General features: G+C 67.3%; 100 protein-coding genes, 2 tRNA genes, 3 rRNA genes and 1 pseudogene (1 of these 106 only partly in view). 69 read left to right on the forward strand and 37 right to left on the reverse strand.

From position 1 onward, the window contains the following. Window positions 1–744: 744 nt before the first annotated feature. Entirely contained in the window at window positions 745–1968 is a 1224-nt protein-coding gene (locus ACXYX3_RS12005) for an ISL3 family transposase (protein ID WP_458609431.1), read from the forward strand. Between the two features lie 70 nt (window positions 1969–2038). Here ACXYX3_RS12005 and ACXYX3_RS12010 read toward each other — a convergent pair whose 3' ends face one another. Further along, complete coding sequence (locus tag ACXYX3_RS12010) at window positions 2039–3322, reverse strand: IS256 family transposase (RefSeq protein ID WP_434085903.1); 1284 nt, start codon at window positions 3320–3322, stop codon at window positions 2039–2041. Between the two features lie 89 nt (window positions 3323–3411). Here ACXYX3_RS12010 and ACXYX3_RS12015 point away from each other — a divergent pair, with 89 nt between their 5' ends. From ACXYX3_RS12015 to ACXYX3_RS12045, 7 genes are all read left to right on the forward strand, one after another. Beyond that, on the forward strand, window positions 3412–4800 hold the full coding sequence (locus ACXYX3_RS12015) for an HNH endonuclease signature motif containing protein (protein ID WP_458612060.1): 1389 nt from the start codon (window positions 3412–3414) through the stop codon (window positions 4798–4800). A gap of 25 nt (window positions 4801–4825) precedes the next feature. Continuing rightward, window positions 4826–5317 carry an NINE protein gene (locus ACXYX3_RS12020; protein WP_241203640.1) on the forward strand — a complete coding sequence of 164 codons (492 nt, stop codon included), beginning with the start codon at window positions 4826–4828 and terminating at the stop codon, window positions 5315–5317. Continuing rightward, a complete protein-coding gene (locus ACXYX3_RS12025) occupies window positions 5307–5720 on the forward strand; it encodes a DUF2752 domain-containing protein (protein ID WP_458611825.1) in 414 nt (137 codons plus the stop codon). The genes ACXYX3_RS12020 and ACXYX3_RS12025 overlap by 11 nt, the downstream gene beginning before the upstream one ends. Before the next feature lie 84 nt (window positions 5721–5804). Then, a complete protein-coding gene (gene gltB / locus ACXYX3_RS12030; RefSeq protein ID WP_458611826.1) occupies window positions 5805–10346 on the forward strand; it encodes a glutamate synthase large subunit in 4542 nt (1513 codons plus the stop codon). Then, window positions 10339–11847, forward strand: a complete 1509-nt coding sequence (locus ACXYX3_RS12035) for a glutamate synthase subunit beta (RefSeq protein ID WP_241203637.1) — start codon at window positions 10339–10341, stop codon at window positions 11845–11847. Before gltB ends, ACXYX3_RS12035 begins: the two co-directional genes overlap by 8 nt. 27 nt (window positions 11848–11874) lie before the next feature. Further along, window positions 11875–13293, forward strand: coding sequence for a pyruvate kinase (gene pyk, locus ACXYX3_RS12040; protein ID WP_458611827.1), 1419 nt, complete (start codon window positions 11875–11877; stop codon window positions 13291–13293). A gap of 14 nt (window positions 13294–13307) precedes the next feature. Next, window positions 13308–14189 carry an acyl-CoA thioesterase II gene (locus ACXYX3_RS12045; RefSeq protein ID WP_458611828.1) on the forward strand — a complete coding sequence of 294 codons (882 nt, stop codon included), beginning with the start codon at window positions 13308–13310 and terminating at the stop codon, window positions 14187–14189. Here ACXYX3_RS12045 and ACXYX3_RS12050 read toward each other — a convergent pair. The 7 genes from ACXYX3_RS12050 to ACXYX3_RS12080 all read right to left on the reverse strand — a co-directional run bounded on the left by ACXYX3_RS12050 (window position 14167) and on the right by ACXYX3_RS12080 (window position 23032). After that, a complete protein-coding gene (locus ACXYX3_RS12050; RefSeq protein WP_458611829.1) occupies window positions 14167–14670 on the reverse strand; it encodes a DUF4190 domain-containing protein in 504 nt (167 codons plus the stop codon). The two genes, ACXYX3_RS12045 and ACXYX3_RS12050, sit on opposite strands and share 23 nt — an antisense overlap. Then, window positions 14667–16124: an ATP-binding cassette domain-containing protein gene (locus ACXYX3_RS12055; RefSeq protein WP_458611830.1), complete on the reverse strand. Its 1458-nt coding sequence runs from the start codon at window positions 16122–16124 to the stop codon at window positions 14667–14669. The genes ACXYX3_RS12050 and ACXYX3_RS12055 overlap by 4 nt, the downstream gene beginning before the upstream one ends. Next, window positions 16111–17676, reverse strand: a complete 1566-nt coding sequence (gene cydD / locus ACXYX3_RS12060) for a thiol reductant ABC exporter subunit CydD (RefSeq protein ID WP_458612061.1) — start codon at window positions 17674–17676, stop codon at window positions 16111–16113. Before cydD ends, ACXYX3_RS12055 begins: the two co-directional genes overlap by 14 nt. Before the next feature lie 53 nt (window positions 17677–17729). Further along, window positions 17730–18779: a cytochrome d ubiquinol oxidase subunit II gene (gene cydB / locus ACXYX3_RS12065; protein WP_458611831.1), complete on the reverse strand. Its 1050-nt coding sequence runs from the start codon at window positions 18777–18779 to the stop codon at window positions 17730–17732. 15 nt (window positions 18780–18794) lie between these two features. Continuing rightward, window positions 18795–20252 carry a cytochrome ubiquinol oxidase subunit I gene (locus ACXYX3_RS12070; RefSeq protein WP_241203631.1) on the reverse strand — a complete coding sequence of 486 codons (1458 nt, stop codon included), beginning with the start codon at window positions 20250–20252 and terminating at the stop codon, window positions 18795–18797. Between the two features lie 63 nt (window positions 20253–20315). Next, window positions 20316–20894: an HdeD family acid-resistance protein gene (locus ACXYX3_RS12075; protein ID WP_241203630.1), complete on the reverse strand. Its 579-nt coding sequence runs from the start codon at window positions 20892–20894 to the stop codon at window positions 20316–20318. A 233-nt stretch (window positions 20895–21127) separates the two neighbouring features. Continuing rightward, window positions 21128–23032 (reverse strand): bifunctional serine/threonine-protein kinase/transporter substrate-binding domain-containing protein, encoded by a 1905-nt coding sequence (locus ACXYX3_RS12080; protein WP_458611832.1) that lies wholly within the window; start codon window positions 23030–23032, stop codon window positions 21128–21130. A gap of 191 nt (window positions 23033–23223) precedes the next feature. Here ACXYX3_RS12080 and ACXYX3_RS12085 point away from each other — a divergent pair, with 191 nt between their 5' ends. The 7 genes from ACXYX3_RS12085 to ACXYX3_RS12115 are packed head-to-tail and all read left to right on the forward strand — an operon-like array spanning window position 23224 to window position 29931. Beyond that, window positions 23224–24150 (forward strand): ABC transporter substrate-binding protein, encoded by a 927-nt coding sequence (locus tag ACXYX3_RS12085; RefSeq protein WP_458611833.1) that lies wholly within the window; start codon window positions 23224–23226, stop codon window positions 24148–24150. A 15-nt stretch (window positions 24151–24165) separates the two neighbouring features. Next, entirely contained in the window at window positions 24166–25083 is a 918-nt protein-coding gene (locus tag ACXYX3_RS12090; RefSeq protein WP_458611834.1) for an amino acid ABC transporter permease, read from the forward strand. A 17-nt stretch (window positions 25084–25100) separates the two neighbouring features. After that, window positions 25101–25853, forward strand: a complete 753-nt coding sequence (locus ACXYX3_RS12095) for an amino acid ABC transporter ATP-binding protein (protein ID WP_241203859.1) — start codon at window positions 25101–25103, stop codon at window positions 25851–25853. A 38-nt stretch (window positions 25854–25891) separates the two neighbouring features. Continuing rightward, window positions 25892–26968 (forward strand): MacS family sensor histidine kinase, encoded by a 1077-nt coding sequence (gene macS / locus ACXYX3_RS12100; RefSeq protein ID WP_458611835.1) that lies wholly within the window; start codon window positions 25892–25894, stop codon window positions 26966–26968. Continuing rightward, window positions 26938–27594, forward strand: a complete 657-nt coding sequence (locus ACXYX3_RS12105) for a LuxR C-terminal-related transcriptional regulator (protein WP_458611836.1) — start codon at window positions 26938–26940, stop codon at window positions 27592–27594. Before macS ends, ACXYX3_RS12105 begins: the two co-directional genes overlap by 31 nt. Before the next feature lie 43 nt (window positions 27595–27637). Continuing rightward, window positions 27638–29395 carry a DUF2339 domain-containing protein gene (locus ACXYX3_RS12110; protein WP_458611837.1) on the forward strand — a complete coding sequence of 586 codons (1758 nt, stop codon included), beginning with the start codon at window positions 27638–27640 and terminating at the stop codon, window positions 29393–29395. A gap of 38 nt (window positions 29396–29433) precedes the next feature. After that, the gene (locus ACXYX3_RS12115; RefSeq protein ID WP_458611838.1) at window positions 29434–29931 is read left to right on the forward strand and encodes a Dps family protein; all 498 of its coding nucleotides are present in this window, start codon (window positions 29434–29436) and stop codon (window positions 29929–29931) included. Here ACXYX3_RS12115 and ACXYX3_RS12120 read toward each other — a convergent pair. Then, window positions 29906–31198, reverse strand: a complete 1293-nt coding sequence (locus ACXYX3_RS12120; protein ID WP_458612062.1) for an adenylate/guanylate cyclase domain-containing protein — start codon at window positions 31196–31198, stop codon at window positions 29906–29908. The two genes, ACXYX3_RS12115 and ACXYX3_RS12120, sit on opposite strands and share 26 nt — an antisense overlap. Window positions 31199–31248: 50 nt before the next feature. On the opposite strand from ACXYX3_RS12120, the gene ACXYX3_RS12125 reads away from it, so the two are divergent. Beyond that, entirely contained in the window at window positions 31249–32046 is a 798-nt protein-coding gene (locus tag ACXYX3_RS12125; RefSeq protein WP_458611839.1) for a nitrilase-related carbon-nitrogen hydrolase, read from the forward strand. On the opposite strand, the gene ACXYX3_RS12130 is transcribed toward ACXYX3_RS12125, so the two are convergent. Then, window positions 31997–32614, reverse strand: a complete 618-nt coding sequence (locus ACXYX3_RS12130) for a DUF998 domain-containing protein (protein WP_241203622.1) — start codon at window positions 32612–32614, stop codon at window positions 31997–31999. The two genes, ACXYX3_RS12125 and ACXYX3_RS12130, sit on opposite strands and share 50 nt — an antisense overlap. A gap of 300 nt (window positions 32615–32914) precedes the next feature. On the opposite strand from ACXYX3_RS12130, the gene ACXYX3_RS12135 reads away from it, so the two are divergent. Further along, entirely contained in the window at window positions 32915–34183 is a 1269-nt protein-coding gene (locus ACXYX3_RS12135) for a PE-PPE domain-containing protein (RefSeq protein WP_458611840.1), read from the forward strand. Here ACXYX3_RS12135 and ACXYX3_RS12140 read toward each other — a convergent pair. Beyond that, window positions 34145–35317, reverse strand: a complete 1173-nt coding sequence (locus ACXYX3_RS12140; RefSeq protein ID WP_458611841.1) for a hypothetical protein — start codon at window positions 35315–35317, stop codon at window positions 34145–34147. The genes ACXYX3_RS12135 and ACXYX3_RS12140 overlap by 39 nt on opposite strands. Window positions 35318–35795: 478 nt before the next feature. Then, window positions 35796–35872, reverse strand: a tRNA-Leu gene (locus tag ACXYX3_RS12145). A gap of 93 nt (window positions 35873–35965) precedes the next feature. Here ACXYX3_RS12145 and ACXYX3_RS12150 point away from each other — a divergent pair. The 6 genes from ACXYX3_RS12150 to ACXYX3_RS12175 all read left to right on the forward strand — a co-directional run bounded on the left by ACXYX3_RS12150 (window position 35966) and on the right by ACXYX3_RS12175 (window position 41798). Beyond that, window positions 35966–36595, forward strand: coding sequence for an ANTAR domain-containing response regulator (locus ACXYX3_RS12150; RefSeq protein ID WP_241203619.1), 630 nt, complete (start codon window positions 35966–35968; stop codon window positions 36593–36595). Window positions 36596–36797: 202 nt separating this feature from the next. Then, window positions 36798–38009: a branched-chain amino acid ABC transporter substrate-binding protein gene (locus tag ACXYX3_RS12155; protein WP_458612063.1), complete on the forward strand. Its 1212-nt coding sequence runs from the start codon at window positions 36798–36800 to the stop codon at window positions 38007–38009. Between the two features lie 73 nt (window positions 38010–38082). Continuing rightward, window positions 38083–39093 carry a branched-chain amino acid ABC transporter permease gene (locus ACXYX3_RS12160; protein ID WP_221361334.1) on the forward strand — a complete coding sequence of 337 codons (1011 nt, stop codon included), beginning with the start codon at window positions 38083–38085 and terminating at the stop codon, window positions 39091–39093. After that, window positions 39090–40247: a branched-chain amino acid ABC transporter permease gene (locus ACXYX3_RS12165; protein ID WP_241203617.1), complete on the forward strand. Its 1158-nt coding sequence runs from the start codon at window positions 39090–39092 to the stop codon at window positions 40245–40247. The genes ACXYX3_RS12160 and ACXYX3_RS12165 overlap by 4 nt, the downstream gene beginning before the upstream one ends. Further along, window positions 40244–41071 carry an ABC transporter ATP-binding protein gene (locus tag ACXYX3_RS12170; RefSeq protein ID WP_241203616.1) on the forward strand — a complete coding sequence of 276 codons (828 nt, stop codon included), beginning with the start codon at window positions 40244–40246 and terminating at the stop codon, window positions 41069–41071. The genes ACXYX3_RS12165 and ACXYX3_RS12170 overlap by 4 nt, the downstream gene beginning before the upstream one ends. After that, window positions 41055–41798 carry an ABC transporter ATP-binding protein gene (locus ACXYX3_RS12175; RefSeq protein WP_458611842.1) on the forward strand — a complete coding sequence of 248 codons (744 nt, stop codon included), beginning with the start codon at window positions 41055–41057 and terminating at the stop codon, window positions 41796–41798. Before ACXYX3_RS12170 ends, ACXYX3_RS12175 begins: the two co-directional genes overlap by 17 nt. Before the next feature lie 100 nt (window positions 41799–41898). On the opposite strand, the pseudogene ACXYX3_RS12180 reads toward ACXYX3_RS12175, so the two are convergent. The 4 genes and pseudogenes from ACXYX3_RS12180 to ACXYX3_RS12195 form a co-directional block, all read right to left on the reverse strand. Next, window positions 41899–42120: pseudogene (locus ACXYX3_RS12180) on the reverse strand (DUF167 domain-containing protein); the annotation flags it as partial. Between the two features lie 82 nt (window positions 42121–42202). Next, entirely contained in the window at window positions 42203–43438 is a 1236-nt protein-coding gene (locus tag ACXYX3_RS12185) for a lipid-transfer protein (RefSeq protein ID WP_458611843.1), read from the reverse strand. Continuing rightward, window positions 43435–43869, reverse strand: coding sequence for a Zn-ribbon domain-containing OB-fold protein (locus ACXYX3_RS12190; protein ID WP_241203613.1), 435 nt, complete (start codon window positions 43867–43869; stop codon window positions 43435–43437). The genes ACXYX3_RS12185 and ACXYX3_RS12190 overlap by 4 nt, the downstream gene beginning before the upstream one ends. A gap of 62 nt (window positions 43870–43931) precedes the next feature. Next, window positions 43932–44606: an alpha/beta fold hydrolase gene (locus tag ACXYX3_RS12195; protein ID WP_458611844.1), complete on the reverse strand. Its 675-nt coding sequence runs from the start codon at window positions 44604–44606 to the stop codon at window positions 43932–43934. 70 nt (window positions 44607–44676) lie between these two features. On the opposite strand from ACXYX3_RS12195, the gene ACXYX3_RS12200 reads away from it, so the two are divergent. Next, entirely contained in the window at window positions 44677–45564 is an 888-nt protein-coding gene (locus tag ACXYX3_RS12200; RefSeq protein ID WP_458611845.1) for a LysR family transcriptional regulator, read from the forward strand. Here the strand turns inward: ACXYX3_RS12200 and ACXYX3_RS12205 are convergent. Together ACXYX3_RS12205 and ACXYX3_RS12210 are read right to left on the reverse strand one after the other, a co-directional pair. Continuing rightward, window positions 45542–46123 (reverse strand): TetR/AcrR family transcriptional regulator, encoded by a 582-nt coding sequence (locus ACXYX3_RS12205; RefSeq protein ID WP_458611846.1) that lies wholly within the window; start codon window positions 46121–46123, stop codon window positions 45542–45544. The genes ACXYX3_RS12200 and ACXYX3_RS12205 overlap by 23 nt on opposite strands. Further along, entirely contained in the window at window positions 46120–46917 is a 798-nt protein-coding gene (locus ACXYX3_RS12210; RefSeq protein ID WP_458611847.1) for an alpha/beta hydrolase, read from the reverse strand. The genes ACXYX3_RS12205 and ACXYX3_RS12210 overlap by 4 nt, the downstream gene beginning before the upstream one ends. A gap of 170 nt (window positions 46918–47087) precedes the next feature. Between ACXYX3_RS12210 and polA the strand changes: the two genes are divergently transcribed. Together polA and ACXYX3_RS12220 are read left to right on the forward strand one after the other, a co-directional pair. Continuing rightward, on the forward strand, window positions 47088–49748 hold the full coding sequence (gene polA, locus ACXYX3_RS12215; protein WP_458612064.1) for a DNA polymerase I: 2661 nt from the start codon (window positions 47088–47090) through the stop codon (window positions 49746–49748). Window positions 49749–49802: 54 nt separating this feature from the next. After that, a complete protein-coding gene (locus tag ACXYX3_RS12220; RefSeq protein ID WP_458611848.1) occupies window positions 49803–50609 on the forward strand; it encodes an acyl-CoA thioesterase in 807 nt (268 codons plus the stop codon). Window positions 50610–50612: 3 nt separating this feature from the next. Here the strand turns inward: ACXYX3_RS12220 and ACXYX3_RS12225 are convergent, their stop codons facing one another. Together ACXYX3_RS12225 and ACXYX3_RS12230 are read right to left on the reverse strand one after the other, a co-directional pair. Further along, a complete protein-coding gene (locus ACXYX3_RS12225; RefSeq protein ID WP_241203607.1) occupies window positions 50613–51245 on the reverse strand; it encodes a trimeric intracellular cation channel family protein in 633 nt (210 codons plus the stop codon). A 27-nt stretch (window positions 51246–51272) separates the two neighbouring features. Further along, on the reverse strand, window positions 51273–52382 hold the full coding sequence (locus ACXYX3_RS12230; protein WP_458611849.1) for a PrsW family intramembrane metalloprotease: 1110 nt from the start codon (window positions 52380–52382) through the stop codon (window positions 51273–51275). Window positions 52383–52533: 151 nt separating this feature from the next. On the opposite strand from ACXYX3_RS12230, the gene rpsA reads away from it, so the two are divergent. After that, window positions 52534–53979, forward strand: a complete 1446-nt coding sequence (rpsA, locus tag ACXYX3_RS12235; RefSeq protein WP_241203605.1) for a 30S ribosomal protein S1 — start codon at window positions 52534–52536, stop codon at window positions 53977–53979. Between the two features lie 85 nt (window positions 53980–54064). After that, entirely contained in the window at window positions 54065–55252 is a 1188-nt protein-coding gene (coaE, locus tag ACXYX3_RS12240; RefSeq protein ID WP_458611850.1) for a dephospho-CoA kinase, read from the forward strand. Here coaE and ACXYX3_RS12245 read toward each other — a convergent pair. The 3 genes from ACXYX3_RS12245 to ACXYX3_RS12255 all read right to left on the reverse strand — a co-directional run bounded on the left by ACXYX3_RS12245 (window position 55246) and on the right by ACXYX3_RS12255 (window position 57144). Next, entirely contained in the window at window positions 55246–56007 is a 762-nt protein-coding gene (locus ACXYX3_RS12245; RefSeq protein WP_458612065.1) for a MerR family transcriptional regulator, read from the reverse strand. The two genes, coaE and ACXYX3_RS12245, sit on opposite strands and share 7 nt — an antisense overlap. A 75-nt stretch (window positions 56008–56082) precedes the next feature. After that, a complete protein-coding gene (locus tag ACXYX3_RS12250) occupies window positions 56083–56556 on the reverse strand; it encodes a hypothetical protein (RefSeq protein ID WP_241203855.1) in 474 nt (157 codons plus the stop codon). An 81-nt stretch (window positions 56557–56637) separates the two neighbouring features. Beyond that, a complete protein-coding gene (locus ACXYX3_RS12255; RefSeq protein ID WP_458612066.1) occupies window positions 56638–57144 on the reverse strand; it encodes a ribonuclease FAU-1 family protein in 507 nt (168 codons plus the stop codon). A gap of 66 nt (window positions 57145–57210) precedes the next feature. Between ACXYX3_RS12255 and uvrB the strand changes: the two genes are divergently transcribed. The 8 genes from uvrB to ACXYX3_RS12295 all read left to right on the forward strand — a co-directional run bounded on the left by uvrB (window position 57211) and on the right by ACXYX3_RS12295 (window position 64169). Continuing rightward, window positions 57211–59373 carry an excinuclease ABC subunit UvrB gene (gene uvrB / locus ACXYX3_RS12260; protein WP_241203603.1) on the forward strand — a complete coding sequence of 721 codons (2163 nt, stop codon included), beginning with the start codon at window positions 57211–57213 and terminating at the stop codon, window positions 59371–59373. A 39-nt stretch (window positions 59374–59412) separates the two neighbouring features. Continuing rightward, the gene (locus tag ACXYX3_RS12265) at window positions 59413–60852 is read left to right on the forward strand and encodes an MFS transporter (protein WP_458611851.1); all 1440 of its coding nucleotides are present in this window, start codon (window positions 59413–59415) and stop codon (window positions 60850–60852) included. A gap of 49 nt (window positions 60853–60901) precedes the next feature. Then, window positions 60902–60972: transfer RNA gene (locus tag ACXYX3_RS12270), tRNA-Cys, on the forward strand. A 31-nt stretch (window positions 60973–61003) separates the two neighbouring features. Beyond that, window positions 61004–61348, forward strand: a complete 345-nt coding sequence (locus ACXYX3_RS12275; protein ID WP_458611852.1) for a DMT family transporter — start codon at window positions 61004–61006, stop codon at window positions 61346–61348. Then, a complete protein-coding gene (locus ACXYX3_RS12280) occupies window positions 61348–61668 on the forward strand; it encodes a DMT family transporter (RefSeq protein WP_241203600.1) in 321 nt (106 codons plus the stop codon). Before ACXYX3_RS12275 ends, ACXYX3_RS12280 begins: the two co-directional genes overlap by 1 nt. 164 nt (window positions 61669–61832) lie before the next feature. Then, a complete protein-coding gene (locus tag ACXYX3_RS12285; protein WP_458611853.1) occupies window positions 61833–62510 on the forward strand; it encodes a cutinase family protein in 678 nt (225 codons plus the stop codon). 170 nt (window positions 62511–62680) lie between these two features. Continuing rightward, a complete protein-coding gene (locus ACXYX3_RS12290) occupies window positions 62681–63544 on the forward strand; it encodes a hypothetical protein (protein ID WP_458611854.1) in 864 nt (287 codons plus the stop codon). A 181-nt stretch (window positions 63545–63725) separates the two neighbouring features. Further along, window positions 63726–64169: a universal stress protein gene (locus ACXYX3_RS12295; RefSeq protein WP_241203597.1), complete on the forward strand. Its 444-nt coding sequence runs from the start codon at window positions 63726–63728 to the stop codon at window positions 64167–64169. Between the two features lie 58 nt (window positions 64170–64227). On the opposite strand, the gene ACXYX3_RS12300 is transcribed toward ACXYX3_RS12295, so the two are convergent. Then, entirely contained in the window at window positions 64228–65130 is a 903-nt protein-coding gene (locus tag ACXYX3_RS12300; protein ID WP_458611855.1) for a fructose bisphosphate aldolase, read from the reverse strand. A 35-nt stretch (window positions 65131–65165) separates the two neighbouring features. Next, on the reverse strand, window positions 65166–65855 hold the full coding sequence (locus tag ACXYX3_RS12305) for an MBL fold metallo-hydrolase (RefSeq protein ID WP_458611856.1): 690 nt from the start codon (window positions 65853–65855) through the stop codon (window positions 65166–65168). A 138-nt stretch (window positions 65856–65993) separates the two neighbouring features. On the opposite strand from ACXYX3_RS12305, the gene uvrA reads away from it, so the two are divergent. Beyond that, on the forward strand, window positions 65994–68897 hold the full coding sequence (gene uvrA, locus ACXYX3_RS12310; RefSeq protein ID WP_458611857.1) for an excinuclease ABC subunit UvrA: 2904 nt from the start codon (window positions 65994–65996) through the stop codon (window positions 68895–68897). Between the two features lie 3 nt (window positions 68898–68900). Here the strand turns inward: uvrA and ACXYX3_RS12315 are convergent, their stop codons facing one another. The 5 genes from ACXYX3_RS12315 to ACXYX3_RS12335 all read right to left on the reverse strand — a co-directional run bounded on the left by ACXYX3_RS12315 (window position 68901) and on the right by ACXYX3_RS12335 (window position 75598). Continuing rightward, complete coding sequence (locus ACXYX3_RS12315; RefSeq protein WP_458611858.1) at window positions 68901–70079, reverse strand: winged helix DNA-binding domain-containing protein; 1179 nt, start codon at window positions 70077–70079, stop codon at window positions 68901–68903. A 47-nt stretch (window positions 70080–70126) separates the two neighbouring features. Then, a complete protein-coding gene (locus ACXYX3_RS12320; protein ID WP_458611859.1) occupies window positions 70127–70378 on the reverse strand; it encodes a hypothetical protein in 252 nt (83 codons plus the stop codon). 23 nt (window positions 70379–70401) lie between these two features. Further along, window positions 70402–71754, reverse strand: a complete 1353-nt coding sequence (locus ACXYX3_RS12325) for an alpha/beta hydrolase-fold protein (protein WP_458612067.1) — start codon at window positions 71752–71754, stop codon at window positions 70402–70404. A 110-nt stretch (window positions 71755–71864) separates the two neighbouring features. Beyond that, on the reverse strand, window positions 71865–75188 hold the full coding sequence (gene lysX, locus ACXYX3_RS12330) for a bifunctional lysylphosphatidylglycerol synthetase/lysine--tRNA ligase LysX (RefSeq protein ID WP_458611860.1): 3324 nt from the start codon (window positions 75186–75188) through the stop codon (window positions 71865–71867). A gap of 59 nt (window positions 75189–75247) precedes the next feature. Then, the gene (locus ACXYX3_RS12335) at window positions 75248–75598 is read right to left on the reverse strand and encodes a DUF1844 domain-containing protein (RefSeq protein ID WP_458611861.1); all 351 of its coding nucleotides are present in this window, start codon (window positions 75596–75598) and stop codon (window positions 75248–75250) included. A 252-nt stretch (window positions 75599–75850) separates the two neighbouring features. Here ACXYX3_RS12335 and infC point away from each other — a divergent pair, with 252 nt between their 5' ends. From infC to ACXYX3_RS12355, 4 genes are read left to right on the forward strand one after another with little or no spacing between them, the layout of a single operon-like run. Then, a complete protein-coding gene (gene infC / locus ACXYX3_RS12340; RefSeq protein WP_458612068.1) occupies window positions 75851–76459 on the forward strand; it encodes a translation initiation factor IF-3 in 609 nt (202 codons plus the stop codon). Between the two features lie 6 nt (window positions 76460–76465). Continuing rightward, entirely contained in the window at window positions 76466–76660 is a 195-nt protein-coding gene (gene rpmI, locus ACXYX3_RS12345; protein ID WP_241203587.1) for a 50S ribosomal protein L35, read from the forward strand. Between the two features lie 53 nt (window positions 76661–76713). After that, a complete protein-coding gene (gene rplT / locus ACXYX3_RS12350) occupies window positions 76714–77103 on the forward strand; it encodes a 50S ribosomal protein L20 (protein ID WP_221361041.1) in 390 nt (129 codons plus the stop codon). Window positions 77104–77126: 23 nt separating this feature from the next. Then, window positions 77127–77876 (forward strand): TrmH family RNA methyltransferase, encoded by a 750-nt coding sequence (locus tag ACXYX3_RS12355; RefSeq protein WP_241203586.1) that lies wholly within the window; start codon window positions 77127–77129, stop codon window positions 77874–77876. A gap of 1 nt (window position 77877) precedes the next feature. Here the strand turns inward: ACXYX3_RS12355 and ACXYX3_RS12360 are convergent, their stop codons facing one another. Both ACXYX3_RS12360 and ACXYX3_RS12365 read right to left on the reverse strand, forming a co-directional pair. Then, a complete protein-coding gene (locus tag ACXYX3_RS12360; protein ID WP_458611862.1) occupies window positions 77878–78657 on the reverse strand; it encodes an SDR family NAD(P)-dependent oxidoreductase in 780 nt (259 codons plus the stop codon). Between the two features lie 36 nt (window positions 78658–78693). Further along, the gene (locus ACXYX3_RS12365; RefSeq protein WP_458611863.1) at window positions 78694–79728 is read right to left on the reverse strand and encodes an oxygenase MpaB family protein; all 1035 of its coding nucleotides are present in this window, start codon (window positions 79726–79728) and stop codon (window positions 78694–78696) included. Window positions 79729–79861: 133 nt separating this feature from the next. Between ACXYX3_RS12365 and ACXYX3_RS12370 the strand changes: the two genes are divergently transcribed. The 15 genes from ACXYX3_RS12370 (at window position 79862) to ACXYX3_RS12440 (ending at window position 95248) form a co-directional block, all read left to right on the forward strand. Beyond that, the gene (locus tag ACXYX3_RS12370) at window positions 79862–80707 is read left to right on the forward strand and encodes an adenylate/guanylate cyclase domain-containing protein (protein WP_458611864.1); all 846 of its coding nucleotides are present in this window, start codon (window positions 79862–79864) and stop codon (window positions 80705–80707) included. Window positions 80708–80715: 8 nt separating this feature from the next. Then, window positions 80716–81531: a rhomboid-like protein gene (locus ACXYX3_RS12375; protein WP_458611865.1), complete on the forward strand. Its 816-nt coding sequence runs from the start codon at window positions 80716–80718 to the stop codon at window positions 81529–81531. Window positions 81532–81561: 30 nt separating this feature from the next. After that, window positions 81562–82605: a phenylalanine--tRNA ligase subunit alpha gene (gene pheS, locus ACXYX3_RS12380; protein WP_458611866.1), complete on the forward strand. Its 1044-nt coding sequence runs from the start codon at window positions 81562–81564 to the stop codon at window positions 82603–82605. Next, entirely contained in the window at window positions 82605–85106 is a 2502-nt protein-coding gene (pheT, locus tag ACXYX3_RS12385; protein ID WP_458611867.1) for a phenylalanine--tRNA ligase subunit beta, read from the forward strand. The genes pheS and pheT overlap by 1 nt, the downstream gene beginning before the upstream one ends. Window positions 85107–85160: 54 nt before the next feature. Further along, entirely contained in the window at window positions 85161–86198 is a 1038-nt protein-coding gene (gene argC, locus ACXYX3_RS12390) for an N-acetyl-gamma-glutamyl-phosphate reductase (protein WP_458611868.1), read from the forward strand. After that, the gene (gene argJ, locus ACXYX3_RS12395) at window positions 86195–87409 is read left to right on the forward strand and encodes a bifunctional glutamate N-acetyltransferase/amino-acid acetyltransferase ArgJ (RefSeq protein ID WP_458611869.1); all 1215 of its coding nucleotides are present in this window, start codon (window positions 86195–86197) and stop codon (window positions 87407–87409) included. Before argC ends, argJ begins: the two co-directional genes overlap by 4 nt. Further along, window positions 87406–88275: an acetylglutamate kinase gene (gene argB, locus ACXYX3_RS12400; RefSeq protein WP_458611870.1), complete on the forward strand. Its 870-nt coding sequence runs from the start codon at window positions 87406–87408 to the stop codon at window positions 88273–88275. Before argJ ends, argB begins: the two co-directional genes overlap by 4 nt. Further along, window positions 88275–89450, forward strand: a complete 1176-nt coding sequence (locus ACXYX3_RS12405; protein WP_458611871.1) for an acetylornithine transaminase — start codon at window positions 88275–88277, stop codon at window positions 89448–89450. The genes argB and ACXYX3_RS12405 overlap by 1 nt, the downstream gene beginning before the upstream one ends. Beyond that, the gene (argF, locus tag ACXYX3_RS12410) at window positions 89447–90370 is read left to right on the forward strand and encodes an ornithine carbamoyltransferase (protein WP_458611872.1); all 924 of its coding nucleotides are present in this window, start codon (window positions 89447–89449) and stop codon (window positions 90368–90370) included. The genes ACXYX3_RS12405 and argF overlap by 4 nt, the downstream gene beginning before the upstream one ends. After that, window positions 90367–90849: an arginine repressor gene (locus tag ACXYX3_RS12415; protein WP_046365260.1), complete on the forward strand. Its 483-nt coding sequence runs from the start codon at window positions 90367–90369 to the stop codon at window positions 90847–90849. The genes argF and ACXYX3_RS12415 overlap by 4 nt, the downstream gene beginning before the upstream one ends. Window positions 90850–90871: 22 nt before the next feature. After that, a complete protein-coding gene (locus ACXYX3_RS12420; RefSeq protein ID WP_241203574.1) occupies window positions 90872–92074 on the forward strand; it encodes an argininosuccinate synthase in 1203 nt (400 codons plus the stop codon). A gap of 93 nt (window positions 92075–92167) precedes the next feature. Next, on the forward strand, window positions 92168–93580 hold the full coding sequence (argH, locus tag ACXYX3_RS12425) for an argininosuccinate lyase (protein WP_458611873.1): 1413 nt from the start codon (window positions 92168–92170) through the stop codon (window positions 93578–93580). A gap of 11 nt (window positions 93581–93591) precedes the next feature. Continuing rightward, window positions 93592–94209: a DUF4352 domain-containing protein gene (locus tag ACXYX3_RS12430; protein WP_458611874.1), complete on the forward strand. Its 618-nt coding sequence runs from the start codon at window positions 93592–93594 to the stop codon at window positions 94207–94209. Further along, the gene (locus ACXYX3_RS12435; protein ID WP_458611875.1) at window positions 94206–94751 is read left to right on the forward strand and encodes a hypothetical protein; all 546 of its coding nucleotides are present in this window, start codon (window positions 94206–94208) and stop codon (window positions 94749–94751) included. The genes ACXYX3_RS12430 and ACXYX3_RS12435 overlap by 4 nt, the downstream gene beginning before the upstream one ends. After that, complete coding sequence (locus ACXYX3_RS12440; RefSeq protein ID WP_458611876.1) at window positions 94748–95248, forward strand: hypothetical protein; 501 nt, start codon at window positions 94748–94750, stop codon at window positions 95246–95248. The genes ACXYX3_RS12435 and ACXYX3_RS12440 overlap by 4 nt, the downstream gene beginning before the upstream one ends. On the opposite strand, the gene ACXYX3_RS12445 is transcribed toward ACXYX3_RS12440, so the two are convergent. After that, window positions 95226–96521, reverse strand: a complete 1296-nt coding sequence (locus ACXYX3_RS12445; RefSeq protein ID WP_458611877.1) for a hypothetical protein — start codon at window positions 96519–96521, stop codon at window positions 95226–95228. The genes ACXYX3_RS12440 and ACXYX3_RS12445 overlap by 23 nt on opposite strands. Further along, a complete protein-coding gene (locus ACXYX3_RS12450; RefSeq protein WP_458611878.1) occupies window positions 96518–98281 on the reverse strand; it encodes an ABC-F family ATP-binding cassette domain-containing protein in 1764 nt (587 codons plus the stop codon). The genes ACXYX3_RS12445 and ACXYX3_RS12450 overlap by 4 nt, the downstream gene beginning before the upstream one ends. A 62-nt stretch (window positions 98282–98343) precedes the next feature. On the opposite strand from ACXYX3_RS12450, the gene ACXYX3_RS12455 reads away from it, so the two are divergent. The 3 genes from ACXYX3_RS12455 to ACXYX3_RS12465 are packed head-to-tail and all read left to right on the forward strand — an operon-like array spanning window position 98344 to window position 102125. Next, window positions 98344–101340 (forward strand): acyl-CoA synthetase, encoded by a 2997-nt coding sequence (locus ACXYX3_RS12455; RefSeq protein WP_458611879.1) that lies wholly within the window; start codon window positions 98344–98346, stop codon window positions 101338–101340. Window positions 101341–101394: 54 nt separating this feature from the next. After that, window positions 101395–101922, forward strand: a complete 528-nt coding sequence (locus ACXYX3_RS12460; RefSeq protein ID WP_458611880.1) for a hypothetical protein — start codon at window positions 101395–101397, stop codon at window positions 101920–101922. After that, complete coding sequence (locus tag ACXYX3_RS12465; RefSeq protein WP_241203566.1) at window positions 101919–102125, forward strand: Trm112 family protein; 207 nt, start codon at window positions 101919–101921, stop codon at window positions 102123–102125. Before ACXYX3_RS12460 ends, ACXYX3_RS12465 begins: the two co-directional genes overlap by 4 nt. Here the strand turns inward: ACXYX3_RS12465 and ACXYX3_RS12470 are convergent. The 3 genes from ACXYX3_RS12470 to ACXYX3_RS12480 are packed head-to-tail and all read right to left on the reverse strand — an operon-like array spanning window position 102122 to window position 104264. Further along, a complete protein-coding gene (locus tag ACXYX3_RS12470; protein WP_458611881.1) occupies window positions 102122–102736 on the reverse strand; it encodes a TetR/AcrR family transcriptional regulator in 615 nt (204 codons plus the stop codon). The genes ACXYX3_RS12465 and ACXYX3_RS12470 overlap by 4 nt on opposite strands. Before the next feature lie 5 nt (window positions 102737–102741). Further along, complete coding sequence (locus ACXYX3_RS12475; RefSeq protein WP_458611882.1) at window positions 102742–103569, reverse strand: ABC transporter permease; 828 nt, start codon at window positions 103567–103569, stop codon at window positions 102742–102744. Then, window positions 103503–104264 (reverse strand): ABC transporter ATP-binding protein, encoded by a 762-nt coding sequence (locus ACXYX3_RS12480; protein WP_458611883.1) that lies wholly within the window; start codon window positions 104262–104264, stop codon window positions 103503–103505. The genes ACXYX3_RS12475 and ACXYX3_RS12480 overlap by 67 nt, the downstream gene beginning before the upstream one ends. Window positions 104265–104324: 60 nt before the next feature. On the opposite strand from ACXYX3_RS12480, the gene ACXYX3_RS12485 reads away from it, so the two are divergent. The 10 genes from ACXYX3_RS12485 to ACXYX3_RS12530 all read left to right on the forward strand — a co-directional run. After that, complete coding sequence (locus ACXYX3_RS12485) at window positions 104325–105377, forward strand: alpha/beta hydrolase (protein WP_458611884.1); 1053 nt, start codon at window positions 104325–104327, stop codon at window positions 105375–105377. 1 nt (window position 105378) lies between these two features. After that, window positions 105379–105990 (forward strand): DNA-3-methyladenine glycosylase, encoded by a 612-nt coding sequence (locus ACXYX3_RS12490; RefSeq protein WP_458611885.1) that lies wholly within the window; start codon window positions 105379–105381, stop codon window positions 105988–105990. A 17-nt stretch (window positions 105991–106007) separates the two neighbouring features. Then, a complete protein-coding gene (tyrS, locus tag ACXYX3_RS12495) occupies window positions 106008–107291 on the forward strand; it encodes a tyrosine--tRNA ligase (protein ID WP_458611886.1) in 1284 nt (427 codons plus the stop codon). Between the two features lie 491 nt (window positions 107292–107782). Next, window positions 107783–109302: ribosomal RNA gene (locus ACXYX3_RS12500) — 16S ribosomal RNA — on the forward strand. 385 nt (window positions 109303–109687) lie between these two features. After that, window positions 109688–112812: ribosomal RNA gene (locus ACXYX3_RS12505) — 23S ribosomal RNA — on the forward strand. Between the two features lie 107 nt (window positions 112813–112919). Beyond that, window positions 112920–113032 (forward strand): 5S ribosomal RNA (gene rrf / locus ACXYX3_RS12510). Together the 16S, 23S and 5S rRNA genes form the textbook arrangement of a ribosomal RNA operon. Window positions 113033–113160: 128 nt before the next feature. Then, window positions 113161–113985 (forward strand): tetratricopeptide repeat protein, encoded by an 825-nt coding sequence (locus tag ACXYX3_RS12515; protein ID WP_458611887.1) that lies wholly within the window; start codon window positions 113161–113163, stop codon window positions 113983–113985. 1 nt (window position 113986) lies between these two features. After that, the gene (locus ACXYX3_RS12520; RefSeq protein ID WP_458611888.1) at window positions 113987–115000 is read left to right on the forward strand and encodes an HAD-IIA family hydrolase; all 1014 of its coding nucleotides are present in this window, start codon (window positions 113987–113989) and stop codon (window positions 114998–115000) included. Window positions 115001–115013: 13 nt separating this feature from the next. Beyond that, the gene (locus ACXYX3_RS12525) at window positions 115014–115169 is read left to right on the forward strand and encodes a hypothetical protein (RefSeq protein ID WP_241207599.1); all 156 of its coding nucleotides are present in this window, start codon (window positions 115014–115016) and stop codon (window positions 115167–115169) included. A gap of 5 nt (window positions 115170–115174) precedes the next feature. Then, a protein-coding gene (locus ACXYX3_RS12530) for a TlyA family RNA methyltransferase (protein ID WP_458611889.1) crosses the window boundary here: on the forward strand, window positions 115175–115343 show its 5' portion. It continues 641 nt past the right edge of the window; the window shows 169 of its 810 coding nt (coding positions 1–169); it begins with the start codon at window positions 115175–115177; its stop codon lies beyond the right edge, outside the window.

The following is a 115343-nucleotide window of genomic DNA, read 5'->3' on the forward strand; positions in this document are numbered from 1 at the left end:
CCGGAGGCGGGTCTCGGATCAGTGGATACCGAGGAAGCTGCCGAGGCAGTCGGTGACGCCGAGGTCGCGCACGCTGTGGCGGTCGAAGGGGAAGACGCAGCCGAGGCGTTGAGCGCTGACGAGCCCGAGGCCGACGAGCCGGAGGCTGGTCTCGGTTCGGTCGATGCCGAGGAGGTCGGCGAGGCGGTCGGTGAGGCTGAGGTCGCGCACGTTGTGGCGGTCGAAGGGGAAGACGCAGCCGAGGCGCTGACGGCTGAGCAATCCCCGGCCACCGTGTCGACCGAGCCTGAGGCCCCAGATGCGTCGGTCGCCGATGGCGAAGACGCGGAAGACTCCGGCGACACCGAGAGGCCGGCCGACGCTTCCAGTGCCACCGCTGAAAGCCCTGTCAGCCCGGCGGACATCGCTCCTCCGCCCTCCGAAAACCGGCCTCCGGCAAGCCTTTCCGTCGAGGTCGGTCAGCGCGTGCGGCAGTGGGTTCGCCGGCGAAGGAACCGCTGACCGCACGTCACCGAGTTATCCACAGGCGCAAAAATTGGCGTCGGAGGGCTGCCCCGATCTCGGTAAAATCGAACGTATGAGGCGCTCCTAGTGTTCTCATGGGCGCATTCATGCTGGTCAGCAAGGTTTTGCGGTGCGATACAACGGGATCGGCGTTCCTTGGGTGAATTGAGGGACGCGCACGCGGTGTGCCTCTAGGTTTCGGGGTTACCACACCAACCGCAACCACAAGGAACGATCCGCGTGCGCGTCAGTACTGCATTTAACCGTCTGCTGGCCATTCCCGGAGCCACCGTCACCGACGTCGTGATCGGCGATGGCGACATCGAGGTCATGCTTCGGCCCCGAGCCCGGCTGATGACCTGTCCGTGCGGCAAACGGTGGCCCACCGCATACGATCGGCGCCGCCGGCGGTGGCGACATCTTGACCTGGCGCGTTGCCGGCTCTGGCTGGTCTATGACATTCGGCGAGTGAACTGCCCCAAGTGTGGAGTGACCACCGAAGCGGTGCCCTGGGCCCGACCCCTAGCCCGCCATACCCGCGACTTCGAAGACATGGTGCTGTGGCTGGCTCAACGCACCGACCGCACCTCTGTATCGACGTTGATGCGCTGCGCCTGGGAGACGGTGACCGCGATCATCCACCGAGGCGTCGCCGAATTGCTCGACCAACGCCGACTCGACACGCTCTACCGTATCGGCGTCGATGAGATCTGCTACCGCCACCCGCACCGCTACCTGACGATCATCGGCGACCACGACACCGGCACCGTCATCGATATCCAGCCCGGACGAAGCAAGGAGTCCTTAACGAACTTCTATGACAGTCAACCTGATTCGATCCTCGACCAGATCGAAGCAGTCAGCATGGACGTCTCAAGCATCTACACCAGCGCCACGAAAGAACATCTCCCCAAGGCGGTCATCTGCTACGACGGCTTCCACCTGATGCAATGGGTCAACCGCGCCCTAGACCGCGTCTACGCCGAATCGATGACCGGACCCGGCCGGACCGCAATGAGCACCGCAGACTGGAAAACCGGACGCTGGGCGCTGCGCACCGGAGAGAACAAACTCAGCGACACCAAACGCGACCTGGTCAACCACATCACCCGCACCAACCGACGCATCGGACGGGCCTGGACCCTCAAAGAACAAGCCCGCGACCTCTACCGCTACGACCATCCACCCGGGGTCGCCCGCCAACGACTCAAAGCCTGGATCACCGCCGCCAAACGCTCCCGCATCCCCGTCTTCATCTCCCTCGGCAAACGCTTCCAGACCTACTTCGAGCCCATTCTGGCCGCCATCGAACTCCGCATCTCCAACGCCCTCCTCGAAGGCATCAACGCCACCACCAGGCTCGTCAACGCCCGCGGCTACGGCCACCACTCCGCCCAAACACTGGCCGCAATGATCTACCTCTGCCGCGGCGGACTACACCCCCAGCTACCCACAAAAACATGAGGAGCCGCACGTATGATCGATGACCGTCCTGACGGGACTATCTCGCTAACGGTGTTTCCGGCGGTTTTCATCAGTAGGTTTCGGCTGCCGGGAATCGATCGGCGAAGGTGATCGCGAACGCATTCAGGGCAGGTTTCCACCGCATCGTCCATCGTGCCCTGCCTGCACCGGTCGGGTCCAGTGATCGGGTGACCAGATAGAGGCACTTGAGGGCGGCCTGCTCGGAGGGGAAGTGGCCGCGGGCCTTGATCGCGCGGCGGTAGCGGGCGTTGAGCGACTCGATGGCATTGGTGCTACAGATGACACGGCGGATCTCCACGTCGTAGTCCAGGAACGGGATGAACTCCGCCCAGGCGTTGTCCCACAGGCGGATCACCGCCGGGTAGCGTTGCCCCCATTTCTCGGCCAGATCGTCGAACGCTGCGCGGGCCGCGGTCGCGTTGACTGCGGTGTAGATCGGTTTCACATCACGCTTGATCTCATCCCAGTACTTGCGGGACGTGAGCCGAAAGGTGTTGCGCAGCAAGTGAATGATGCACGTCTGCACGATCGCCTGCGGCCACACGTTGCCCACCACCTCGGGCAGTCCCTTCAGCCCATCGCAGACGACGAAGAAGCTGTCCTTGACGCCGCGGTTGCGCAGATCGGTGAGCACGCTCATCCAGAACTTCGCGCCCTCCCCGCCGGTGCCGGCCCACAATCCGAGGATGTCGCGTTCCCCGGCCAGGGTCACTCCGATCGCGGCGTAGAACGGGCGGTTGGCGACCTGGCCGTCGCGGACCTTCACCACGATCGCGTCGATGAAGATCGCGGCGTAGGTTTCATCGAGTGGCCGCACCGACCAATCGTTCATCTCCTCGATGACCTTGTCGGTGATGCGGCTGATCGTCTCCTTCGAGACCGACGCGCCGTAGATCTCAGCGAAATGCGCTGAAATCTCCCCAGTGGTAAGCCCTTTGGCGTACAACGACAAGACCACCTCATCGACCCCGGACAATCGGCGTTGACGTTTCTTGACGATCTGGGGCTCGAACGTGGATGCCCGATCGCGCGGCACGTCGAGTTCGACCGGGCCGGTGGTGTCGGTCAGCACCGTCTTGGTGCGGGTCCCGTTGCGGATGTTGCCCGACCCCGCCTCCGGCGGGTCGTGTTTCTCGTAACCGAGGTGCTCGGTCATCTCCTCATTGAGTGCGATCTCCAGGACCGTCTTGGTCAGCTGTTTGAGCAGCCCGTCGGGCCCAGTCAGCGACAGGCCCTGTTCCTGTGCCAGTCGGACCAGCTCGACGGCAGCCTTCTGCTCTGCGGACTGCTCAGCCGCCTTCTTCTTCGCCACATCTTCCAGTGTCGTCATCACGGCACCTTTCTCGCCGAGCATCGCTCAGCGTGTCAGTACCGGAAACACCGTTATTTCCACAGTCCCGTCCTGACTCGCTGGTCGACACGATGGCGTCGGCGGCGCGGGCGGAGTCGGCGGCAATCGCACGTCGGTTGGATGCGATTGCCCGGCTGTACAAGCACCGTTGCAGTGACTATGAGGACGCGCAGTTCTGGTACACCGATGTGGTCGAAGCCGTCGGTGCTGAGGTCTCGGCTGCGCAGAACATCAGCCGTGGTCGCGCAATACCTCAGGTGCGGCAGGCGGTGTCGCTGCATGAGCGGTTGCCGCAAGTGGCTGCGGTGTTCGCTCGGGGCGATATCGATTACCGGATGGTGCAGATCCTGATCACGCGCACGGAGAACGTGCTCGACGAGGTGATCGCGGAGCTAGACCGTTCGTTGGCTCGACAGGTGCACAAGTGGATGCGTTTGTCGAAGCCGAAGTTGCGGGACCGCATCGATATGTGGGTCGCTGAGCATGATTCTGCCGGTGTTCGGGTTCCGCCGATCGTCGAGGAGCAGCGCTATGTCGAGGTCGAGCCGCACCCGACGGTGGCGGGGATGGCGCTGATCGGTGGTGTGCTCAATGCCGCGGATGCCGAGGCGATCGATCAGCGGCTGGACCTGATTGCTGATTCGGTGTGCGCCAATGATCCACGGTCGAAGCGGCAGCGCCGCGCGGATGCGACGGGTGCACTGGGTCGGCTCGAGGGATCGTTGGCGTGCCTGTGCGGATCAAGCGACTGCCCAGCGGCGACAGTGCGGGATTCCGCTGCGCGGGTGGTCATTCATGTTCTAGCAGAACAGCACACACTCGACGGCACGAGTCCGCGGCCGGGGTATCTGTCGGGTTTCGGTGTCTTGCCCGCAGAGTCGGTGCGCAGAATCGCGACGACGGCGAAGATCCGGCCGGTCCGCCTGCCCGGCGCAGGTGCGGAGAAGGGGTACCGGCCGTCGGCGGCGCTTCGGGATTTCGTGCGATGGCGGGATCTGACGTGTCGATTTCCTGGTTGCGATCGGCCGGTGATGGGCTGCGATGTCGACCACACGACGCCGTGGCCGTTCGGGCGGACGCATGCCTCCGGGCTCAAGCATTACTGCCGCACACATCATTTGATCAAGACGTTCTACACCGGCCCTGACGGCTGGAAGGATGAGCAGCGTACTGACGGCAGCATTGTGGTGACGTCCCCGACGGGGCACGTGTACGTCACCGAGGCGTTCGGGGGCATCTTGTTCCCCGGCCTGGCGACGCCGACGGCGACGATCCCCACCGCGACGCCGACGGAGTCCACGGATCGCAGCGCGATGATGCCCATGCGCACCAGAACCCGCGAACAGGACCGCCGCCACCGCATCGCACAGGAACGGCGACAACGACAAGAGCTCGACGCCGAACTCGAAAGACAACGCCAGGCCAGGCTCTCGGCGACGTACGAACCGCCGCCGTTCTAACGAGCCGGTCTGGCATGCTGGAGCCATGACTGAGCCGCAATTCGGTGGCAACGAGGGCGGCGATTCCTACCCGCCGCCACACCAGCAGCCGGGCTACCAGCAACCGGGCTACCAGCAGCCGGGTTACCCGCCGCCAGGTCAGCAGTACGGTCCGCCGCCTGGGCAATTCCCGCCGCCGGTGGGTCAATATCCGCCGTCGTACACCGACCCGTACGCGCCCTACGGACGGCACCCGATGACGGGGGAGCCACTGTCCGACAAGTCCAAAGTGGTGGCGGGCTTGCTGCAGCTGCTCGGACTCCTCGGCCTGGTCGGCATCGGACGCATCTACCTCGGTTACACCGGGCTCGGTATCGCCCAACTCGCAGTCGGGCTCATCGGAGGGTTCGTCATCGGTTTGCTCACGTGTGGAGTGGGCTTCTTGATCCCCGTCATCTGGGGCATTGTCGACGCGGTTCTGATCCTCACCGACAAGGTCCGCGACCCGCAAGGGCGTCCGCTGCGCGATGGCACCTAGCCCGGGTACGAGCCGCAAAACCCGCCTGCTCGCCGGCCTCGGCACGGGGGCGGCCCTGCTGGGCAGCCTGGCCTACATCGGCCTCCGTGATCCGCACAGCTCGGGCTTCGGGTTCCCGCCCTGTCCTTTCAAGGAGCTCACCGGGTGGAACTGCCCAGCCTGCGGCGGTTTGCGTATGACCCACGATGTCCTCCACGGCGACTTCGCTGCGGCATGGGTGGACAACGCCTACGTGTTGATCGGTCTGCCGCTGCTGCTGGCGTTTCTCGTCGGCCGACGCGCCCGCGGTAAATCGGTGCCGGCCACACCTCTGTTGCTCGTGATAGCAGTCTCGGCCATCGCCTGGACCGTCGCCCGGAATCTGCCCGGTTTCCCACTCGTCCCCACCGTTCTCGCCGGGTAGCCGCCCACCCGCGCTGATACACTCGCTCGACGGGCCGCCGCAGTCCCTGACCACCAAAAATCAGGACTGCGAGGAGCATCGTCCATGCTGTTCTCGGCATTGCCCGAACCTCAGGGGCTCTACCATCCCGACCGCGAGGCGGATTCCTGCGGTGTGGCCATGGTGACCGATATCCAGGGCCGCCGCTCCCATGCCATCGTCACCGACGGGCTGATAGCCCTCGAGCACCTCGAGCACCGCGGCGCGGCAGGCGCCGAACCCAACAGCGGTGACGGAGCAGGCATCCTGATCCAGCTCCCGGTCGAGATGCTCGACGCGGTCACCGAATTCGAGCTTCCCGCGCCGAACCTCAACGGCGACAACACCTTCGCCGCAGGTATCTGCTTCCTCCCGCAGGATCTCGAGGACAGGGCGCGCGCCCGCGCCACCATCGAGACCATCGCCGCCGAGGAGGGCCTCGACATACTCGGCTGGCGCGAGGTCCCCGTCGACCCTGACGGCGCGGAGATCGGCCACACCGCGCTGGGCTGCATGCCCTACATGGCGCAACTCTTCGTCACCGCCCCTGAACGCAACGGCGCGCGTCCCGGCGGCATCGACCTCGACCGCCGGGTGTACCCGCTGCGCAAGCGCGCCGAGCGGGACAGTGTGTACTTCCCGTCGCTGTCCAGCCGCACCATGGTCTACAAGGGCATGCTCACCACGCTGCAACTGCCGCACTACTTTCCGGATCTACGCGACGAACGCTGCGTCAGCGCCATCGCGATCGTGCACAGCCGCTTCTCCACCAACACCTTTCCGTCGTGGCCTCTGGCCCATCCCTTTCGCTTCGTCGCGCACAACGGAGAGATCAACACCGTGCGCGGCAACCGCAACCGCATGCACGCACGTGAAGCGATGCTCGCCAGCGCGTTGATCCCCGGCGACCTCGCCCGGCTCTCGCCGGTCTGCACCCCCGACGCCTCCGACTCGGCCTCGTTCGACGAAGTCTTGGAACTGCTTCACCTCGGCGGCCGCGCCCTGCCTCACGCCGTGCTGATGATGATCCCCGAAGCGTGGGAGAACAACGCCACGATGGACGACGCCGAGCGCGCATTCTGGCGATACCACGCCTCGCTCATGGAACCCTGGGACGGCCCGGCATGCGTCACGTTCACCGACGGCACTCTGGTCGGAGCCGTGCTCGACCGCAACGGATTACGACCGGGCCGATGGTGGCGCACCATCGACGATCGCGTGATCCTCGCCAGTGAAAGCGGTGTGCTCGACGTGCCGTCGGCCCAGATCGTCGCCAAGGGGCGGCTCCAGCCCGGAAAGATGTTCTTGATCGACACCGCCGCGGGGCGCATCGTCTCCGACGACGAGATCAAACACGATCTCGCCACCGCCGAACCATACGGCGAATGGCTGCACGCCGGACTGCTCGACATCAAGGCCTTGCCCGACCGGGTTCGCGTACAGCCCAATCATGATTCGGTGGTACGCCGCCAGATCAGCTTCGGTTACACCGAAGAAGATCTCCGCATCCTGCTCACGCCGATGGCTTCCTCGGGCGCTGAACCGCTGGGCTCCATGGGCACCGACACGCCCGCCGCGGTGCTGTCCGAGCGATCGAAGTCTCTCTACGACTACTTCGTGGAACTCTTCGCCCAGGTGACCAACCCGCCGTTGGACGCCATCCGCGAAGAGGTGGTCACCTCGATGTCACGGGTGATGGGCCCCGAGCAGAACCTGCTGGCACCGTCGGCGGCGTCGTGCCGACAGATCACCCTCGGCTGGCCGGTGCTCGACAACGACGAGCTCAACAAGATCGTCCACATCAACGACGACGGCGAGCATCCCGGACTGCGCACCGCCGTGCTCAAAGCGCTCTATCGCGTCGAACGCGGCGGTGAGGGACTCGCCGACGCTCTCGAAGATCTCCGCCTCCGGGCATGCGACGCCATCGCCAAAGGCGCTCGGACACTGGTCATCTCCGACCGCGACTCCGATCACACGAAGGCGCCCATCCCGTCACTTCTCGCCGTCTCAGCTGTGCACCACCACCTGGTGCGCACCAAGCAGCGCACCGCCATCGCACTGGTCGTCGAGACCGGTGACGCCCGCGAGGTCCACCACGTCGCGATGCTCATCGGCTTCGGTGCCGCCGCGGTCAACCCCTACCTGGCCTTCGAGTCCATCGAAGACCTCATCCGCGAGGGCGAACTCACCGGCATCGAAACCGCCACCGCGGTCAGGAATTACCTCAAGGCACTCGGCAAGGGCGTCATGAAGGTGATGAGCAAGATGGGAATCTCGACGGTGGCGTCCTACACCGGAGCCCAGGCGTTCGAGGCGGTCGGCATCGACAAAGAGGTCATCGACGAATACTTCACCGGCACACCCACTCAACTCGGCGGTATCGGGCTCGACGTCATCGCCGAGGAGGTCAAGCTGCGGCACCGTCGGGCCTACCCGGAGAACCCCACCGAACGGGTGCACCGTCGTCTGGAGGTGGGCGGCGAGTACGCCTTCCGCCGCGAAGGGGAACTCCACCTCTTCACCCCCGAAGTGGTGTTCCTGCTGCAGCATTCGACGCGCACGGGGCGGTACGACGTCTTCGAGAAGTACTCCGAGGAGGTCAACCGCCTGGCTCGCGAGGGCGGCGCCCTCCGCGGGCTCTTCGCGTTCAAGCAGGGGCTGCGTCCGCCGGTGCCGCTGGACGAGGTGGAGCCCGCTAGCGAGATAGTCAAGCGGTTCAACACCGGCGCGATGAGCTACGGCTCGATCTCGGCCGAGGCCCACGAGACCATGGCGGTGGCGATGAACCGCCTCGGCGGTCGGTCCAACAGCGGTGAGGGCGGCGAGGACGTCGACCGGCTCTACGACCCGCTGCGCCGCAGCGCGGTCAAGCAGGTCGCCTCGGGCCGCTTCGGTGTGACCAGCGACTACCTGGTGAATGCGACCGACATCCAGATCAAGATGGCTCAGGGAGCCAAACCCGGTGAGGGCGGCCAACTTCCGGGCTACAAGGTGTATCCGAACATCGCCAAGACCCGGCACTCGACGCCCGGGGTGGGGCTCATCTCTCCGCCGCCTCACCACGACATCTACTCGATCGAGGATCTCGCCCAGCTGATCCACGACTTGAAGAACGCCAACGCCGACGCCCGCATCCACGTCAAGCTGGTCAGCTCGGTGGGTGTCGGCACTGTCGCCGCGGGCGTCTCCAAGGCGCACGCCGACGTCGTGCTGATCTCCGGCTACGACGGTGGCACCGGCGCAGCGCCTTTGACCAGCCTCAAACACGCCGGCGCACCGTGGGAGATCGGACTGGCCGACACTCAGCAGACGCTCATGCTGAACGGTCTGCGCGACCGGATCACCGTGCAGTGCGACGGCGGGATGCGCACCGCGCGCGACGTGATGGTCGCGATGCTGCTGGGCGCCGAGGAGTTCGGTTTCGCCACGGCGCCGCTGGTGGTGTCGGGATGCATCATGATGCGCGTCTGCCACCTCGACACCTGCCCCGTCGGGGTGGCGACGCAGAACCCCGAACTGCGGGCTCGCTTCACCGGCAAGCCCGAGTTCGTCGAGACGTTCTTTCAGTTCATCGCCGAGGACATCCGCAAGCATCTCGCCGAGCTCGGGTTCCGCAGCGTGGACGAAGCCGTCGGGCACGCCGAAATGCTCGACACCGACCTCGGTGTCGCGCACTGGAAGAGCAAGGGCCTTGACCTGACACCGATCTTCGCGGTGCCGTCGACCGAGACCGGCCGCCGTCGCGTTCGCGAACAGGAGCACGGGCTGGAGCAGGCGCTGGACCGCACGCTCATCCAGCTGTGCGAGGGGGCGCTCGAGGACGCCCACCCCGTGCGCCTGGAGCTTCCGGTGCGCAACGTCAACCGGACCGTGGGCACCCTGCTCGGCAGCGAGGTCACCCGCCGCTATGGTGCCGAAGGCCTGCCCGACGACACCATCCATGTGACGCTGACCGGTTCGGCCGGCCAGAGCGTCGGCGCGTTCCTGCCGCCCGGGGTCACCCTCGCGCTCATCGGTGATGCGAACGACTATGTCGGCAAGGGCTTGTCAGGCGGTCGCATCATCGTGCGACCCGACGACGACGTGCTGTTCCTGCCCGAGGACAACGTCATCGCCGGCAACACCCTGCTCTACGGCGCCACCTCCGGCGAGGTGTTCCTGCGTGGTCGGGTCGGGGAACGGTTCGCGGCGCGCAACTCCGGAGCCCTCGCGGTCACCGAGGGTGTCGGTGACCACGCGTGCGAGTACATGACCGGCGGCCGGGTGGTGGTACTCGGCCCGGTCGGACGGAACATGGCCGCCGGTATGTCGGGGGGCATCGCCTACGTGCTCGGTCTCGATCCGCGCCGCGTCAACACCGACATGGTGGAGCTGCAGACTCCGGACGGTGTGGATCTCGCCTGGCTGCGTGATGTCGTCGCCGCCCACGCCCGGCACACCGGCAGCACCGTCGCGACGTCGCTGCTGTCGGATTGGCCCCGCCGCAGCGCGCTGTTCACGAAGATCATGCCGCGCGACTACCAGCGTGTGCTTCAAGCCACCCGGATGGCCAAGGCCGAGGGCAGAGACGTCGACGCAGCGATCATGGAGGCAAGTCGTGGCTGATCCGTACGGATTCCTGGATGTCGCCAAGGTGGAAGCCGCCAAGCGCCCCGTCGACGAACGCGTCGGTGACTGGCGTGAGGTCTACGAGCGGCAGGATCCACACGAGCGGGCGGGGGAGGTGTCCCAGCAGGCTCGTCGCTGTATGGATTGCGGAATTCCGTTCTGCCACAGCGGCAGTGCTGGCTGTCCGCTGGGCAATCTGATTCCCGAGTGGAACGATCTGGTACGCCGGGGGCGCTGGGACGCGGCCAGCGAGCGATTGCACGCCACCAACAACTTTCCCGAATTCACCGGCCGGCTCTGCCCCGCTCCGTGCGAGGTGGCATGCGTGCTGTCGATCGCCGAGGAGCAGACCGGCGGCAGTGTCACGATCAAGCGCATCGAGCAGACCATCGCCGACCAGGCCTGGCTGGACGGCATCGTGGAACCGCAGCCCGCGGCGATCGCGACCGGCAAACGCGTGGCGGTGGTGGGGTCCGGGCCGGCCGGTTTGGCCGCAGCCCAGCAGCTCACCCGCGCCGGCCACGATGTGACGGTCTACGAACGCGACGACCGAATCGGCGGTCTGATGCGCTACGGCATCCCCGAGTACAAGTTGGAGAAGGCCACGCTGAATCAGCGGCTGGCCCAGATGCGGGCGGAGGGAACACGTTTCGTCACCGAATGCGAGGTCGGTGTCGACGTGACCATCGACGCGTTGCGCGCCCAGTACGACGCAGTCGTGCTCGCCGTCGGCGCGTTGCGGGCCCGGGACAACACGGTCGAAGGCCGGGAACTGGCCGGTGTGCACCTGGCGATGGAGCACCTCGTGCCCGCGAACAAGGAGTGCGAAGGCGACGGCCCGAGTCCGATCTCCGCGGCGGGCAAGCACGTGGTGATCATCGGCGGCGGTGACACCGGTGCCGATTGTCTGGGCACCGCGCACCGGCAGGGCGCGGCGTCGGTGACCCAGCTCGACTACAACCCCGAGCCGCCCGAATACCGCGACGACTCCAGCGCTCCCTGGCCGATGTGGCCGGTGGTGCTGCGCACCCGGCTCTCCCCGGCGCACGCCGAAGGCGGCGAACGTCGCTATCAGGTCGCCGTTCAGCGGTTCCTCGGCGACGAGGAGGGCAACCTGCGCGCGCTGGAGATCGCCGAGGTGAAGGTCGAGCGGGACGAGACCGGCCGGCGCCGCATCACCCCCGTGGGCGAGAGCCTGCAGATCCGCTGCGACCTCGCGCTGCTGGCGATCGGCTTCGACGGCGTGGAGCACATGCCGCTGCTGGACGGCCTGGGCCTGACGTTGTCTCCGCGCGGCACGCTTCGCTGCGGGCAGGACTGGCAGACCGACTCGCCCGGGGTGTTCGTCTGCGGGGACGCCCACCGAGGTGCGTCGCTGATCGTGTGGGCGATCGCGGAGGGGCGCAGCGCCGCCGCCGCTGTGGACACTTTCCTGATGGGCGAGACGGACCTTCCGGCCCCGGTCAGGCCGGGTGCGCTCCCGCTGGCCGTCATCTGAATCGATTAACGACTATGCTCGGCATCCGTGAATAGACGCGGAAAAATCGTCTGTACGTTGGGTCCGGCCACGGCCTCCGAGGATGCGGTGCGCAAGCTCGTCGAGGCGGGCATGGACGTCGCCCGGCTGAATTTCAGCCACGGGGACTACCCAGATCACGAGGCCAACTACAAGCGGGTGCGCACGGCATCGGACAGCACCGGCCACGCGGTCGGCATCCTCGCCGACCTGCAGGGCCCCAAGATCCGCCTCGGTCGCTTCGCCGACGGCCCCACGGTGTGGGAGAACGGCGAGACGGTGCGGATCACCGTCGAGGACGTGGAGGGCACCCACGACAGGGTGTCGACGACCTACAAGCGGCTGGCCCAGGACGCGCGGCCGGGGGACCGGGTGCTCGTCGACGACGGCAACGTCGGCCTGGTGGTCGAGCACATCGACGGCAACGACGTGGTCTGCACGGTCACCGAGGGCGGCAAGGTCAGCAACAACAAGGGCATGTCGCTGCCCGGCATGAACGTCTCGGCGCCCGCGCTGTCGGAGAAGGACATCGACGACCTGGAGTTCGCGCTGCGTCTCGGCGTGGACCTGGTGGCTCTGTCGTTCGTCCGCTCGCCTGCCGATGTCGAGCTCGTGCACGAGATCATGGACCGGGTCGGCCGTCGGGTGCCGGTCATCGCCAAGTTGGAGAAACCCGAGGCCATCGACAACCTCGAAGCCATCGTGCTCGCGTTCGACGCGATCATGGTCGCGCGCGGCGATCTCGGCGTCGAGCTGCCGCTCGAAGAGGTGCCGCTGGTGCAGAAGCGCGCCATCCAGATGGCGCGGGAGAACGCCAAGCCCGTGATCGTCGCCACGCAGATGCTCGAGTCGATGATCGAGAACTCCCGGCCCACCCGGGCCGAGGCCTCCGACGTGGCCAACGCGGTGCTCGACGGCGCCGACGCGGTGATGCTCTCGGGTGAGACGTCGGTCGGCAAGTTCCCGTTCGAGACGGTGCGCACCATGGCCCGCATCATCTCCGCGGTGGAGGAGAACTCTGTCGCTGCGCCGCCGCTGACGCACGTTCCGCGCACCAAGCGCGGGGTGATCTCGTATGCCGCCCGCGACATCGGGGAGCGGCTGGACGCGAAGGCGCTCGTCGCGTTCACCCAGTCGGGTGACACCGTGCGCCGGCTGGCCCGCCTGCACACCCCGCTGCCGGTGCTCGCGTTCACCGCACTGCCGGAAGTCCGCAGCCAGTTGGCGTTGACCTGGGGCACCGAGACGTTCATCGTGCCGCACATCCAGACCACCGACGGCATGATCCGCCAGGTGGACAAGTCGATGCTGGAGCTGGGTCGCTACAAGCGCGGTGATCTCGTGGTCATCGTCGCGGGTGCGCCGCCCGGCACAGTAGGGTCGACGAATCTCATCCACGTCCACCGCATCGGCGAGGACGACGTCTAGACCCTGGGGGTTGCGTGTCAGCAGACTTCGATGAACTGCTGGCAGTGCTCGACCTGAAGAGGGTCGACGACGATTACTTCCTGGGCGTGCATCCGAGCAAGAACCCGGTCCGCACCTTCGGCGGCCAGATGATGGCTCAGGCGTTCGTGGCATCGGGCCGCACCCTGAGCCATCCCGTCCCGCCGAGCACGCTGTCGGTGCACTTCATCGCGGGCGGCGATCCTGAGAAGGATCTGGAGTTCCGCGTGGTGCGCCTACGGGATGAGCGCCGCTTCGCCAACAGGCGGGTCGACGTCATGCAGGACGGCGCACTTCTGACGACCGCGTTGGTGTCCTACCTGGCCGGCGGGAAGGGACTCGAGCACGGGGTGTCCGCGCCGGCGGTGACCGAGCCGTTGGACGTGCCGCCAATCGACGAGTTGCTGAGCGGCTACGAAGAGGTGGTGCCGCACTTCGCCAACGCGTTGCGGCCCATCGAATGGCGCTACACCAACGACCCCGCCTGGATCATGCGGGACAAGGGCGACCGGCTGGCCCACAACCGCGTCTGGATGACCGCCCGCGGCGCCATGCCCGACGATCCCGTCCTGCATGCCGCGGCGCTGGTGTATTCGTCGGACACCACCGTGCTGGATTCGATCATCACCACCCACGGACTGTCCTGGGGACACGACCGGATCTTCGCTGTGACGACCAACCACTCGGTGTGGTTCCACCGCCCCGTGCGCTTCGACGACTGGGTGCTGTACTCGACCACCTCCCCGGTGGCCGCCGAGTCGCGTGGCCTGGGCTCCGGTCACTTCTTCGACCGTTCGGGTCAGTTGCTCGCCACGGTCGTGCAGGAGGGAATCGTGAAGTACTTCCCGGCTCGGGCTACCGGGTCGGGGTCACCGTGAGGGAGAACTGGTCTTCGACGCGCCGCTGGAAGTCCTCGGCGCATTGCTCGACGGCGGTGCTGTCGTTACCGGCGCGGGTGAGGCAGTCCACGTAGTCGCTCCCGCCGACCTGGTCGAAGAGGCCGATGTAGATCGGGATGAACACCAGGGCGGCGACGATCGCGACGGCTCCGAGCACGATGCCGGCGGTGGCGACGCCGCCGTTGGTCGCTTCGCCGCGTTTCACGCGGCCCCGGGCGATGATGCCGATGACGATTGCGCTGAGCCCCAGCACGATGCCGCCGGCGATCGACCAGCACAGCACGACGCCGATGATCGCGAGAATCAGTGCAGCGGTGCCCAATCCGTTCTTCGGCGCCGACGTCGGCGGCGGGCCGCCCGGGTAGCCGCCATAGCCGCCGTAGTTGCCATAGCCGCCGTACTGCGGGGGCGGCCCGTACGGCGGAGGCCCATACGGTGGCGGTGGCGGCGCGTCGCTCATGCCGGTGAGATTACCCGGACGTCCAGCGATTCCGGCAGATGATGCGTGGCGACCACGACCGCCCGATCAGCCCCGAACAGACCGGACGGCGCGAGGATGTCGGACAGCAGTGTCTCGGCGTCGGACCGGTCGAGGTGCTCGGTCGGTTCGTCGAGAAGCACGGTCGGCGCGGTGCAGATCAGGGCCCGCGCCAGCAGCAGTCGCCGACGCTGGCCGGCTGACACCGCTGCTGCGCCGCCGGTGAGCACCGTCGAGAGGCCGTCGGGCAAGCCTGCGAGCCAGGGGCCGAGTCCGACGCGGGTCAGCGCCTCGGTCAGTTCGTTGTCGCTCGCATCGCCGCGGGCCACGAGCAGGTTGTCGCGCACCGTGGTGGCGAACAGGTGGGCGTCCTCGGCGAAGAACGTGCCGTCGGTGCGCATCAACAGGGTCGTCTTGCCGCAGCCGCTCGGCCCGACCACCGCGATCCGGTCACCGGGTTCGAGATGCAGAGGGGTGACGTCGGGGCGACGGCGTGCCGTGTCGTCCGGGTCGGTGAGCGCCGCCAGGCGCCGGGCTGCGACGCGGCCCCTGCTCAGTGCGACCGCTGCGGCAGGCAGGGCCGCGGTCGCCTCGAAGGCCGACAGTGGCAGCAGCATCAGGACGGCCAGGGTGGTCGGGGCGACGGTGTCCGCCAGAGCGATACCGGCGAGCAGTGCGCCGAGCACACTGACACCGGTGGCCGCGGCGGGGGCCGCGGCGGCCACCGCTGCGGGTGCTGCCGCACTGTCGATCGCCCGCCCCCAGCGCCGCTGCTGATCGCCGGCGTCGGCGAGGACGTTCGGCAGGCGGCCGGCGATCCGCAGCTCCGCCGCGTGCTCCAGCGCGAGCAGAGTGGCTGTGTCACGGTCTGAATGATGCTCTGCTGCAACAGTTTCAGCATGTCGTGCCGCGTGGGCCGCCACGGCGGGCGCGACGACCCCGGCCAGCAGGAGGCTGGCGGCGAGCACGGCGGCGGAGATCGGCGAGATCAACCCCACGGTCACCACGGCGGCGATCCCGAGGATGCCGGCGACGCACATCGGCACCACCGCGCGCACCACGACGTCGGCCACATCGTCGACGCCGGCGCCGACGCGGGCGACCAGATCCCCACTGTGTCTGCGGGTCACGTCGTCTTCCGGGGCGGCGGCCAACCGGGCGAAGAGGCGCGTCCGGGCCGAATCGGCGGCTCGCAGCGCGGTGTCGTGGGATGCCAACCGCTCGCAGTAGCCGAACACCCCACGGGATATCCCGAACGCGCGCACCGCGACGACGGCGATCGTCAGATCGAGGACAGGCGGCATCTGCCACGCGCGGGTGATCAACCATGCCGACACCCCGGCCAGCGCCAGTGCGCTCCCCAGCGAGAGGACACCGAACGAGATCGCCAGGAGCAGCCGCGACCGGCGCGGACGCAGCAACTCATACCACCACACGAGCAGGCACCCCCATGTCGATGACGGTGTCGCCGATCGCCAGCACAGCGTCGCGGTGACCCACCACGACGACCGTCGCACCGTCGGCGGCACGGTCTCGGATCGCCGTCAGCACAGCGTGTTCGGTCGGTTCGTCGAGATGTGCGGTCGGTTCGTCGAGCAGCAGCACCGGCGCCGCCGAGCCCAGCACGCGGACGAGTCCCAGGCGTTGGCGCTGTCCCAGTGACAATCCGACGCCGCCCTGTCCGAGGGCGGTGTCAAGCCCCTGCGGTAGGTCGGCCAGAACGTTGTCGAAACGCGCTGTGCGACAGGCAGCGTCGAGGTCGGAGAGAGGCCCGAAGAGCTCGAGGTTCTCGCGTACGGTGCCGGGGATGATGACGGGGCGGTGCGCCAGCCACGCCACGCGGCTCCACCACCACGTCGGGTCGAGGTCGGCGACAGCGACCCCGTTGATCCGAACGCGGGCGGTCGGCATCGGGTCGAGGGCCAGAACGGCCTGCAGGAGCGTCGACTTGCCGCACCCGTTCGGGCCGGTCAGCACGGTGACCCGGCCCGGTTCGGCCAGCAAATCGGGTGTGGCGACGGTGATGGTCATCGCGTCGCCGTCCAGAACGCGATCCCCGGCCCGCGACGGTAGGGCGGAGTCGAGGAGCGCGAACGCGGCCGCCACTGCGGTCTTTCCGTCCTGTGCGCTGTGGAAGGCGGCACCGACGCGGCGCAACGGCCAGAACACCTCGGGGGCGAGTAGCAGAGCGGTCAGCGCGGTCTCCAGCGGAATGTGCCCGTACACCAGCCGCATCCCGACGCTGACCGCGACCAGGGCCACGCCGAGGGTGGCCAACAGTTCGAGTACGAGCGCGGACAGGAACGCGATCCGCATCGTGGCCATCGCCGAACGCCGATGCGCGGCATTCAATTCGGCGATCTTCGCGGTCGCCCCCTCGGCGCGGCCGAACGCCCGCAGCGTGGGCAGGCCCGCGACGAGATCCAGCAGCCGGGCCTGCAGCGTGGTCATCGCGGCCAGCGCCGCCGCCGACCGGTCCTCGGTCGCCAGGCCGATCAGGATCATGAAGATCGGGATCAGCGGGAGGGCGATGAGCACGATCGCCGCGGCCTGCCAGTCCACGGTCGCGATCACGACGACGGTCGCAGGGGTCAGGATCGCCGCGAGGAACAGCGACGGTAGGTAGGTGGTGAAATACACACGCAGACCGTCGAGTCCGCGCGTGACGACGGCTGCGGCGTTGTCACGGCGCTCCGCCAGCTCGCGCGGGGGCAGGGCGGTGGCGGTGCGGAGCACCTGGTCGCTCAGATCGGCGATGACATCGCTGGCGCCGTGCTGTGCCAGGCGCCCCTGCTGCCACTGCGTCAAAACGCGGACGGCCCACAGGGCGGCGAGCAGTGTGACCGGTGCGGCCAGATCCCCGAGGGTCCGGGACGCCGGATCGGTGATGATCTGCGCCACCAGACTCGCCAGTATCACAGCCGATCCGATCGTGGCGGCGGCGATCGCGACCCCGCACACCGTGGTGGCGACCAGGAATCGGCGCATCGCCGCCGAGACCCGCCACAGCCGCGGGTCGATCGGGGCACGCGAACTCTTCGTCAGGACGTACGCCTCGCCAATCCGATGGACGCCGGTATCGCGTCGGCGGTGATGCGTGAGCGGAACACCCAGTAGCTCCACGCCTGATAGCCGATGACGAGGGGGAGCAGCGTCAGCGATGCCCAGCTCATGATCTTCAGCGTGTACGGCGTCGAGGAGCCGTTGTAGATCGTCACGCCCCACTCGGGATTCAGCGTCGAGGGCAACAGGTTCGGGTACATCGAACCGAACAGCAGCACCGCAACCGCGGCGACGACGACCATGGTCGCGACGAATGCCCGGCCCTCGCATTCGCCGCGCCACATCAACGAGACAGCGGTCAGCAGGGCCACCACCGCGACCGCCAGGGCCCACCAGGTCCACGACTTCCCGTGTGCCAGCTGGGTCCACAGCCCGAAACCACCGGCGAGCACGACCACGGGCGCCGACAGGATGCGGGCGAACCGGAACGCATCCTCGCGGACCGCGCCCGAGGTCTTGAGTGCGACGAACACGGCGCCGTAGAACCCGAACAGTGACGTGGTCGCCAGCCCGCCGAGCAGGGCGTAGACACTGACGATGTCGGTCAGCGTGGCCTGCGAACGACCCTCGGCGTCGATCGGAAGGCCCTGCACCAGGATCGCGAACGCGACGCCCCAGAGGATGGCGGGAAGCCAGGACCCGGCCGCGATGCCGATGTCGGCCCACCCGCGCCACCGCGGATCGTCGATCTTGCCGCGCCATTCGATGCCGACGATCCGCAGAATCATGCCGACCAGGATCACCAGCAAGGGCAGATAGAGCGAAGAGAAGACCGTCGCGTACCACACCGGAAAGGCCGCGAACATCGCGGCGCCGGCGGTGATCAGCCAGACCTCGTTGGCGTCCCACACCGGCCCGATGGTGTTGAGTGCCGCGCGGCGCCGCCGTTCTCGCTGTTCTGGATCACCCGCGCCGGCGACCCCGAACGGGATCATCAACATGCCGACACCGAAGTCGAAACCTTCCAGGACCAGGAAGCCGAGGAACAGCGCTGCGATGAGGAAGAACCAGAGTTCTTGCAGTCCCATGGTTTTCGCGTCCTCTCAGTAGGCGAACGACAGGGGAGCGACGTCGTCGTCGCTGGGCGGCGCGGGTGGGGCCGGTTCCGAGTCGTGGTCCTGGGGGCCTTCGACGACGTAGCGACGCATCAGCCAGAACCAGACCACCGCGAGCGCGCCGTAGAGCAGCGTGAAGGTGCCGAGGGAGAAGAGCACCAGTCCGGCGGAGTGCCCGGACACGCCGTCCTGGACCGTCATTCGCACCAACTGGTCGCCGGTCGGGTTGGGGACCACCACCCACGGTTGGCGCCCCATCTCGGTGAACACCCAGCCGGCCGAGTTGGCCAAGAACGGTGCGGGGATGGTCAGGATGCCGAAGCGGCCGTACCAGGGCTGGTCGGGGATGCGTCCGCGTCGGGTCAACCAGAGCGTGACGAGGGCGAACGCGACCGGGACCAGAAGCAGGCCGATCATCGCGCGGAACGCCCAGTAGGTGACGAACAGATTGGGTCGGTAGTCTCCGGGCCCGAACTTCTCCTGGTACTGCTGCTGGAGATCCTGCACGCCCTGCAGCGTCACCCCGCTGAACTTGCTCTCCGCGAGGAAGGGCAGCACGTAGGGCACCTCGATGAGATGGGTGACGCTGTCGCAGTTGTTGTGCGTGCCGACGGTGAGGACCGAGAACATCGGATCGGTCTCGGTGTGGCACAACGATTCGGCAGAGGCCATCTTCATCGGCTGCTGGACGAACATCAGCTTGCCCTGGAAGTCTCCGGTGAAGAACAGGCCGCCGGCCGCGACGAGCGCCACGACCGACCCCAGCATCGCCGCGGGCCGGTACATCGCGATGCTGTCGGCGGGTCCGTCAGCGCGTCGTGAGCGGACCATCAACCAGGCCGAGACGCCCGCCACGAACGCGCCGGCGGTCAGGAAAGCTCCTGTGACGGCGTGTAGGAACGCCCAGATCGCGGTGTTGTTGGTCAACAGTGCGACGAAATCGGTGAGCTCGGCGCGGCCCGTCTCGGGGTTGAACTTCGCGCCGACGGGGTGCTGCATGAACGAGTTCGCCGCGATGATGAAGAACGCCGAGGCGTTCACCCCGAACGCGACGATCCAGATGCACGCCAGGTGCAGCGCGCGGGGCAGCCGGCTCCAGCCGAAGATCCACAAGCCGATGAACGTCGACTCGAAGAAGAACGCGATCAGGCCCTCGAACGCCAGCGGCGCACCGAAGATGTCACCGACGAATTTCGAGTACTCGCTCCAGTTCATGCCGAACTGGAACTCCTGGACGATGCCGGTGGCGACGCCGATCGCGAAGTTGATCAGGAAGAGCTTGCCGAAGAAGCGAGTCAGGCGGTACCAGGCGGTGTTGCCGGTGACGTGCCAGACCGTCTGCATGACGGCGATCAGCGGCGCCAGACCGATGGTGAGCGGGACGAAGATGAAGTGGTAGACGGTGGTGATACCGAACTGCCACCGCGACACGTCCAATGCGTCCATGCGCCACTCCCTTGTCCACCCACATTCTACGACACAGTGTAGTAGCGGAAAGGCTCGTGACGGCTAGGGGCTTTCGACCCTGGTCGCAGGGCCCTTCGTGACAGCCTTACGCAGGCCGATCGCCGATGCGACCTCGAAGACGCCGAGAACGACCAGCCAGATGCCGACCACCAGGGCCAGGGTGGCCAGCGATGCGAACGGCGACGCGAGCATGACGACGCCGGCGATCAGGCTGATCACGCCGATGACGATCGCCCAGCCACGCCCGGGCAGCGTCGGATCGCTGATCGCCGATACCGCGGTGGCCACGCCGCGGAAGATGAAGCCGATGCCGATCCAGATGGCCAGCAGCAGGATCGAGTTCGCCAAGCTGCGAAAGCACAGCACCGCGAGGATGAGTGCGGCCGCCCCGCTGATGAACAGCAGGACCCGGCCGCCGGCCGACACGTGCAGGCTGAAGGCGAAGACGACCTGCCAGATGCCGGAGATCAAAAGGTAGGCGCCGAAGAAGATCGCGGCGACGACGATGGTGATGGCCGGCCAGACGAGAACGCAGACACCGAGGATCACCGCGAGGACGCCCGAAATCAGCGCCGTTTTCCACAAATGCGCAAGCATGCTGGGGGGAGCAGGGGTTTCCATGCGCGCAGTGTGGCACAAGAGGGGTCGCCTACTCCCAATTTTGCGGATCGCTGTGATATCTCTACACAGTCGTTCTCAAACGAGAGTTATGTGCCCGTATCTCGCATCAACGCGCCTTCCGGGCAGGCTCCCGGACTAAGCAACTCCCGGGGCCTCAACGTCGGCCGCCAAACCACGACTTGCCCTGTTCGCGCAATCACCGTTCGCCAAACGACGCCAATCATGGATCACATTCAGGCAATTCCCTCGTTGATCGTTGCCTTCTCCACACCGCCCCGCTCAACACCCCAGCTTTCCAGAACTGCGGTGTACCGCCCGGAATCGATCAAACGCTGCAGTGCCTGCTGTAGAGCCAGCGCGAGGGAAGATCCTTTCTTCACCGGCCATCCGTAAGGTGCAGTATCAAAAAAATCGCCAGCTGCCGTCAACCGACCGTTGGTCCGTTTGATCGCATAATCTGTAACCGGTGAATCTGCTGTTAATGCGTCGGCGGCGCCATTCAAGACCGCATTAGTCGCCTGGTCTTGGCCTACGAATGACACGATCTTGATCGGATCTAGTCCTCGAGAAACGCATGCCTGATTTCTTGCAGGAAGCTCGTCGGTGTGTTGGACGGTCGTTTCTTGGACGGCAACTCGGATCCCGCATGCCGAGTCGGGGTTGATAGTCGCTTCATTGGCGCGCTGTGCCCAAAGTGTCCCCGCGGAAAAGTAGTTCACCATGTCTACGTTCTCTTCGCGCTGTTTCGTATCGGTGAATGACGCCATGCCAACGTCGAATTCGCCCGATTCAACAGCAGGGATGATGCTGTTGAAGTCGACTGAACGGAACTCAACCGCCAAGCCAAGCTCGCCTGCGACCGCCTCAAGTAGATCGACGTCGAATCCCACGATCTTGCCGTCCGATGTCATGAACTCAGCAGGCGCGTACGGGACATTAGTGCCGACTAAAAGCTTCCCTGCAGAAACGATAGAAGGGGGCAAGGCTGCCACGGAACTTTCCTGGCGGCTCGTAATTTCCTTGGTTGTAGCAGGAGCTGTGGAGACGTCGTCCGACTTGCGCGAGAGAAGAAAAGTAGCGGATAGGAGAAGCGCGACGACGCATACGACAACGCTAGCGAGGATTAGCGGTTGAGATGTTCTTGTCGGCCTGCTGCCCTCGACGGATGCGAGGGGCTCAGCCGGGCGCTCTTGCGGCCCATTCCTCTTACTAAACTCAGGTTCTCTCGGAACCGTTGCTCGGGACGTTGCACCGCTCTGGGCTAAAGGCGTAGGTCTCTGAGTCAGTTTTGGCGCGAGCTGCGTCCGCTCACCCATAGCTGCCAGTTTCAGCGAATTGGCGAAATCTGCACAGGTCTCAAAACGTGCATCCGGATCCTTCGCGAGCGCTCGAGTCAAGACGGCGTCCAGAGGCGCCAGTTCTCGCCGATACTGGCTAAGGGGTGGTGGCGCGCTATTGAGATGCCGGCTTATCACGACAGCGGCGTTGCTGTGGTCAAACACTGGGGCGCCGACGAGCAGATGGTGGGCAGTGGCGGCCAACGCGTATTGGTCGGTGCGGCCGTCAAGGGCTTCACCCATTAGCTGCTCGGGTGCCGCGTAGCTGAACGTTCCGAGCGTCATATTGCTCGCGGTCAACCGATCGGCATCATCGATCTGCCGCGCAATGCCAAAGTCGGCGAGAACAATTCGCCGAGGCGCTGTGGAGGTCATTAGAATATTGGCCGGTTTAACATCTCGATGCAACAGTCGCTTGTTATGGGCGAAATCGAGCGCACCAGCCACCGCCTCCACGATGTCGACGACATCCGAGATTGGCACGCCTGTTGGGTGCTGTTTCAACAGGCGAGATGCATCAATGCCTTCGACGTAGTCCATTGCGAGCCACAGCCGACCGCTGGTTTCGCCGGCGTCGTGGACTCCGACGATGTGCGGATGCCACAGCCCGGCGGTCAGATTAGCTTCGCGCCTAAATCGCTCCGCGAACTCTCGGTCGGAGCTCAGATCGGACGACAGTACCTTGAGCGCGTCGCGGCGCTCTAGCCGCGGGTGCTGAGCCAGATACACCTCGCCCATGCCGCCAGCACCGATTCTGCCCACGATCAGATAGCCCGCGAAAACCTCCCCCGTGCGCAACACCCCGCGATCGTAGCGAGATCCTCGTTCCGGATGGCTCACGCAGTCCATAGTGGCTGCCTCGTGATTCGACCTAGTCGTTCCACTGCTTCGGAGTAACGGCTCTACTACTGTTCCGTTACCGGCGCTGCGCGCCGGGTCATCGGTCGTTAACGTCTTTGGCTGGACATGCCGCAGAGAAAGTAGAGGCAACAGTGTTGCGTGACAAGCAAGACCGCCGGACTAAGATCTGGCGGGTCGCGGCGGTGTTCGCCGCAACGGGTGCCCTGGCGTTGTCGGGTTGTGCCAGCGGCGGCGACTCGGGCGGCAGCGGTGGCGGCAGCTCGAGCGCCAGTGCGGCTCCGGCGGAGAAGGTCGACGAGATCGCCAACACCGTGCCCGAGGCCATCAAGTCCTCCGGCAAGCTCGTCGTCGGGGTCAACATTCCCTACGCCCCGAATGAGTTCAAGGATCCCGACGGCAAGATCGTCGGCTTCGACGTCGACCTGATGAACGCGATCGCCGGCACGCTCGGGCTGACCCCGGAGTACCGCGAAGCCGACTTCGCCAAGATCATCCCGTCCATCCAGCAGGGCACCTTCAACGTCGGGATGTCGTCGTTCACCGACAGCAAGGAGCGCGAGCAGTCGGTCGACTTCGTCACCTACTTCTCCGCGGGCACGGCCTGGGCGCAGAAGCCCGGCGCCGGCATCGACCCGAACAACGCGTGCGGCAAGAGGGTCGCGGTGCAGGCCACCACCGTCCAGGAGACCGACGAGCTGCCCGCCAAGAGCAAGAAGTGCACCGACGAGGGCAAGCCCGCCATCAGCATCGTGCCGTTCGACGGTCAGGACGCGGCCACCAACGCCGTGGTGCTCGGTCAGGCCGACGCCATGTCGGCGGACTCGCCCGTGACGCTGTATGCGATCAAGCAGACCAACGGCAAGCTCGAGCAGGCCGGCGAGACCTTCGACTCGGCGCCCTACGGGTGGCCGGTCGCGAAGGGGTCGCCGCTGGCGCAGTCGCTGCTGCAGGCTCTCGAGCACCTGATCGAGAACGGCAAGTACAAGGAGATCGCCGGGAACTGGGGCCTGGAAGCGGGCATGATCGACAAGCCCGTGATCAACGGCGCGGTCTCCTAGGCGAAAGCGGATCTGATGAGTGATGCCGGCGCGCCGCCGCAGACCATCGACGCGGTACCGCTGAAGCACCCGTGGCGGTGGGTGGCGGCGGCCGTCATCCTCATCCTTGCCGGCCTGTTCATCTACGGGGCGGCCACCAATCCGGCCTACCGCTGGTCGGTGTTCGCCGAGTACCTCTTCGACCAGCGGGTGCTGACGGTCGGACTGGTCAACACCTTGCAGCTGACCGTCTACTCGATGGTGCTGGCGATCGCGCTCGGGATACTCCTGGCTGTCATGCGGCTCTCACCCAACCCGGTGTTCCGCTGGGTGGCGTGGGTGTACCTGTGGATCTTCCGCGGCACACCGATCTACGTGCAGCTGGTGTTCTGGGGCCTGATCCCGACGATCTACCAGCAGGTGCGGCTGGGCGTGCCGTTCGGTCCGTCCTTCTTCCAGGTCGATCTGCAGAGCCTGTCGATCCCGTTCCTGCTCGCCACACTGGGCCTGGCGCTGAACGAGGCGGCCTACATGGCCGAGATCATCCGTGCGGGCATCACGTCGGTGCCCGAGGGGCAGCTCGAGGCGTCGACCGCGCTGGGCATGTCCTGGGGGTTGGCGATGCGCCGCACCGTGCTGCCCCAGGCCATGCGGGTGATCATCCCGCCCACCGGCAACGAGGTCATCAGCATGCTGAAGACCACCTCGCTGGTGACTGCAGTGCCGTTCACGCTGGACCTGTTCGGCATCACCGCCCGAGAGATCGCGGCGCGTACCTTCGAACCCGTGCCGCTGCTGATGGTGGCCGCGTTCTGGTACCTGGTGGTGACCAGCATCCTGATGGTCGGCCAGTACTACCTCGAGCGGTACTTCTCCCGAGGCGCGTCACGCAAGCTGACGACCAAGCAACTCGACGCGCTGGCCAAGGCGCAGGCAAGTACAGGTGGGATGTGACGCAAGCAGCCCGGCCCATGGTGAAGGCCGAATCGGTGTGCAAGGACTTCGGCGCGCTCAAGGTCCTCAAGGGCATCACGCTGGAGGTGCAGAGAGGGCAGGTGCTGGTCCTGGTCGGACCGTCGGGCTCCGGGAAGTCGACGTTCCTGCGGTGCATCAACCACCTCGAGACGGTGAGCGCGGGCCGGCTCTACGTCGACGGCGAACTCGTCGGCTACACCGAGCGCGGCGGCAAACTGCACGAGATGAAGCCCAGCGAGGTCGCCAAGCAGCGCCGCGAGGTGGGCATGGTGTTCCAGCACTTCAACCTCTTCCCGCACCGCACGGCGCTCGGCAACGTCATCGAGGCGCCGATCCAGGTCAAGGGCGTGAACAAGGCGAAAGCCACCGAGCGCGCCAAGGAACTGCTCGACCGGGTGGGGTTGGCCGACAAGGCCGCTGCCTACCCGGCACAGCTGTCGGGCGGGCAGCAACAGCGGGTCGCGATCGCCCGCGCGCTGGCCATGGATCCGAAGCTGATGCTGTTCGACGAACCCACCTCGGCGCTGGACCCCGAACTGGTGGGTGAGGTCCTCACGGTGATGAAGACGCTCGCGTCGGAGGGCATGACGATGGTGGTCGTCACGCACGAGATGGGCTTCGCGCGGGAAGTCGCCGACGAACTCGCATTCATGGACGCCGGCGTCGTCGTCGAGCGAGGTGACCCGCGCACGATCATGGCCAACCCCCAACACGAACGGACCCAAGCGTTTCTCTCCAAGGTGATGTAGCGCCGGATCCGGTCACGCCGCTGTGGCGGGCCGCCCAGGTGTTCCGGCTGCTCAGCTGCCTGTATGCGCTGGGATTCGGGCTCGCGGTCAACGACGAGCTGGCGAGCCCGCTCGGCGGCTGGCTGGTCTTTGCGGCTCTGATCGGCTGGAGCCTCGCGTGCGCGGTCGCCTACCTGCAGGGCTTCGGGCGTCGCCCGGTGTGGGTGCTGACCGAGTTGGCGGTGGTGGTGGCCTTGGTGATGTGCACCGAGCTGGTCGCCTCCGATGCGTGGATCGCCGACAACCAGTCACTGCCGACGACGCTGTGGGCCACCAATGCCACGATCTCGGCAGCCATCCTGTTCGGCCCGGTCGGCGGGATGCTCGTCGGCCTGGTGGTGATGTCACTCGGCGCGGCGCTCAAGGGCTACGTCAACGTCGATGTCAGCCGCAACGCGACGATCGTCATCGAATTGGCGGTGGGCTTGGCGGTGGGGATGGCCGCGCAGACCGCTCGGCGCGCCCACGCCGAGCTGGAACGGGCCGCTCGACTGTCCGCATCGGTCATCGAACGAGAGCGGTTGTCCCGCCACGTGCATGACGGTGTCCTGCAGGTCCTGGCCCTGGTGGCGCGCCGGGGCCATGAGATCGGCGGTGACACAGCGCAATTGGCTGAGCTCGCGGGTGAGCAGGAACGCGCGCTGCGGCGCCTGGTGGTGGCGGGGGATGAGACCGTGCCGGGAGCGCAGGCCGACCTCGGTGCGATGCTGCGGCGTCGGGCCACCGACCGGGTGTCGGTGAGCGTGCCCGCGCACGCAGTGCTGCTCGATTCCGCGGTGGCCGACGAACTGTGCGCCGCGGTCGGCAACGCGCTCGACAACGTCGAGGCGCACGCCGGCGACGGCGCCCGCGCGTATGTTCTGCTGGAAGACCTCGACGACGCGGTGACGGTGAGCGTGCGCGACGACGGTGTGGGGATCGCCGACGGGCGACTCGCCGAAGCGGCCACCGAGGGTCGCATCGGTATCGCGAAATCGATTGTGGGACGGATGGATTGGCTGGGTGGCCGGGCGGAGTTGCACACCGGACCGGGAATGGGGGTCGAATGGGAGCTGACGGTACCGCGATCACGGTGATGGTCGTCGACGACCACCCGATCTGGCGTGACGCGGTGGCGCGCGACCTGGCCGACGACGGATTCGACGTGGTCGCGACGGCAGACGGGGTCGGCTCTGCGGCACGGCGCGCCGCAGTCGTGCATCCCGCCGTCGTCGTGATGGACATGCGGCTGTCCGACGGCGACGGCGCTGCGGCCACCGCGCAGGTGCTGGCCGTGTCACCGTTCTCCCGGGTGCTGGTGCTCTCGGCGTCCGACGAACGCGACGACGTGCTCGAGGCGGTCAAGGCCGGGGCCACCGGGTACCTCGTCAAGAGTGCCTCCAAGCAGGATCTGGCCGACGCTGTGCGCGCCACCGCCCAAGGCCGCGCGGTGTTCACGCCGGGCCTCGCGGGTCTGGTGCTGGGGGAGTACCGACGCATCGCCCGCGACGAACCGGGTCCGGCGCAGCCGAGCCTGACCGAGCGGGAGACCGAGATCCTGCGTTACGTCGCCAAGGGGTTGACCGCCAAACAGATCGCCGCCCGACTGTCGCTGAGTCACCGCACCGTCGAGAACCACGTGCAGGCCACGTTCCGCAAGCTGCAGGTGGCCAACCGGGTGGAACTCGCGCGCTACGCGATCGAGCACGGGCTCGACGAGTAGTTGTACTCATCCGCCGGGCACATCTGATTGCCACCATGGCGTCATGACCGAACCGCACGCACCTGTCGTCGCCCGGTTGTCCGCGGAGTTGATCGCGCTCTCGCAGCAGCTTGCCCGCGTCTCCGCCGACCTGGCCGAGCTCGATCGAACTCTCACCGCGCGTCCTGCGCCGCCTCCTCCCGCGCCCCAGCCGTACGTACCGGCCGGCCCCAGCTACGTGCCGCGGCCGGCGCCTCTGCCGCCACCTCCGGTGCCTGCCCCCGTGCGCGAGCGTTCGGAGGGCTGGATCGGCAAGCTGCTCGCGGTCGCCGGCGTCGCGGTGACGCTGATGGGCGTCGTGCTGCTGCTGGTGCTCGCCGCTCAGGCCGGCATCCTGCGGCCCGAGTTTCGCGTGGCCGGCGGCGTGGTGTTGGCCGTCGCGCTGGTGGCTGCTGGACGGCGACTGCAGAACCGCTCCGGAGGTCGTGTCGGCGCGATCGCCGTGACGGCCACGGGGATCGCCGCGGCGTACATGGACGTCATCGCCGTCACGACCATCTACGGATGGGTTCCTGCGGGCGTGGGACTGGTACTCGCCTCCGCGGTCGGCGGAGCGGGGTTGACGCTCGCGCGCCGCTGGGACTCCGAGCACCTCGGCCTGCTGGTGCTCATCCCGTTGACCGTGCTGGCTCCGGTGGTCGCAGACGGCAACACCCTGCTGTTGGTCGGCTTCATGCTGGCGCTCGCCGCTGCCTCGTTGCCGGTGCAACTGGGCAAGGACTGGGTGTGGCTGCATGCGGCGCGCACCGCCGCGGCGACCTTTCCGGTGCTGTTCGCACTCGTCGTGCGCCATTTCGACGGGCGGGACGACCTGTGGCTGGCCGGCGCCTGTGCGATCGCCGCGGTGCTGGCTGTCGTCGCAGCGGTGGTGCTGCTGCCCGGCTCGCGTCGCGCTGCTCCTCTCGCGCTTCTGACCACGGCGGGGGTGACGCCGCTGCTGTGCGTCGGGTTGGTCGTCGACCGGGTGGTCGCCGCGCTGATGATCGCCGCGCTGGCGGGGGCGCTCCTGGCGATCGTGTTGGTGGGCGATCAGCTGCCGGGCGTCGCGGGCATCGCCCGCCGGGTGTTCTCTGCGCTGTCGGCGGTGAGCGCCCTGATCGCGGTGACGGTCGCCTTCGACGGATCGGTGGCGGGCCCGATCCTGCTCGCGATGGCCGTCGTGGTCGCTGTCGCCGGCCGGCGCGATGTCATCGCGCGCAGTGCGGCAATGCTTTTCGCTGCGATCGGGGCGCTGCTGCATGTCGCCTACGCTCCGCCGAGCGTTCTGCTGTCCGCCGCGGACGCGGTGGAATCGGCACGCGCGTCCACCCTGGTGTCGAGCATCCTGGTCGGTATCGCCGCGGTCGCGATCGCGTGGTCGTGGTCGGGCCCGCAGCGAGCGGTGTGGGCGGCGGTGGCCGCCGGGATCGTCGCCTACGCGGTCACGTGCTTCGCCGTCACCGCCGGAGTGCTGATCGGTGGACAAGGCCGCGGTTTCTACGCAGGGCACATGGTGGCGACGATCTGCTGGATCGCCATGGCGGCGGCGCTGCTGGCGCACGCCGTGCGTGTGCCGCGGACCGACCGGTCGGTGCCGATCGCCGGCGGCCTCGGGCTCGTGGGCGCCGCGGTGGCCAAGCTGTTCCTGTTCGATCTGGGCACACTCGACGGGATGTTCCGAGTGGCGGTGTTCATCGTCGTCGGGCTGATCCTGCTCGGCATGGGCGCCGGATATGCCCGGCTGCTGGAACGTCAGGATCACGTGACCGCCGACACACACTAGACTGGATTGAGTCCAGAAAAGGAGATGTTGTCATGGTCATGAACACACAGTCTCACTCTCGCAAGACCGAAGCCGACATCGTCGGCTTCCAGGCATCCTCTGACCTGTCCGCAGCGCTGCAGCGCGTACTCGTCGACGTCATCGAACTGCACCTGCAGGGCAAGCAGGCGCACTGGAACGTGGTCGGCACCAACTTCCGCGATCTGCATCTGCAGCTCGACGAGGTCGTCGACTTCGCCCGCGAGGCCAGTGACACCATCGCCGAACGCATGCGGGCGCTCGACGCGGTGCCCGACGGCCGGTCCGACACCGTCGCCTCGACCACCTCGCTGCCCGAGTTCCCCGCGTTCGAGCACAGCAGCGCCGAAGTCGTCGACCTCGTCACCACCCGCATCTACGCCGTCGTCGCCACGCTGCGGGACGTGCACGACGCAGTCGACGCCGAAGACCCGAGCACCGCGGACATCCTGCATCAGCTCATCGACGGGCTGGAAAAGCTGGCGTGGCTGCTCAAGTCGGAGAACCGGAAGGTGTGACGGCAGAAGGCTTTTCGGCCGGCGTGGCGGCCGGGGCCCGACGCCCCACCAGATACCAGGTGTGCATCGGGCCCTTGCCTTTCACGTCGACCAGGCCGCGCTCTTCGAGCACGAAGCGATGTCTGAGCCGTTCGTAGACCTCATCGGGCACCTGGATGCGGCCCTCGACATCGGTGGTCTCCATGCGAGAAGCGATGTTGACCGCGTCGCCCCAGACGTCGTAGAAGAACTTCCTCGCGCCGACGACGCCGGCGACCACCGGTCCGCACGCCATCCCGATCCGCAGCGGCACCGCCCGACCCTGCGCGTCGGTCAGACCGGCGACGGCATCCGCCATGTCGAGCGCCAGCGCGGCCAGAGCCTCGAGGTGGTCGGTGCGCGGGGTGGGTACGCCGCTGACCACCATGTAGGAATCCCCGCTGGTCTTCACCTTCTCCAGGCCGTGCTGATCGACCAGCGCATCGAGGTCGGTGTAGAGCCGGTCGAGGAACCGGACGAGTTCGGCGGGCGCGGTGTCACTGGCACGCTTGGTGTATCCCGCGATGTCGGCGAAGAGAATGGACGCATCGTCGTACTTGTCGGCGATCACCGAGCGGGCCGGATCCTTGAGCCGGTCGGCGATGGTCTCGGGCAGGATGTTGGCCAGCAACCGCTCGGACCGCTCGTACTCGGCTTCCATCGCGCGCTCGGCGCGCTCGGTCTCGCGCAGCGTGTACCACAGCGTCGCCACGATCATCACCACCGACGAGACCACCGAGGACACGAAGCCGACTTTGAGGAACCACGACGGACCGAGACCACGATCGTCGGGCACGGTCAGTTCGAGCACGATGATCAGGACCACTCCGGTGCCGGCGATGGCCGAGGCCAACGTGATGCGTTCGATGCCCAACGTGAGGACCGTCAGCGACGCGGCGACCAGGAAATAGAACTGCAACCCCGAGTCGGTGCCCATCGTGTAGCAGAAGAACCCGACCGACACATAGGCGACGACCACGAATGTCACGGGGGCGACGACCTCACCGAGCGGGCACAACCGCGGGATGCTCAGGAAGGCGAGCCCGCACAGGATGTTGACGACGCCCAACCACGCGAACCCACCGCCGACGACCACCTGGAACGACCCGAAGATCAGCGACACCGCGGCGGCGATCCACCCGGCGATGGTCAGCACCCGGACCCTGCGTGACACCGCCTCGGCCCGGTGGCGGCTGAGCGAGGTCGTGCGTCCTTCGAGTGCCACCTCGGGCACGCAGACGGACCGCACGTTGCGCACGATGCGGAGCTTATCGCCGATCGCAGCGATAACCTGCTCGAATGACGGGTATCGCGTGCTGCCAGATCGATCCGCAGATCGGTGACCTCGACGGTAATTCCGAGCGCATCTCCGCCGCGATCACCGATGCGCGATCTGCCGGCGCCGACATCATCGTGCTGCCGGAATTGGTGACCTCCGGCTACATGCTCAGCGGCGACGACGAGGCCCGCTCGGTGGCGCTGACGCGTGACGATGCCCGGTTCGCGGGATGGGCTGCCGCAGCAGGAGATTCATTGGTGGCGCTCGGGTTCTGCGAACTGGGCGAGGACGGCGTGCTCTACAACAGCGCCGCTGTGCTCGACGACGGCGGCGTGTCAGCGGTCTATCGCAAGACCCACCTGTGGGACCGGGAGAAATTGATCTTCACGCCCGGCCGCGACCTGCCGCCCGTGCTGCCGACGCGGCATGGGGCGGTGGCCGTGATGCTCTGCTACGACCTGGAATTCGCGGAACTGACCCGCCGGGCCGTGGTCGACGGCGCCGATCTCATCGTCGCCCCGGTCAATTGGCCGCTGTTCCCGCGCCCGGACGGGGAGCACCCCGGCGAGGTGATCACCGCGATGTCGACCGCTCGTACGAACCACGTCGCCGTTGCGGTGTGCGACCGCGCGGGCGTCGAGCGTGGTCAACGCTGGACAGAGGGCACGGCGATCGTCGCCGCTGATGGTTGGGTGGTGGCCGAGGCGGGGCCCGGGGAATCGGTCGCGATGGCCGACGTCGATCTTTCGCTCAGCCGCGACAAGAACATCACCGAGTACGTCCATCTGCTCGACGATCGTCGGCTGGACCTGTACTGAACACCAGGCCGACACCCACCACGAGTTGCCACGCGATGATCGTGTAGATCGCCACCCGTTCGCACGCTCCCTGCGGCATGTCGGTGCCGATCAGCGCCGCCGCAGCCGCCAGGCCCAGGACGCCGAGTATGTAGCCGAGGGTCCTGGCGGCCGCGGATCGCCCGGGGAGGCCGGCGGCGCCGCCTGCGAGCAGCGCGAGATTGCCCCCGACGATCGCCGCGGTCGCACCGGCGACGTGGAGTAGCTGGGCCGTGTGGCTGCCTCCGCTGGGGACCAGGCCGACGACGACCGAACCCGCTCCATACAAGGATGCGAGCGCGGTGAACATCAGGCCGCCGCGCGCGGGCCGCGCCGTGGCGACCAGTACGGCGGCAGTCACCACGAACGCCATGCCCTGGACGCGGAAAGCGGCGTTCATCCACCACGACAGCGGCGACGTCGGGCGTCCCAGATCGCTGATGACGTCGCCCACGTAGCTGTAGGCCGGCACCCGCGCCGCTGCGATCGCTTCGACGGTCAGGTAGCTGATCCCGGCAGCCAGAGCGAGGACACCGCTCGTTCGACGCACGATTGTCGGGTGGGGAGTGCGCACACCACCAGCGTGCCAGCCGGGAGTTGACCACAGCGGCACGGGGGAGGCCCGCCATGGCGTGTGATGGTGGTCGAGTTTGCTTGCTGGAATCGCACACGGATGCGCAGGACGGAAGCAGCCCGTGTCGATCCTCGGCCGATCCCCTGCGACCGTCGGCTGCGCGTGGCAATGCACTTATATCTTTGCTGAAAGCACACGTGCCGACGTTTTTAACTGTTAAAGTCCCTGCTAGCACGTCATCGTGCAGTACCTGAGAATCATTTGGGAGGAATGGTCATGGGGGGAGCTCACGCGCTGAAGCATGCGCGCAAGCGTCCGGCAGGAGTGGCGGGATGCGTCGTAGCGGGGAGCCTGTTGTTTGCTCCGGTGGCGCAGGCGGCGGATGCGACGTCCTGTCCGACGGACAAGTGCACCAACGGCGTCACCGCCCTCTTGGTCGGCGGCAAGGGGTCTTATGCGGTCTTGAAGCCGGAAGAGATGATGGCGGCGTTCGGCGGGTATTTCGCCGATTACGACGATCGGGTCAGCGTGCCGTTCCCCGGCGACGCCGACTTCTCGGAGTCGATTCCGGAGGGCGCTGCCAACCTGTACAACGCGGTCTTGGCCCAGCCCACGGGCACGGTGCTGACCATCGGTGGTGTGTCCAAAGGGGCACCATCGGTGATCGAGGCCCTGAAGCAGCTGGAAGCGGATCGGGAAGCCGGCAAACCGGTCCCGGATCCCGCGCACATGAACGTGATGCTCTACGGTGCGCCGAGCCGGGTCTATTACTCGGGCGTGAAGTACCGTCCCGACATCCCGGTGACGCCCTACAACGTGTACGTGGTGGCCGCCGAATACGACGGGGTGGCTGACATGCCCGACAACATGTTCAACATCCTCGCGGTGCTCAACGCCGTGCAGGGGGCGGACATGTTGCATGTGGACGCGGCGTTCAACACCGACTTCAAGAACGACCCGATGCGCTACAAGGTCGAGACGAACAAGGACGGCGGGTCGGTGACCACGATCCTGATCCCCTACAACGACCCCATTCTCCCGCTGCTGCAGCCGATGCTCGAGGCGGGTGGCGATCCGGCGCAGCTGGCCAAGCTCAGCGCAGCGCTCAAGCCGATCATTGATTCGGCCTACAAACGCAACCGCCCGTCCGAGCAGAAGAAGTGGCAGACCGGCATCGTCAACATCCCGCTGCCGACCGCGGCCACTCCGAAGCCGGTCGTCGACGACGCCAGCCAGACGCTCAAAGTCAGTGTCCCGGTCGATGATTCACAGGACGCCGTGACGCCGCCTGCGCGCACGACGCTGTCGAAGGCCCTGAGCAAGGGTCAGACCGACGACAACGACGACAACGGCGCCGACACCGCGACGGTCAAGAGGAACGTCTTCAAAAACCTCAGCGACAGCATCAAAACCGAGGTCAAGAAATTGACCACCAGGAAGGACAAGACGGCGACAAAGGATGCCGCGCCCGAGAAGAGAGAGACGGTCGGCGCCACGTCGTCGTCATCAGGCTCCGGTGGCGACAGCGCCGGATCGGAGAGCTGACCCGCCCCAGCTCCGCCGGGAAGCCCCGTCTCCGTCACGGAGGCGGGGCTTCTTGTTCACCGTCTTCGTTTCCCGCGTCTTCTTGGTGGTCGCCCTTTCGGCGTCGTCGGCGATGTCCTTCACCACTTGCTTACGCTCCGTTAATGTTTCGTCACGACGGTGTTGGCCTACGTAACCCTGCTCGGATGCCCTCTGGGTAGAGGCCTTCGGAGTGAACAGGCCGGTGAGCCACGAGGCCCTGATCGGTGGGTCGGCGTACACCCGGTCGATCACGTTGTCGCCGTAATGTGTTTGCGATACCGGCGTCTCCTCGGAGAAATCGCGCCCGCCGTAGCCGAAGGTGTGATTGCCATACCACTGCCTTCGCACCGCCGCCTCGTCGCTCTTGGTGCTGATGTACTCGATGGTCCCGCCGCCGACCTGCAGCACAGGACGCCCGCCCTCCTCGTAGGTCGCCCCGTTGTTGGGGCGGGCGGGCGAACCCAACTGGATGATCTTGCCCTGCCAGTCGGGACGCAGCGCGCGCGCATCCTGGGCGCCGATAGCGGAGCCAGAGTAGGTGTAGAGCACCGCATCAGGCGTGTCGTGGGCGTCCATCCACGCCCCGGCCGCGGCCGCCGCGCCCCTCTTGCCGTCGGTGGTCATGTAATTCCACTTCACCTCGTTGCAGCCGGCGCCGCACGTGCTCCCGTCGGGCATGGTGATGGTCCTCCAGCCGGGTCCGACATTGAAGATGCCGTCCATGTAGGCGGTCGACCCCGACAGTGCCGCCAGCGCCGACACGGTCGCTACCCGATCCTGCGGAGCGCGCCGTTGGTCGTCTCGACCGGATGCCGCGGTCTGGCCTTTCTTCTCGGGGTAACTGTTGCGTTTGCGGGCCGAGTCGATGATCGGCTTGAGGATCGTCGACAGTTTCACCAGCTGGTCGTGGTTGGACCCGTCGGACTTCTCCATGACGGCCAGTAGTGGCAGCACGTCACCCTCGTCGATGGCCGCGGCGACGGTGACGGTTCCGTCGGCCGTGGTGTCACCGACCGTGTCGTGCAGCCTGAAATCGCTTCCGCTTGCTTCGTCGCCGACTGGCGCCGCATGCGTCACCGGCGCGACAAGGAGTGCCGCCGCTGTTGCTGACATGCCGACAGCGAGAATCGAACCCGTCTTCACGTAGTTTCCTCCCACAAGGCGATCCCCCTGATCCCTTCGCGGGGACTTTAACCGTTGCTGGCAAACTCTGACGCCTTTTCGAGGCAATCATGATCGATTTGCTGACGTTCATTGGTCTTCTGTTGAACCAGTCATCTGACCATCGCGACCGTCATTTCGGGGACGGGTTCTGGCAACAAGGATGAATTGACGTGCCGGGTTGTTTTCTACGAGCGCGACAATATTTCAGGTGCACGGGGGCCGCAGTGGGCTATCGGGACGTGATTCGCGCCGCGGGTGCGACGCCGACAACTCGTCGCCGCGACCTGTCACCTGCGGTTTGCTCGATCTGCTCGCAGCATCGGACGCGCAAACGTTCGTGCTAGCCCCGACGATGTGCTCCCGGAGATGACTCCCACGGCCGTCACATCAGGGCGCAGAGCCGGAACATGGAAAGTAGTGCAAGTACTGGTGCCCCCGGTGAGATTCGAACTCACACTGGACGGGTTTTGAATCCGTTTCCTCTGCCAGTTGGGATACGGGGGCGTCCCGGCACGCCGCGCCGCGTCGTGCGGCCTCTCACCTTAGAGGATGGCCCCGCGCTCGCTCATTCGGGCATCGGCGGACAGAATGTGGACCATGACTGCGTCCCCGACAGATGCCGCCGCGCCGCACCGAGTCCTGATCGCCGAGGACGAGGCGCTGATCCGGCTCGACCTGGCCGAGATGCTGCGCGACGAAGGCTACGAGATCGTCGGAGAGGCCGGTGACGGTCAGGAGGCCGTCGAGTTGGCCGAATCCCTGCGTCCGGACCTGGTGATCATGGACGTCAAGATGCCCCGCCGGGACGGCATCGACGCCGCCGCCGAGATCGCAGCCAAGCGGATCGCGCCGATCGTCATCCTCACCGCCTTCAGCCAGCGTGAACTCGTCGAACGCGCCCGCGACGCGGGCGCGATGGCTTATCTGGTCAAGCCGTTCAACATCACCGATCTGATTCCGGCCATCGAGGTGGCGGTCAGCCGGTTCAGCGAGATCACCGAATTGGAGAAAGAGGTCGCCAACCTCTCCGACCGGCTGGAGACCCGCAAGCTGGTGGAGCGTGCGAAGGGTTTGCTGCAGAGCAAGCAGAACATGACCGAACCCGAGGCGTTCAAGTGGATTCAGCGGGCCGCGATGGACCGCCGCACCACGATGAAGCGCGTCGCCGAGGTGGTTCTCGAGACGCTCGACCCGCCGGCCACCGACGCCGCCGCACCCGCGGAATGACGGGGAATCGGCACCCCGTCCGTTAAGACTGCGTTTCCGGAACCGCCGGATTTCGGATCCGTGCACCGGATGCGCGCCACGCGTTCCTCAACATCGCGCACCACAGCGATGCGTTGGTTATGGTCGTCGGCGAAGCACCGCCGCCAACGCCGTCCGGGGGAGGCACGACGGTGTCGATCAACACATGAACCGGAGGTGGGACGTGCGCGGTCGCGTGGCACGCAATGCATTTGCTCTCGGGGGAGCGAGCCTGATTGTGCTGGCCTTGGCCGGCTGCAACCAGGGTGCGCCCGAGGAGCAGGCGACGCAGGCGAATCTCAAGATCGTCGAGAAGGTGCAGATCGACGAGAACGGTGCAGAGGTCAAGGGCGCCGAGGGCGCGGCTCCGGCCGACCCGGCCGGCGACGGCAAGGCCACCTGCCCGCCGGTGTCGATCGCCATGGCGGGGGCGCTCAACGGCCCCGACGCGGCGCTGGGCATCAACATCAAAAACGGTGTGCAGCTCGCGATCGACAAGCACAACGCGGCCAACCCCGGCTGCCAGGTGCAGCTCAAGCCGTTCGACACCGAGGGTGACCCGCAGAAAGCGACCGCGATCGCACCTCAGATCGTCGACGACCAGTACACGATCGGCCTCGTCGGCCCGGCCTTCTCGGGCGAGACGAAAGCCACCGGCGGTGTCTTCGACCAGGCCGGTCTGGTCGCCGCCACCGCGTCGGCGACCAACGTGACGCTGTCGGAGAACGGCTGGAAGACCTTCTTCCGCGGCCTGGCCAACGACGGTGTGCAGGGACCCGCGGTCGCGAACTACCTGAAGAACACGCTCGCCAACAAGAAGGTGTGCGTGGTCGACGACAGCACCGACTACGGCCTCGGCCTCGCCCAGGCCGTGCGGGACACGCTCGGGCCGGTCGCGGACGCGGCCTGCAACATCTCCGTCAAGAAGGGCGACAAGGACTTCTCGGCCGCGGTGACCCAGGTCAAGGGGGCCGCCCCGGACTCGGTGTTCTACAGCGGCTACTACGCCGAGGCGGCACCGTTCGTCCAGCAGCTCAAGGACGGTGGCTTCGAGGGCACGTTCGTCAGCGCCGACGGCACCAAGGACCCCGAGTTCGTCAAGCAGGCCGGTGAGTCCTCCAAGGGTGCGTTGCTGTCCTGCCCGTGCGGCCCGGCCACCGGCGCGTTCGCCGACGAGTACACCAAGAAGTTCAACCAGGAGCCCGGCACCTACAGCACCGAGGGCTATGACCTGGGCACGATCCTGCTCAAGGGCATCGACTCGGGGGCGATCACCCGGCCGGCGCTGCTCGACTTCGTGCGCAACTACGACGGCCAGGGCGTGGCGCGCAAGTACCAGTGGACGCCCATCGGGGAGCTCACCACCACGCTGATCTGGATGTACGAGGTTCAGTAACCGTTGACGCGAAACGCGTCCGAGCTCGACGGCTCGGACGCGTTTTGCACTCCTGAAGGAGTACGCCACGCCGATGTTTCTGGCCGCCAACATCAATTTCAACGTCGGGGCGCTGTTCGACAGCTTCTGGCAACTCACCATCGACGGATTGTCCTGGGGCGCCATCTACGCCCTGGTCGCGGTCGGGTACACCCTGGTGTTCGGGGTGCTGCGGTTGATCAACTTCGCCCACTCGGAGATCTTCATGCTCGGCATGTTCGGCGCGTACTTCGCGCTGGACATGATCTTGGGCTTCACCCCCAGCGGCAACGCCTACAACAAAGGGGTGCTGCTGACGATCGTCTATCTCGGGGTGGCGATGCTTTTCGCGATGCTCGTCTCCGGCGGCGCAGCCGTCGGTCTGGAGTTCATCGCCTACCGGCCGCTGCGTAAACGGCATGCCCGCTCGCTGACGTTCCTGATCACCGCGATCGGCATGTCGTTCGTGCTCCAGCAGTTCGTGCTGTTCATCCTGCCCAAGTTGATCCCCGGCTACGGCGGGCCGAATGCCCAGCAACCGATTGTGTTGGTGCAGCCCAAGACCCAGTTCACATTCTTCGGGGTGGACGTCTCCAATGTCACGATCGTGATCATCGTCGCCGCCCTCGTGCTCGCGGTGCTGACCGACATCGCGATCAACCGCACCAAGTTCGGTCGCGGCATCCGCGCCGTCGCCCAGGATCCGACCACCGCGACGTTGATGGGGGTGTCCCGCGAGCGCATCATCATGACGACGTTCCTGATCGGTGGTCTGCTGGCGGGCGCGGCGGCGCTGCTCTACACGCTCAAGGTTCCTCAGGGCATCATCTACTCGGGCGGCTTCCTGCTCGGCATCAAGGCGTTCTCCGCCGCCGTCCTCGGCGGGATCGGCAACCTGCGCGGCGCCCTGCTGGGTGGCTTGATCCTGGGCATCATGGAGAACTACGGCCAGGCGGTGTTCGGCACCCAGTGGCGTGACGTGGTGGCATTCGTGCTGCTGGTGCTGGTGCTGCTGGTGCGTCCGACGGGCATACTCGGCGAGAGCCTCGGAAAGGCGCGAGCATGAGCGGGTTGGTGTCTCGGGTGACGGACTGGTGGGATCGTCTGTCGCGTCCGCAGAAGTGGGTGTTCGGGGTCATCCTGTTCCTGGGCGTCGGATTGTCGCCGCTGTTCACCCCTCCGTTCATCGACACCCCCGGTATCAGCTTCGGTGGCACGATGGCCCAGTTCGCGATGGTGGCGATCATCGCCATCGGCCTCAATGTCGTTGTGGGACAGGCAGGTCTGCTCGATCTCGGATATGTCGGGTTCTACGCGGTGGGCGCCTACACGGTGGCTCTGCTGACCAGCCCGGAAAGCCCGTGGAACAGGATGGGCACGAGCGGTTTCTTCAGCGAGCCGTGGGCCTGGCTGTCCTGCGTGCCGCTGGCCATGGCCGTGACCGCGCTGACGGGGTTGATCCTCGGGTTCCCCACGCTGCGGTTGCGTGGTGACTATCTGGCGATCGTCACGCTCGGATTCGGCGAGATCATCCGCTTGCTGGCCGACAACTTGGCCGACATCACCAACGGACCCCGGGGTCTCAACGAGGTCGCGTTCCCGCACGTCTTCGAGAGCGAGAAGAATCCGCGCGGGGTGTTCTCCGTGTCGAACTCCAGCGGCGACGCGAACTACGGCACCTGGTGGTTCTGGCTGGGGTTGTTGTTGATCGTCGTGATCCTGCTGCTGGTGGGCAATCTCGAACGCAGTCGGGTGGGACGCGCCTGGATCGCGGTGCGCGAAGACGAGGACGCCGCAGAAGTGATGGGCGTCAACACCTTCAAGTTCAAACTGTGGGCGTTCACCATCGGCGCCGCGATCGGTGGGCTCTCCGGAGCGCTCTACGCCGGTCAGGTGCAGTACGTCGCACCGCCGACGTTCAACATCATCAACTCCATGCTGTTCCTGTGCGCCGTCGTCCTCGGCGGTCAGGGCAACAAGCTCGGCGTGATCCTGGGTGCGTTCATCATCGTCTACCTACCCAATCGTCTTCTGGGCGTGCACTTCCTGGGCATCGACATGGGCAACCTGAAGTATCTGTTCTTCGGATTGGCGCTGGTGGTCCTGATGATCTTCCGGCCGCAAGGCTTCTTCCCGGCCCGCCAGCAGCTGCTGACCTACGGTAAGGCCGCGCGCGATCTGCTCAGATCGGGTCCGTCGGGGAAGGAGTCGGCGCAATGAGCATCGAGGACCTGGCCGGCGTGCACCGCGAGATCGCCGCCGACGAGGGCGAGGTGCTGCTGGCCACCAAGGACCTGACGGTGCAGTTCGGCGGTTTGGTCGCACTGGACTCGGTGACCTTCGACATCCGTCGCGGTGAGATCCTCGGTCTGATCGGGCCCAACGGTGCCGGGAAAACCACCTGCTTCAACGCGATCACCGGCGTCTACCGCCCCAGTGCGGGGTCGGTGACGTTCGACGGTGAGATCCTCGGGCGGATCAAGCGGCATCAGATCACCCGCCGGGGCATCGCCCGCACGTTCCAGAACATCCGGCTGTTCGGGGAGATGACGGCGTTGGAGAACGTCATGGTCGGTACCGATGCCCGCCACCGGACGTCGGTGCCTGGTGCGCTGTTCCGGTCGCCACGTCATCGCCGCGAGGAGAGGGAGGCGATCGAACGGTCTGCGGCCCTGCTGCACTTCGTCGGCATCGCGCACCGTGGGGAGGAGAAGGCGAAGAACCTCTCCTACGGTGACCAGCGCCGGCTGGAGATCGCCCGTGCGCTGGCCACCGAACCGAAGCTGCTGTGCCTCGACGAGCCCGCGGCCGGGTTCAACCCCAGCGAGAAGTCGGCGCTGATCGACCTGATCCGCAAGATCCGCGACGACGGATACACCGTGCTGCTGATCGAACACGACATGCGGCTGGTCATGGGGGTGACCGACCGCATCGTGGTGTTGGAGTTCGGCCGCAAGATCGCCGACGGCCTGCCGGCCGAGATCCGCGAGGACCCCAAGGTCATCGCCGCCTACCTGGGAGTGCCCGATGACGAGCTCAGCTGAGTCCCGACCGGTGCTGCTGGAGGCCCGCGACGTCGTGGTGCACTACGGCCGCATCAAGGCGCTGCACTCCGTGTCGTTGACTGTGCACGAGGGCGAGCTGGTCACGCTGCTCGGCTCCAACGGTGCGGGCAAGACCACGATGATGCGGGCGATCTCCGGGCTGCTGCCGCTGACATCGGGTTCGGTGTGGTTCGACGGCCAGGACGTGAGCAAGGTGAAGGCGCACCGGCGGGTGACCGACGGCCTGATCCAGGCGCCCGAGGGGCGCGGCGTGTTCCCCGGCATGACGATCCTCGAGAACCTCGAAATGGGTTGCTACGGACGCAAATTCCCGTCCAAGGCGGAGCACGATGAGCGGCTGGAGTGGATACTGCAGACGTTCCCGCGGCTCGCGGAGCGCAAAAGCCAGGTCGGCGGCACGCTGTCCGGTGGCGAGCAGCAGATGCTGGCGATCGGGCGGGCGTTGATGGCCCGGCCCAAGGTGCTGCTGCTCGACGAGCCGTCGATGGGGCTCGCACCGATGGTGATCTCTCAGATCTTCAAGATCATCGCCGAGATCAACTCGACCGGGACCACGGTGCTGCTCGTGGAGCAGAACGCCCAGCAGGCGCTCAGTCGCTCCGATCGGGCCTACATCCTGGAGACCGGTGAGGTCACCCGGTCGGGCAATGCGCGAGAGTTGTTGGCAGACGACAGTATTCGCGCGGCCTACCTCGGCGTCGCTTGAGAGGGTGCCTTGTTTCGGCGAGCGCGCGTGTCTGCACGCAACACGCCGGGCCATTCTGTGAGTTCGCGCGCGCTCGCCGCACTCTGAGCGCGCGCTGATCGACGCGGAAGCGCTTCAGCCGCGAGGTGGCCCCTGCGGTCAGCGTCACCCGGTTGCGCGGCACACCGAGGTGTTCGGCGAGCACCCGGATGACGGCCTGGTTGGCCTTGCCGTCGACAGCACGCTCGCGGACATAGATCGTCAGCATGCCGTCGGGACCCCTCTCGACGAGCGGTCCCTTCGCGCTGCCGGGCTTCACCCGCACCGATATGACATCAGCCACCCGCGCATTGAGTCGCGAGGGCGCGCGTGATGCCAGCGTGGCGCGGCGTGTCGCGTGCAGACGCGCGCGCTCGCGGAAACGACTACCGGGCGACGACGACCGACGAGCCGTGGCCGAACAGGCCCTGGTTGGCGGTGATGCCCACAGTGGCGCCCTCGACCTGGCGGCCAGTGGCCTGCCCCTTCAGCTGCCAGGTGAGCTCGCAGACCTGCGCGATGGCTTGGGCGGGTATCGCTTCGCCGAACGACGCGAGCCCGCCCGACGCGTTGACCGGGATGCGTCCGCCGATGGTGGTGGCGCCGCTGCGCAGAAGATGTTCGGCCTCACCCTTCTTGCACAGTCCCAGGTGCTCGTACCAGTCCAGTTCCAACGCAGTGGACAGGTCGTAGACCTCGGCGAGGCTGAGGTCCTCGGGACCAATCCCCGCCTCGGCGTACGCGGCATCGAGGATCTGATCTTTGAACACTCGCTTGGGGCCGGGCACCACGGCCGTCGAATCGGTTGCGATGTCAGGCAATTCGGGCAGATGCTGGGGGTACTGCGGGGACTGCAGGCTCACCGCACGCACAGACGGGACGCCGGCCGTCGAGCCGAGGTGCTTCTCCGTGAACGCCTTGCTGGCCACGATGATCGCGGCCGCGCCGTCGGAGGTCGCGCAGATGTCGAGCAGCCGCAGCGGGTCGGACACCACAGGGCTGGCCAATACGTCCTCGACGGTCGCTTCCTTGCGGTAGCGCGCGTTCGGGTTGTTGAGGCCGTGGCGGGCGTTCTTCACCTTGACGTTCGCGAAGTCCTCGAGCGTGGCGCCGTAGAGGTCCATCCGTCTCCGGGCGAGCAGCGCGAAGTACACGGTGTTGGTCGCGCCGATCAGGTGGAAGCGTTGCCAATCCGGATCGTTCTTGCGTTCCCCTCCGACGGGAGCGAAGAAGCCCTTCGGCGTGGTGTCGGCACCGATGACGAGCGCGACGTCGCACAGGCCGGCCAGGATCTGCGCTCGGGCACTCTGCAGCGCCTGCGACCCGCTGGCGCAGGCGGCGTAGCTGGAGGTGACGGGAATGCCGGTCCAGCCCAGCTTCTGCGCGAACGTGGCACCGGCGACGAAGCCGGGGTAGCCGTTGCGGATGGTGTCGGCGCCGGCGACGAGCTGGATCTGTTTCCAGTCCAGACCCGCCTCGGCGAGCGCTGCACGGGCGGCGACGACGCCGTACTCGGTGAAGTCGCGTCCCCACTTGCCCCAGGGGTGCATGCCCGCGCCGAGGATGTAAACGGGTTCCGGCGGGCCGGAGCGAAGCGACTCGGGGAATTTGTCCGGACTCATGCGATCCTCCAGGCGTGCACGATGCGTTCGGTGCCGTCGTCGTCGACGTAGAGCGGCATCGTGGTCAGCTCCATCTCCATCCCGACCTTCAGGTCGGCGGCCAGCGTGCCCTCGACCACCTTGCCCAGCACGATCAACCCTTCGGCGGCCAGCTCTACCGCGGCGACGGCGAACGGTTCGAAGGGATCCGGCGATGGATAGGGCGGGGGTGGGGCGTAGCGGTTCTCGGTGTAGCTCCACAGCGTGCCGCGCCGCGACAGCGGCACCTGCGCCAGCTCGTCGCCGTCGCAGCCGGGGTTCGGGCAGTTGTTCTCGCGCGGCGGGAAGACGAAGGTTCCGCACTGATGGCATTTGGCGCCGATGAGGTAGGCCTCGCCAGAACCATCGGTGGCGAACCAGCCCTCGACGGCGGGTTGCGTGGATGCTGACACGGGGTCAGCCTACCCAGTCATGCCGGAAAACTGAAACGTGTTCCAGTCCCCTCGGACCCTGGCTATGGGGCGCTTGCGGCGAGCACGATGTCGCGCAGCTCGTCGGGGGTGTCCCGCATCAGGTTGTGTTTGCCATCGAGCTCGTGGGTGACCCAGGTCGCGTCCGTACGGACGCGGTCGTAGGAGCGCTGCAGCGGGGATTCGCCGGGCCAGTCCCGCGCGTAGACATAGGTGCGCTGCCGGAAGCGGGCGAGGTCGCCGCGCACCCGGAGCGGCTGCAGCACCGAGGCCAGCGGATGCGAGGTGGCCCGCTTGTCGAAGAACGGCAGCGGCGGTACGCCGAAACCCGTCTCGTCCACCCCGAGGTACCAGCGCCGCTCGTCATCGTTGACCAGATCCCAACAGGATTCGCCGTCGCGAGGCACCACCGCGTCGACGAACACGAGCGAGTCCACCCGTGCAGCGATCCGATCGGCCACGCCGGTGATCACCATCCCGCCGTAACTGTGTCCGACCAGGACGAGATCCTCTGTGGCACAGGCGTTGTCAATGGCGGCGAGGACGTCGACGATGTGCGTGTCGAGATTCACCCCACCGTGCAACACATGGGCGCGTTCTGCGACGCCGCTCAGGGTGACGGCGACGACGTGGTGGCCGGCGGTCTGCAGAGCCGCGGCCAGATCGTCGAAACACCAGGCGCCGTGGCACATTCCAGGAACGAGAACGTACGTGGTCATGTCTCCACGGTGAACCGCGGACGGCTATACGTCCAATACATCTTCATTCTTCTTCCTATAATCGATCGTTATGGAGCTTCGTCAGCTCGAATATCTGGTCGCGGTCGTGGAGGAAGGCAGCTTCACCCGGGCCGCGCAGCGCGAGCGGGTGGCGCAGCCCGCCGTCAGCGCCCAGATCCGTCGCCTGGAACGGATGGTCGGCCAGCAGCTGCTGAACCGGTCGAATCGCGAGGTGCGACTGACCGAGGCCGGCTTGGCGCTGCTGCCGCACGCCAGAGCGGCGCTGGCCGCGGTCCGAGCAGCGCAGCACGCGGTCGACGAGGTCGCCCATATCGTCCGCGGTTCCGTCGCGATCGGCACGGTGACGCTGCATCCGGTCGACATCCCCGCGCTGATGGCCGACTTCCACCGCGACCATCCCCAGGTGGAGCTCACGCTGCTCACCGACAATTCCGACGCCCTGCTCGACAAGCTCGCTGATGGCCGCCTCGATGTCGCGATCGTGTCGATCCCCGCCGACGACGCCCCTGTGGGCCTCGACTGTGCGGTCATCACCGACGAGATCATCGAGCCGGCAGTCGCTCCGGAGCATCCACTGCGTCACCGCAAGACCCTGACGTTGCCGGAACTGTGTGGGCAGACGCTGATATCCCTCCCCGAGGGCACCGGCCTGCGGTCCCGTCTCGACGAGGCCTGCGCTGCACAGGGTTTGCGACCGCGGATCGGCTTCGAGGCGACCAATCCGCTCGAGTTGGCCGACTTGGCGCGCCGAGGATTGGGTGTGGCGATCCTGCCCCGGTCGATGGCGCGTGGTGACGCTGGCCTGCATGCTCTTCGGCTGACTCCGACGCTGCGCGGACGGTTGGTGTGGGCGTGGCGCAGGGAGGCGGCCGGTCCGGCGGCACGCGCGTTCTGCGCCCTGGCGCTGCGTCGGCTCAGGCCTGCAGGCCGCGGATGACGAGGTCGATGGTCCGCGCGAACGCCGCAGTCGCATCAGGTGTCTGGACAAGCCCGGCGACTTCCAGCGTGACAGCGCCGTGCTGCGCGTTCCACACGGCCTGGGCGGCTTCCCGCGGGTCGAGGCCCGGCCCCAGTGCAAGCGCCGCAACCAGGTCGACGAGGGTGCCGAACACCTCTCGACCCCGCGCGGTCACCGGCGAGGCGGGGTCGGTGGCCGGTGAGCCTGCCGCGAAGATCAACGCGTAGCGCGCGGGGTGAGAGATCGCGAACCGGCGGTAGCCCTGTGCGGAACGGCGCAGTCGGTCCGCCGGTGTGCCGGACGTGTCGACCTCGATGGCAGCGGCGAGGCCGTCGAACGCGCGCAGGGCCAGGGCGGCGAGCAACCCGTCCTTGTTGGTGAAGCGGTTGTAGACGCCCATCGGCGCCACTCCGGCCTCCTGGGCGACGGATCGCACCGTCACCGCGGCGGCACCGTCGCGGTCCAACACCGTCTCGGCCGCGCTGAGTAGCGCGGCCGAGACCTGCTCGCTGGCGGTGCGACGCCGGGGCACTGTCACGCCGCCCCGGTGACGCCTCGGCGGCCGAGCCAGGCGAGCGTCTCGTCGGCGACGTCACGCCAGCCGTGGTCGATGGTGAGCGAGTGACCGCGCCCCTCGAAGGTGTGGAAGTCGGTGACGGCATCGCTGCGGTACAGCCGGTGGGCTGCCTCGGCGGTCGCGCGCGGCACGGTGTGATCGTCTGATCCGGCGGTGATCAACAGCGGTCCGCGCTCCGCATTCGCGGTGTCGACCGCCGCCGGCGAGCGGCGGTGCAGGTTGGCGCCGGCCGCCTCGAACAGCGGCTTGCCCGGGGAGGGGATCGACCACTGCTCCCACAATGCGTCGGATTCTTCCTGGCTCACCGCGTTGCCGAAGCCGTACCGCCACTGCGCCCGCGTCAGGGCCTTGGCGCGCCCGCGATTGAGCGGGTTGCCCAGCACCGGGAACGCCGAGCGCAGCTGTGTGAACGGCAGTCCCGTCACGCCCTTGATCGGGGCGGGGTCGATGGCGATGGCGGCGGCCGCCTTGTTCTCCCCGAGCAGCCGCTGTGCGATCAACCCACCGAACGAGTGCCCGATCACCACGGGCGGAGTGTCGAACTCGTCGAGGATGCGTGCGTAGTGGGCGGTCAGCTCGTCGATACCGAATCCGGCTTGTGCCGCCGGGTTCTGCCGGGTCTCCTCGACCGTCGGCAGCTCGCCGGGCCACGCCGGGGCGATGCCCTGATGACCGTGTTCGGCGACGTAGTCGATCCAGGGTTGCCATGCGGTGTGGGCGACCCACAGGCCGTGGATGAAGACGATGTTCGTCATGGCGGTGCTCCTGCTCGTTATAGAACGATGTTATATAAGAATGGACGCTCGGTGAAACGGTGCCGACCCCGCGTTCATTCCCGCCGGTCGTCGTGTCGGTCGCGGTGCTTAGAGTGAAGGCCGTGAGCCCAGCCAAGACCGCATCGGTGACCGATCAGAAACAGACCCTGATGCTGCTGGACGGCAACTCGCTGGCCTTCCGCGCGTTCTATGCCCTGCCCGCCGAGAACTTCAAGACCCAGGGCGGTCTCACCACCAACGCGGTGTACGGCTTCACCGCCATGCTGATCAACCTGCTGCGTGACGAGCAGCCCAGCCACATCGCCGCCGCGTTCGACGTGTCGCGCCAGACGTTCCGCAAAGAGAAGTACCCGGAGTACAAGGAGGGCCGGTCGGCCACCCCGGACGAGTTCCGCGGCCAGATCGACATCACCAAGGAGGTGCTCGGGGCGCTCGGCATCACGGTGCTCGCCGAGCCGGGATTCGAGGCCGACGACATCATCGCCACGCTGGCCACCCAGGCCGAGAACGAGGGCTACCGGGTCCTCGTCGTCACGGGGGATCGCGATTCACTGCAACTGGTCAGCAACGACGTGACCGTGCTCTACCCGCGCAAGGGCGTCAGTGAGCTGACGCGGTTCACCCCCGATGCCGTGCAGGAGAAGTACGGTCTCACCCCGGCGCAGTACCCCGATTTCGCGGCCCTGCGCGGTGACCCGAGCGACAATCTGCCCGGCATCCCGGGTGTGGGGGAGAAGACCGCGACCAAGTGGATCGCCGAGTACGGCTCGTTGCAGTCGCTGGTGGACAACGTCGACAAGGTCAAGGGCAAGGTCGGGGACGCGCTGCGCGCGCACCTGTCCAGCGTCGTGCTCAACCGTGAACTGACCGATCTGGTGAAGGACGTGCCGTTGGCGCAGACCCCGGACACGCTGCGGATGCAGCCGTGGAACCGGGATCAGATCCACCGCCTGTTCGACGACCTGGAGTTCCGGGTGCTGCGTGACCGGCTGTTCGACACCCTCGCTTCGGCCGACCCGGAAGTCGAGGAAGGTTTCGAGGTGCGCGGCGAGGCCTTGGCGCCCGGCACACTGGCGGGCTGGCTGGCCGAGCGCGCCGACGGCGGGCGCTTCGGTGTCGCCGTGGTCGGCAACCATCTGGCCTTCGCCAGTGATGCGACAGCGCTCGCACTGGTCGCACCGGATGGCGACGGCCGCTACATCGACACCTCGACACTGAGTCCCGAGGACGAACCCGCGCTGGCTGCGTGGCTCGCCGATCCTGCGCAGCCGAAGGCCCTGCACGAGGCCAAGCTCGCCATCCATGATCTCCAGGGCAGGGGGTGGACGCTCGCCGGCGTCACCTCGGACACCGCCCTGGCGGCCTACCTGGTGCGGCCCGGGCAGCGCAGCTTCACACTCGACGATCTCTCCCTGCGGTACCTCAAGCGCGAGTTGCGAGCCGATAATGCCGAGCAGCAACAACTCTCGTTGCTCGACGACAGCGACGGCGTCGACGATCAGGCGGTGCAGACCCTGCTGCTGCGCGCCAGCGCGGTGATGGATCTCGCCGTCGCGCTCGACGAGGAACTGGCCCGCATCGACTCCTCGGCGCTGCTGGGCAACATGGAGCTGCCCGTGCAGCGGGTGCTGGCCGACCTCGAAACTGCAGGTATCGCAGTCGATCTCGAGATGCTCACCGAGTTGCAGAGCGAGTTCGCCGGACAGATCCGCGACGCGGCCGAGGCGGCGTACGCGGTGATCGGCAAGCAGATCAACCTGGGTTCGCCCAAGCAGCTGCAGGTGGTTCTGTTCGACGAGTTGGAGATGCCGAAGACCAAACGGACCAAGACCGGCTACACCACCGACGCCGACGCGCTGCAGGGCCTTTTCGACAAGACCGGCCACCCGTTCCTGCAGCATCTGCTGGCACACCGCGACGCCACCCGGCTCAAGGTCACTGTCGACGGGTTGCTCAACTCGGTGGCTGAAGACGGTCGAATTCATACGACGTTCAACCAGACGATCGCGGCCACCGGCCGGCTGTCCTCGACCGAGCCGAATCTGCAGAACATCCCGATCCGCACGGAAGCGGGCCGCCGCATCCGCGACGCGTTCGTGGTCGGTGGTGGCTACAGCGAGCTGATGACAGCCGACTACAGCCAGATCGAGATGCGCATCATGGCGCACCTGTCCCGCGACGAGGGGCTGATCGAGGCGTTCAACACCGGCGAGGATCTGCACTCGTTCGTGGCGTCGCGGGCGTTCGACGTGCCGATCGACGAGGTGACGGCGGAACTGCGGCGCCGGGTGAAGGCGATGTCCTACGGCCTGGCCTATGGGTTGAGCGCATACGGCCTGTCCGCGCAGCTCAAGATCTCCACCGAGGAGGCGAAGGTCCAGATGGACCAGTACTTCGCCCGCTTCGGCGGGATCCGCGACTACCTGCGCGATGTGGTCGACCAGGCGCGCAAGGACGGCTACACCTCGACGGTGTTCGGTCGCAGGCGTTACCTGCCCGAGCTCGACAGCAGCAACCGCAACGTCCGTGAAGCCGCCGAGCGCGCAGCGTTGAACGCCCCGATCCAGGGCAGTGCCGCCGACATCATCAAAGTCGCGATGATCAACACCGACCGCGCGATCGCCGATGCCGGTCTGAGCTCGCGCATGTTGCTGCAGGTGCACGACGAGCTGCTTTTCGAGGTCGCCGACGGCGAGCGCGACGCCTTGGAGGCATTGGTGCGCGAGCACATGGGCACGGCCTATCCGCTCGACGTACCGCTCGAGGTCTCTGTCGGCTATGGCCGCAGCTGGGACGCCGCGGCGCACTGAGCGTCTGCTATATATGCAAGCCTACATAATTGGGCTTGAGCAGGAGGCGCGCACATGGCCGAGCACCCGTTCGACGAGGCTATTGAGCTGCAACCCGGCGACGCCGGCGTCTTTCGCGGAAGGACCACCTCCGACTGGGCGAACATGGTCGGTCCGTTCGGTGGCATGACGGCTGCCCTGCTGTTGCGCGCGGTCGAACTGCAGCCGGAATGCAACGGTGAGCCGCTGGCGCTCACCGTGAATTTCGCGGCGCCCATCGCCGACGGAGAGTTCGACATCACCGCGCGCTGCGTGCGCACCAACCGGAGCAATCAACACTGGTTCGTCGACCTGGCACAGGACGGCACGGTCACCACAACGGCGACAGCGGTGTTCGGTCGACGCCGCGATACGTGGTCGGATACCGAAAAACCCATGCCGAGCGTTCCCGCGCCCGAGGAGCTGCCGGAACGGGGGCTGCCGCCCATGATCGCTTGGGCCCGCAACTACGACATGCGCTTCATCGACGGCGCAGTCCCGGCCAAGGGGGCGGCGCCCGCCGACTCGTCGACCACCATGCTGTGGGCCCGCGACCGACACGGACGCCCCCTTGATTTCGCCGCGCTCACTGCCGCCAGCGACATCTTTTATCCGCGCGTCTACCTGCGGCTGGGCGCGCCCACGCCGGCAGGCACGATCTCGCTGACCACCTACTTCCACGCCACCGGCACGGAACTCGCCTCTGCGGGAGGCGGATTCGTGCTCGGCTGCGCATCGGCGAACCGCTTCTCCGGCGGCTATTTCGATCAGTCCGCGGAGATCTGGAGCCGCTCAGGCACCCTTCTGGCCACTACGCATCAGATCGTCTACTTCAAGACGTAGCGACTACGACGGCGGATGTCCGCGCACGATGAGCTCGCGCGGCCCGGTCGGCAGCCGCCAGTGGAACGTGATGGCCGCCAGGCGGAGCAGCGTGGCTACCAGAGTGCCGACGGCGACGCCGATCCACTGCGGGCCGAAGTAGTCGATGACGACGTAGATCACCGAGCCGAGCATCGCGGGAACCGCGTACATGTCGTCGGGACCCATCACGACGGGCACGTCGCGGGCCGTGACATCGCGGATGATCGTGCCGGCCAGTGCCGACACCATGCCCAGCAGCGCCGCGGCGAACCAGCTGGCGCCGTGGTCGACAGCCAGCGCGGCACCCGAGGTGGCGAAGAACCCCATCCCGACGGCGTCGAGCATCGCCACCGGATGGTGGAGCCTGATGACCGTGCGCGCGAACAGCGTGGCCAGGGCGGCGGCAGCCAGGCACACGGTGACATCCGGCCAGCGCTGCAGGGACTGCGGGGGATCGATGTCGAGCAGGACGTCACGCAACACTCCGCCGCCGACGCCGGTCAGCACCGCCATCGCCGCGATCCCGAACACGTCGAACCCCTTGCGGACCCCGAGGACGGCACCGGATGCCGCGGCGGCCGCGATGCCGAGGTAGTTGAGGATGTGCTGGATCACCAGCCGAGTATGGCGGCCCGCGGGCCGTCAGTACGCCCGGAAGCCGGCCATGTGCTGTAGCGCCGGTGACGTGGCGCGTGCCGCGTACAGCGCGTAGGTCTCCTCGTGCAGCAGCGCGATGACGCGCGGATCGCCGAAGCCCCGGTCGATCCGGTCGCGCACGAACGCCAGCTCGACGACTCGATGGGCGAACTGCCGTATCGAGGTCGCGGCGGGTTTGCCGCCGAAGCGATGTGCCGTGTCGACGGCGAGCTTGCGCGTCTTCAGCGACCCCAGCCAGGTCGCCTCGTTGGGGCTGATCAAGCCGGCGGCCACCATGCCGGGCAGCGTGCCCGCCACCACGTGTTGCTCGCGGCGCCGGCTGCGCACCGCCAGTGTGATCGCCAGCGCGAACACGGGCACCATCCACAGCGCGTAAACCCCGAAGTACGCGCCCGCCCCCAACAGAGACGACCCGTTCCACATCGCGTGCAGCAGGACCGCGCCCGCGTAGCCGAGCAGGAGGGCGCCGGCTCTGCCCGCGGTCGAGCGACGATGCAGGGCGTACAACACCCCGATGGCCGTCATCGTGGTGAACAGGGAATGGGCGAAGGGCGACATGATCAGCCGCAGGGCCGCGGTCACCAGCGACTCGGCCACCGACTCGCCGTTGGCGATGTAGAGGATGTCCTCGAGCCACGCGAAACCGGCTCCCACCAGGCCCGCATAGACCAGGCAGTCGGTCAGCGAGTTCAGCTCGTTACGCCGGACGCCGGTCATCATCAGCAGCAGGAACACACCCTTGGCGGCTTCCTCGGTCACGGGTGCGCCCACCACCAGGGTCAGCGGACTGACGTCGCTCGAGCCCGCGGGATGAACCCAGGCCTCGAGGAGGATCTGCAGGACCGCCGAGATGACGACCGCCGCCGAAGTGCCCCACAGAAAAGCGAAGACGAGCAGCCGAGGCGGTTCCGGCTCCCACCGGTCCAACCAGAGATAGGACAGCACCACCACGGTCATCGCGATGCTGGAGAGCACGAAACCGATCGAGGTGCCGACCGGGTTGACGGCGGTGAGCAGAATCACGATGAGGCCGGCGACGGTGCCGAGTGCGATCAGCAGACCCAAGGGCGCGCCGACCCGGCGAACGCTTGTCACGCCCAGCACAGTAGCCGCTGCACGGGGCGGGTTTGTCCTGCGTGTACCGCGTCGAGTAGCCTTGACAAGTACCTGTGCGTTCTATTCGCGGGTGCGATCAACAAAACACTTCTTGTCCCTACGATTGAACCTGTCCGGAGCAACCCACCACATGCCAAGTCCCTCCGTCACGTCTCCGCAAGTAGCCCTCAACGACATCGGCTCCGCGGAGGATTTCCTCGCCGCCATCGACAAGACCATCAAATACTTCAACGATGGCGACATCGTCGAAGGGACCATCGTCAAGGTGGACCGCGACGAGGTCCTACTCGACATCGGCTACAAGACCGAAGGTGTCATCCCTTCCCGCGAACTCTCGATCAAGCACGACGTCGACCCCAATGAGGTTGTGTCCGTCGGCGACGAGGTCGAAGCGCTGGTCCTCACCAAGGAGGACAAAGAAGGTCGCCTCATCCTCTCCAAGAAGCGCGCTCAGTACGAGCGGGCCTGGGGCACCATCGAAGAGCTCAAGGAGAAGGACGAGGCCGTCAAGGGCACCGTCATCGAGGTCGTCAAGGGCGGCCTGATCCTCGACATCGGCCTGCGCGGCTTCCTGCCCGCGTCGTTGGTGGAGATGCGTCGCGTCCGCGATCTGCAGCCGTACATCGGCAAGGAGATCGAGGCCAAGATCATCGAGCTCGACAAGAACCGCAACAATGTGGTGCTCAGCCGCCGCGCCTGGCTGGAGCAGACCCAGTCCGAGGTGCGCAGCGAATTCCTCAACCAGCTCACCAAGGGCGCCATCCGCAAGGGTGTCGTGTCCTCGATCGTCAACTTCGGCGCGTTCGTCGATCTCGGCGGTGTCGACGGCCTGGTGCACGTCTCCGAGCTGTCCTGGAAGCACATCGACCACCCGTCCGAGGTCGTCCAGGTCGGCGACGAGGTCACCGTCGAGGTGCTCGACGTCGACATGGATCGCGAGCGGGTGTCGTTGTCGCTCAAGGCGACTCAGGAAGATCCGTGGCGCCACTTCGCCCGCACCCACGCCATCGGCCAGATCGTGCCGGGCAAGGTCACCAAGCTGGTGCCCTTCGGTGCGTTCGTCCGGGTCGAGGAGGGCATCGAGGGTCTGGTGCACATCTCCGAGCTCTCCGAGCGTCACGTCGAGGTGCCGGACCAGGTGGTCCAGGTCGGCGACGACGCCATGGTCAAGGTCATCGACATCGACCTGGAGCGGCGCCGGATCTCGCTGAGCCTCAAGCAGGCCAACGAGGACTACAACAGCGAAGAGTTCGAGGCCTGGAAGTACGGCATGGCCGACAGCTACGACGACCAGGGCAACTACATCTTCCCGGAGGGCTTCGACGCCGAGACCAACGAATGGCTCGAAGGCTTCGACAAGCAGCGGGACGAGTGGGAGGCCCGCTACGCCGAGGCGGAGCGTCGCTACAAGATGCACACCGCGCAGATGGAGAAGTTCGCCGCGGCCGAGGCGGAGGAAGCGGCTCGTCCGACCTCATCGTCGTCGAACAGCCGCTCGGAGGAGTCGACCGGCGGGTCGCTGGCCAGCGATGCCCAGCTCGCCGCGCTGCGCGAAAAGCTCGCGGGTAACGCGTAAGTCAGTTCACGACCGAAGGCCCCGGCTCGAAAGAGTCGGGGCCTTCGTCGTCTGCACTCATCGGCTGCCTGACAGACTGTCGGGCGTGCTGCGTATCGGATTGACCGGAGGAATCGGGGCGGGTAAGTCGACGGTGTCGGCGACGCTCGACGAGCTCGGCGCCATCGTCGTCGACGGCGACGTCATCGCCCGAGAGGTGGTGGAGCCAGGTACCGAGGGGCTTGCCAAGCTGGTCGAGGCGTTCGGGGAGGGCATCCTCGCCGAGGACGGCTCGTTGAACCGACCGGCTCTGGCCGCGATCGCGTTCAGCGACGAGGCCAAGCGCAAGACGCTGAACGGTATTGTGCATCCGCTTGTGGGACAACGACGTTCAGAGCTGATAGCGGCCGCATCGGACGACGCGGTGATCGTCGAGGACATCCCTTTGCTCGTTGAATCGCAGATGGCGCCGTTGTTCCCGCTGGTGATCATCGTCCATGCCGACGAGGAGCTTCGAGTCCAGCGATTGACCGAGCATCGCGGTTTCACCGAAGAGGATGCCCGAGCGCGTATCGCGGCACAGGCCTCCGAGGCCGACCGCCGCGCCGTCGCCGATGTCTGGCTCGACAATTCCGGTACCGCCGACGAACTGGTCGGCGCGGCCCGCGCGCTGTGGCACGAACGCATCCACCCGTTCGCGGACAATCTCCGACGGGGCCGGCCCGCTGCGGCGGAGCCACGACTGGTCGCCTCCGATCCCGAGTGGCCGGCCCAAGCGCGACGGATTCTGGCGAGACTGCGCACCGCGTGCGGTCATCACGCCTCGCGGGTGGACCACATCGGTCCGACGGCAGTGCCCGGTCTGGACGCCGAGGACGTCGTCGACGTGCAGGTCACCGTCGCGTCGCTGGACATCGCCGACGACCTCGCCGACGCGCTGCTGGCCGCCGGCTATGTCCGCACAGCGATCACCGAGGACATCGCCCAAGACACGGCACAGCCCGGCGTCGACGGCCAGTGGGGCAAGCGGCTCTACTGCTCGGCTGACCCCGGCCGCCCGACCAACGTGCACGTGCGGGTCGACGGCTGGCCCGGCCAGCGGTTCGCGCTGCTGTTCGTCGACTGGCTGACCGCCGAGCCCGCAGCGCGCGCCGAGTATCTGGAGCTCACCCGTAGCGCCGCCGCGCAGGGACAAACGACCGCCGGCGACTACGCGAAGCAACCGTGGTTCGCTGAGGCGTACCGCCGCGCATGGGCGTGGGCCGAGACATCAGGCTGGCGCCCGTCTCAGTGACCGGACCGTTCCGCATTGGCGTGGATCGCCTCGCGGCAGTACGTCGCAAAACCCGGTAGACCGAACGAATCGTCGTACCGGGCGACATAGCGCGGATCGCTGACGTACATGTCGCCGAGGGTGCGGTGCATCGAGGGCGGGCAGTCGTAGAACCACCTGTTGACGTGCAGCCGGTGCTGCTCGGCCGCATCCATCGCCGTGTCGGAGTCGGCGGGTAGCCCGGCGCGATAGGCGTCGGACAGCGCTTTTTCCACCGCCTCGCCCTCGGCTTTGATCCGGATCCACTCCGCCTTGCCGTACGCCTTCGTCCGTCGCTGCGATTCCTGCCACCGCTCGGATTCGCCGAACTTCTGCTCGGCCTCGGCCTGGTAGTCGTCGAAACCGTCCCCGAACAGTTCGCGCATGTCGTCGTCGGTCATGGGGGTGTCGGCCATGGCTTTCTCCAATGCTTGATCGATGGCCTCGACGAGGTCCTTCATCTCGTCGAGGCGGGACATGACGCGTTCGCGTTGACGGATCAGGTGGCTGACGTGGTCACCGTCGTCCAGGAGCTGCGCGATCTCGTCGAGGGGCAAATCGAGCCGGCGGTACACGATGATCTGGGACAGCCGCGTCAGATCGGTCGGCGTGTACACGCGGTAGCCCGAGGTGTTCCGTCGTCTCGGGGTCAGCAGCCCGATGTCGTCGTAGTGGTGCAGCGTCCGGACGGTGATACCGAATCGCTGCGCGACCTCACCGACGGTGAGTTCTTCCACGCCCATCTCCTGCGTGCCCATCTCCTGCGTCACGTCGACCAGGCTGGCGCCTCACGGTGCGTGAGGGTCAAGTCCTCAGGTGGCCGGCGGTGGTGCGGGTTCGGCGGGGGCCGCGGGGTCGGTCTGAGGCACCGGCTCGCCGGCGACCGGGATGTCCAGCGGGGCGCCGCACTGCAACGTGCCGTAGAGCGGATCGTCTTTGACGCGGAAGAACCGCGGCGCGATGAACTGGTCCGCCTGCGCCACGATCTGGTCGTCGACGAGGATCTCGCAGTGCAGATTCGAGCCGTACGGCCACTGGATCGAGATCTGCATGCCGGCCAGTTTGGGGTCGGTGAGCACGGTGTTCACCTCGAACGTCTGCCCCGGCAGCATGGTCGGTTGCGCACTGTTGACGTTCTGATCGTCCTGCTTGTAGGCGACCACGGCACCGCGGGAGGTGCCGTCGGCGCGTGCACGATAGAGCACGTTGTGCTGGACCGGCGGCGCGGGCGCCTCGGCGCTCGGGGTGGGGTCGGCTGCGGCGATGGGGCTGCCGGCCGGAACCATCAGCGCGCCCGCCGCGAAGATCGCGGCACCCGCCATCACCCCGGCGCCCCGCGTCCGTCTGCTCGAACTCACGTCGAGAGTCTATGCTCCGCGCCACGTCAGCGTGATGCCGACGGTTGCCAGCCACCGATCGAGGTCGTACTCGTGGCGGGCCAGGGCCTCGACGGTGTGCACCGCGGTGTGGACCGCCCGCTCGGCGTCGTCGGCGCCGAGCAGGCCGTCGCGGACCGCGCAGACCAGCTCGTCGACGTCGGTCACCTCCACCCCGCGGCTCGTGCGCAGCACCAGGTCGAGGTAGTGGTCTTCACCGCTCCAGAGCTGCGGGCCGGGCGTGTAGACGCCGACGTCGAGGTAGAAGTCCTGGTCCCGCTCGTGGCCGGGGTGGAAGTGGAAGACCGTGACCCGCAGATTCAGGGCCGGCAACAGCCACGATTCGAGATAGCCGAACTGGGCCCGCCCGGGGGTGGGCCTGGCCATGTACAGACCCCAGGGGTGTACGGCGAAGACGTCGACATCGCGCACGATGCCCTTGGGGTCTGTGTTGGTGCGGGCGACGAGGTCGAAGGTCTCGCGTTTGGGTGGGTGGATGCCGACAAGGATAGGCGCCCGCCCGGGGAAGAGAAGTTGTCGGTGCCGAGTTCTACCCTGGTGAACATGGCTTTCGCGACTGAACACCCGGTACTCGCTCATTCGGAGTACCGCCCTGTCGATCAGGTGGTGCGTGCGGGCGGCCGTTTCGAGGTGGTCAGCGAGTACGAGCCCGCGGGTGACCAGCCGGCGGCAATCGAGGCGTTGGAGCGGCGCATCCGAGCCGGCGAGCGCGACGTCGTCCTCCTCGGCGCCACCGGTACCGGCAAGTCGGCGACCACCGCATGGCTGATCGAGCGTCTGCAGCGGCCCACCCTGGTGATGGCGCCGAACAAGACGCTGGCCGCCCAGCTCGCAAACGAACTGCGAGAGATGTTGCCGCACAACGCCGTCGAGTACTTCGTCTCGTACTACGACTATTACCAACCCGAGGCGTACATCGCGCAGACCGACACGTACATCGAGAAGGACAGCTCGATCAACGACGACGTCGAGCGGCTGCGGCACTCGGCCACGTCGAGCCTGCTGTCCCGGCGGGACGTCGTGGTGGTGGCGTCGGTGTCCTGTATCTACGGCTTGGGCACGCCGCAGTCGTACATGGACCGCTCGGTCGAGTTGAAGGTCGGCGACGAGGTGCCTCGCGATGCGCTGCTGCGGCTGCTCGTCGACGTCCAGTACACCCGCAACGACATGTCGTTCACCCGCGGGACGTTTCGCGTCCGCGGCGACACCGTCGAGATCATCCCGTCCTACGAGGAACTCGCGGTGCGCATCGAGTTCTTCGGCGACGAGGTCGAGGAGCTCTACTACCTGCACCCGCTGACCGGGGACATCATCCGCAAGGTCGACTCGCTGCGGATCTTCCCGGCCACCCACTACGTCGCGGGGCCCGAGCGGATGGCCCAGGCCATCTCCACCATCGAGGCCGAGCTCGAGGAGCGGCTGGCCGAGCTCGAAGGTCAGGGCAAGCTGCTCGAGGCGCAGCGGCTGCGGATGCGCACCAATTACGACGTCGAGATGATGCGTCAGGTCGGGTTCTGTTCGGGCATCGAGAACTATTCACGCCACATCGACGGGCGGCCCGCAGGTTCGGCTCCGGCGACGCTGCTCGACTACTTCCCGGAGGATTTCCTCCTCGTCATCGACGAGTCCCACGTGACCGTGCCGCAGATCGGCGGCATGTACGAGGGCGACATGTCACGTAAGCGCAACTTGGTGGAGTTCGGCTTCCGGCTGCCGTCCGCGGTCGACAACCGGCCGCTCACCTGGGAGGAATTCGCCGACCGCATCGGTCAGACGGTATACCTGTCCGCGACGCCGGGGCCGTACGAGCTCGCTCAGACCGCCGGCGAGTTCGTCGAGCAGGTCATCCGGCCGACCGGTCTGGTGGACCCACAGGTGATCGTCAAACCGACGAAGGGTCAGATCGACGACCTGATCGGGGAGATCCGCAAGCGCACCGAACGCGACGAGCGGACGCTGGTCACCACGCTGACCAAGAAGATGGCCGAGGATCTGACGGACTACCTGCTGGAGATGGGCATCCGGGTGCGGTACCTGCATTCCGAGGTCGACACGCTGCGCCGGGTCGAGCTGTTACGCCAGCTGCGGCTGGGGGAGTACGACGTGCTCGTCGGCATCAACCTGCTTCGCGAGGGCCTGGACCTGCCCGAGGTGTCGCTGGTGGCGATCCTGGACGCCGACAAAGAGGGGTTCCTGCGCTCACCGCGCAGCCTCATCCAGACGATCGGTCGGGCGGCGCGCAACGTGTCCGGCGAGGTCCACATGTACGCGGACAAGATCACCGACTCGATGAAAGAGGCGATCGACGAGACAGAGCGGCGCCGGGCCAAACAGATCGCCTACAACACCGAGCACGGCATCGATCCGCAACCACTGCGCAAGAAGATCGCCGACATCCTCGATCAGGTGTACCGAGAGGCCGACGACACCGACGCCGCGGTGGAGGTGGGCGGCTCGGGCCGCAACGCCTCCCGCGGCCGGCGCGCGCAAGGCGAGCCCGGCCGGGCGGTGAGCGCCGGTGTCTTCGAGGGCCGCGACACGGCCAACATGCCGCGGGCCGAATTGGCCGATCTGATCAAGGACCTGACCGCACAGATGATGGCCGCGGCGCGCGATCTCCAGTTCGAGCTGGCCGCCCGCATCCGCGACGAGATCCAGGACCTCAAGAAGGAACTGCGCGGCATGGACGCCGCCGGGCTGAAATAGCTTGATCTCAAGCGCTGTTGAGGTCTTACGGTCTACGGCGTGACTGACATCGACGACGCTGACAAGGTCGCGGCGGGCCATCAGAACGCCGGTACGTGGCGCGATCTTCTCGGGCCGCGGTATCTGGGCGCCTCGACCGTGCTCGCCGGGGGCGTGGCGTTGTATGCGACCAACGAGTTCCTCACGATCAGCCTGATGCCCAGCGCGGTCGCCGACATCGGCGGGCAACGGCTCTACGCCTGGGTCACCACGGTGTATCTGGTCGGATCGGTGGTGGCTGCGACCACGGTGCACGCGGTCCTGATGCGGTGGGGACCGCGTCGGTCATATCTGTTCGGGCTGAGCATGTTCGGCGTCGGCAGCCTGGCGTGCGCGCTGGCCCCCACGATGGAGCTGCTACTCCTCGGCCGGGCCGTGCAGGGTGCGGCCGGCGGCATGTTGGCCGGGCTCGGATACGCCGTCATCAACACAGCGCTGCCCGCCAGACTGTGGACCAAAGCCTCCGCCCTGGTGTCCGCCATGTGGGGTGTTGGCACCCTGATCGGACCGGCGGCCGGCGGGTTGTTCGCTCAGTTCGGTTCGTGGCGTTGGGCTTTCGGAGTGCTCGTGGTGATGACGACCGCGATGTCGGTGTTGGTGCCGGTGGCGTTGCCCGGTCGCCGGGCCGACGATGCGGCAGCGTCGACGCGGGCCGGGGTTCCGGTCCGGTCCTTGGTACTCCTCGGCACGGCCGCCCTGCTGGTGTCGTCAGCCGGGGTCCCGCATGACGTGCGAGCCACGGCGGGGCTGGTGGCGGCCGGTCTCGCGCTGATCCCGGTGTTCGTGATCCTCGACCGCCGGGCTCGCGCCGCGGTGTTGCCGCCGAGCGCTTTCATTCCGGGGCCGCTCAAGTGGATCTACCTGACGCTGGGCACGTTGATGGCCGCGACCATGGTGGACATGTACGTGCCGTTGTTCGCGCAGCGGCTCGCGCATCTCGCCCCACTCGCCGCGGGTTTTCTCGGCGCCGGCCTGGCGGTGGGGTGGACGGCGGGGGAGATCACCAGCGCGTCGGTGAGCAGGCCGGCGGTGATCGTGCGGGTGGTGGCGGTGGCGCCGCTGGTGATGGCGGTGGGTCTGACGGTCGGTGCGCTGACGCAGCGGCAGGACGCATCCGCCGCCTTCGTCGCGGCGTGGGCGCTGTCTCTGGTGATCACCGGTTCGGGTATCGGCATGGCGTGGCCGCATCTGTCGGCGTGGGCGATGAGCAAGGTGCGCGACCCCGCCGAAGGGCCCGCGGCCGCGGCGGCCATCAACACCGTGCAGGTGATCTGCGGGGCGTTCGGAGCCGCGCTGGCCGGCGTGGTGGTCAACGTCTCCGACCGAGGCGACGCGACCGCAGCGCACTGGCTGTTCGCGGTGTTCGCGGCGCTGGCAGCGTCGGCGGTCGTCGCGGCGATCCGCAGCGGCCGCCCCGTGCCGGGTCAAGGATCACGGTGAGTTCAAGCCTGGGCTGACGCGGGCGCGGGCAGGCAGAGTGGCGGGCAGTGCGGGTGTGGCTGAGTGGCTAGGCACCGGCCTGCAAAGCCGTTTACACGGGTTCGAATCCCGTCATCCGCTCGCACGAAGTGTCCGGGTACCTTGAGACCTCATGACGTGGCTTCTCCTGCTCTGCGCCATCGTCAGTGAGGTCGCCGCGACGTTGTCGCTGAAAGCGGCCGTCAGCACCCCCGGGCTCTACGTCGTCGTGGTCGGTGGATACCTCGCCTCGTTCGTGTTCCTCGCACTCGTCCTCAAGCGCGGTATGGGACTCGGCGTCGCCTACGGCATCTGGGGTGCGATCGGCGTGGCGCTCACCGCGATCCTGTCGTCGGTCGTCTTCGGTGAGGCGTTCACCGTGGTGATGGGTATCGGCATGGCCTTCATCATCGGCGGTGTGCTGCTGGTGGAGATGGGTTCGCGCCACATCGACGACACTCCGGCCGGTGGACCCTAGTGCAATACGTCCTGCTCACGGCGGCCATCGTTTCCGAGGTCACCGGCACCCTGGCGTTGCGGGTGGCCGCGGGCGGGCGTCGCGCCTTCTACGGCGTCGTGATCGTCGGCTACGTCGTCGCCTTCACCTTGCTCTCCGCGTCGTTGCAGCGCGGAATGCCGCTCGGCATCGCCTACGGCATCTGGGCTGCAGCGGGCGTGGCGCTGACGGCCGCCGCATCGCGGATCCTTTTCCGCGAACCGCTCACTCGCACGATGCTCGCCGGGATGGCGTTGATCGTGGCTGGCGTGCTGCTCGTCGAGCTCGGCGCCGCCCATTGACATCGACGTGTGCGTAAGAACGTATCCGCTGAGCGAAAGTCCGTCGGCGAATAACGGCACGTAGCAACGGTTTATAGCGTCGTCGCAACACAGTTCGGCAACGTAACGATCACCATTGAGTCGCCGAGCTGCAATGTTTGCTGAAACTGTGCCACCGTGTTCGCGTGAGCACTCGCCAGGCAGCCCGTGCGATCGGAATCGCGGTCACCAGCGCGCTCGCGCTGTGCGCCATCACCGTTCGCGCACCGATCGCTGCGGCGGCTTCCTGCCCGGACGTCGAAGTGGTGTTCGCGCGGGGCACCAGCGACAAGCCGGGCTTCGGCCCGGTGGGCACGCTGTTCGTCAAAGCACTGCAGAAGAAGTTGAGCGCCAAGAAGATCGAGGCCTACGCGGTCGACTACTCCGCCAGCTGGGATTTCTCGAAATCGACCTCCGAGGGCGCTGTCGACGCCAACAAACATGTGCAGTACATCGCCGGCATGTGTCCCACGACCAAGATCGTGCTCGGCGGAATCTCCCAGGGCGCCGGGGTGATCGATCTCATCACCATCGGCAAGAAGAAGCTGTGGTTCTTCACGCCCTCGCCGCTGCCCGACGCGATGGTCGACCACGTCTCGGCGATCGCGGTCTTCGGTAACCCTTCCCGCGACTACGCCAACCTCGGCCCGTTGACCACGCTGAGTCCGCTCTACGGCAACAGGACCATCGACCTGTGTGCGAACAACGATCCCTACTGCTCCAAAGGGTTCGACATGTTCGCTCACTATTCGTATATCTGGAACGGCATGATCGACGAGGCGGCGACGTTCGCTGCGCGGCGCGTGACCGGGATCGCCAGCTGACGTCAATTGCAGTGACAGTCAACATATTTCATTGATGTGCGCCGGTGCGGTCACCGAATGGACGCTACGGCGTCACTGTTCGGTAACCCGGTCAGCCGATGTGGAGTCGAGGCGCTAGTTTCTTCTCGGCGGGGGGTCGTCGAGAACGCAGGAAGGTCATGCCAGGCAAGATGACCCTAGTCCCGAGTAGGGCAGTACTGGCCGTACTCGCACTGACCCAGCTCGTAGGATCGATCGCCGTCGCGGCCGCACAGCCCAGCCCGGGAGTGCCGTGCCTGGACCTGCTTCAGCAGTTGGCGGCCGAGCCGCCACCGGTGGCGGACGTTCTCGAAACCGCCACCAACGCGCTCACCAGTGTCGTCCCTGAAACCGTTGTCCCCGAGGGGGTTTCCGAGGCGCCTGTCGGTGTGGTGCCGCATGGTCTCGCCGCAGCGGCTGCTCCCGGGCCCGCGCCCGCACCCGTCGATCAGATCGTCGAGCAGGCCACCGCCGTCGAGCAGGCCACCGCCGTCGTGCCGGCCGCAGTGCCGCCGGCGCTGCCGCCCGTGCCGGTTGTCGTCCCTGACGCCCCCGCTGTCGCACCTCCCGTCGCACCGGTGGTGCAAGCGGCTGCCCCCGTACCCGACGGGCCGGTGGCACCCCCTCCCGCGGCGCCGCCTGCCGTCCCGGCGGAAATGCCTGTGCCGCAGGCTCCATTGCCCGACGTGGCACCGGCGGAGCCTGTCGCCGCGGAGTCGGCGCCCGTGTCGCTTCCCCCGGCGCCGGCACCCGCAGTACTGCCGCCGGCCGAGGCGACGCCGCTGTCAGCTGCAGCTGCGGTGGATGACGTCACTGCGGCGCCCGTCCTGCATGCCTCAGACGTTGCAGCGCCGTTGCCCGGCCCCGCCGTTCCCGTCGTCCCGGTGGCAGTGCCGGCGGCAGCGCCCGTGGTTCCGGTGACCGTGCCGGCGGCCGACACGGCCGCCCCTCTGCCCGTCTTCCCCGGTGGCCTCCCGATCCCGCAGGATCTGGTGTGTGAAGGCACCGCCTGGTGAGCGGTCGTGTCGGACGCGTCACCCCGCCACCCTCAGCGTGACGTTGCCAGCGGGCGGCACGCCGATCCTGGGCAAATGGCGCACGGGTGTCGTGATTCGCACCCATGTTCGCCGGATACCGGGTTACTGTCACGATTGGCCTGGGAATGGCAGAGCAGCAACTCACATCGGGAGGATATGAATGAGCGCCTACCAAACCGTGGTGGTCGGCACGGACGGTTCGGACTCGTCGTTGCGCGCGGTGGATCGTGCCGGCCAGATCGCAGCCGGCGCGGGCGCCAAACTGATCGTCTCGACGGCGTACTTCCCGCAGGGCGAAGATCAGCGCGCGGCGGACCTGCTCAAGGACGAGGGCTACAAGATGTCCGGCAACGCCCCGATCTACGCGATCCTGCGTGAGGCGCGCGACCGGGCGAAAGCTGCTGGCGCACAGGACATCGAAGAGAAGGCCGTCGTCGGTGCCCCGGTCGACGCCCTCGTCGAACTCGTCGAGCAGGTCGGCGCCGACCTGCTGGTGGTCGGCAACGTCGGCCTCAGCACCATCGCCGGCCGACTGCTCGGGTCCGTTCCGGCCAACGTCGCCCGCCGGGCCAAATCCGACGTGTTGATCGTCCACACGTCCTGACGCTCGAGCAAAAAACCCTGGGCCGGAGCACCAGCCCAGGGTTTTTGCGTCGGCGGGTTCAGGTCGCTGACGCCTTGGCGATCGCGGTGATCGCCGCGTCCAGCGTCGCGTTGAACTCATCGTCGCTCTGCTGAGCGGTCAATCCCTCTGTCAAGGCGCGCGAGAAGCTCGCGATCACGCCGTGGTTGGCGGCGAGCTTGTCGCAGGCCTCGTCGCGGTCGTACCCGCCGGACAGCGCGACCACGCGCACCACCTTCGGGTGGTCGACCAGTTCGCGGTACAGGTTGTCGACGCTGGGCAGTGTCAGCTTGAGCATCACGGTCTGTCCCTCGTCGAGCGCGTCCAGGCTCGCCGACAGCGCGGCCTTCAGCTGGTCCTCGGCCTCGGCCTTCTGCGGGCTGTGGATGTCGACCTCGGGCTCGATGATCGGTAGCAGGCCCGCAGCGAGGATCTGCTTGCCGACCTCGAACTGCTGGTCGACGACGGACTGCAGACCGGCGCCGGGCGCCTTGATGACCGAACGCATCTTCGTCCCGAAGACGCCCTTGTCGCGTGCGCGAGCAAGCAGGTCGTCGAGTCCGGGGATGGGCTTCATGACCTGCGCGCCGTCCTGCTCGTCGGCCAGGCCCTTGTCCACCTTCAGGAACGGTACGACGTTCTTGACGTTCCACAGGTAATCGGCCGTCGGTCGGCCCTCGACCTCGCGATCCATCGTGTCCTCGAACAGGATCGCGCCCAGAATCCGATCGCCGGCGAAGCTCGGGCTGGTGATGATGCGGGTCCGCATCTGGTGCACGAGGTCGAACATCTGCGCATCGCCGGAGTAGGCGTCCTCGTCGATGCCGTACAGCTTCAGCGCCTTGGGCGTGCTGCCGCCGCTCTGGTCCAGGGCGGCGATGAAGCCGGCGCCACGCTGCACCTTGCTGAACTGTTCGGGGTTGAACTGATCGGTGGTGTTCATGTTCCCTTCCTGATGGCCCTCGACATCGAACGCGGTCACCAACCGCGTTCGCGCCACTCGTCCAGGTGTGGACGTTCGGCTCCGAGGGTGGTGTCGTCGCCGTGTCCTGGATACACGACGGTCGAATCTGCGAAGACGTCGAACACGCGACTGGTCACATCACCCAGCAGCTGTTCGAAGTCCCCTTCCTTCCAGGTCTTGCCGACCCCACCGGGAAACAGGCAGTCCCCGGTGAACAGGTGCACCCGGTCCTCGCCATCCTCTCCGGTGTCGGCGCCGCGCAACGCCAGCGCCACCGATCCGGGCGTGTGGCCCCGCAGGTGGATGACGTCGAGATGCAGGTCTCCGACGTCGATGCGATCGCCGTCGGCGAGCATGCGCTGGGGGGTGATCGGCAACGGATCGGCGTCGAGCCGGTGCGCGGCGGTGGGCACACCCGTGGCGTCGGCCACGTCCGCGAGCGCCATCCAGTGGTCCTGGTGTTGGTGGGTGGTGACGATCAACGAGAGGGTCGGCGCATGATCGGCGATCAGGTCACGCAGTATCTCGGCGTCGTTGGCGGCGTCGATGAGTAGCGTCTCGCCGGTGTGGGAACAGGTCACCAGGTACGCGTTGTTGTCCATGGGACCCACCGAGGCTTTGACGATGGACGCGCCGGGCAGAGTGCGCCGCGCCGCGGTGTGCGGCTCGACGTGGCCGGTGTAGTTGTCGTCGACGACGGTCATGGTGACCCACGTTACTTCGCTGCGCGGCCCTGGCCGCCACCGCGGGTGAAAGCTGTCGGTGGGTCGACTTAGCATGGGCCTGTACTGCGTCTGCCAGGACGCATCGGGCACATCTCCTTCTCGGAGGGAAAGGACATCGTGGCTGACCGCCTAGTTGTCAAAGGTGCCCGGGAGCACAATCTGCGTGGCGTCGATCTGGACCTGCCGCGCGACGCGATGATCGTGTTCACCGGGCTGTCGGGGTCCGGCAAGTCGTCGCTGGCGTTCGACACGATCTTCGCCGAGGGGCAGCGGCGCTACGTGGAGTCGTTGTCGGCCTACGCCCGGCAGTTCCTGGGCCAGATGGACAAGCCCGATGTCGACTTCATCGAGGGCCTCTCGCCGGCCGTCTCGATCGATCAGAAGTCCACCAACCGCAACCCGCGCTCGACGGTGGGCACCATCACCGAGGTCTACGACTACCTGCGTCTGCTCTACGCGCGCGCCGGCACCCCGCACTGCCCCGTCTGCGGGGAGCGGATCGCGAGGCAGACGCCGCAGCAGATCGTCGACCAGGTCCTCGCGATGGACGAGGGGTTGCGGTTCCAGGTCCTCGCGCCGGTCGTGCGCACCCGTAAGGGCGAGTTCGTGGACCTGTTCGACAAGCTGAACACCCAGGGCTACAGCCGTGTTCGCGTCGACGGCGTGGTGCATCCGCTCACGGATCCGCCGAAGCTCAAGAAGCAGGAGAAGCACGACATCGAGGTGGTCGTCGACCGCCTCACCGTCAAGGCGTCGGCCAAGCAACGGCTCACCGATTCGGTCGAGACTGCGCTCAACCTCGCCGACGGCATCGTGGTGCTCGAGTTCGTCGACCGCGAAGACGACCATCCCCACCGCGAGCAGCGGTTCTCCGAGAAGCTGGCCTGTCCCAACGGTCACGCGCTGGCCGTCGACGATCTCGAACCGCGGTCGTTCTCGTTCAACTCGCCGTACGGCGCCTGCCCCGAGTGCACCGGGCTCGGCATCCGCAAGGAGGTCGACCCCGACCTGGTGGTGCCCGATCCCGATCTGACACTGGCCGAGGGTGCGATCGCGCCGTGGTCGATGGGACACACCGCCGAGTACTTCACCCGCATGCTCGCCGGCCTGGGTGACCAGCTCGGCTTCGACGTGAACACCCCGTGGAAGAAGTTGCCGGCCAAGGCGCGCAAGGCGATTCTCGAAGGCTGCGACGAGCAGGTGCACGTGCGGTACAAGAACCGCTACGGCCGCACCCGGTCCTACTACGCCGACTTCGAAGGCGTGATGGCGTTCCTGCAGCGTCGCATGGAACAGACCGACTCCGAGCAGATGAAGGAGCGCCTCGAGGGCTTCATGCGCGATGTGCCGTGCCCCGAATGCCAGGGCACCCGCCTCAAGCCCGAGATCCTCGCCGTGACGATGACGGCCGGCGAGTACGGCCCCAAGTCGATCGCCGAGGTCGCGGAACTGTCGATCGCCGACTGCGCGGCGTTCCTCAACGCGCTCACCCTCGGCACCCGCGAGGCCGCGATCGCGGGACAGGTGCTCAAGGAGATCCAGTCCCGACTGGGCTTCCTGCTCGACGTCGGCCTGGATTATCTGTCGCTGTCGCGGGCCGCGGGCACCCTGTCCGGCGGTGAGGCCCAACGCATCCGGTTGGCCACCCAGATCGGATCCGGTCTCGTCGGCGTGCTCTACGTGCTCGACGAGCCGTCGATCGGCCTTCATCAGCGGGACAATCGCCGCCTGATCGACACGCTGGTGCGGCTGCGCGACCTCGGCAACACACTGATCGTCGTCGAGCACGATCTCGACACCATCGCCCACGCGGACTGGGTGGTCGACATCGGCCCCGCCGCCGGTGAGCACGGCGGCCAGATCGTGCACAGCGGTACCTATCAAGATCTGCTGAACAACCCGGAGTCGATCACCGGCGCCTACCTGTCGGGCAAAGAGGAGATCGAGGTCCCCGAGCTGCGCCGGGTGCCCGACAAGAAGCGTCAGCTCACCGTCGTCGGGGCGCGCGAGCACAACCTGCGCGAGATCGACGTGGCGTTCCCGCTCGGTGTGCTGACCTCGGTGACCGGGGTGTCCGGGTCCGGCAAGTCGACGCTCGTCAACGACATCCTGGCGTCTGTGCTGGCCAACAAGCTCAACGGCGCCCGGCTGGTGCCGGGCCGACACACCCGCGTCAACGGCCTGGATCACCTGGACAAGCTGGTGCGGGTCGACCAGTCACCGATCGGCCGCACACCGCGCTCGAACCCGGCCACCTACACCGGGGTGTTCGACAAGATCCGGACGTTGTTCGCCGCGACGACGGAGGCGAAGGTGCGCGGGTATCAGCCCGGGCGCTTCTCGTTCAACGTCAAAGGTGGCCGCTGCGAGGCGTGTTCGGGTGACGGCACCATCAAGATCGAGATGAACTTCCTCCCCGACGTGTACGTGCCGTGCGAGGTGTGCCAAGGTGCGCGCTACAACCGCGAGACCCTCGAGGTGCACTACAAGGGTAAGACGATCGCCGAGGTGCTCGACATGTCGATCGAGGAGGCGGCGGAGTTCTTCGCGCCGATCAGCTCGATTCACCGTTATCTCAAGACGCTCGTCGACGTCGGCCTCGGCTACGTGCGGCTCGGGCAGCCGGCGCCGACGCTGTCGGGTGGCGAGGCGCAGCGCGTGAAACTGGCCTCCGAGTTGCAGAAGCGGTCGACCGGCCGGACCATCTACATCCTCGACGAGCCGACCACGGGTCTGCACTTCGAGGACATCCGTAAGCTGCTGACCGTGATCAACGGCCTTGTGGACAAAGGCAATACGGTCATCGTCATCGAGCACAACCTCGATGTCATCAAGACCTCGGACTGGATCGTGGACATGGGGCCCGAAGGCGGTTCCGGCGGTGGCACCGTGGTGGCCACGGGCACTCCGGAAGACGTGGCGGTCAACCCGGACAGCTACACCGGTCACTTCCTCGCCGAGACCCTCGGAGTGGCGCGGCCGAAACCGAAAGCACGCTCACGCAGGAAGGTCAGCGCCTGAACCTCAGCGCTTCGACGCCGGGGACGGGAACCGCGGGCTGACCCGCACGCCGCCGAGCCAGGTGGTCAGCTCCTCTGCACGGGCCTCGAGCGCTGACGCCGCGCGACGCCCGACCTTCTCCAGCAGGACCAGCTCGACGCGGCCGGCGTCGTCCTGCCGCCAAGCGCCCACCACGCGGCCGTCGACCCACGCGGTGGGCCCCGCATTGCCGTTGCGGTCGAACACCTCGGCCCGGTGCGGGCCGAGGTACCAGTCCCGGTCGAACCAGCCCATCGTCGTGGGATCCAGTGACGGCAGCAGGGCGCACCACGGCTCGGCGGCCGGCTCGTCCGCCGGGCTGTCAACGTCGCCCGGCAGCACATACCCGGTGTCGGCGTCCAGCAGTACTTCTTCAGCATTGATGGCGGACAATGTCTTTCGAGCCCACGTCAGGGTCGCCCCGAACCACCACTTGATGTCGGTGAGCGTCGCGGGGCCGAAGGTCGCCAGCCAGCGGCGCACCAAGCCGGCGCTCGCGGTGTCGGCGTCCGCGGCGGTCCCGAGATCGGACAGCCACGTCTCGGTGGCCGTCCACCGCGGCCGCGAGGTCAGCCACCCCCCGTCGTTGACCCCGCGCACGATGTCACCGCGCGCGGAGAGCACCGTCAGGACCCGCGGCGCCAGATGCCCTTCCGCGCCGTAGGCCTTCCCCGGTGCGGGGTTGTAGGTACCGGTGAGTTCGGTCAACGCTTCGCGCAGTTCCCGTGCGCTGCAGGGGCCTTCGTCCCGAAGATGGCGGAGCACTGCGGCGCTCGCGGTGGCCAGCCAGGCCGCGCCGTCGCCGGCGACCCCGGCGCGTTCCACATCGGCGGCCAGTCGCCGCGCCTCGTTGACGGCCACTCGGTCACTGGCCGCCGCCTGCACCGCGGGTAGGTCCGCGGGCCGCACCACCCACAGCGTCCTGCGCATCGCGAGGTGCTTGACCACCGAGCGGTCCCGGTACAGCGCGACGTCGAGGTCGTCGTGCGCGAAATCCGGAAGCCGCGCCCACAGTGACAGATACGGCGTCGCGGGATCGGTGGCGTGCAAGGCGACCAGCCGCTCGGTGACGTCGGACACCGTCGCCGACGCTGCCGCAGGCGGACTCAACAGGTGACGGTGCGCCAGCCGGGCCCGGCGCTGCTCGACGGTGATGGTGCGCACGCCCGACCCTAGCCTTCCGGCCGGTGCCGACGCAGGGATCGACAGCGCTACTCGGTGTCGGTGTCGGTCTGTTCGCCCCGCATCGACCGCCGGATCTGGGCCAACCTCTCGGCGGCCGCGCGCTGCCGCGCGTCGTACTGCTCGGCCGCGGTCCGGCCTTCTGGGGTCTCGGCGGCCAACTCAGCCGATCCCAGCGATGTCGCGTATCGGTTCTCGATCTTCTCCCGAACCGCGTCGAATGTCGGGACCCCGTCCTCGGTGTAACCGCTCTCGGCAGGGATCGCGGCGTCGTCGGACATGTGCCCCACGCTACCGCTGCCCGCTAGCGGGCGGCCGCCTTTTCCGCCATGGCCGCCGGCGGGGGAGGCGCCTGCGGACTGGCGGGCAGCGCCACCGGCGCCACCCCCGGCGTGCCGATCGCACCGGCCATCCACGGCAGCGCGGTCGCGAACGCGGCGGAGGCGAAAGGCCAGTCGTGGTTGCCGGCTTGGTTGATCACGGCGCAGTCGATGCCGGACCGGTTGCCCAGGGCGCAGAGCGTCGAGGCGGCGATCGCCTGGTCGTTCGGCTTGCCGGCGCCCGACCCGGGCAGCGGGCCGTTGACGTCGAACCAGCCCTGCACCCCGCGGTAGGGGCCGTGCCGGCTGATGACCGCACTCGGATCGAACGACGCGTAGGCGGCACTGTTGCCACCGAACAGGCGGGCCACAGTCTGGGCCTTGTTCCCCGAATTCGGGGCGAGATCACCGGCGATGTCCTCGAACGCGCTGAACATGTCGGGATGCATCACCGCCAGGTCCACCGCACAGGTGCCACCCATCGACCAGCCGACCACACCCCAGTTCGCCGCGGCCGGGCTGACGCCGAAGTTCGCCTTCATGTAGGGCACCACGTCGCGTGTCAGGTGGTCGGCCGACTGGCCTCGTGCCCCGTTGACGCATTCGGTGTCGTTGTTGAACGCACCACCCGGGTCGACGAACACGACGACGGGCGCCGCACCATGGTGAGCCGCCGCGAAGTCGTCGAGGATCTTGATCGCATTACCTGCGCGCATCCAGTCCGCCGGGGTGTTGAACTCTCCGCCGATCATCATGATCGTCGGTAGTAATGGCGCCGGATCCGTGGCGTACCAGGCGGGCGGCAGGTAGACGAACTCGCCGCGGTGTTTGAAACCCGATGCGGTGTCGGGGATGTCGACGGGCACGACGCTGCCCTTGATCGGAATCGTGTGAGTGCGCTGCATCGACTTGACCGTCACCGGGTCGGTCTGGTCGGGCAGCGGGCCCGCGGTGAGTTGACTCCACGCGGTCTGCACGGTGGGGAAGTAGCCCGTCCACAGGTTGAGCGCCAGCGCGGCACACAGCGCGCACAGCGGAACTGCGGCCAGGGCCACCGCCCGGCGCCACCACTGTGCGTCGCGCCAGCCCGACACCAGTACGCCGAATGCGATGCCGGACAACGCGATCCACACCCACAACGTCTGCGGTGCCGGGTTCGTGTCATCAGCGACACCGGCTGTCTCGGTGTACCAGTACGCGCCCACGGTCAGCATCACCCCGATGACCGCCGACCACGGGAGCCACACCATCCGCCAGCGCCGGGTGCGCCAGCCGATGGCGGTGACCAGGGCGACGATTGCCAAGACCTGCACGACGGCGGGCAACCACCCGTGCATCAGCGACAGATGGTGGCGAGTGGATTCCCAGAAGGTCAGGGAGAACGGACCGGACGTCGTCACGGCTCCACCTTGACGCCCGAAGCTTGGAGCAGGCTGTGTCCTTGCTGCTAACGCGGTTTGGCGAGCGGGAACGGCAGTGTTTCGCGGATGCTGCGGCCGGTGATCATCATCACGACGCGATCCACGCCCATGCCCAGCCCGCCGGTGGGAGGCATGGCGTACTCCATCGCCTGGAGGAAGTCCTCGTCGAGTTCCATCGCCTCCGGATCACCGCCTGCTGCCAGCAGTGACTGCTCCTGCAAACGGCGGCGCTGCTCCACCGGATCGGTGAGTTCGCTGTAGGCCGTGCCCAGTTCGACGCCCCAGGCCACCAGGTCCCAGCGCTCGGCGACCCCCGCGATGCTGCGATGCGGACGGGTGAGCGGGGACACCGAGGTGGGGAAGTCGGTGTAGAACGTCGGCGCCTCGGTGCGGTCTTCGACGAGGTGCTCGTACATCTCGAGCACGACGGCGCCGGTGTCCCAGTGATTGAGATAGGGGATCGTGGCCTTGTCGCAGAGCCGGCGCAGGGTGCCCAGATCCGTCTCGGGCGTGATGTGTTCACCCAGTGCCCCCGACACGGCGTCGTGCACGGTGGTGACCCGCCACGGCCCGGAGATGTCGACCGGCTCCAGGGTGCCGTCCTCGCGCGGACGCCAGAACACCTGCTCGCCGTTGGCCGCCTGGGCGGCATTCTGGATCAGTTCCCGTGCACCGTCGATCCACACCCGGTAGTCGGCGTGCGCCTGATAGGCCTCCAGCAGCGTGAACTCGGGGTTGTGGCTGAAGTCCACGCCCTCGTTGCGGAACGCGCGGCCGAGTTCGAAGACCCGCTCCACACCGCCGACGCACAATCGCTTGAGATAGAGCTCGGGGGCGATGCGCAGGTACAGGTCGAGGTCGTAGGCGTTGATGTGGGTGAGAAACGGTCGAGCGTTCGCGCCGCCGTGGATCTGCTGCAGAATGGGCGTCTCGACTTCGAGAAAGCCCTTGCCCACCAATGTCTCCCGGATCGCGTGCAGAACCGCGCTGCGCGCTCGGATCAGCTCGCGCGCATCCGTGTTGACCGCGAGGTCGACGTAGCGGGCGCGCACCTTGGCTTCCTGATCGGTCATGCCCTTCCACTTGTCGGGCAGCGGGCGCAGGCATTTGCCGATCAGCCGCCAGCGCCCCGTCAGCAGCGACCAGGTGCCGTTTCGGCTGTGCCCCATCGTGCCGCTCACCTCGATGAGGTCTCCGAGGTCGATGGTTCGGGTGAAATCGGCGGTACATCCCGATTCGAGCAGTGAGTTGTCCAGCAGCAGTTGCACATCGCCCGACCAGTCCCGCAATTCGACGAACAGCACGCCGCCGTAGTCGCGAAGCCGCAGCACCCGCCCGGCCACGGTCACCGCTGCGCCCTCGGGGCTTTCGAGGGCCTGGACCACCGTGTGGCTGGGCGGACTGCCCACCGGGTAGGCGTCGACGCCGTCGTCCTGCAGCGCCTTCAGCTTGGCCATGCGGACGCGCACCTGCTCGGGCAGCCGGGGTGCGGTGCCCTCGGCCGGCGCGTCGGCGCGCAGCCCGTCGAGGTCGGGTGCGGTGCCGTCGCTGTGCAACGCACCGGTGGCGATCAGCGCACCGGGCACCGCGGTGTGATGGCCGGTGTGGGGTTGTTCGTGGCGACGCGAGAACGGAAGCACCAGAAAGCCTTCGGCGATGACGGAGGCCACTCCGACGCGAGGAACCAGACGCGCCTCCTCGTAGCACGCGTACCGCGGCACCCACTCCGGCTGGTACTTCATGTTGGACCGGTACAGCGTCTCCAACTGCCACCACCGGGAGAAGAACACCAGCAGGGCCCGCCACATGCGGGCCACCGGCCCTGCGCCGAGTTGGGCGCCCTGCTCGAACGCCGACCGGAACATCGCGAAGTTCAGCGACACCCGGGTCACGCCGATCTCCTCGGCCTGCAGGCACAACTCGCTGACCATCAACTCGATGGTGCCGTTGGGTGATTCCGGGGCGCGGCGCATCAGGTCCAGCGACACCCCGTTGGTGCCCCACGGCACCAGTGAGAGCATCGCGACCACCGCAGTGTCGCCGGCGTCGCCGGACTGTTGAATGGCCTCGACCAGCAGGCAGTCGCCGTCCGCGGGGTCACCGAGCCGGCCCAGCGCCATCGAGAAGCCGCGTTCGTCGTCGGTATCGCGCCAGGCGTCGGCGCGCTCGATCACCGCCGCCATCTCCTCGGCGGACAGATCCCGATGGCGGCGCATCCGCACCGTGACACCGGCGCGGCGGGCCCGGGTCACGGCCTGCCGCACAGCACGCATGTCGGGCCCGGAGAGGCGGAAGTCGTCGGGGTGCAGGATCGCCTCGTCACCGAGTTGCAGCGCACTCAGCCCGGCCTCGCGGAACGCTTGGGCCGCCGTGGAACTCGCCCCCATCACCCCCGGCGCCCATCCGTAGGTCTCGCACAGCGCAAGCCATGCGGCGATCGCGGCGGGCCAGGCCCGCGGATCGCCGACCGGGTCGCCGCTGGCCAGACACACCCCGACCTCGACGCGATAGGTTATCGCGGCGCGGCCGTTGGGGGCGAAGACGACGGCCTTGTCGCGGCGGGTGGCGAAGTAGCCGAGCGAATCGTTCTTGCCGAACAGTTCCAGCAGGCCGCGGATCGCCGATTCGTCCTCACCGGTCAGCGCGTTGTCGGCGCGTTGCGATTGGAAGAGCACGATCGCGGCGACCATCAGCGCGAGTGCACCGAAGAGACCGAGCAGCGCATTGACCAACACGTGTGGGTGGCCGGCGAAGGTGTCCGCATCCGCGCCGGCGAACGCGCCCACGCGGTTCAGTGCGTACCAGAACCGGTCGGAGCGGGCCAGCGAGCCCGGGAACAGCTCCAGCAGGCCCCACCCGACCAGGGTGCCCACCGTCATGCCGGCGAGGAGCACGAGTGCCGCCTTGAGCAGCGCGCCGCGACGGACCCGCGCCCAGAACTGGTGACGCGCCAGCACCAGACACACCACCGCGACGACGTGGAACCCGAGACCGACGATCTCGCCGACCTTCTCGAACCAGCGCTCGCCGCCGTCGATCAACTCGAGGAGGTTCCACCCCGCGGCGGCGACCATGTAGCCGGTCAGGATCCACAGCGCGATGCGTTTGCGGGCGGCCAACGCCGCCGCCAGCAGGACGAGGACGAACGCCCAGGCGAAGCTGGTGTCGGGGAAGTTGAAGATGTAGTCGTCGACGAACTCGCGCGGCATCTTGATCGCCGAGCGAATGAACGGGGAGATGCTCGCCAGCAGCGACAGCGTCGCGATGACGCCGACGATCCAACCGGCTGCAGCAGGCACCCAGCCGAAACTGGTCGCGGGACGTGTCCTGGCGAGGCCAGTGGTGGTCATAGGGCGCGAGGATAGGCCCTCACGCTGCGTCGCGGCTGCAAGTCGGCCGCGCGCCGGGTTCACCAGACGGGGCCGGTGTACTTCTCGCCGGGACCTTTGCCGGGCTCATCCGGTGCGGCGCTACCCTCGCGGAACGCCAGCTGCAGACTCTTGAGGCCGTCACGGACCGGGCCGGCATGCGGACCCAGGTACTCCGCCGAGGCCGACACCAGCCCCGCCAGCGCCGTGATCAGGCGCCGTGCCTCGTCGAGGTCGCGGTGGGGGCTGTCGTCCGGATCGTCGGCGGACAGGCCCAGCTTCTCCGCGGCCGCACTCATGAGCATCACCGCCGCGCGAGTGATCACCTCGACCGCGGGCACGTCGGCCAGTTCGCGTGCGGGCGCTTCGGGATGTTCAGAGCTATCGGTCATGCCTGCTAGACTGGCATGCGCGACCGTCCCGGCTGAGGCCAGGGACAGCAAGTGGAGTCCCACTCCCACCGCCTGCCGATGATCGATACAAGGTAGTGCGGTCCGGTCCGGACATCGGTGACGACGTCACCGGTATCCGGCCTGGTCGGCTTTGGGCCCTGCTGTGAGCAGGGCTTATTCGTTCCCATGGGGGACGTGTGCCGCCGGGGCGGGGACTCTGTGATGACAACAGGATCTACCCCGGGAGGCCCCATCAGCACTGAGACCCGCGTCAACGAGCGCATCCGCGTACCTGAAGTCCGTCTGATCGGACCGGGCGGTGAACAGGTAGGCATCGTGCGCATCGAAGATGCACTCCGCGTCGCCGCCGACGCCGATCTCGACCTCGTGGAAGTAGCGCCGGACGCCAAGCCGCCCGTGTGCAAGATCATGGACTACGGGAAGTTCAAGTACGAGACGGCGCAGAAGGCTCGCGAGTCTCGCAAGAACCAGCAGCAGACCGTCGTCAAGGAACAGAAACTCCGTCCCAAGATCGACCCGCATGACTACGAGACCAAGAAGGGTCACGTCATCCGCTTCCTCGAAGCCGGGTCGAAGGTCAAGGTGACGATCATGTTCCGCGGCCGCGAACAGTCGCGGCCCGAACTGGGTTTCCGCCTCCTGCAGCGCCTGGGCGCCGACGTCGCCGATTACGGCTTCGTCGAGACGTCCGCGAAGCAGGATGGCCGCAACATGACGATGGTGCTGGCCCCGCACCGCGGCGCGAAGACTCGTGCCAAGGCGGCGCACGATGCGGACGCGCCGGCGCAACAACGCGCCACCACGGCCGCCGACACCCAGACCGACACACAGAAGAACTGAGGAAACATGCCCAAGGCGAAGACCCACAGCGGCGCTTCGAAGCGGTTCCGTAAGACCGGGACCGGCAAGATCGTCCGCCAGAAGGCCAACCGCAGGCACCTGCTCGAGCACAAGCCGTCCACGCGTACCCGCCGGCTCGCCGGCCGCACGGCGGTGGCTGCCAACGACACCAAGCGTGTCGCGAAGATGCTCAACGGCTGACTCTTTCGGGCGCCCGCGCCCTTTCCCTTACCCGACCCAGATAGGACACACCCATGGCACGCGTGAAGCGCGCAGTCAACGCGCAGAAGAAGCGGCGCACCGTACTCAAGGCCTCCAAGGGCTACCGCGGACAGCGGTCCCGCCTGTACCGCAAGGCCAAAGAGCAGCAGCTGCACTCGTTGACTTATGCCTACCGTGACCGGCGTGCTCGCAAGGGCGAATTCCGCAAGCTGTGGATCTCGCGCATCAACGCCGCCGCACGGGCCAACGACATCACCTACAACCGCCTCATCCAGGGCCTCAAGGCCGCAGGCATCGAGGTGGACCGCAAGAACCTGGCCGAGATCGCGGTCAGCGATCCGGCCGCGTTCGCCGCGCTGGCAGAGGCCGCCAAGGCGGCGCTGCCGGAGGATGTCAACGCACCGTCGGGTGAGGCTGCCTGACCCTTACCGAGCGTTCTGCTCGGGTGGTGGCCGCGGTCAAACTGCACCGCCACACCGGGCGCCGCCGCGCCGCACGCTTTCTCGCCGAGGGACCCAACCTCGTGGAGGCAGCGTTGCGGCGCGGACTCGTTTCCGAGGTGTTCGCCACCGAGGCCGCGGCGGAGCGATTCGCTGACCTGCTGACCGGGACGACAGTCGAGCTGGTCACGGAGAAGGCCGCGAAAGCGTTGTCCGACACCGTGACTCCGGTGGGGCTCGTCGCGGTGTGCGAGCAGCCGACCGTCGACCTGGACGGCGTGCTGGCCGCGCGGCCGACGATGCTGGCCGTTCCGGTCGGCATCTCCGAGCCCGGCAACGCCGGAACGCTGATCCGGGTGGCCGACGCCATGGGCGCCGACGCCGTCGTGCTCGCCGGCGAGAGCGTCGACCCCTACAACGGCAAATGCCTGCGTGCTTCGGCGGGCAGCATCTTCTCGGTTCCGGTGCTGAGCGAACCCGATGTGCTGCAGCTGCTTTCGCGACTGAAGGTCGCGGGCCTGCAGATCTTGGCCACGGTTCTCGACGGGGATGCGAGCGTCGACGACGTCGACGCGGCGCCGACAGCGTGGCTGTTCGGTCCCGAGGCTCACGGCCTGCCCGACGAGGTCGCCGCGCTGGCCACCGCGCGGGTGCGCATTCCCATGGCAGGGGAGGCGGAGAGCCTCAACGTGGCCTCGGCTGCGGCCATCTGCCTCTACGCGTCGGCGCGCAGTCGTCGGGCCGCGCAGAGCTGAACTACTGGGCCTTGAGCATGCGCTCCGACACCGCGAGAAGCAGCCTGCGTGGCGCGACGCGGTACCCGGAGGCAAGGATGGCGTTCTTGAGGCCGGAGACCACGGTGGGCGTCGACTTGTCCAGTGCGGCCAGCGCGGTCTCGACGACCTCGGTCACGCTTTGGCGCCCGTCGGTCATGAACCTCTCGCCGGTGCGGTCGAAGAACTCCGTCTCCGTGGCACCGGGGCACAGCGCGAGAATGCGTACGCCGGTCTTGCGATTCTCCTGCCAGAGCGCTTCGGAGAACGACAGCACGAACGCCTTCGTCGCGCCGTAGACGGCCATGCCGGGGGTCGGTTGGAATGCCGCTGTGGACGCCACGTTGATGACCACGCCGTGGCGTCGCTCGACCATGGCGGGCAGGTAGCGCGCTGTCAGATCGACCACCGTCCCGCAATTGAGTTGCACGGCACCGGCATTCGCGTCGGGATCCTGGGTGTGGAAGGCGCCGTGCAAGCCGATGCCGGCGTTGTTGACCAGGATGTCCACGGTGCGGCCGAGCTCGCTGATCTCAGCGGCCAGCTGGGCGCCGGACACCGCCACCGCGAGATCGGCCGTGACGACGTCGACGACGATGCCCGGGTGGCGTGCCAGCAGACTCTCCCGCAGAGCTTCGAGCCGGTCGGCGCGGCGGGCCACCAGGATCAGATCGGCGCCGCGCGCCGCGAGCTGGATCGCGAACTCCTCGCCGATCCCACCGCTGGCGCCGGTGATCAACGCCGTGCTGTTGCTGAATTCCACCGTGGCGCTCCTTCGTCCCTCGAAGCGCCCATTGTGTCAGGCCGCCGTGCGGGTTCGCGGACGTCCCGGCCGCAACGCCGCCAGCGCGAACGTGGTGTGCACCAATGCGCCCGCACGGTCCAGGAGCGTCTTGCCGTGAGGCACGTAGTGCATGGGCATGCCGCGGCGGTCCCGCGGCGGCCCCATGAACGCGGGCGCCTCCACGAGCGGGGAATCCGGGGCGGCCGTGCCGTCGGCGCGCCGGTACGCGGCCACCGCGCGCGGGTGCAACCGGATCTCGTCGGGGACTGCGACGAAGGCGAGTTCGACCAGTTTGCCGAACAGCCGCAGCAACACCTCGTCGCCCGGTGTCCACCGCAGGCCGGCCTTCTCCCGGACCGCCGGGTCGAACAGCCCTGCCGCGATCCAGCGCTGCGCCCCGACCATCGGCTTGAACATCTGGTCCCACAGCGGCGTCGGCATCAGCACGAAGCGGGGTTTGGGGATGCGGATCGAGAAGATGTCGCGGGTGGCCCGGTTGATCTCCAGCTCGTCGCGACAGGTGCGGTCCCAGTACTCGCAGAACTCCTCCCACGTGCCGGGCACCGGCCGCATGCTCATGCCGTACATGCGGTACCACTGCACGTGTTCGTCGAACAGCTGCCGCTTCTCGGCCTCGGTGAGCCCGCCGCAGAAGTACTCGGCGGTCTTGATGATCAGCATGAAGAACGTGGCGTGCGCCCAGTAGAAGGTGTCGGGGTCGAGCGCGTGGTAGCGGCGGCCTTTCGCGTCGACGCCCTTGATCGTGGCGTGGTACCCCTTGATCTGCGCGCCGGTCTGGGCGGCGCGGTCACCGTCGTAGACGACGCCCATGATCGGGTAGACCGAGCGGGCGACCCGTTGCAACGGCTCCCGCAGAAGAATCGAGTGATCCTCGACGCCCGCGCCGAGCGCGGGGTACATGTTCTGGATCGCGCCGATCCAGACGCCGAGCATGCCGGTGCGGACGTCGCCGAAGTACTTCCACGTCAACGAGTCCGGCCCCAACGGGTCCGATGCCGAAGGACGCTGCGCCGCCGCCGGAGATCCCATCAGCTCACGCTATGGCTGACAACGACCGTTGTCTATGGCAGGGTGGTGGCCGTTATCCAGCCGCCACCGCGCGGCCGCGCACGCGTGACCTGGTCATTCATCACCCACGTCGCGCTGGATTACGCTGACCCCTGTGGAGGACAGTGACGCGTCGGGCCCACTGAGGTGGCTGCGCACGGTCAACCACCACGCCGGGGCCGTCGCCTTCCTGCGGCGCGCCCGCCGCGCTCTGCCCGGGGATCCCGAGTTCGGTGATCCGCTGTCGACTGCCGGTGTGGGCGGTCCACGCGCAGCTGCGCGGGCGGCCGACCGGCTGCTCGAACGCGAGGCACTGACGCGCGAAGTGAGCCTCGGCGCGCTGCAGGTGTGGCAAGCCCTGACCGAGCGTGTGTCGGGCCGGCCCGCCAACGACGAGGTGACGCTCGTGTTCACCGATCTCGTCGGGTTCTCCGCCTGGTCGTTGCGCGCCGGAGACGATGCGACGCTGCGGTTGCTGCGCCGCGTGGCGCAGGTGGTGGAACCGCCGCTTCTGGAGGCCGGCGGACACATCGTCAAACGCATGGGTGACGGGCTGATGGCGGTGTTCGCCGATCCGCCCACGGCGCTGAGCGCCGTCCTCCTCGCCCGGGAGGCGATCAGGACCGTCGAGCTCGACGGCTACACGCCCCGCATGCGGGTGGGGATCCATACGGGCAGGCCGCAACGGATCGGCTCGGACTGGTTGGGCATCGACGTCAACCTCGCCGCCCGGGTGATGGAACGCGCGACCCGGGGTGAGCTGGTGGTCTCGGCAGCGACGCTGGAGCGCGTCCCGGAGGAGGAACTCGACCGTCTGGGCGTCACCGCCAAGCGGCTCCGCAAGCCCGTGTTCGCGGGCAAGCAGGACGGCGTGCCCGACGACTTCGTGATGTACCGGCTGAGAACTCGCAGGCAGTTGGCAGGTGACGAGGACCGCGACGGCGCCGCGTCCGGCGCATAGTGGACACGGTGCGGTCCGGATGGCTGGTCGTCCGCAGGGCGGGGTTCACCCTGAGCTACGCCGTGCTGGTGTCTGTCGTCACCGCCGCGATGGTGCGGATGGACCCGTCCATGCACGACGCGCTGATCCGGCACGCCAGCACGAACCTGCACAACCTCAGCCGCGGCCGGTTCGGCACGTTGATCAGCAGCGCCTTCGTCGTCGACGCCGGCCCGATCTACCTGTGGCTGCCCGGCCTGGTCTGCCTGCTGTTGGTGGCCGAGTTGACACTCGGGGGCGGCCGGACCGCACTCACGTTCGCTACCGGCCACGTCGGGGCGACCCTGCTGGTGGCGGCGGGACTGGTCGCCGCCGTCGAACTCGACTGGCTGCCGGCGTCGATCGCCCGTGCCTCCGACGTCGGCATGAGCTACGGCGCGATGGCGGTGGTCGGCGTGCTCACCGCGGCAGTACCGGATCGATGGCGGGCCGCCTGGATCGGATTCTGGTGTGCGGCGGCGGTTGTCGTGGTGACCGGTGGCGGTGGCTTCACCGACATCGGGCATGCGGTGGCGCTGGCCCTAGGCATGGTCGTCTCGACACGGTTGCGCGCAGCGCCACGCTGGTCGCCGGCCACCGCGGCGCTGCTGTGCGTCGGTGCGGCGTTTGCGTTCCTGATACTCGCTGACGGTGTCGTCGGCGTCATCGAAGGCGCCGCCGCGGGCACCATGGGAGCACTCATCGCCGCCGGTGTCGAACGCCTGCGGCACGCGCGACGGCGGCCCGCCGACGCGGTCACCCGGTCGGAGTGCCACGACCGCGGCGGCTCGTCGACCACGGCGTGAGGGCAACGAGCCATCGCCTATGATCGCCGGGTGGCTGATCAGCCAGGGAACCTCACCGACGATGCGTTGACCGATGCGGTCGGCGCAGCCGGTCGCGCCTTCGCCGAGGCTGCGACGCTCGACGAGCTGGCGCGCGCGAAGACCGACCACCTCGGTGACCGGTCGCCGATCGCGTTGGCGCGGCAGGCGCTGGGCACTCTGCCCAAGACCGAGCGGGCCGACGCGGGCAAGCGGGTCAACGTCGCTCGGACCGCAGCGCAGAGCGCCTACGACGAGCGGCTCGCCGCGCTGCGCGCCGAACGTGACGCCGCGGTACTGGTCGCCGAGCGCATCGATGTGACGCTGCCCTCGACGCGGCACCCGATCGGCGCCCGGCACCCGATCACACTGCTGGCCGAGCACGTCGCCGACACCTTCGTCGCGATGGGGTGGGAACTGGCCGAGGGTCCGGAAGTGGAGACCGAGCAGTTCAACTTCGACGCGTTGAACTTCCCGCCCGATCACCCTGCTCGCAGCGAACAGGACACCTTTCACGTGGCGCCCGACGGCTCCCGCCAGGTGCTGCGCACCCACACGTCCCCGGTGCAGATCCGCGCACTGCTCGACCGTGAGCTGCCGGTCTACATCGTCTCGATCGGACGCACCTTTCGCACCGACGAACTCGACGCCACCCACACACCGGTCTTCCACCAGGTGGAGGGACTGGCCGTCGACAAAGGACTGACCATGGCGAACCTGCGCGGCACGCTGGACGCGTTCGCGCGTGCCCAGTTCGGGCCGCAGGGGCGGACTCGGCTGCGGCCGCACTTCTTCCCGTTCACCGAACCGTCGGCCGAGGTCGACGTCTGGTTCCCGAACAAGAAGGGTGGCCCCGGCTGGGTCGAATGGGGCGGCTGCGGCATGGTGAACCCGAATGTGTTGCGCGCGTGCGGGATCGACCCCGACGAGTACTCGGGCTTCGCGTTCGGCATGGGGTTGGAGCGCACCCTGCAGTTCCGCAACGGCATCCCGGACATGCGCGACATGGTCGAAGGTGACGTGCGCTTCTCGCTGCCGTTCGGGGTGGGCGCCTGATGCGTCTTCCCTACAGCTGGCTGCGCGACGTCGTGGCGGCCGGGGCTCCCGGCTGGGACGTGACCCCCGAGGAGCTCGAGCAGACACTGATCCGGATCGGCCACGAGGTCGAGGAGATCATCCCGGTCGGACCGGTACGGGGCCCGCTGACCATCGGCCGCGTCGTCGCGATCGAGGAACTCACCGAGTTCAAGAAGCCCATCAGGGCGGTCAAGGTCGACGTCGGCTCACACAATGTCGAGGGCGAGCCGCGCGACATCGTCTGCGGTGCAACGAATTTCGCCGTCGACGACCTGGTGGTCGTGGCACTGCCCGGCACCGTGCTGCCCGGCGAGTTCACGATCGCCACCCGCAAGACCTACGGCCGCACATCCGACGGCATGATCTGCTCGTCGGCCGAGCTCAACCTCGGCGCCGACCACTCCGGGATCCTGGTGCTGCCGCCGGGCACCGCTGCACCGGGCGACTCCGCCCACGAGGTCCTCGGGCTCGACGACGTGGTGTTCAATCTCGCGATCACCCCGGACCGCGGCTACTGCCTGTCGGTGCGCGGCATGGCCCGCGAGATCGCCAACGCCTACGACCTGGACTACGTCGATCCGGCGCTCGGCGTGCCCGCGCTGCCGAACGAGGGTGACGCGCTGCCGGTGACGATCGATCCCGCCGCCGGCGTGCAACGCTTCGCACTGCGCCCGGTCACCGGCATCGACCCGGCGGCGGTCTCGCCGTGGTGGATGCGACGGCGCCTGCTGCTCAGCGGGATTCGTGCGATCTCGCCGGCCGTCGACGTGACCAACTACGTCATGCTCGAGCTCGGCCACCCGATGCACGCGCACGACCGCAGCCTGATCCGCGGCGGCTTCCGGGTACGTTTCGCCGAGCCGGGGGAGACAGTGGTCACGCTCGACGACGTCGAGCGTCGGCTCGATCCGGCCGACGTCCTGATCGTCGACGACGCGGCCACTGCCGCGATCGGTGGGGTCATGGGCGCCGGCACCACCGAGGTGCGTGACAGCACCACCGACGTCCTGCTCGAGGCCGCGGTCTGGGATCCCGCCGCGGTATCGCGGACACAGCGCCGGCTGCGACTGCACAGCGAGGCCGGTCGCCGTTACGAGCGCACCGTGGATCCCGCGATCTCGGTCGCGGCACTGGACAGGGGAGCCGCACTGCTGGCCGAGATCGCCGGCGGAGCAGTGCAACCGACGCTCACCGACTGGCGCGGGGAACCGCCCCGGCAGGATTGGTCACCCGCCCCGGTGCGGATGCCCGTCGACCTGCCCGATCGCCTGGCCGGGGTCGAGTACCCGGCTGGAGCCGCGGAGCGGCGGCTGACGCAGATCGGTGCGACGGTCACCGTCGACGGCGGCGAACTCACGGCCGTACCGCCGAGCTGGCGGCCCGACCTGCGCGAGCCCGCCGATCTGGTCGAAGAGGTGATGCGGCTCGAAGGCCTCGACGCCGTCCCGTCGGTGCTGCCCGCCGCACCCGGCGGGCGCGGCCTGACGCCGGTGCAGAAGCGGCGCCGGGCGATCGGAAAGGGGCTCGCCCTCGGCGGATTCGTCGAGATCCTGCCGACGCCGTTCCTGCCCGCCGGAATCTTCGACCAGTGGGGTCTGCCGGCCGACGACCCACGCCGGCACACCACCCGGGTGCTCAACCCGCTGGAGTCCGACCGACCCGCGCTGGCCACCACACTGCTTCCCGGCCTGCTGGAGGCGTTGAGCCGCAACGTCTCCCGCGGAGCAGCCGATGTGGCCCTGTTCGCGCTGGCGCAGGTCGTCGAGCCCACCACCGCGACGCGCGCGGTGGATCGCATCCCCACCGACCGGCGCCCCACCGATGACGAGATCGCGACACTGGACGCGTCGCTGCCGCGCCAGCCGCAGCACGTCGGTGCGGTACTCGCCGGGTTGCGCGAGCCTGCCGGCCCCTGGGGCCCGGGACGCGCGGTCGAGCCGTTCGACGCGTTCGAGGCGGTCCGGATCATCGGGCGGGCTGCCGGCGTGGACTTCACGCTGCGCAGCGCCGAGTACCTGCCGTGGCACCCCGGACGGTGCGCCGCAATCTGTCTGGGAGACACCGTCGTCGGACACGCCGGCCAGTTGCATCCCGCCGTGATCGAGCGCTCCGGTCTGCCGAAGGGCACCTGCGCGCTGGAAGTGGACCTCGACGCGGTGCCGATCACCGAGCTGCTCCCGGCTCCGCGCGTCTCACCGTTCCCCGCAGTGTTCCAGGACGTCGCGCTCGTCGTCGACGAGGAGGTGCCGGCACAGCGGGTCGTCGACGCGGTGCGCGACGGCGCGGGCGAGCTGCTCGAAGACGTCCGACTCTTCGACGTCTACGCCGGACCGCAGGTCGGCGAGGGGCGTAAGTCGCTGGCGTTGGCGCTGCGCTTCCGGGCCGCCGACCGTACGTTGACCGAGGACGAGGCGAGTGCGGCGCGCGATGCGGCGGTGGCCGCGGCGGCCGGCGCGGTAGGTGCTCAGCAGCGGCGCTGACCAGCATCAATAATGAATTTGCATGTTGCTGCATAAGCATGCAAGGATCGTGGCATGACGTCCGTCGCCGTGGCCGGAGCCAGTGGATACGCCGGAGGAGAGATCCTGCGGCTGCTGCTCGGGCACCCCGCATACGCGCAGGGCACGCTCACGCTAGGTGCCCTGACCGCGGCAGCGAGTGCCGGAACCACTCTCGCCGAACACCACCCGCATCTTCTGCCGCTGGCCGATCGGGTTCTCGAGCCCACCGAGGTCGAGGTGCTGGCAGGCCATGACGTCGTGTTCCTGGGGTTGCCGCACGGCCACTCCGCCGCGCTGGCCGAGCAGCTGGGTCCCGACACCGTGATCATCGACTGCGGCGCGGACTTCCGGCTCACCGACGCCGCCGCGTGGGAGCGGTTCTACGGCTCCGAGCACGCCGGCAGCTGGCCGTACGGGCTGCCTGAGCTGCCCGGCGCCCGCGACCGGCTGCGCGGCGCCACCCGGATCGCCGTGCCGGGTTGCTACCCGACCGCCGCGCTGCTGGCGCTGTGGCCGGCGGTGGCGGCCGGACTCGTCGAGCCGGCCGTGACCGTCGTCGCGGTCAGCGGCACCTCGGGTGCGGGCCGGGCCGCCAAAGTCGACCTGCTGGCCGCCGAGGTGATCGGCTCGGCGCGGGCGTACAACGTGGGCGGCAAGCACCGGCACACTCCCGAGATCGCACAGGGCCTGGCCGCGGTCGCCGGTGGCGCGGACGTGACCGTGTCATTCACCCCGGTGTTGATCCCGACGGCCCGCGGCATCCTGGCCACGTGCACCGCCCGCACCCAGGCGTCGCTGTCCGATCTGCGCGCGGTCTACGAAAAAGCCTACGACGCCGAGCCTTTCGTGTACCTGCTGCCCGAGGGTCGGTTGCCGCAGACCGGCGCCGTCGTCGGGGGCAACGCCGCCCAGCTCGGGATCGCCGTCGACACCGACGCGCAGACGTTCATCGCGATCGCCGCGATCGACAACCTCGTCAAGGGCACCGCCGGCGCGGCCGTGCAGTCGATGAACCTGGCGCTGGGCTGGACCGAGACCGATGGACTGACGACCGTGGGGGTGGCTCCGTGACCGATCTGGCCGACAGCGCCCGGCTGCTGCGCACGCAGGGCGTGACCGCGCCCGCCGGTTTCCGGGCGACGGGAATCGCCGCCGGTATCAAAGCTTCCGGTGCGCTCGACCTCGCGCTGGTGTTCAACGAGGGCCCCGATCACACTGCGGCCGGGGTGTTCACCCGCAACAAGATCAAAGCCGCCCCGGTGCTGTGGTCGACGCAGGTGCTCACGACGGGCAGGCTGCGTGCGGTCATTCTCAACTCTGGTGGCGCCAACGCCTGCACCGGGCCGGCCGGCTTCCAGGACACCCACGCCACCGCCGAGGCCGTCGCGGCAGCACTGTCCGACTGGGGCACCGAGACCGGCGCCATCGAGGTCGCGGTGTGTTCGACCGGCCTGATCGGCGACCGCCTGCCCATGGACAAGGTGCGCGCCGGCGTCACCGAGATCGTGCACGAGATGGCCGGCGGCCTCACCGGCGGGGAAGAGGCCGCGCGGGCGATCATGACCACCGACACGGTGCCCAAACAGGTTGCGCTGCATCATCAGGATCGCTGGACCGTCGGCGGCATGGCCAAGGGTGCGGGCATGCTGGCGCCGTCGCTGGCCACGATGCTGTGCGTGCTGACGACTGACGCCGTGGCCGACGCCGCGGCGCTCGACCGCGCGCTGCGTCGCGCGACCGCGGCCACTTTCGACCGCCTCGACGTCGACGGCAGCTGCTCCACCAACGACACCGTGCTGCTGCTGTCCTCGGGGGCCAGCGAGGTCACGCCGAGCCAGGACGATCTCGACGCCGCGGTGCTCGCGGTCTGTGAGGACCTGTGCGCCCAACTGCAGGCCGACGCCGAAGGCGTGACCAAACGGATCCTCATCACCGTCACCGGCGCGGAAACCGAGGACGACGCGGTGACAGCCGCGCGGGTGATCGCCCGCGACAGCCTGGTCAAGACCGCGCTGTTCGGCTCGGACGCCAACTGGGGCCGGGTGCTCGCCGCGGTGGGCATGGCGCCGGTACCGCTGAATGCGGATCGAATCACCGTGTCGTTCAACGGTTTCCCGGTCTGTGTGGACAGTGTGGGAGCGCCGGGCGCGCGCGAGGTCGATCTGACGGGTGAGGACATCGTGGTCACGGTGGATCTGGGGGTCGGCGCCGCCTCGGCGTCGATCCGCACCACCGACCTGTCTCACGCGTACGTCGAAGAGAATTCGGCCTACAGCTCATGAGCCTGCCGACGCCGCAGAAGGCGCTGGTGCTCGCCGCCGCGCTGCCCTGGCTCAAGGCACTGCACGGCAAGATCGTCGTGGTCAAGTACGGCGGCAACGCGATGACCGACGACACCCTCAAGGTGGCATTCGCTGAGGACATGGTGTTCCTGCGCAACTGCGGAGTCCACCCGGTGGTCGTCCACGGAGGCGGCCCCCAGATCAGCGCGATGCTCAAAAAGCTCGGTATCTCCGGCGAATTCAGGGGCGGCTTCCGCGTCACCACCCCCGAGGTGCTCGACGTCGCCCGCATGGTGCTGTTCGGTCAGGTGGGCCGGGAACTCGTGAACCTGATCAACGCGCACGGGCCCTATGCGGTCGGGATCACCGGCGAGGACGCGCACCTGTTCACCGCGGTGCGCCGCAGTGTGCTGGTCGACGGCGTGGCCACCGACATCGGACTCGTCGGCGACGTCGAGCGGGTCAGCACCGACGCGGTGCGGGATCTGATCGCCGCCGGCCGGATTCCTGTCGTGTCGACGATCGCGCCGGACGTGGAGGGCCGGGTGTACAACATCAACGCCGACACCGCCGCGGCCGCGCTGGCCGAGGCGCTGGGCGCGGAAAAGCTGCTGATGCTCACCGATGTCGAAGGCCTCTACACCAGCTGGCCCGACCGCGGCTCCCTGGTCAGCGAGATCGATTCCGCCGCATTGACGCAACTGCTTCCCACGTTGGAGGAGGGCATGGTGCCCAAGATCGAGGCCTGCCTGCGCGCCATCACCGGCGGCGTGCCCAGCGCGCACGTCATCGACGGCCGGGTCGAACACTGCGTGCTGGCCGAACTGTTCACCGACGAAGGTGCCGGAACCAAGGTGGTCGCGTGATGAGCCAACCTCTGCTCGACCGCTGGTCTGCGGTGATGATGCACAACTACGGCACGCCGCCGCTGGCGCTTGCCAGCGGGCAGGGCGCGGTGGTCACCGATGTCGACGGCAAGCACTACGTCGACCTGCTGGGCGGTATCGCGGTCAACGTGCTCGGCCATGGCCATCCCGCGGTCATCGATGCGGTGCACCGGCAGATGAGCACGCTGGGCCACACGTCGAATCTCTACGCGACCGAGCCGGGGATCGCCCTCGCCGAGGCGCTGGTCGGTCACCTCGGGGCCCCCGCCCGGGTGTTCTTCGCCAACTCCGGTACCGAGGCCAACGAAGTCGCGTTCAAGATCACGCGGTTGACCGGGCGTACCGAACTCGTTGCCGCCGAGGGTGCGTTCCACGGCAGGACCATGGGGTCGCTGGCTCTGACCGGGCAGCCTGCCAAGCAGGCGCCGTTCGAGCCGTTGCCCGGCGAGGTCACCCACGTGCCCTATGGAGACGTCGACGCATTGCGCGCGGCCGTCGACGACGAGACGGCCGCGGTCTTTTTGGAGCCGATCATGGGGGAGGGCGGCGTCGTCGTCCCGCCGGCGGGCTACCTCGTTGCCGCGCGGGAGATCACGGCACGCCACGGCGCTCTGCTCGTCCTCGACGAGGTGCAGACCGGCGTCGGGCGGACCGGAGCTTTCTACGCCCACCAGCACGACGGCATCACCCCCGACATCGTCACGCTGGCCAAGGGTCTCGGCGGCGGCCTGCCGATCGGGGCGTGCCTGGCGATCGGACCGGCCGCGGAGCTGCTGACCCCCGGCCTGCACGGCAGCACGTTCGGCGGCAACCCGGTGTGCACCGCGGCAGCATTGGCCGTACTGAAGGTGCTCGCCGACGACGGGCTGATCGAGCACGCCGACGTGCTGGGCAAGACGATCAGCCACGGGATCGAGGCGCTCGGGCATCCGCTCGTCGACCACGTCCGCGGGCGCGGCCTGCTGCGCGGCATCGTGTTGACCGCCGACGTCGCCAAGCCGGTCGAGGCGGCCGCGCGTGACGCAGGCTTCCTCGTCAATGCCGCTGCGCCTCAGATCATCCGGTTGGCGCCGCCCCTGGTCCTCACCGAGGAGCAGGCGCAATCGTTCATCACCGCGCTGCCGGGCATCCTCGAGACGGTGGCCGGATCATGACCAGGCACTTCCTGCGCGACGACGATCTGACCCCGGAGGAGCAGGCCGAGGTGCTGGCGCTGGCCGCCGAGCTCAAGCGCAAGCCGTTCAGCCGTCGGCCGCTGGAGGGCCCGCGCGGGGTCGCGGTGATCTTCGAGAAGAACTCGACCCGAACGCGATTCTCCTTCGAGATGGGTATCGCCCAGCTCGGCGGGCACGCCGTCGTCGTCGACGGGCGCAGCACCCAGCTGGGCCGGGAGGAGACGCTGGAGGACACCGGCACGGTGCTGTCCCGCTACGTCGACGCGATCGTGTGGCGCACCTTCGCCCAGGAGCGGCTGACCGCGATGGCTTCCGGGTCGTCCGTCCCCATCGTCAATGCGCTCTCCGACGAATTCCACCCGTGCCAGGTGCTCGCCGACCTGCAGACCCTCGCCGAATGGAAGGGCGGTCTGAAAGGCTTGCGGCTCAGCTACTTCGGCGACGGCGCCAACAACATGGCGCACTCGCTGATGCTGGGCGGCGTCACCGCCGGCGTGCACGTGACGATCGCGGCGCCGCGCGGCTTCGCCCCGCACCCGATGTTCGTCGCCGCTGCCGAGACCCGCGCTCACCAGACCGGTGCCACGGTGACGGTGACCGACGATCCGCAGGCCGCGGCCGCCGGTGCCGACGTGCTGGTCACCGACACCTGGATTTCCATGGGCCAGGAGAATGACGGGCTGGACCGCGTCCGGCCGTTCCGTCCGTTCCAGGTCAACGCTGAATTGCTCGGCCGCGCGGACGCGGAAGCCGTTGTGCTGCACTGCCTTCCGGCTCACCGCGGACACGAGATCACCGACGAGGTGATCGACGGGTCGCGCAGCGCGGTCTGGGACGAGGCAGAGAACCGGCTGCATGCGCAGAAGGCGCTGCTGGTGTGGCTGCTGGAGCATTCGTGACCGCCTCCACGCGAGCGGGCAGGCAGGCCCGCATCGTCGCGCTGCTGTCCGCTCAGCAGGTCCGCAGCCAAGGGGAGCTGGCGGCGCTGCTGGCCGCCGACGGCATCGACGTGACGCAGGCGACGCTCTCGCGCGATCTCGAGGAGCTCGGCGCGGTCAAGCTGCGCGGCGCCGACGGCGGTGGCGGGGTGTACATCGTGCCCGAGGACGGCAGCCCGGTGCGCGGCGTCACCGGTGGCACCGAACGGGTGTCCCGGCTGCTCGGTGACCTGCTGGTGGCCACCGATGCCAGCGCCAACCTCGCGGTCCTGCGCACACCGCCGGGTGCCGCGCACTATCTGGCCAGTGCGATCGACCGGGCCGCACTGCCCTATGTGGTCGGCACCATCGCCGGCGACGACACGATTTTCGTCATCGCGCGAGAGCCGATGACCGGTGCCGAACTCGGCGAGGCTCTGGAGAGCCTCGCCAAAGCCTGACACGAACAAGGGAGAGAGTCATATGTCCGAGCGCGTCATCCTGGCGTATTCCGGCGGTCTGGACACCTCGGTGGCCATCAGCTGGATCGGCAAGGAGACCGGCCGCGAAGTGGTCGCGGTGGCCATCGACCTCGGGCAGGGCGGTGAGGACATGGACGTCGTGCGCCAGCGCGCCCTGGACTGCGGTGCGGTGGAGGCCGTCGTGGTCGACGCCCGCGACGAGTTCGCCGAGCAGTACTGTCTGCCGGCCATCCAGTCGAACGCGCTCTACATGGACCGCTACCCGCTGGTCTCGGCGCTGAGCCGGCCCCTGATCGTCAAGCACCTCGTCGAGGCCGCCCGCGAGCACGGCGGCGGCATCGTCGCCCACGGCTGCACCGGAAAAGGCAACGACCAGGTCCGCTTCGAGGTCGGTTTCGCCTCGTTGGCGCCCGATCTGCAGGTGCTCGCTCCGGTGCGCGACTATGCGTGGACCCGTGAGAAGGCGATCGCCTTCGCCGAGCAGAACGACATCCCCATCAACGTGACCAAGCGCTCACCGTTCTCGATCGACCAGAACGTGTGGGGTCGCGCGGTGGAAACCGGCTTCCTGGAACACCTCTGGAACGCACCGACCAAGGACGTCTACGACTACACCGAAGATCCCACGGTCAACTGGAGCAGCCCCGACGAGGTCATCGTCGGCTTCGACAAGGGTGTGCCGGTGAGCATCGACGGCCAGCCGGTGACGGTGCTGCAGGCCATCGAGGCGCTCAACGCCCGCGCCGGGGCGCAGGGCGTGGGCCGCCTCGACGTCGTCGAGGACCGGCTCGTCGGCATCAAGAGCCGCGAGATCTACGAGGCGCCCGGCGCGATGGTGCTCATCACTGCCCACACCGAGCTCGAGCACGTCACGCTGGAGCGTGAACTGGGCCGCTTCAAGCGCGGGACCGACCGCAAGTGGGGCGAGCTGGTGTACGACGGCCTGTGGTACTCGCCCCTGAAGTCGTCGCTCGAGGCGTTCGTCGCGCACACCCAGCAGCACGTCACCGGTGAGATCCGGATGGTGCTGCACGGCGGGCACATCGCGGTCAACGGCCGGCGCAGCGCGGAGTCGCTGTACGACTTCAACCTCGCGACCTACGACGAGGGCGACACGTTCGACCAGTCCTCGGCGAAGGGCTTCGTCCATGTGCACGGGCTGTCGTCGAGCTTGTCGGCGCGGCGGGACCTGGCCGGTAAGTGAGCACCCCCTCATCGCCCAAACCGACATTCGGGCGGGAAAGTGCGAGAGAAACCCACCAATTCGTCGATCTCGACGCGGGACGGGGGCGCTGACATGAGTACGAACGAAGGGTCGCTCTGGGGTGGCCGGTTCGCCGACGGGCCGTCCGATGCGCTTGCCGCCCTGAGCAAGTCGACCCACTTCGACTGGGTGCTGGCGCCCTACGACGTGATGGCGTCGAAGGCGCACGCCAGGGTGTTGCATCGCGCGGGGCTGCTGACCGATGAGCAACGCGACGGGCTGCTCGCCGGGCTGGACAGTCTCGGCAACGACGTCGCCGACGGTAGCTTCGGGCCGATCGCGACCGACGAGGATGTCCACGGCGCGCTCGAGCGGGGCCTGATCGACCGCGTGGGAGCCGATCTGGGCGGACGTCTGCGGGCCGGCCGATCGCGCAACGATCAGGTGGCGACGTTGTTCCGGCTGTGGCTGCGCGACGCGATCCGCCGGATCGCCGACGGCGTGTTCGACGTCGTCGCAGCGCTGTCCACGCAGGCCGCCGCGCATCCCACTGCGATCATGCCCGGCAAGACGCACCTGCAGTCCGCGCAGCCGATCCTGCTGGCGCATCATCTGCTCGCGCACGCCCATCCGCTGCTGCGTGACGTGGACCGGCTCCTCGACGCCGACAAGCGCGCCGCGGTGTCGCCGTACGGCTCGGGTGCCCTGGCCGGTTCATCGCTGGGCCTGGATCCGGATGCGATCGCAGAGGAGCTGGGTTTCACGGCTGCGGCCGACAACTCCGTCGATGCCACGGCCGCACGGGATTTCGCGGCGGAGGCGGCATTCGTCTTCGGCCTCATCGCGGTCGATCTGTCTCGGCTGGCCGAAGACATCATCCTGTGGAGTACCACCGAGTTCGGGTACGTGCGGCTGCACGACGCCTGGTCGACCGGCAGTTCGATCATGCCGCAGAAGAAGAACCCCGACATCGCCGAACTCGCCCGCGGCAAGGCGGGCCGGTTGATCGGCAACGTGACCGGGTTGCTCGCCACTCTGAAAGCCCAGCCGCTGGCCTACAACCGGGACCTGCAGGAGGACAAGGAGCCCGTGTTCGATTCGGCGGCGCAGCTCGAGATGCTGCTGCCCGCGATGGCCGGGCTCGTGTCGACGCTGGAGTTCGACGTGGAGCGCATGGCCGCCCTCGCCCCGCTGGGCTACACGCTGGCCACCGATGTCGCGGAATGGCTGGTGCGGCGCGGAGTTCCGTTCCGGGTCGCGCACGAGGCGGCGGGCGCGGCGGTGCGCGCGGCGGAAGCTCGCGGTGTGGGACTGGAGGAGCTCGAGGACGCTGAACTCGCCGCGATCCATCCCGAACTCGGGCCGCAGGTCCGTGATGTCCTGACGGTGGAAGGGTCGGTGAATTCGCGTGACGCGCGGGGCGGCACCGCCCCCGTTCAGGTGGCCCGGCAGCTCAGCGCCGTGCGGGCAGCATCCGACGATTTGCGAATCCGGCTGCGCCGCTAGCATCTGCCAGCATGGACCCCGGCGGGCAACAGGAGGCGAGCCGCCATGCTCGCGTCCGGGGCTGGCTCGCGCAGCGTCCGATCCGGCGATGGTGGCGGGCCGCGCTCGCCGTCGTCCTCGCGGTCGCCGCGCTGTTCGGCGGACTCGACACCGTCGACACAGGGGCGGTGCCCTTCGCCGCAGGCGAGGATTTCTCCGACGGTCAGTACACCGTCAACATCCACGGTGCCACGCTGCTGCCCGAAGTGACCGGCGGTAACCGCACCCTCGGCCCCGTCCAGCCCGGCAAGCTGTACCTCGGTGTGACGGTCACGCTGACCAACGACGGCACGATGCCGGGACGACTGCGCAACGAGCTCGATCTGCGTGACGTGCCGGACAAGGAGTTCTTCGGCGCGTGGCGCATCCGCGACGGATCGCAGATCCAGACCCTCGGGCCCGGGTTGACAGAGAAGCTCGCCTATCTGTGGTTGGTGCCGCGCGACGCTCTGCAGCCGGGCGACACGGTCAGCGTCCGGGTGTGGAAGAAGCAGTTGAAGCAGCTGATGGTGACCTACGGCGGGGAGGAGTGGCTGGACAGCCTCACCGACTACGGTGTCACCGAGCTGACCGTGAAGGAACCGTCATGAGGCTCCGCTCAGCGCTGTCGGCAGTGTGCGTCGTGCTGCTGGTCGCGGCGGCCGCGCTGATCTGGCACCACCTCCCGACGCCCACCGATCTGTACGGACCCTTCGACGTGCACGGCCAAGCCGGTGAACCGGTGCGCGGGCGCGGCGTCACCGCCACCGTCACGTCGATTCGTGTTGCGCCGGAGGTCAATTCGGTACCGGCCGCCGGCCGTTGGGTGGTCGTCGAGACGACGCTGCAGGCCCAGGGCAGCACCGACGTACCGCACGCGGATCTGCTCGTCGGCCCGAACACCTACATCCCCACCGATCGGTTCTTGACCAAGACCCTCGGACGCTCCCTGGCACCGGGGATCGAGCAGCGCGGCGCATGGGTCTTCGATGTCGCGTCGGCGCTGATCGACGGCGATGATCTCGGCTCGCTCGTGCTGCGCGTCTGGGTGGGCAGCGATCTACTCGATTCGCGGCTGGTGATCGCCATTCCACCGGAGGCGATCGGCCGCAGCGCCGAGTTGCGACTGGCCCAGCTGGAGGCGAGCGCATGAAAGCGGCACAGCTGTGGCAGCGCAACGTCCTCGGCGCCGTCGTCGTCGTCTGCGCGCTCGCGGTGTATGTCGTCATCGACTTCCGCGCCGACTGGTCGGCCTACCGCCACTCGGTCGAGCCGCGCGTCGCGATCGGAAAGGGCGAGAGCGGCTCGGCCGGCGGGCAGACCTGGCGGCTGACGTCGATCAAGCATCTGAACCGCAGCCCGACGCGGTTCGGGCCGCCGCTGCCCCCCGGCACGGTGCTGACCGTGCTCGACGTCGACAGATCCGGAACCCCCGATCCGGGCTACTGCAGCGCCGTGATCACCGACGGCACCACGCGCTGGACGGCGGAGGGCGTCGGTGGTTACACCCCGATCCCGCCCGAGGGCGTGACCTCGCTCTGCAACCTGCCGGGGCCCGTGCAGTTCGCGTTCCTGCTGCCCGACGACGTGGTACCCACGGCCCTGGACGTGACGACCAACGGTCAGATCACGGTGCGGATGGCGCTGTGACCTGCTGCGGACGTAGCTGTTCGAGGCAGTACGCCACGGTCGAGGCGATGAGGCACACCCGCAGCGGCTCGATGATCATGTGCGACAGGAAGATCAGGGTGGGGCGCACGGCATCCCAGTAGGCCTGCGGGTGGGGTCCCAACAGCCAGGCCACCCCGCGGAAGAGATTGCCGGCGCGCACCTCCGGCCGGTAGAAGCTGCCGGCCATGTCCAGCCACGCCAGCCCGAGATAGCCCAGCACGTAAAGCGCCAACGCAAGCACACCGCCGTGCAGGATGAGCCGCGCGGAATCGGTGATCGGTCGGTAGTTGCCGAGCCGGGAGAGCAGCACCTCGCGCGCCTCCGCGCGACGGACATCGGGCAGATTCGACCACCGCTGCCGAATTCGCTTGTGCCTTGCCGCGCGCTCGAAGAGCCGGTCGGCGCGTGCGCCGGCGACGCGGCGCGCGGCGCCGCGCCAATCGGCGGGCATCGACACGCCGTAGACGATCGCGGCGACGGCCAGCCAGAGCAGCGGGACGGTGGCGCCGCCGAACACGGTGCTCACGGTCCAGGTGAGCCAGTCCCACAGGACTTCCAGTGGACGGAAGTGCGAGAACAGCTCGGCGCGAGTCTCGGTGAACCACACCACGATCCGCCGCTGCGACAGCCAGCCGGTCGGGTTGACGAAGAACGTCACGTCCTGGCTGGCGGCGAAACTGAGGCCGAGGAACACCCACAGCGCGTCGACGTACACCCGCACGGCGATCATCCACCGCGGCATCGCGTCCTTGAATCGGCTCAGGACGTAGCGCAGCACGAGCGCTGCCACGATCAGCACGAGCGTCACCGTGCCCACCGGCAGCGACTCGGGGTGTAACTCGACCGCACCCGCAGTGTTCATGGCCTCGCCGATCCGATACCCGAGGGCGCGTTCTTCGTAGGCGATCCAATCCTCGGCGAACATCTTCCACGCCAGATAGATCGCGAAGAACGGCACGATGACGGTGGCGAACACGTCGACGCGGCGCGCAGCGCGCGGTGGAAGTGCCGCCAGTGCCGGGATACCCGACCGGAGGACGAAGAACATCGCCACGTAGGACCCGAGCCGAGCCAAGCCCGCCAGCGGCATGATCAACGCGGCCCACAGGTCGTTGTCCCACCCGGCCCAGGCGGCCAGCTCGATCGCACCCCGACGTCCGAGCAGCCCGAGGAGATAGCACGCGGCGAGCTGAGGCCAATACCGCCAGCACAGCACGAACGGACGTGCCATCACCGACAGCGCCGCGGTCATCCGGCGCTGTCGGCCAGCTCGAGCCAGGTCTGCTCCAATTCGTCTTTGCGGGAGAGCAGATCGCCGAGCTCGCCGTTGAGCTCGCCTGCCCGCACATGATCCGCGGCGGCGTCGGCCATCGCCTCGTGCACCGCGGCGATCCGGTCGTCGAGCTTGGCCAATTGGTTCTCGATCCGCGTCATCTCCTTGCCCGCGCGGCGATCCTTGGCTGCCGCCGACTCACCGCGCACCGGCTCGGAGCGCGCCGCAGCCGGGGTGGCCGCCGCCGACCGCTCGGCGAGGTACTGCTCGATGCCCCCGGGCAGCAGATCGCAGCGTCCGCCTCCGGTCAGCGCATATGTCACATCGCTGACCCGTTCCAGGAAGTACCGATCGTGGGTGACCACGATCAGCGTGCCGGGCCAGCCGTCGAGATAGTCCTCAATGACCGTCAACGTGTCGATGTCGAGATCGTTGGTCGGTTCGTCGAGCAGCAGCACGTTGGGTTCGTCGAGCAGCAGGCGCAGGAACTGCAGGCGGCGCCGCTCACCGCCGGAGAGCTCGCCGAGCCGAGTGGTCAGCTTGTCGCCGGTGAACCCGAAATCCTTGAGCAGCGTGTCTGCGGTGATCTCGCGGCCGCCGGCGAGTTCGGTGACGCGGCGCCGGTTCTCGACCGCGTCGAGCACCCGAGCCGAGCCGTCCAGCTCCTTGAGCGCCTGGCTGAGATAGCCGATGTGTAGCGTCTGGCCTCGCTTGATGGTTCCGCTCGTCGGCGACAGCTCGCCGGCGAGCAGACGCAGCACCGACGTCTTGCCGGTGCCGTTGACGCCGACCAGCCCGATGCGCGCGCCCGGGCCGATCGACCAGTCGATGCCGTCGAGCAGCGTGCGGGGCGGATCGCCGACCTGGAGGCCGACTCGATGGAGGTCGAACACGTCTTTGCCGAGCCGGGACGTGGCGAAGCGCTGCAGCACCAGCGAGTCGCGGGGAGGTGGTTCATTGGCGATCAGGTCGTTGGCGGCCTGGATGCGGAATTTCGGCTTGGACGTCCGCGCGGGTGGCCCGCGGCGCAGCCACGCCAGTTCCTTGCGCATCAGGTTTCGGCGCCGCGCCTCGGTGCCCGCCGCCGTTCGCATGCGCTCGGCGCGCGCCAGGACGAACGCCGCGTAACCGCCCTCATAGGCGTCGACGACGCCGTCGTGCACCTCCCACGTGTTCGTGGCGACCGCGTCGAGGAACCAGCGGTCGTGGCTGACCACCACGAGCGCCCGGGCCGGCCGCGCGGACAGGTGTTCGGCAAGCCATCCGATCACCTCGACGTCGAGGTGGTTGGTGGGTTCGTCGAGCACCAGCACGTCGTGATCGGCCAACAGGACCTCGGCCAGTGCGACCCGGCGTCGTTCGCCGCCGGACAACTCCGCCGCCGGGGCGTCCAACGACACTCCCGACAGCAGGTGCTCGACGACGGTACGGGTGTTCGGCTCGGCGGCCCAGATGTGGTCGGGTCGGCCCCCGACGATCACCCCGCGAACCGTGTCTTCGGGCGCGAAGTCGTCGGCCTGACGCAGGTAGCCGACCGAGAGACCGGAGGTGTGGGTGGCCCGCCCGGAGTCGGGCGCCAGCGTGCCGGTGAGCACCTTGAGCAACGTCGTCTTGCCGTCGCCGTTACGGCCGACCACACCGATCGCATCGCCCTCTTCGACACCGAGGCTGACGGCGTCGAGCAACGTACGAGTGCCGTAGCCGACAGTCACTTTTTCCAGGTTGATCAGGTTTGCCATCAGGCGCCGATGATAGGCCTGCGCTGTGCCATGATGACGTCTGCGGTGCAGGGATCAGAGGTATGGGGTCGGCGATAGGGGAGCAGGCGTTGGTGGATCTGTCGGCGATCACCGGACCGGTCGGGCGCTTGGTCGCCACCGCTCAGAACGGTCTGGAGGTGCTGCGCTACGGCGGCCTGGAGACCGGATCGGTGCCCTCGCCGTTCCAGATCGTGGAGAGCGTGCCGATGTACCGGCTGCGCCGCTACTTCCCGCCCGACGCCCGGCCCGGCGCAAAACCCGCGGGACCTCCGGTGCTGATGGTCCACCCGATGATGATGTCGGCCGACATGTGGGACGTCACCCGCCAGGACGGCGCGGTCGGCATCCTGCACCGCGCCGGCGTCGACCCGTGGGTGATCGACTTCGGCTCGCCGGACAAGGTCGAGGGCGGGATGCAGCGCAACCTGGCCGACCACATCGTGGCGCTCAGCGAGGCGATCGACACGGTCAAATCGGTGACCGGCCGCGACGTGCACGTGGCGGGATACTCGCAGGGCGGCATGTTCGCCTACCAGACCGCGGCGTACCGCCGCTCGAAGGATCTGGCGAGCATCATCGCGTTCGGCTCGCCCGTCGACACGCTCGCCGCGCTGCCGATGAACCTGCCGGCCAGCCTCGCGCCCGCGGCCGCCGACTTCATGGCCGACCATGTCTTCAGCCGCATCGACATCCCGGGCTGGATGGCGCGCACCGGGTTCCAGATGCTCGACCCGATCAAGACCGCCCAGTCGCGGCTGGAGTTCCTGTTGCAGCTGCACGACCGGGAGGCCCTCCTGCCGCGCGAACAGCAGCGCCGGTTCCTGGCCTCCGAGGGCTGGATCGCCTGGTCGGGCCCGGCGATCTCCGAGCTGCTCAAACAGTTCATCGCCCACAACCGGATGATGACCGGTGGCTTCTCCGTGCACGGCGATCTGGTGACGCTCTCGGACATCGACTGCCCGGTGCTGGCGGTGGTCGGCGAGGTCGACGACATCGGTCAACCCGCCTCGGTACGCGGTATCAAGCGGGCCGCACCGCAGGCCGATGTGTACGAGTTCATGATCAGGGCAGGACATTTCGGCCTCGTCGTCGGGTCCAAGGCAGCCGGCCAGACCTGGCCGACGGTGGCGCAGTGGGTGCGCTGGCTCGACGGGGCCGGCGCGATGCCCGACGGTGTCGCACCCATGGCGCTGCAACCCGCGCAATCCGCGGAGAGCGGCGTGTCACTGACGTCGAGACTGGCGCACGGCACCGCCGCCGCCACGGAGATGGCCGTCACGCTGGTGAAGTCGGCCGCCGACGCGTTCGTGGCCGCGAACCGCTCGGCGCGCACACTCGCGGTGGAGACCGCCCGCACCCTGCCCCGCCTCGCGCGACTGGGACAGGTCAACGATCACACCCGAATCTCGTTGGGCCGCATCATGAGTGAGCAGGCCCGGGATGCCCCGCAGGGTGAGGCGCTGCTGTTCGACGGTCGCGTGCACACCTACGAGGCGGTCGATCGCCGCATCAACAACGTGGTGCGCGGTCTGATCGATGTCGGGGTGCGCCAGGGCGCGCGGGTGGGCGTGCTGATGGACACCCGGCCCAGCGCGCTGGTCGCGATCGCCGCGCTGTCGCGGCTCGGGGCGGTGGCGGTGCTGATGCCCCCCGACGCCGATCTCGCCGCGGCGGCGCGGCTGGGCGCGGTCACCGAGATCATCACGGACCCGGGTCATCTGGATGCCGCGCGCACCCTCGACACCCGGGTTCTGGTGCTCGGCGGTGGCGAATCGCGCGACCTGCATCTTCCCGACGATGCCGGCGTCATCGACATGGAGCAGATCGACCCCGAGCGGGTGGATCTGCCGGGCTGGTACCGCCCGAACCCCGGCTTGGCCCGCGACCTGGCGTTCATCGGGTTCAGCACGATCAGCGGTGAGCTGGTCGCCCGCCAGATCACCAATTACCGGTGGGCGTTGTCGGCATTCGGCACCGCATCGGCGGCGAACCTGAGCCGCAACGACACCGTCTACTGCCTCACTCCGCTTCATCACCAGTCCGGTCTTCTGGTCAGCCTCGGCGGCGCGGTCGTCGCCGGTGCGCGTATCGCGTTGTCGCGGGAGTTGCGCCCGGACCGATTCGTCCAGGAGATCCGGCAGTACGGCGTGACGGTCGTGTCCTACACGTGGGCGATGCTGCGGGAGGTGATCGACGATCCCGCGTTCTCGTTGACCGGCAGTCATCCCGTGCGGGTGTTCATCGGATCCGGTATGCCCAGCGGTCTGTGGAAGCGGGTCGTGGAGGTGTTCGAACCGGCGACAGTCGTCGAGTTCTTCGCGACCACCGACGGGCAGGCCGTGCTGGCCAACGTCGCGGGCGCGAAGGTCGGCAGCAAGGGGCGGCCGCTGCCCGGCGGCGGCGAGATCGCCCTCGCCGCCTACGACCCCGACGACAATCTGATCCTCGAAGACGACCACGGTTTCGTGCGTCGCGCGGACACCAACGAGATCGGCGTCCTGCTTGCCCATCCCCGCGGACCGGTCGACCCGCTGGCCTCGGTCAAGCGAGGGGTGTTCGCCCCGGCGGACACCTGGGTCTCCACTGAGTATCTGTTCCGCCGCGACGAGGACGGCGACTACTGGCTCGTCGACACCCGGGCAGCGGTGATCCACACCCCCCGCGGGCCGGTGTTCGCGGCGACCGTCAACGACGGAGTCGGCCGACTCGGCGCGGTCGACATGGCGGTCACCTACCCGGTGCCCGCCGACGGCCACACCCTCGCGGTGACCGCCCTGGCCCTGCGACCGGGGGGAAGCGTCACCGCCGCAGATCTGTCCGAGGCGCTGGCCGACCTCCCCGTGGGCGCCGCACCCGACATCGTGCACGTCGTCGCCGATATGACACTGACCGCCACCTACCGTCCGCTCGCCGGACCGCTGCAGGCCGAGGGAATTCCGAAAGCGTCCCGTAACGCCTGGTTCCGGGATGCCGATAGCCATCGGTACAAGCGGTTGACTGCGGCTGTTCGCAGCGAGATCGCCGGCCCACAGCAGTGATGCCCGGCGCGTGCCTCACTGTTAGGCTCGCGCTGGCGACTCCGAGGAGGATTCATGTCACCACGCAACTGGCGCCGCGCCGCCGCGACCGGGCTGGCCGGTGCCGCGCTGGTCGGGGGTCTCGCCGCGGGCCTGTCGGCTCCGCTCGCCGTGGCTGACCCGGCCGCAGCGCCGTCGACAGGCGATGCTCCTCCGCCGGTGTCACCGGATCGGATCCTCATGATGATCAACGAGCAGTACAACACCGGTTCGGGCGGCGGTCAGGTCTCGAAGTTGATCGACCAGGTGATGACGCTGCGCATGCAGGGCTTCAAGCCGTCGCGCGCCAACACCGCTGCTCTTGCGGATGCCCTCGACAAGCGTCCGAATCAGGCTCCGCTGGTCGAAGCTCTGCAGGCGACGCTCGCGACGCAGCGCAAGACGAAGATGCAGGCAGCGAATCAGGTGCAGCAGCCCGCGGTGCCGCCGCCGGCGACGCCGGGCATCGTGCAGGCGCCGATGGGTCCGAGCTGGGGCCCGGGCAACCCGATGATCCAGGACCCGAGCGACACGATCTTCCCGATGCCCGGTCGGACGGGATGACCCTCGACCCCGCACTGCTCGAGTTGCTCGTCTGCCCCGAGGATCGGGGCCCGCTGCTGTACGTGGACGGATGTCTCTACAACCCTCGGCTGCAACGCAAGTACCGCGTCGACGATGACATCCCGGTGCTGCTGATCGACGAAGCCGTCTCGGTGGACGACGACGAGCACCGGCGGTTGATGGCCGCGGCGGGCCAGTCTTAACCGAGTCCGGGCAGATCACCGGTCAGGTAGCGCTGCAGGTTCGGTGCGATCGTCTCCGCGACCTGGTCCACGGGTAGCGACTTGAACGGTTCCAGCTCGAGAATGTAACGCGCCATCACCACCCCGACCAGTTGCGATGCCACGAACTGCACGCGCACGCGGCCGGTGCCGGGTGGATCGTCGACGCGGGCACCCACTTCCGCGGTGATGACGTCCTGGAGGAAGCTCCGCACCATCGCGACGTCACTGCCGGCCAGCAGTGATCGCAGCGTCGCGATGAATCCCTTGCCCATCTCCGAATCCCACAGCGGCAGCAGCAGGGACGGCAGCACGTGGCCGATCCGGTCGACCGGCACCTCACGAAGCGGGCCGATCACTGACATGGGGTCGATGGGGATGTGGATCGCCGCGGCGAAGAGTTGGGTCTTGGTGCCGAAATAGTGATGGACCAGCGCACCGTCCACACCGGCTGCTGCAGCAATGGAACGGATCGATGTGTTGTCGAAACCGTTGCGAGCGAACAGGTCTCGTGCGGCGGCCAAGATGCGATCGCGGCTGTCCGAGGCGCCGGGGGGCCGTCCCGGACGTTTGCGATCCTGCTCGGTCGTCACGGTTGCTACGGTGTCCTTCGCCTCAATGTCGCCGCGGCCAGGGCGAGCGCTGACACCGCGAAGCCGGCGACGATCGAGAAGTCGCGTACGGCCAGCGATGTCAGCTCGGCGTGGGCGCCGACCTGGCGGAGTGCCTCCAAAGCGTAACTGGCCGGCATCGCGTTGCTCACCCACTGCAGCCAGTCGGGTAACTGCTCGCGCGGTACGACGATGCCGCACAGCAGCAGTTGCGGCGCGATCACCAGCGGCATGAACTGCACCGCCTGGAACTCCGTGCGGGCGAATGCGCTGCACAGAAGGCCGAGCCCGACCCCGAGAACGGCGTTGACGATCGCGATGGCGAACACCCATACCGGGCTCCCCTCGGTGTGCAGGCCGAGCAGCCAGAACGACACCAGGCAGGCGAGACTGGCCTGTGCCGCCGCGGCGAGAGAGAACGCGGTGCCGTACCCGGCGAGCAGCTCGAGGCGGCCCAGCGGTGTGGTGAGGATGCGCTCCAGCGTGCCCGACACACGTTCACGCTGCATGGTGATGGACGTGATCAGGAACATCACGATGAGCGGAAAGACCCCCAGCATCACCAGGCAGGCGTTGTCGAACGGCGACGGCATGCCCGGTCGGGTGGGCACCGCATCGAACATGAAGTACATCAGCGCGATGATCAGGCTGGGGACCAGGAGGATCATCGCGACACTGCGGTGATCGCCGGCCAACTGCCGCAGGATGCGGACCGTGGTCGCGAGGTAGGCGCGCGGCGCGACCGCGGTCAGGCCGGTGCGACTGCGGTGTCGCGCCGGATGACGGACAGGAACGCCTCCTCCAATGACTGACATTGCGTGTCCTCTCGAAGTCGGTTCGGTGTGGTGTGCGCCAGGAGTCGGCCCTCGCGCATCAGGAGCAGGTCGCCGCAGTGCTCGGCCTCGTCCATGACATGGCTGGAGACCAGCAGCGTGGTGCCGCGGCGCGCGAGCTCTGCGAATCGTTCCCACAGATCTGCGCGCAGGACCGGATCGAGGCCCACGGTCGGCTCGTCGAGCACCAGCACCTCGGGGTGACCGACGAGTGCGCAGGCCAGCGACACCCGAGTGCGCTGACCGCCGGAGAGGTTGCCGGCGAGCGCGGTGCGGTGCGTGTCGAGACCCACTGCGGCCAGGGCGCCGTCGACGTCGTCGGCATCGCTGCCGTAGAGCGCTGCGAAGTACCGCACGTTGTCGACGACTCGGAGATCCGGGTAGACCGTCGGCTGCTGCGTGACGTAGCCCACGCGGTGGCGAAGTGCCGCGCTGCCGGCGGGCAGGCCGAGCACTCGCACCGCGCCGCCCGCCACGACCTGGGTGCCGACGATGCTGCGCATCAACGTGCTCTTGCCGCATCCGGATGGCCCCAGCAACCCGGTGATGGTGCCGTGGGCGACGCGCAAGGTGACGTGGTCGACCGCAGTCCTACCGCCGCGGCGGACGTACAGATCGTCGACGTCGATCGCGGGACGCGTCGCCGCCAGTAATTCATCGTGCGATGAACTCATCATGTGATGAATACTGCGCCCGCCGGGGGACCGTGTCAAGAGTGACAATTACGATGGCCAGCGATGGTGGTGCCGGATTCGTTGCGCGTCGTCCCGGCCGGTTCGGTCGATGTCACGGCGCCGGTCGTGGTCGACGGTCTGTCGTATGTGGAGAAGGACGATCCCGCTTTCCCGATGTACCGGGTGGTCGCCAACAACCGACAACCTGTGGCGCTGCGCGATCTGATGATCGCGCCGGTCCGATCGGGCTACATCGGCGACGGTCGTCAGCCCGATCCCGCACTGGTGCCCGCATCCGGTGCCGAGGCAGTCCCCGGTATCGCGCTCGATCAGGTGTACCTGCCCGTGCGCGATGGAGTGGCGCGCTGCCAGTTCTACCGGCCCGCCGGGTCGATCGACGCGATGCTCCCTACCATCGTCTACTACCACGGTGGGGGATTCACCGTGGGTTCCTCCGAGGACTGTGACTTCCTCGCACGCAAGCTGGCGTTCACGAATCACGCGATGGTGGTGTCGGCCAACTACCGGTCCGCACCCGAGTTCATGTTCCCGACCCCGCTCGACGACGCCTTTGATGTCTATCGCTGGGTGACCGAGCACGCCGCCGAGATCGGCGGCGATCCTGAGCACGTGGTCGTCGCGGGCGACTCCGCGGGGTCCAACTTCGCTGCCGCGATCCCGTTGCGCGCCCGCGACGAGGGCGTGCGCGTTCCTGATGCCGTGGTGATGCTCGGTGCTTTCGCAGACTTTCAGTTCGAACGCTGGCCGTCGTTCCTCGAGCTCGCACCTCGCGGCATCGTCTACGACATGGCGTTCGCCGGTTTCATCAGGGGCGCCTACGTGGGCGCCGAACGCTGGGACCATCCGTGGGTCAGCCCCATCGAGGGTGACCTGTCCCGGTATCCGCTCGCGGTGGTCGTCGCGGGCACCCACGATCCGATCGTCGATTCGGCACGGGCGTTCGTCCAGCGGATCCGCGCGGCCGGGGGCCGTGCCGTCGAGTACTTCCCGGACGGGATGCCGCACGGGTTCTACTTCTTCCCCGGTGTGCACCCCGAAGAGGATGTCGCCTACCGTGTGGTCGCCGCAGCCCTGCGCGACGTCTTCGGGCGTTGACGTGACGGCACATCCGCTGGCAGTCGATCCCGTGCGCGCGGCGCGAATGTTGCTCGGTGCCCGGCTGACCGGCCGAGAGGTCGCTGCCACGATCGTCGAAGTCGAGGCGTACGGGGGACCGGTCGACGGACCGTGGCCGGATGCGGCATCGCACTCGTTTCGTGGGCGCGGCGGACGTAACACCGTGATGTACGGCGCGCCGGGCCGGCTCTACACCTACCGCAGTCACGGCATCCACGTCTGCGCGAACGTGGTGTGTGCCACCGACGGTGTCGCGGGCGCGGTGTTGCTGCGAGCAGCCGTCATCACCGACGGCGTCGGCCCGGCGCGGGCGCGACGGGGCGAACTGGTCGGGGAGTCGGCGCTGGCCAGAGGCCCGGGCAATCTGTGTTCGGCGCTGGGCATCGAAATGGGGGACAACGGCCTCGACCTCTTCGATCCGGTTGCGCCGGTCAAGCTTTCACTGGCGCGTCCCGCGCGCGCTACCGCGGGACCCCGCACCGGGGTCAGCAAGGCTGCTGATCGACCGTGGCGCTTCTGGGTGGCAAATCGCGCGGAAGTATCGCCCTACCGGCGCAGTCCGCGGGCACCCGCTCCCGGCGAGAGTGACTAGTACGGGAAGATCGGTGCGTGGGCAGCAACATCCTCGACGAACTGGACTGGCGTGGGTTGATCGCGCAGTCGACCGACCGGGACGCACTGGGCGAAGCCCTGGCAGGTGGACCCGTCACGGTGTATTCGGGCTTCGACCCGACTGCCCCGAGCCTGCACGCCGGACATCTCATCCCGCTGCTGACCCTGCGACGATTTCAGCAGGCGGGCCACCGCCCGATCGTGCTCGCCGGCGGTGCGACCGGCATGATCGGCGATCCGCGTGAGGTGGGTGAGCGCACGATGCAGACCGCCGACACCGTGGCGGACTGGGCCGTGCGGATCCGCGGTCAGCTGGAGCGATTCGTCGATTTCGACGACTCACCGACGGGCGCGATCGTCGCGGACAATCTGTCGTGGACTCAGGAGATGTCGGCGATCGAGTTCCTCCGAGATGTGGGCAAGCACTTCTCGGTGAACGTCATGCTCGACCGGGACACGGTGCGCCGACGTCTCGAGGGCGACGGCATCTCCTACACGGAGTTCAGCTACATGCTGTTGCAGGCCAACGATTTCGTCGAGTTGCACCAGCGGTACGGATGCACGTTGCAGATCGGTGGCTCCGACCAGTGGGGGAACATCATCGCCGGCGTGCGGCTGGTCCGGCAGAAGGCGGGTGCAGGTGTGCACGCGCTGACGACTCCGCTGGTGACCGATTCCGAGGGCCGCAAGTTCGGGAAGTCGACCGGCGGCGGCAGCCTGTGGCTCGACCCGGAGATGACCAGTCCTTATGCCTGGTACCAGTACTTCATCAACACCGCCGATGCGGACGTCATCGGATATCTGCGGTGGTTCACCTTCCTCGACGCGGGCGAGATCGCCGAACTCGAGGAGGCCACTGCCCAACGTCCGCACGAGCGCGCCGCTCAGCGCCGCCTGGCGCGCGAGCTGACGACGCTCATTCATGGGCAAGCGGCCACCGATGCGGTGGAGCTGGCCAGCCAGGCGCTGTTCGGCAGGGGAGACCTGACCGATCTCGACGAGCGCACCCTGGCGGCTGCGCTGCGGGAGGCCAGCGCCAACGATCTCGTGGAAGTGCTTCCCGCAGGGGAGGATTCGATCGTCGACCTCCTGGTGGCGACCGGTTTGTCGGCCAGCAAGGGGGCAGCTCGGCGGACGATCGCCGAGGGTGGCGTGTCGGTGAACAACGTGAGGATCGCCACAGAGGAGTGGGTGGCGCAGCCGTCGGACTTTCTGCACGGACGGTGGCTCGTGCTGCGCCGCGGCAAGCGCAATGTCGCCGGTGTGGTCAGAGCAGGCTGACGTCGGAGCCGAAAAGTCGAGGTCAGGGACGTTTCGATGGGCCGGGAACAACTGCGCGCGCCTGCGCGTTGTTCCCTCAGCAGTCAACGCACGCCTGCCGTGCGCACGCTGGGATCGGCTCGAAAAACCCGCCCTAGCAGGCCATTTGACTCGGCGTTATCCCTGACGTAACTTATCGGAGTCGCTGCGACACGGGCCCAGCCCGGAGAGCGCGGCCGACTCCCGAGAGGTCACTCACTTAGGTGAGAGTCCTCATCCGCCCGCAGTAGAGATCGCGGCTTATGGCCGCGGAATCTTCGCGCGGTCGGGTCGGGGCTGTTGTTTGAGAACTCAATAGTGTGTTTGGTGGTTTTTGTTTGTTGTTTTTTGTTGTGTCCCGGATTTTCCCGTTTGTGGGGCGCAATGTTTTTTGGATGCCAGTTTTGGTGTCTGTTGTTTGTGATCGGATTTTTCTGATTCGAATTCTGCCCGGGTTTGGTCCTGGGGGTTTTTGTTTGGAGAGTTTGATCCTGGCTCAGGACGAACGCTGGCGGCGTGCTTAACACATGCAAGTCGAACGGAAAGGCCCTTCGGGGTACTCGAGTGGCGAACGGGTGAGTAACACGTGGGTGATCTGCCCTGCACTTTGGGATAAGCCTGGGAAACTGGGTCTAATACCGGATAGGACCACGGCATTCATGTGTTGTGGTGGAAAGCTTTTGCGGTGTGGGATGGGCCCGCGGCCTATCAGCTTGTTGGTGGGGTAATGGCCTACCAAGGCGACGACGGGTAGCCGGCCTGAGAGGGTGACCGGCCACACTGGGACTGAGATACGGCCCAGACTCCTACGGGAGGCAGCAGTGGGGAATATTGCACAATGGGCGCAAGCCTGATGCAGCGACGCCGCGTGAGGGATGACGGCCTTCGGGTTGTAAACCTCTTTCGCCAGGGACGAAGAGAGATTGACGGTACCTGGAGAAGAAGGACCGGCCAACTACGTGCCAGCAGCCGCGGTAATACGTAGGGTCCGAGCGTTGTCCGGAATTACTGGGCGTAAAGAGCTCGTAGGTGGTTTGTCGCGTTGTTCGTGAAAACTCACAACTCAATTGTGGGCGTGCGGGCGATACGGGCAGACTGGAGTACTGCAGGGGAGACTGGAATTCCTGGTGTAGCGGTGGAATGCGCAGATATCAGGAGGAACACCGGTGGCGAAGGCGGGTCTCTGGGCAGTAACTGACGCTGAGGAGCGAAAGCGTGGGGAGCGAACAGGATTAGATACCCTGGTAGTCCACGCCGTAAACGGTGGGTACTAGGTGTGGGTTTCCTTCCTTGGGATCCGTGCCGTAGCTAACGCATTAAGTACCCCGCCTGGGGAGTACGGCCGCAAGGCTAAAACTCAAAGGAATTGACGGGGGCCCGCACAAGCGGCGGAGCATGTGGATTAATTCGATGCAACGCGAAGAACCTTACCTGGGTTTGACATGCACAGGACGCTGGTAGAGATATCAGTTCCCTTGTGGCCTGTGTGCAGGTGGTGCATGGCTGTCGTCAGCTCGTGTCGTGAGATGTTGGGTTAAGTCCCGCAACGAGCGCAACCCTTGTCTCATGTTGCCAGCACGTTATGGTGGGGACTCGTGAGAGACTGCCGGGGTCAACTCGGAGGAAGGTGGGGATGACGTCAAGTCATCATGCCCCTTATGTCCAGGGCTTCACACATGCTACAATGGCCGGTACAAAGGGCTGCGATGCCGTGAGGTGGAGCGAATCCTTTCAAAGCCGGTCTCAGTTCGGATCGGGGTCTGCAACTCGACCCCGTGAAGTCGGAGTCGCTAGTAATCGCAGATCAGCAACGCTGCGGTGAATACGTTCCCGGGCCTTGTACACACCGCCCGTCACGTCATGAAAGTCGGTAACACCCGAAGCCGGTGGCCTAACCCCTTGTGGGAGGGAGCCGTCGAAGGTGGGATCGGCGATTGGGACGAAGTCGTAACAAGGTAGCCGTACCGGAAGGTGCGGCTGGATCACCTCCTTTCTAAGGAGCACCACGAAAAGCAGTGAGGCACTGGGTCTTCTGCGATGCCGTGAGGAACCCCCGACCTGTAGTGGGTGGGGGTTTGGTGCACAACAAACGTGAGAAGTGGTGTGGGAACGCTGCTTTGAGGACTGCCAGACACACTATTGGGCTTTGAGACAACAGCCCGTTGGTTCCCTGGCCACTGTGTGTGGTGGGAGGTGTTGTTGTTGCCCTGCTTTGGTGGTGGGGTGTGGTGTTTGATTTGTGGATAGTGGTTGCGAGCATCTGATCGTGCATGGCTTTTTGTGGGCTGTGTGTGATCAGCATGTAATGCAAATTTTTCTGATACCCGCACGTGCTTTTCGGGGTGTGTGTGGGTGATGACTCATTTTTTGGTTTTGTGTTGTAAGTGTTTAAGGGCGCATGGTGGATGCCTTGGCACTGAGAGCCGATGAAGGACGTGGGAGGCTGCGATATGCCTCGGGGAGCTGCCAACCGAGCGTGGATCCGAGGGTGTCCGAATGGGGAAACCCAGCACGAGTGATGTCGTGTTACCCAGCGCTGAATCTATAGGCGTTGGGAGGGAACGCGGGGAAGTGAAACATCTCAGTACCCGTAGGAAGAGAAAACAATAGTGATTCCGTGAGTAGTGGCGAGCGAAAGCGGAGGATGGCTAAACCGTGTGCATGTGATACCCGGCGGGGGTTGTGTGTGCGGTGTTGTGGGGCGTTTCTTCTTCTCTCCGCCGAGAGGAGCGAAAGTGATCAACCGTGGGGTTAGGTGAAGTGGTCTGGGATGGCCTGCCGGAGAGGGTGAGAGCCCCGTATCCGAAAATCTGACGGCTTTCGTGAAATGTTTTCCCCGAGTAGCAGCGGGCCCGTGGAATCTGCTGTGAATCTGCCGGGACCACCCGGTAAGCCTGAATACTTCTCAGTGACCGATAGCGGATTAGTACCGTGAGGGAATGGTGAAAAGTACCCCGGGAGGGGAGTGAAAGAGTACCTGAAACCGTGCGCTTACAATCCGTCAGAGCCTTCGACTTTGTTGTGGGGTGATGGCGTGCCTTTTGAAGAATGAGCCTGCGAGTCAGGGACATGTCGCGAGGTTAACCCGGGTGGGGTAGCCGTAGCGAAAGCGAGTCTGAATAGGGCGTATCCACACAATAGTGTGTGGTGTAGTGGTGTGTTCTGGACCCGAAGCGGAGTGATCTACCCATGGCCAGGGTGAAGCGCGGGTAAGACCGCGTGGAGGCCCGAACCCACTTAGGTTGAAGACTGAGGGGATGAGTTGTGGGTAGGGGTGAAAGGCCAATCAAACTCCGTGATAGCTGGTTCTCCCCGAAATGCATTTAGGTGCAGCGTCGCAGTGTTCGTGTCGGAGGTAGAGCTACTGGATGGCCGATGGGCCTCACAAGGTTACTGACGTCAGCCAAACTCCGAATGCCGACACGGTGTAATGCGGCAGTGAGACGGCGGGGGATAAGCTCCGTGCGTCGAGAGGGAAACAGCCCAGATCGCCGGCTAAGGCCCCTAAGCGTGTGCTAAGTGGAAAAGGATGTGCAGTCGCGAAGACAACCAGGAGGTTGGCTTAGAAGCAGCCACCCTTGAAAGAGTGCGTAATAGCTCACTGGTCAAGTGATTGTGCGCCGATAATGTAGCGGGGCTCAAGCACACCGCCGAAGCCGCGGCAGCGTATTCATACGCTGGGTAGGGGAGCGTCCTGCATCCGGTGAAGCCGCCGAGTGATCGAGTGGTGGAGGGTGTGGGAGTGAGAATGCAGGCATGAGTAGCGATAAGGCAAGTGAGAACCTTGCCCGCCGAAAGACCAAGGGTTCCTGGGCCAGGCCAGTCCGCCCAGGGTGAGTCGGGACCTAAGGCGAGGCCGACAGGCGTAGTCGATGGACAACGGGTTGATATTCCCGTACCCGTGTATGAGCGTCCCTGATGAATCACCGGTACTAACCGCCCAAATCCAGATCCACGGATCCCTTCGGGGTGATGGTTTCTGGTGCTGCGCGGGACCTTCGGTGGTAGTAGTCAAGCGATGGGGTGACGCAGGAAGGTAGCCGTACCAGTCAGTGGTAATACTGGGGCAAACCTGTAGGGAGAGATCTAGGCAAATCCGGATCTCACATATCCTGAGAGGTGATGCATAGCCGAGTGAGGCGAATTCGGTGATCCTATGCTGTCGAGAAAAGCCTCTAGCGAGCGCATACACGGCCCGTACCCCAAACCAACACAGGTGGTCAGGTAGAGAATACCAAGGCGTACGAGTGAACTATGGTTAAGGAACTCGGCAAAATGCCCCCGTAACTTCGGGAGAAGGGGGACCCACACGGCGTGACGAACCCTCGCGGTTCTGAGCGTGAGTGGGTGGCACAAACCAGTGAGAAGCGACTGTTTACTAAAAACACAGGTCCGTGCGAAGTCGCAAGACGATGTATACGGACTGACGCCTGCCCGGTGCTGGAAGGTTAAGAGGACCTGTTAACCCTTCAAGGGTGAAGCGGAGAATTTAAGCCCCAGTAAACGGCGGTGGTAACTATAACCATCCTAAGGTAGCGAAATTCCTTGTCGGGTAAGTTCCGACCTGCACGAATGGCGTAACGACTTCTCAACTGTCTCAACCATAGACTCGGCGAAATTGCATTACGAGTAAAGATGCTCGTTACGCGCGGCAGGACGAAAAGACCCCGGGACCTTCACTACAACTTGGTATTGGTGCTCGATACGGTTTGTGTAGGATAGGTGGGAGACTATGAAGCAGTCACGCCAGTGATTGTGGAGTCGTTGTTGAAATACCACTCTGATCGTATTGGGCCTCTAACCTCGAACCGTATATCCGGTTCAGGGACAGTGCCTGGTGGGTAGTTTAACTGGGGCGGTTGCCTCCTAAAAAGTAACGGAGGCGCCCAAAGGTTCCCTCAACCTGGACGGCAATCAGGTGGTGAGTGTAAGTGCACAAGGGAGCTTGACTGCGAGACATACATGTCGAGCAGGGACGAAAGTCGGGACTAGTGATCCGGCACCTCTGAGTGGAAGGGGTGTCGCTCAACGGATAAAAGGTACCCCGGGGATAACAGGCTGATCTTCCCCAAGAGTCCATATCGACGGGATGGTTTGGCACCTCGATGTCGGCTCGTCGCATCCTGGGGCTGGAGCAGGTCCCAAGGGTTGGGCTGTTCGCCCATTAAAGCGGCACGCGAGCTGGGTTTAGAACGTCGTGAGACAGTTCGGTCTCTATCCGCCGCGCGCGTCAGAAGCTTGAGGAAATCTGTCCCTAGTACGAGAGGACCGGGACGGACGAACCTCTGGTCCACCAGTTGTCCCACCAGGGGCACCGCTGGATAGCCACGTTCGGACAGGATAACCGCTGAAAGCATCTAAGCGGGAAACCCCCTCCAAGACCAGGCTTCTCACCCATCAAGTGGGATAAGGCCCCCCGCAGACCACGGGATCGATAGACCAGACCTAGAAGACTAGTAATAGTCGCAGGGAACTGGCACTAACCGGCCGAAAACTTACAACAACCCCAAAACCTCGCAACCACACCACAAACCACACATCACCCCCACCACCAAAAAACAGGGGCTATAAACTTCCCCACAAGGGGATCACTGTAAAAGTGAATAGAGTTACGGCGGCCATAGCGGCAGGGAAACGCCCGGACCCATCCCGAACCCGGAAGCTAAGCCTACCAGCGCCGATGATACTACCCACACGGGTGGAAAAGTAGGACACCGCCGAACACACATTGGAATCGCCCCCCACTTTCGTGGGGGGCGATTTCCTATTTCTCCGCATTATTCGGTGCGCATAATTCGTCTACATATTTGCGCAATTGTGGTGTCCCCGATTGTGCCCGTATCCTTTTGTGGTGCCCGAAGACAATAAGGCCGGCCGCGGTGACCGCCGGCCCCAGCGCGGCGGTCCTGCCGGCAACAGGCAGGCCCCGCGCCGCGATCAGCGCTCGGCGCCGCGCAGCTCGGGTCCGCATCGCGCACGTCCTGCACAACCCAGATCGCAGGACGAGACGAAATTCACCGGACCGCCCATTCCTCCGGAGATCGAGGCCAAACAGCTCTCTCCCGAAATCCGCGGCGAATTGACCACCCTCGACAGGGCCACCGCTGATGCCGTCGCCCGCCACCTGGTGGCGGCCGGCGAACTGCTCGACGAGGATCCCGAGGCGGCACTGGCCCACGCCCGAGCGGCGCGGGCACGCTCGGGCCGCATCGCGGCCGTGCGGGAAGCCGTCGGCATCGCTGCCTACGCCTGCGGCGATTGGGCGCAGGCGCTCTCCGAGCTCAGGGCCGCCCGCCGAATGGGCAGTCGCTCACCACTTCTCGCGATGATCGCCGACTGCGAGCGGGGCGTCGGACGCCCTGAACGCGCCATCGAACTCGCCCGCAGCCCCGAGGCCGGCCAGCTCACCGGCGACGACGCCGACGAACTGCGCATCGTCGTCGCAGGCGCCCGCTCGGACCTCGGCCAACACGAACAGGCGCTCGCCGTACTGTCCACGCCTCCACTGGATCCGGGGCGCACCGGTGAGACGGCCGCCCGGCTGTTCTACGTCTACGCCGACACGCTGCTGGCCCTCGATCGTCGTGACGAGGCATTGCAGTGGTTCCTCAAGTCCGCGGCTGCCGACGTCGACGGTGTCACCGATGCCGAAGAGCGGATCACGGAACTGTCCTGACGTGAAAACGCTTGCGCACCTCCACGACTGCCTCCTGCTCGACCTGGACGGAACGGTCTTCCGCGGACACGAGCCGACGCCCGGCGCGGTCGACACCCTGGCCGCGATCGATGCCCGGCTGCTGTTCGTGACCAACAACGCCTCGCGCAGCGCCACCCAGGTCGCCGACCATCTGCGCGAACTCGGCTTCACCGCGACCCCCGACGATGTCGTGACCAGCGCCCAGTCGGCCGCGCGAATGCTGGCCGAGCAGCTACCTGATCAGTCGAAAGTGCTGATCGTCGGCACCGATTCACTTGCCGACGAGATCCGGACGGTCGGTCTGCAGCCGGTGCGCCAGTTCTCCGACGAGCCCGTCGCCGTCGTGCAAGGGCACTCACAGCAGACCGCGTGGTCAGATCTGGCCGAGGCGGCACTGGCCGTTCGGGCCGGTGCGCTGTGGGTGGCCGCCAACGTCGACAAGACGCTGCCCTCGGAGCGGGGTCTGCTGCCCGGCAACGGCTCGATGGTCGCCGCGCTGCGCACGGCCACCGATCAGCAGCCGCAGGTGGCCGGCAAGCCCGCGCCCGCGCTGATGGCAGACGCGCTGGCGCGCGGTGACTTCGAGGCACCGCTGGTGGTCGGCGACCGGCTCGACACCGACATCGAGGGGGCCCGCGCCGCGGGCCTGCCCAGTCTGATGGTGCTGTGCGGGGTCAACGACGCCGCCGATGCGATTTTCGCGGTGGCCGATCAGCGGCCGGACATGATCGCCGAGGATCTGCGTGCGCTCAACGACGACGCCGATAGCCTGAGGGTCGGCCCGCATCCCGCATGGCGCGTCGACTACGGCGAGCGCATCACCGTGGCGTCCACCGGCGACGAGTCCGGCGACGACCTGTCCATAGTCCGCGCGATCGCGGCGGCGGTGTGGCAGGCAGCCGACGAGCCCGGCCGGACCGCGATCGTCGCGGCGGACGACGCGGCCCGCGAGGCGGCGCAGCGGTGGTCGCTGCTCGGCCCCGCCATCGACTAGCGTGGCAGCCGAAATGAGTACCGAACCCGACCAGATCCGTACCCAGGTCGCCGAACTCCTCGGAGAACCGACCGAGCCCACCGACGCTGATCTGGATTCCGTCGCCGCCCGCCTGGAGGAGGCGCACGACCTGCTGGTGCGCGCGCTGGAATCGGTCGAGAAGGGCTGATCCGCGTGACGCGGCGCGCTCGTGTGGACGCCGAGCTGGTTCGACGCGGGTTGGCCCGCTCGCGCCAGCAGGCGGCCGAGCTGATCGGCGCGGGCCGCGTCAGCGTGGACGGTATGCGAGCAGCCAAACCCGCGACGGCCATCGCGACGACTGCCCACCTGACCGTCGATCACG

It is taken from the genome of Mycobacterium sp. Panama NTM2 (assembly GCF_054355555.1).

Bases quoted from the DNA above. Each gene is read 5' to 3' on its own strand.
- ACXYX3_RS12125 (WP_458611839.1), top strand. From the start codon at position 31,249: ATGACGGGTATCGCGTGCTGCCAGATCGATCCGCAGATCGGTGACCTC.
- cydD (WP_458612061.1), bottom strand. From the start codon at position 17,676: ATGCGCCGATTCCTGGTCGCCACCACGGTGTGCGGGGTCGCGATCGCC.
- ACXYX3_RS12050 (WP_458611829.1), bottom strand. From the start codon at position 14,670: ATGAGCGACGCGCCGCCACCGCCACCGTATGGGCCTCCGCCGTACGGG.
- ACXYX3_RS12430 (WP_458611874.1), top strand. From the start codon at position 93,592: ATGGACCCCGGCGGGCAACAGGAGGCGAGCCGCCATGCTCGCGTCCGG.
- ACXYX3_RS12090 (WP_458611834.1), top strand. From the start codon at position 24,166: ATGAGTGATGCCGGCGCGCCGCCGCAGACCATCGACGCGGTACCGCTG.
- ACXYX3_RS12015 (WP_458612060.1), top strand. From the start codon at position 3,412: ATGGCGTCGGCGGCGCGGGCGGAGTCGGCGGCAATCGCACGTCGGTTG.
- ACXYX3_RS12025 (WP_458611825.1), top strand. From the start codon at position 5,307: ATGGCACCTAGCCCGGGTACGAGCCGCAAAACCCGCCTGCTCGCCGGC.
- ACXYX3_RS12440 (WP_458611876.1), top strand. From the start codon at position 94,748: ATGAAAGCGGCACAGCTGTGGCAGCGCAACGTCCTCGGCGCCGTCGTC.
- ACXYX3_RS12295 (WP_241203597.1), top strand. From the start codon at position 63,726: ATGAGCGCCTACCAAACCGTGGTGGTCGGCACGGACGGTTCGGACTCG.
- ACXYX3_RS12185 (WP_458611843.1), bottom strand. From the start codon at position 43,438: ATGAGTCCGGACAAATTCCCCGAGTCGCTTCGCTCCGGCCCGCCGGAA.
- ACXYX3_RS12195 (WP_458611844.1), bottom strand. From the start codon at position 44,606: ATGACCACGTACGTTCTCGTTCCTGGAATGTGCCACGGCGCCTGGTGT.
- ACXYX3_RS12115 (WP_458611838.1), top strand. From the start codon at position 29,434: ATGAACACACAGTCTCACTCTCGCAAGACCGAAGCCGACATCGTCGGC.
- ACXYX3_RS12465 (WP_241203566.1), top strand. From the start codon at position 101,919: ATGACCCTCGACCCCGCACTGCTCGAGTTGCTCGTCTGCCCCGAGGAT.
- ACXYX3_RS12365 (WP_458611863.1), bottom strand. From the start codon at position 79,728: ATGGGATCTCCGGCGGCGGCGCAGCGTCCTTCGGCATCGGACCCGTTG.
- ACXYX3_RS12140 (WP_458611841.1), bottom strand. From the start codon at position 35,317: ATGTCAGCAACAGCGGCGGCACTCCTTGTCGCGCCGGTGACGCATGCG.
- ACXYX3_RS12305 (WP_458611856.1), bottom strand. From the start codon at position 65,855: ATGACCGTCGTCGACGACAACTACACCGGCCACGTCGAGCCGCACACC.
- ACXYX3_RS12105 (WP_458611836.1), top strand. From the start codon at position 26,938: ATGGGAGCTGACGGTACCGCGATCACGGTGATGGTCGTCGACGACCAC.
- ACXYX3_RS12175 (WP_458611842.1), top strand. From the start codon at position 41,055: ATGACGAGCTCAGCTGAGTCCCGACCGGTGCTGCTGGAGGCCCGCGAC.
- cydB (WP_458611831.1), bottom strand. From the start codon at position 18,779: ATGGGACTGCAAGAACTCTGGTTCTTCCTCATCGCAGCGCTGTTCCTC.
- ACXYX3_RS12110 (WP_458611837.1), top strand. From the start codon at position 27,638: ATGACCGAACCGCACGCACCTGTCGTCGCCCGGTTGTCCGCGGAGTTG.
- ACXYX3_RS12325 (WP_458612067.1), bottom strand. From the start codon at position 71,754: ATGCACGGGTGGTTGCCCGCCGTCGTGCAGGTCTTGGCAATCGTCGCC.
- ACXYX3_RS12200 (WP_458611845.1), top strand. From the start codon at position 44,677: ATGGAGCTTCGTCAGCTCGAATATCTGGTCGCGGTCGTGGAGGAAGGC.
- ACXYX3_RS12160 (WP_221361334.1), top strand. From the start codon at position 38,083: ATGTTTCTGGCCGCCAACATCAATTTCAACGTCGGGGCGCTGTTCGAC.
- ACXYX3_RS12455 (WP_458611879.1), top strand. From the start codon at position 98,344: ATGGGGTCGGCGATAGGGGAGCAGGCGTTGGTGGATCTGTCGGCGATC.
- ACXYX3_RS12075 (WP_241203630.1), bottom strand. From the start codon at position 20,894: ATGGAAACCCCTGCTCCCCCCAGCATGCTTGCGCATTTGTGGAAAACG.
- ACXYX3_RS12220 (WP_458611848.1), top strand. From the start codon at position 49,803: ATGGCCGAGCACCCGTTCGACGAGGCTATTGAGCTGCAACCCGGCGAC.
- ACXYX3_RS12320 (WP_458611859.1), bottom strand. From the start codon at position 70,378: ATGTCCGACGACGCCGCGATCCCTGCCGAGAGCGGTTACACCGAGGAC.
- ACXYX3_RS12525 (WP_241207599.1), top strand. From the start codon at position 115,014: ATGAGTACCGAACCCGACCAGATCCGTACCCAGGTCGCCGAACTCCTC.
- ACXYX3_RS12300 (WP_458611855.1), bottom strand. From the start codon at position 65,130: ATGAACACCACCGATCAGTTCAACCCCGAACAGTTCAGCAAGGTGCAG.
- ACXYX3_RS12020 (WP_241203640.1), top strand. From the start codon at position 4,826: ATGACTGAGCCGCAATTCGGTGGCAACGAGGGCGGCGATTCCTACCCG.
- ACXYX3_RS12150 (WP_241203619.1), top strand. From the start codon at position 35,966: ATGACTGCGTCCCCGACAGATGCCGCCGCGCCGCACCGAGTCCTGATC.
- ACXYX3_RS12070 (WP_241203631.1), bottom strand. From the start codon at position 20,252: ATGGACGCATTGGACGTGTCGCGGTGGCAGTTCGGTATCACCACCGTC.
- ACXYX3_RS12485 (WP_458611884.1), top strand. From the start codon at position 104,325: ATGGTGGTGCCGGATTCGTTGCGCGTCGTCCCGGCCGGTTCGGTCGAT.
- rplT (WP_221361041.1), top strand. From the start codon at position 76,714: ATGGCACGCGTGAAGCGCGCAGTCAACGCGCAGAAGAAGCGGCGCACC.
- ACXYX3_RS12170 (WP_241203616.1), top strand. From the start codon at position 40,244: ATGAGCATCGAGGACCTGGCCGGCGTGCACCGCGAGATCGCCGCCGAC.
- gltB (WP_458611826.1), top strand. From the start codon at position 5,805: ATGCTGTTCTCGGCATTGCCCGAACCTCAGGGGCTCTACCATCCCGAC.
- rpmI (WP_241203587.1), top strand. From the start codon at position 76,466: ATGCCCAAGGCGAAGACCCACAGCGGCGCTTCGAAGCGGTTCCGTAAG.
- ACXYX3_RS12210 (WP_458611847.1), bottom strand. From the start codon at position 46,917: ATGACGAACATCGTCTTCATCCACGGCCTGTGGGTCGCCCACACCGCA.
- ACXYX3_RS12445 (WP_458611877.1), bottom strand. From the start codon at position 96,521: ATGACCGCGGCGCTGTCGGTGATGGCACGTCCGTTCGTGCTGTGCTGG.
- lysX (WP_458611860.1), bottom strand. From the start codon at position 75,188: ATGACCACCACTGGCCTCGCCAGGACACGTCCCGCGACCAGTTTCGGC.
- polA (WP_458612064.1), top strand. From the start codon at position 47,088: ATGCTGCTGGACGGCAACTCGCTGGCCTTCCGCGCGTTCTATGCCCTG.
- ACXYX3_RS12250 (WP_241203855.1), bottom strand. From the start codon at position 56,556: ATGGTTCCGGCCGGCAGCCCCATCGCCGCAGCCGACCCCACCCCGAGC.
- ACXYX3_RS12290 (WP_458611854.1), top strand. From the start codon at position 62,681: ATGACCCTAGTCCCGAGTAGGGCAGTACTGGCCGTACTCGCACTGACC.
- argF (WP_458611872.1), top strand. From the start codon at position 89,447: ATGACCAGGCACTTCCTGCGCGACGACGATCTGACCCCGGAGGAGCAG.
- ACXYX3_RS12460 (WP_458611880.1), top strand. From the start codon at position 101,395: ATGTCACCACGCAACTGGCGCCGCGCCGCCGCGACCGGGCTGGCCGGT.
- ACXYX3_RS12435 (WP_458611875.1), top strand. From the start codon at position 94,206: ATGAGGCTCCGCTCAGCGCTGTCGGCAGTGTGCGTCGTGCTGCTGGTC.
- uvrB (WP_241203603.1), top strand. From the start codon at position 57,211: ATGGCTTTCGCGACTGAACACCCGGTACTCGCTCATTCGGAGTACCGC.
- ACXYX3_RS12475 (WP_458611882.1), bottom strand. From the start codon at position 103,569: ATGTCAGTCATTGGAGGAGGCGTTCCTGTCCGTCATCCGGCGCGACAC.
- ACXYX3_RS12450 (WP_458611878.1), bottom strand. From the start codon at position 98,281: ATGGCAAACCTGATCAACCTGGAAAAAGTGACTGTCGGCTACGGCACT.
- ACXYX3_RS12335 (WP_458611861.1), bottom strand. From the start codon at position 75,598: ATGACCGATAGCTCTGAACATCCCGAAGCGCCCGCACGCGAACTGGCC.
- ACXYX3_RS12095 (WP_241203859.1), top strand. From the start codon at position 25,101: ATGGTGAAGGCCGAATCGGTGTGCAAGGACTTCGGCGCGCTCAAGGTC.
- ACXYX3_RS12135 (WP_458611840.1), top strand. From the start codon at position 32,915: ATGGGGGGAGCTCACGCGCTGAAGCATGCGCGCAAGCGTCCGGCAGGA.
- rpsA (WP_241203605.1), top strand. From the start codon at position 52,534: ATGCCAAGTCCCTCCGTCACGTCTCCGCAAGTAGCCCTCAACGACATC.
- ACXYX3_RS12420 (WP_241203574.1), top strand. From the start codon at position 90,872: ATGTCCGAGCGCGTCATCCTGGCGTATTCCGGCGGTCTGGACACCTCG.
- ACXYX3_RS12405 (WP_458611871.1), top strand. From the start codon at position 88,275: ATGAGCCAACCTCTGCTCGACCGCTGGTCTGCGGTGATGATGCACAAC.
- argH (WP_458611873.1), top strand. From the start codon at position 92,168: ATGAGTACGAACGAAGGGTCGCTCTGGGGTGGCCGGTTCGCCGACGGG.
- ACXYX3_RS12480 (WP_458611883.1), bottom strand. From the start codon at position 104,264: ATGATGAGTTCATCGCACGATGAATTACTGGCGGCGACGCGTCCCGCG.
- ACXYX3_RS12165 (WP_241203617.1), top strand. From the start codon at position 39,090: ATGAGCGGGTTGGTGTCTCGGGTGACGGACTGGTGGGATCGTCTGTCG.
- ACXYX3_RS12275 (WP_458611852.1), top strand. From the start codon at position 61,004: ATGACGTGGCTTCTCCTGCTCTGCGCCATCGTCAGTGAGGTCGCCGCG.
- pheT (WP_458611867.1), top strand. From the start codon at position 82,605: ATGCGTCTTCCCTACAGCTGGCTGCGCGACGTCGTGGCGGCCGGGGCT.
- argC (WP_458611868.1), top strand. From the start codon at position 85,161: ATGACGTCCGTCGCCGTGGCCGGAGCCAGTGGATACGCCGGAGGAGAG.
- argB (WP_458611870.1), top strand. From the start codon at position 87,406: ATGAGCCTGCCGACGCCGCAGAAGGCGCTGGTGCTCGCCGCCGCGCTG.